Origin of the sequence: Sphaerisporangium perillae (assembly GCF_023276435.1) — a bacterium.
GTDB lineage: Bacteria > Actinomycetota > Actinomycetes > Streptosporangiales > Streptosporangiaceae > Sphaerisporangium > Sphaerisporangium perillae.
On record NZ_JALLPO010000012.1, the window covers coordinates 112,099 to 212,588 of the forward strand.

Sequence of the window (100,490 nt, forward strand, 5' to 3'; positions counted from 1 at the left end):
GGCGGCGCCGAACTGGCCGGCGCGCTCTACCAGCAGATCGACCAGCTGATCCTCAAAGTGGGCGCACTGACCGTCGGCACCGGCATCCCGCTGTTCTCCCGCACTGCCACCTTCGACCCACGCGCCTGGAAACTCACCGATCACACCGTGCTCGACAGCGGTGCCGCCTTCCTCACCTACAACCGCCCCGCCGAATCCGCCACCGTCGCATAAGGACGTGGGCATACGACCCTGCTCCGCCCCCGGTCGGCCAACGGCACACCGGCCTCAGGTGAGGTGCCGGAAGGCTGGCCGGGGCCCCTTCCACCGCGACGGCGCCGCGGGCGGCGAAAGTGGCGTTGGCGATCTCGACCGCGATGGTGCGGGCCACTTCCGGGGTCAGGTAGCGGCGGGAAGGGGGTCCGCGGGCCGCGCAGCGGGACGCGGTCAGCCGCGGGCGGTGGTGAGCAGGGCGGCGAAGCGACGGGCGCGCGACAACTCGTCCCGTACCGGGTCGAGGACCAGCTCGCGGCCCACCTCGCCCACGCTGCCCCACAGCGCCCGCCGCGCCTTGCGTGCCCTGCGGGCGCCGCCCAGGGCCGCGGCCACCCTGGACAGCAACGCGATCAGCAACCCGGCCAGCGCTCCGCCGACCAGCAGGACGGTGGGCCACGGGACGGTCTGAAGCGTCGGCGTCGGCACCTCGGGGAACCTCAGGTAGTCGACGACGAACAGCACGGACAGCCAGGCGACCCCGGCGACCATGGCGGCGAACAGCAGCCACTGGAGCAGGCCGACCGCCCGCCACCACCGGGGCCGGCGGCCCGCGCCCATCGACGTCACCGACACCGCGCGGTCCAGCGCCTCGGCGAGCTCGTCCGCCCGTGACCGGGCCGCCCCGCGCACGGCGACCGCCCACGGCTCGGGGAGGTCGGCCGAGGCGGCGGAACCGACGTCCCGGATCGCCGTATCCATGCGCGAGCGCTGCACCCCCGTGGCGGCCGGGATCGACGTGCGCCCACCGGCGGCCGCCGAAGGAGTGCCGAGGTGCAGGCGGCGCAGCGGGTCCGGCCTGAACCGCCGCAGCCAGCGGGTGACCGGCCAGCCGGTGGCCGCGATCGACCGGTGGCGGTGCGCCTTGGCGACGGCCTCCACCACCAGAGGCACGCCCGCCGCCTCCGCGAGCGCGGCCGTCAGCGGCCTGCCCAGCGCGTCCGGCACCGCCTTCTCCGCGGCCTCGGCCCGCTTCTCCAGCCCTCGCGCCGCCTCCGTCCACGTCTCCACCGGCCCTCGCGCCGCCTCCGCCCGCATCTCCAGGCCTCGGGCCTCCTCCGCCCAGGTCTGGGAGCCGTCCGCGCTCCCGCTCGTGCCGGCCGGTACCTGCGCGACCAGGGCGCCCGACGAGGCCGCGGCGAGCAGGTCGGCGGCCCTCTCTGCGTCCGCTTCCAGGCGGGCGGCCCACGCGCGCCGGTCCGCGACCCTCTTGGCCAGCGTCGACCGCAGGTCGGCGATGCCCCTGCCTTCCGGGACGGAGGTCCCGATTACGGGCACGTCCGACAGGCCGTCCTCGGCCAGCAGCCGGCGCAGGTCCCCCATGCAGCGGTCCGCCGCCGCCGGGGTCAGGCGGTCGGTCTGGTTCAGCACGATCACCGTCACGTCCCGGTGCCGGCGGAGGGGCCGCAGATAGCGCTCGTGGACGGCCGCGTCGGCGTACTTCTGCGGATCGAGCACCCACACCAGGAGGTCCACCACGGAGACCAGGCGGTCCACCTCCAGGCGGTGGGCCGCCTCGATCGAGTCGTGGTCGGGCAGGTCGAGCAGGATCAGGCCGGCCAGCGTGCCGTCGGCGCCGTCGACCATGTGGCGGCGCGGGATCTCCAGCCAGTCGAGCAGCGGCCCGGCGCCCTCCGGATCCCACATCGCGGCCTGCGCCGCCGACGTCGTCGGCCGGGTCACCCCGACTCTCGCCAGCGACGTTCCCGACAGCATGTTGAACAGCGAGGACTTACCGCTGCCCGTCGCCCCGGCGAGCGCCACCACCGTGTGATCCACTGAGAGGCTCCGCCGCGCCCCCGCGCGGGACACCACGTCCCCGACCCTGGCCAGCGCCGTCGCCTGGAGCCGCCCTTGGGCGAGCTCCGCCGCCTCGGCCAGCGCGGCGAGCCTGTCGTCCAGCGATACGGCCTTCGGCCGCCGGAGCACCTTCACGGCATGTCCACGGGGTACGAAGGAGCCGGCGCGGCGCCTCCGGCGGCGGGGGCGTCGACCTCCCATGAGGCGGCTGCCGCCGGAGCCGGCCTGTCGATGTCGCCGCGGTAATCCCGTACGGCCTGCGCCGCCCGCCGGAGGTCGGCGGAGATCTCCTCGGGCGGGCCGACGCCGTCGAGCAGTGAGGTGAAGCGGCCGGCCTCCTCCTCGAGCAGCGCGCGCACCCGCTCCTGGAGGTTCTCGCGGGCCGCCTGGGTGAGGGTGCGCACGGCCTGGTCCCCGAACACGGCCTCCAGCAGCTTCTGGCTCAGCACACTCGTCCCTCCGGCGATGCCGACCTCGATGCCGGTGAGCCCTCCGGTGGAGGAGAACACCAGCAGCATGAGCAGCAGGCCCGCGCCGTTCAGGCTGAAGGAGGCGAGCCTCGCGGTGGTGCGCTTCTCGGCGCCCTCCTTGGCCACGAGATCGAGGACGTACGCCTGCCAGCCGCGCACCGTCGAGGCGGCCCGGTCGGGCAGCGTGGAGGACGCGCGGCCGAGGCGGCCCGCCGCGACGGCGCCGGCGCGCTCGATGACGTCGCGGCCCGCGGGCATGCCCGACCAGGCCTCCAGCGCGCGTTCCGCGGCGGCGTCCGCGGCCGAGCGGATCAACGACTCCACCCCGGTCTCCAGGGCGACCTTCAGCCGGGTGTCGGGGGGAGGCGTGCCCATGAACACCGAGACGATCCGCTCGCGAAGCCAGCCGATGCGCGACTCCAGCGAGCGCATGAGATCGCCGGTTCCGATGAAGTCCTGCCAGCGGGTCAGCACCTCGCCGCGCAGCAGGGAACCGTCCCGTATCCCGTCGTCGAAGGTGGCCATGGCCGCCCCGTAGGCCGACTCCACCGACAGCAGCAGGTCGGCGACGCCCGCCCGTTGCCGGTCCGCCTCGTCGGCGAGGGCCGGGACCCGGGTCGCGATGCTGTCCAACGCTCCGGAAAGCGTCCTGCGCACGACCTGCGCGCGAGTGTGGGCATCGGCCGCGATCTCGGCCAGCCAGCCGCGCACGGCCCGTACGGCCTCCTCCGGCAGGCGGGCGTTCTCCTCGGGCAGCGCCACCTCCGGCACGCTGAACAGCGGCGTGCCGGCGAGCCCGTTGGCGTCGAGCAGGCGGGTCAGGTGCGCGGTGACCGGCTCCAGCGCCTCAGGAGGCACCCGGTCGAGGACCACCGCGAGGGCCGTGCTCCGCTCCCTGGCACTGCGCAGGAAGCCCCACGGGACCTCATCGGCGTAACGGGCGGCCGTGGTGACGAACAGCCACAGATCGGCGGCGGCGAGAAGCTGGGCCGCTATCTCGCGGTTGGCGGTGACCACCGAGTCGATGTCGGGCGCGTCCAGCAGCGCGAGCCCGGGCGGAAGGGTGTCGGCCGTGACGATGCGCAGCGTGCCCGGCTCACCGCGACCGCGTCCGGTCGTCCTGGACAGGCCCGGCAGGACGTTCTGCCGGGTGAACCACGCCTCGTCGGCAGGGTTCGCGACCAGCGTCGGCGCGAGGGTCGTCGGGCGCAGCACCCCCGGCTCGGCGACGTCGGCGCAGGCCAGCGAGTTGACCAGCGTGGACTTGCCCGCCCCGGTCGAACCGCCGACCACGGCCAGCAACGGGGCGTCCATGGCCGCGACGCGCGGCAGCAGGTAGTCGTCGAGCTGCCCTCTCAGCTCCTTGAGGGCACGACGATGCGATGCGACGTCCCCGATCGCGAGGGGGAACAGATCGTGATCGAGCTGACGCCGCAGGGTCTCCAAAGCCGCGAGCAGCCCATTGTTCCCTGCCATATGACCGGTCATGCCCCAGCGGCGCCGAGGTATCCCCACTCAACGCAAACCACCCGCTCCACCGGCCCACCCGCCGTACACAATGGCCTGGCCGGGGGTCTGGGTCAGGTGCTGGGTTGGGGGGTGGCGGTGGCGGTGGGGAGGAGGGGGCCGCACTTTTTGAGGGCCTGGGCGATGGCGGGGTCGTCGGTCTTCAGCTGGCGCATGCCGCCGTTGGCCGGGATCTCGGCGCCGTTGTCCTTCATGCACGAGCGGAACGCCTGCATCGCGGAGTCGTCAATACCGCCACGCGGGCCGCCGCCCTGCCCGGAGCGGCCTTGGGGCATCAGCGAGCGGCACGCCTCGAACGCCTTGCGCGCTTCCGGCGACATGGTGCCGAAGCCCCCCGGTCCCCCGCTCGGCCGAGCTGACGGGGAACCGCTCGGTCGAGCCGTGGGTGCGCCGCTTGGGCGGCCATCAGGCATGTTCACGCCGTTCTTGCGCATGCACTCAGCGAATGCCGCGGCAGCCTGGCCGGCGGAACCACTAGGTGACGCCTGGGCGCCGGTCGTGGCGTTCGAGTCGGCACCACATCCGGAGACCAGCAGCACGGCCGCTACGGTGGCGAAGCTGAGAGCACGGGGCAACACATTCACGAAGCGAACTCCATCGGGAAACCGAGGGACTTGGGCAATCACCATTACAGGCCATCAAACTCAGCGTCAGGTGGGACCGACCTGAATTTCGCCTGTCAACCTGTCCGGTCCCTCCCCGGGCCCGTCAGCCGTCGTTGGGGAGGACGACGCGGAAGGTGGCGCCGTGCCCCGGTTCGCTGTCCAGGGTGATCACGCCTCCGTGCGCCTGGACCAGGGCGGCGGCGATCGACAGGCCGAGGCCGGTGCCGCCCGCGCCGTTCCGCGACCGGGAGGGGTCGGCCCGGTAGAAGCGCTCGAACACCCGCTCGGCGTCCTGCAACGGCAGTCCGGGCCCCTCGTCCGCCACCTCCACCACGACCTGGCCTTCGAGGTTGCCGACGCCCACGCGGAACGCCGTGCCGGCCGGGGTGTGCCGGAGCACGTTGCCGACCAGGTTGGTGATCACCTGGCGGAGCCGCGTCTCGTCGCCGGTCACGGTGACCGCCCTGTCGGAGTCGTCCAGCCGGACGAGATCGATCTCGCGGTCCGGGGCGAGCGTCTGGGCGTCCAGCACGGCTCCGGCCGCCACGCTGAGCACGTCGACGGGCTGCCGTTCGAGGGGGCGCTGCTGGTCGAGCCGGGCGAGGAGCAGCAGGTCGTCGACGAGAAGGCCCATGCGGGTGGCCTCGTCCTCGATCCTTCGCAGGAGCCTCGCCGCCTCCTCCAGGTCCGGAGTCTCGTGGCGGTACAGCTCGGCGAACCCTCTGATCGAGGTGAGCGGCGTGCGGAGCTCGTGTGAGGCGTCGGCGACGAACCTGCGCATCCGATCCTCCGACCTGCGCGCCTCGAAGGCCGACTTGCGTGCCGCGATCTCGGAGGCCTCACGGTCGTCGAAGGCGGCCTCGATCTGGGCGAGCATGCCGTTGATCGCCCTGCCGAGCCGTCCCATCTCGGTACGGCGATGCCGCAGCGGCACGCGCCGGGACAGGTCGCCTTCCGCGATGGCCCCCGCGGTCCGTTCGATCTCTCCCAGGGGGCGCAGGCTGCGCCGTACGAGCCAGTGGCAGGCGATTCCGAGGACCACCAGCACACCCCCTCCGACGCTGGCCACGATGACCGCGAGCCGGGTGACGGTGGCGTCGATGTCGTCCATGCGGATCGCGATCACCCGGAACCGCGCGCCGTCGGCCACCGAGAACGCCCGCCAGCGCGTCCCTGCGTTCGATTCCACGGTGAACGGTTGGGGCTTCCCGGAGCGCGGCGCGCCCATCCTGAGCAGCGACAGGGCGGGGGGCGGGTCCCCGCCGTCAGGGGGTTCCTGGAGCGTTCGCTCGATGGTGCCGTCAGGCCGGAGCACGGCCATGTAGAACTGGCCGAACTGCCGCGGAAGGCGGGTGGGGTCCCGCAGTTGCGGCGGGGGCGGGGCGTTGACGTCGCGCCGTGCCATGCCGGCGAGTTCGAGCTGCTGGTCCACCCGGTCGACGAGGTACCCGCGGAGCAGCTGGACGGCGACCCCGCCGGTCAGGGTGATCGCGAGGGTGACCAGCAGGAGCGTTCCCACGACCAGGCGGAGCCACAACGGCGATCGCGCGAGCCGCCGCTTCAGCACCTGGAGGGGCTTCGGTGTCATAGCCGTGGTGCGCGTAGTACGTAACCCACCCCTCGGAGGGTGTGGATGAGCCGGGGTTCCACGGTGTCGATCTTGCGCCGCAGGTACGAGACGTACGACTCGACCACGTTCCTGTCCCCGCCGAAGTCGTAGTTCCAGACATGGTCGAGGATCTGCGCCTTGGACAGCACGCGACCGGCGTTGACCATGAAGTAGTGCAGCAGCTTGTACTCGGTGGGCGACAGCTTCACCCGCTCGCCGGCCCGCCAGACCTGGTGGCCCTCCTCGTCCAGCTCCAGATCCGCCACCTGGAGCCGGGTGGGAAGGTCCAGGTCGGCCCTCGTGCGGCGGAGCACCGCCCGGATCCTGGCCAGCACCTCCTCCAGGCTGAACGGCTTGGTCACGTAGTCGTCGCCCAGCCCGAGCCCGGTCAGCTTGTGCTCGCTCTCGTCACGGGCCGTGAGAAAGACCACGGGGGTCCGCCTGCCGCCGGCACGGAGCCGGTTCGCCACCGCGAAGCCGTCCATGTCGGGGAGCATCACGTCGAGGACCACCAGATCGGGCCGGACGCGCTCCACGAGCTGGACCGCCTCGCGCCCGTCGGCGGCGGTCATGACGTCGAACCCGGCGTAGCGCAGGGTCGCGGACAGCAGCTCGCGGATGTTCGGCTCGTCGTCGACGATCAGCAGCTTCGCCTCACCAGGCACGTCGTGTCCCCCCTCGGCTTGCCGCCTGCTCGTGCTCCCCCGGCCGGCGTTCCGGGGGACGCATCAGCCACCACCCCGGTTGCCGCCGAAGCCGCTGGTGGCGCCGCCCTGGTTCACCGAGGTCGCGTTGACGGAGCCGTCACTGGCGCGCTCGCCCTGGACGACGGCGGTGCTGCCGGGCTTCAGGTCCTTCAGCTTGCCTTCCTTGCTGACCTGAACCTTGGTGTCGCCCGACGTCTTGACGGTGACGACGCCGCCGCCCGCCGTCTCCAGGTAGATCTTGTCGCCGTCGACGAGCTTGACCGTGCCGACCGTCACGTTGCCGAACGCGCCGCCGGCGGCCTGGCCGGCCCCCTGCCCCTGTCCTTGGCCCTGGCCGGCGCCGGGGTATCCGAGCCGGGCGCCGCCGGTCCGCTGCCCGCCGTAGCCGCCGGCACCGGCACCGGCGAGAAGGCTCTGCCCCGCGGCCGCCCGATCGCCGCTGGAGGAGCCCCATGTCTTATGCGCCTGGATGCCCGCGAGCATGCCGACCACGAGCACCACGCCCGCGCCGAGGACCAGGGTCAGCGTGGACATCCGGCGTCCCTCGGGGCGGGCCGCGAGCTCGGCGTCGAGGTCACCCTCGAACGGCGAGCTGTCCAGCAGATCGTCCGCCGTCACCGGTTCCTCCGTCGCGTACGGCTTGCGCCTGCTCGTACTCATGATTTCTCCTTGGATGGCCGTACGTCACTCGTGCCGCAGCGCCTCGATGGGGCGCAGCTTGGCCGCCCGGTTCGCCGGATAGCTGCCGAAGAACAGCCCGATCGCGACCGAGACGCCGAGGGCCAGAACGATCGAGGTGGGCACGATGACCGGTTGTACGCCGGCGATCGTGAACCTGCTGCCGATCAGCGCGATGGCGACGCCCAGCAGGCCGCCGACCAGGCTGAGCATCGTGGCCTCCGCGAGGAACTGGCCGAGGATCGCGCCGCGCGGCGCGCCGATGGCCTTGCGGATGCCGATCTCGCGGGTCCGCTCGGTGACGGTCACGAGCATGATGTTGGTGATGCCGATGCCGCCGACGAGCAGGCTGATCGCGGCGACGGCGCCGAGGAGCACCGTGAAGGTGCCGGTAGCGGCGCTGACCGTCTCCTGGAGTGTCGCCTGGTTGAGGATCCGGTAGTCGGCGGTGGTGGTTCCGGTGATGCCGTGACGCTGGTCCAGGATCTGCGTGATCTCCGACTGCGCCGCGTCCACCGCGCTCGCGGTCTTGGCCTGGACGATGATCTGGCCGAGGGACCCGAACCCGGTGAGGCTCTGCTGTACGGCGGGCAGCGGCGCGATCGCGACGTCGTCGCCGTCCTGGAAGCCGGACGAACCCGCCTCCTTCAGGACGCCGACCACGGTGAACGGCACGCCGGTGATGCTGATCTGCTTGCCCAGCGGGTCGACGGTGCCGAACAGGTCCTCCGCCACCGTCTGCCCGATCACGATGATCTTCCTGGCGGCCAGCACGTCGTCGTTGACGAAGTACGACCCCTTGGCCACCGGCTTGTTGGACGCCTCGAAGTAGCTCGGGTAGGTGCCGACGAGCTGCTGGATGGAGTGGCTCGCCCCCTGGTACGTCGCCGTCTGGGCCGAGGCGGTGACCACCGGGGACACGCTCTTGACCGAGGGCGCGTTGGTCGTGTCGGCGAGGGCCTTGGCGTCGTCGAGGGTCAGCTCCTTGGCCTGGGTGCGCGGGCCGGTGCCGCCCTGCTGCTGCTGCGCCCCGCCCGCGCCGCCCCCGGCGACCACGCCGCCTCCGCCGCCGCCGCGTCCCCCGCCTCCGCCGCCCGAGAAGGACTGCATGACGGTGAGGGTGTTGGAGCCGAGCCGCTGGATGTTCTGCTGGATGGCCTGCGAGGAGCCCTCACCGACCGCGACCAGCAGGATCACCGCGGCGACTCCGATGAGGATGCCGAGCGTGGTGAGGGCGCTGCGCATCTTGTTGGCCGTCAGGCCGCGTACGGCGAAGCGCAGGACCTCCAAGGCGTTCATCGATCGCTCACCGCTCCTCGCCCGAGTCGCTCCGTGCCCTGATGTTCATGGCGGCTGTTCATGGCCCCACCCTCGAGAGCCTCGGCGGGGGCCCGTCCACGGGCGCCTGGCGGCGGTCCTCGACGATCAGGCCGTCGACCAGGCGGATGACCCGCTTGGCGTGAAGGGCCACGTCGTCCTCGTGAGTGATCAGTACGATCGTGCGTCCCATGTCGCTGAGCCGGTCCAGGATCTGCAGCACGTCGGCGGTCGACTTGGTGTCGAGGTTTCCCGTCGGCTCGTCCGCCAGGAGCAGCGACGGCGCGGTGACCAGGGCTCGGGCGACGGCGACCCGCTGCTGCTGTCCACCGGACAGCTCGTTCGGGTCGTGGTGCGTGCGGTCCGCGAGACCCACCTGGTCCAGCGCCGCGAGCGCCCGCTCGCGGCGCGTGCTCGCGCTCACGCCTCCGTACGCCAGGGGCAGCTCGACGTTCGCCAGCGCGCTCATGCGGGGGATGAGGTTGAACGACTGGAAGACGAAGCCGATCTTCCTGTTGCGCAGGACGGCCAGCTGCCGGTCGTCGAGGGAGCCGACGTCGGTGCCGTCGACGAGATAGCTGCCGGCGCTGGGCACGTCCAGGCAGCCGAGGATGTTCATCAGCGTCGACTTGCCGGACCCGGAGGCTCCCATGATCGCGACGTAGTCGCCGCGCTCGAGGATGAGCGAGACCCCCCGCAGGGCGTGCACCGTGGCGTCGCCGTCGCCGTAGACCTTGGTCACCTGGCGCACGTCCAGGACCGGAGGCGCACCCGCGGGACCGTCTGGCAGTGGACCACCGGGAAGGGTCATCGTCCACCCCCGCCGCCGCCGCCACCGATGCGGATGCCGCCACCGCCGCCGCCGCCGGGGAAGCCGCCGCCCGGGAAGCCGCCCTGCGTGCCGGTACCCGTCCCGGCCGCCGTCGTGCGCACCACCTGGTCGCCCTCTTGGACGCCGGACTTGATCTCGGTCGTCGAGTCGCCCTTGACCCCGATCTCCACGGTCTTGGCGACCTGCTTCCCGTTCACCAGCACGGTGACCGTGTTCTGGCCGCCGGCGGTCCTGACCGCCGAGGTGGGAACCGTCAGGACGTCGTCCGCCTTGGCGACGATGACCTGGACGCTCGTCGTCTGCCCCAGCCGCACCGCCTTCGGCACGTCGGTGAGGGAGACGGTCGCGGCGTACTGGACCACGTTGTTGCTGGTCTGCGCGACCGGGTCGATCAGCGTGACCTTCCCCGACGCGGTGACACCGGGCAACGCGTCGAAGGTGACGGTCGCCGTCTGGCCGGCCTTCAGCTTGGTGACGTCCGACTCGGTGAAGTTACCGACCACCTGGAGCCGCTTGGTGTCGGCGATCTCGATGAAGCCGCTCGAGGATCCCGAGCTCCCAGACGACGAACTCCCCGAACCTCCGGAGGCGGCCGAAGAGCCGGAGGAGCCAGCGGAGCCGGAGGAGCCCGAACTCGCCGACGACGTGCCCGATCCGGAGGACGAGCCGCCGACCGTGCCGTTCACGGCGGTGATCGTGCCGCTGAACGGGGCCTTGATCACGGTGCCGTCGAGCGTCCGCTTGGCGTCCCGATAGGAGTTCCTGGCCTGGACGTACTGCGAGTAGCCCGACGCCGTCGAGGTGTCGCCGTCCTGCGCCGCGGTCAGGCCGGCCGTCGCGGCGTCCAGGCTCTCCTGCGCGGCCGTGTCGTCGATGCGGGCGAGGAGCTGGCCCTTGGTGACCTTGTCACCGCTCTCAACATAGATCTTCTCGACCGTGCCGCTCGTGCTGAAGCCGAGTGACCGGGTCCTGGCGCTCTCCACCGCGCCTGAGGCCGATATCGACGACAGGACGGTGCCTCGGGTGACGGGCGTGGTCGAAGGCGCCACCTCGGCGGAGGAGCCCCCGTTCAGGGAGGCATAGGCCACGCCGGCGCCTCCCAGCAACAGCACCCCGAGGGCACCGTTCACGATCAGCGCTCTGCGCTTCGTCGACAGCTTCACGACCCCTGAGCCTGGACCACCCCGCTTGGGCGAACCTCCGCCGTCCCTGAAGGTTTCCTGAAAGACCGGGACGTTTCCGCCGCCGAAATCATCGCCTGCCCTGCCCGCGCGCGCCTGGAAACTCGAAACCGCAGCTCAGCATGGCCTCCCCCCCCGCCGATACACAGGAAACTCTCAGGCCGGGCTGAGCTGGGAGTGACGTCGGCTGACCAGGATGGCCGCATGAGATCGAGCACTCCGCCTACCGCCGTACGCGTCGGGGGACTCGCCCTTGCCGGAGTCGTCCTCGTGGCGGCCGGCCTGGTCTACCTCGGCGGCGGAGACGCCTCCTCGGGGGCGCGCATCGAACTCGCGTCGGCCAGGCGGGGCACGATCGTGAGCGGTGCCTCGGCCGCGGGCAACACGGTGGACGCCAACACCCGCGACCTGGCCTTCGGCGCCTCGGGCACGGTCGAGAAGGTGTACGTGTCCGTCGGGCAGAAGGTCGCCAAGGGACAGGTGCTGGCCCGCATCGACGACACGCTCGCGCGCGAGGACTACACGGCCGCGAAGGCGTCCCTCGCCGCGGCGGAGGAGACGCGCGACAAGCTGGAGGAGGCCCAGAACGCCCCGTCCGGCGCCTCCGGTGGTTCCGGCGGTTCCGGCACCTCCGGCAGCGGCGCACCCTCGGCCGTCCCCAGCGGCGGCGGCACACCCTCCGCCGTCCCCACCGGCCGCTCGACGGCCCGGCCGTCCGCCGGACCGTCGGCCCAGCCCTCGGCACGGCCGTCCACGCCGGCGCCGACGGGTTCGCCGTCAGGGCGGCCGTCCGCTTCGCCTTCCACCCAGCCGTCGTGCCCGCCGTCGTCCGCCGCCCCCGCGCCTACGGGGAGGCCCGACACCTCGCCCACCTCCGAGCCCAGTGCCGTCCCGAGCATCGGCGTCACCATCACTCCGAACGCGGCCAGGCTGGCGGCGGCGGAGATCCCCGTGGCGGATCCGGCCGACCGGACCGTGGCCGAGGCCGGCGACGGTCCGGCCCCGGCGGATCCCTCCCCGGCACCGAGCTCCGCGCCCGCTCCGAGCCCCTCGGCCACCCCGTCGCCGACCCCCACCCCCACTCCTACGCCCAGTCCCACCGCGACATCGACCTCCACCCCGAAACCCGCGGCGACCGAGCGGGCCGAAGGCGGTACCGGGTCCCGCCGGCCCACCCCGTCGAAGACCGCGCACAAGCCGGCACCGACGAGGACGAAGAGGACGCTCAAGGAGACCGCTCGGCACGCCGCGCCCACGGCGACACCGACGAAGGCCACGCCCGTCGCCTCCCCGTCGCACACGTACACGGCACGGCCCACCGTGAAGCCGACGGCACGGCCCACGGCGCAGCCCACCGTCAAGCCCACGGCGCAGCCCACCGTGAAGCCGACGCCGAGGCCGTCGGGGACGGTCGTCATCGTCGTACCGCCGGCCGGCGGGCCGACCGCCGCCCCCGAGGCGAGCGGGACGCCCACCGCGCGGCCGTCCGCCACCTGTGGCGCGAACGGCGGCCAGACCGGCAAGCCCAGCCCGTCGCCTCAGGGCGGCAAAGGCCAGGGTGGCCAAAGCGGGCAGAACGGCCGTGGCCAGGCCGGTCAGGGGGCGCAGGGCGGCCAGGGAGGCACCCGCGCCGGCCAGGGCGGGCAGGTGACCACCGTGGCGCAGGCCGAGGCGAACGTCAGCAAGGCGACGACGGCGCTGCGGAACGCCGAGGACGCGCTGGCCGGGGTGACCATCAAGGCGCCCGCGAAGGGCACGATCTTGACCGTGTCCGGCACGGTCGGCACGCAGGCCGTCGCTGGGTCGGCGTTCATCACCCTCGGCAACCTGGACGAGCTCCAGGTGAAGGCCATGTTCTCGCAGACGGACGTCGGCCGCCTGAAGGTCGGCCAGCCCGCGTCGGTGTCGCTGGCCACCCGGACCGGGGAGACCTACGACGGCAAGGTAGCCCATATCGACGTCACGGCGACCACCACCAACAAGCTCGTGCAGTACGGCGTGATGATCGCGTTCGACCGCCGACCGAAGGGCCTGCTGCTGGGGCAGACCGCGACCGTCCAGGTCACGCTCGACGAGGCCGAGAACGCCGTGTACGTGCCCGCGCAGGCCGTACGGACCCGGGCGGACGGCGTGGCGACCGTGCTCGTCCGCAACGGCGGGCAGAGCGTCGAGCGGACGGTCGAGCTGGGCGTGCGCGGCGACCAGTACGTCGAGATCCGCTCCGGCCTCTCGGAGGGCGACCAGCTCGAACTGCCGGGCAGCACCACTTCTGGCGACTTCCCGGACGACGCCTTCCCCGGCCTCGCGGCCACCCCTGCCACCTGAGCGCGCGATCCGAAATCATCGGAGATAAAAACCACGTAAGCAAATTCGCTTAACGCATGTTTAATGGGCTCTCGGTATTTGTCTGACATGGCAAACACGAGAATCCGGATCGCCGCTCTGGTCGCGATCCCGCTCATCCTCGGCGCGTGCGGCGGTGACCCGCCGGATGCCGGGGTGGCCTCCGGCGGAAACGGCGCAGGCTCGCCGACCTCCTCCGCCGACCTCGCGAAGTACGCGTCCTGCCTGCGCGAGCACGGCCTCACCGTGGTCGAGAGGGACGACGGGCTGAGCGTCCGCGGCCCCGACCCGCGGACGGGACAGGCCGCGGAGGAGGCCTGCAAGCAATACGCCCCGAACCTTCCGGAGATGCCGGCCGATGAGAAGAAGAAGCTCATGGACCAGGCCCTGAAATTCGCCGTATGCATGCGCGAGCACGGGGTGAACATGCCCGACCCGCAACAAGATGCGAAAGGCGGCATCAAACAGGAATTACCCACAGGGATGGACAAGGACGCGCCGGTCGTGCGGGCGGCGCAGGAGGCGTGCCGGCCCCTCATGATCCAGGAAGCACGGTGAGCCGCAGGACGGTGGTGATGGCCGTGGTGGCGGCGGCCGTCGCGGCCGGTGGAGGGGCGGCGGTGACCGCTCTCACCGGCGGATCCGCCGGACCGTCCAGCGGTGCCACGGCCCAAGGCTCCGCCGAGAGAGGCACCACGGACCAGGGCTCGGCCGGGGCCCGCGCCACGAACCAGGACTCGGCTGGGACCGGCGCGACGGCCGCCCGGGCCGTGCCGGCGACCGCGAAGATCACCCGCTCGGACCTGGTGGACACCAAACGGGTCGGTGGCACGCTCGGCTACCAGGGCCGCCGGGTCCAGCCGAACCATGCGCGCGGCACGGTGACCAGGACGCGCGCCGAGGGGACGGTGGTGCGCCGTGGCGGGTGGCTGTACGAGGTCGACCGGCGCCCCGTCGTCCTCATGTACGGGACGATCCCCGTGTACCGGAGCCTTCGCCCCGGCTCCGGCGGCGCCGATGTCGAGCAGCTCGAGCGCAACCTCGCGGCGCTCGGCTACCCGCCGGGCACCGTCGACGGCGACTTCACCTGGCGGACGGCCAAGGCCGTACGGGAGTGGCAGGACGACAACGGGCTGACCGAGACGGGCTCGGTCGACTCCGCCCAGGTCATCGTGGCCTCAGGACCGCTGCGCGTCGCCCGCGCCACCGCGCTCAAGGGCGATCCCGCCGGGGCGTCGGTCGTCACGACCACCGGCACCCGGCGGACCGTCCACATCGACCTGCAGGCGTCCTACCAGCAGTTCGCCCGGGTGGGCGCGAAGGTGACCGTGGAGCTGCCGGACGGCCGCACGGTCAAGGGCCGGATCTCCTCGGTCGGGGCGACCGCCACCGCCGCCGCCGGCCAGGACGGCGCGGACGGCCAGGCGACGATCGGCGTCGAGACCACCTTGACCGGAAAGCCGGGCCGCCTCGACCAGGCTCCGGTGACCGTCGACCTGCGGACCGAGCGGCACGCGAACGTGCTGTCGGTGCCGGTCGAGGCGCTGCTCGCCCTGCGCGAGGGCGGCTACGGCGTGCGGATCGTGGACGGCGCCACGACCCGTGTGGTCCCGGTCAGGACCGGCCTGTACGCGGTGAGCCGCGTCGAGGTCTCCGGCACCGGCCTCGCCGAGGGCATGAAGGTCGAGGTGCCGGCGATATGACCGCGAACCTGGTGATCGAGCTGACCGGTGTGGCCAAGAAGTACCCGGGCGACGTGCACGCGCTGAGCGGAGTGGATCTGCGGGTGGCGGCCGGGGAACTGGTCGCGATCGCCGGCCCGTCCGGGTCGGGCAAGTCGACCCTGCTGCACATGATCGGCACGCTGGACCGGCCTTCGGCCGGGATGGTGCGGATCGCGGGCTACGACGTGGCCGGGCTGGGCGACCGGGAGCTGTCGGCGCTGCGGGCGCGGCACATCGGGTTCGTGTTCCAGCGGTTCCATCTGGCCGAAGGGGCGCCGGCACTGGACAACGTCGCGGACGGGTTGCTGTACGCCGGGGTGCCGCGGCGCGAGCGCCGTACCAGGGCCGCCGAGGCGCTCACCCGCGTCGGCCTCGGCCACCGGCTGGGACACCCGCCAGGCCGGCTGTCCGGCGGGGAGCGGCAGCGGGTGGCGGTGGCCCGCGCGGTGGTAGGTGAGCCGTCGCTGCTGCTGGCGGACGAGCCGACCGGGAACCTCGACAGCGCGTCGGGAGCCGAGATCGTCTCGATCCTGCGTGAGCTGAACGCCGCGGGCACCACCGTGGCGATCATCACCCACGACGACGGGGTCGCGGACGCCGCGCCCCGCCGGATCCGGCTGCGTGACGGCCACGTCGTCGCCGACGAGGGGAAGGAGCGGCGGGCATGAGTGACCGGGCGGCGGCGTACCGGGGTGACCGGCTGGTTCCGGCGCGGCTGAGCGTGGGGGACGTCGTGCGGGTGGGCGCGGCGGGGCTGCGCACCAGGCCTACGCGGGTGATCCTTTCGGCGCTGGGCATCGCGATCGGCATCGCGACCATGGTGGCGGTGCTGGGCATCTCGTTCTCCAGCCAGGCCCGGCTGCTGCGGCAGCTCGACGAGCTGGGCACGAACATGCTGGCGGTCGTTCCCGGTCAGCAGCTCTTCGGCGGGCAGGCGAAGCTGCCGGAGCGGGCGCCCGCGATGATCCGGGCGATCGGCCCGGTCCGGATGGCGAGCGAGACCGGCGACACCGGGGTGCCGGTCTACCGCAACGACCGCATCCCGAGCACCCGCACCGGCGGCCTGCAGGTTCGCGCCACATCCTTGGACCTGCCGGCGACCCTGCAGACAAGGGTGCGGGCAGGCGTCTGGCTGGACGAGGCGACCGCCGCGCAACGAGCGGTGGTGCTGGGCGCGACGGCCGCCGAGCGGCTGGGCGCGACGGCCGGGGACCCGGTGTGGGTCGCCGGCCAGTGGTGGACGGTGATCGGCGTACTGGAGGAGTCGCCGCTCGCCGAGGAGATCGACGTCTCCGCGCTGGTCGGCTTCCCCGCCGCCGGGTCGGTCCTGCACTTCGACCGGCATCCCACCACGGTCTACACCAGGGTCGCCGACGAGCACATCTCGGACGTGCGGGAGGTGCTGGCGCGCACGGCCAACCCCGAGCATCCGGAGGAGGTCACCGTCACCCGCCCCTCGGACGCGCTGGCGGCGCGGGCGGCGGCCGCCGGGGCGTTCACCAGCCTGCTGCTGGGCATCGGCGGGGTCGCGCTGCTCGTGGGCGGCGTCGGGGTGGCCAACACCATGGTCATCTCGGTGCTGGAGCGGAGGCAGGAGATCGGCCTGCGCCGCTCGCTCGGCGCGACCAGCGGGCAGGTGCGGCTCCAGTTCCTGGCGGAGTCGCTGCTGCTCGCCGGGCTCGGCGGGGCGAGCGGCGCGCTCCTCGGCGCCATCGTCACCTACGGCTACGCGGCGTGGCGGGACCTGCCCATGGTGCTGCCGGCGTGGGCGCTGGGCGGCGGGCTGGCGGCGACGGTGCTGGTGGGCACCGTCGCCGGGATCTACCCGGCGATGCGCGCCGCCCGGATGTCGCCGACGCTGGCCCTTTCCACGGCGTGACATCCCGTTGACGACCGGACGGAGCCTTGGGGCATGGTGGACGATTCCTGGGATCATCGCGACATGCGGGTGCTGATCGTGGAGGACGAACGCGTCCTGGCCGACGTCGTGGCGAGCGGACTGCGCAAGGAGAGGATGGCGGTGGACGTCGTGTACGACGGCGACGCGGCCCTGGAGCGGGCGATGACCAACGACTACGACGTGATCGTGCTCGACCGGGACCTGCCGCTGATCCACGGCGACGAGGTGTGCCGCAGGCTCGCCGCCGAGCGGGTCCCGGCCCGGATCATCATGCTCACCGCGGCGGGCGACCTGCGCTCGAAGGTGGAAGGACTGTCGCTCGGCGCGGACGACTACCTGGCCAAGCCGTTCGACTTCCCCGAACTGGTGGCCCGGTTGCGTGCGCTGGCCCGCCGGGCGCCGGCCCGGGTCCCGCCCATCCTCGAACGGGCCGGCATCACTTTGGACCCGGCGCGGCACGAGGTGTTCAGGGACGGCCACTACGTCGCGCTCAGCCCGAAGGAGTTCGCCGTGCTGGAGGTCCTCCTGCGCGCGGAGGGAGCCGTGGTGAGTGCCGAGGACCTGCTGGAGAAGGCATGGGACGAGAACATCAACTACTTCACCAACTCGGTACGGGTGACCGTCGGGACGCTGCGCAGGAAGCTGGGCCCGCCACCGCTGATCGAGACGGTCACCGGCGCGGGATACCGGCTGTGAACGGGCGGCGCCTGCCGGTCCGATGGCGGCTGACCGTCGTGTACGGGAGCCTGTTCTTCCTTGCGGCGGGCATCCTGGTGATGGTCAACTTCTTCGTCGTCACGCGGATCGTCAGCCGGCCGGTCACGATCGATGGCCGGCCCGTCGGGCTGGACCTGCCGCCGGAGCCCGCGGACCAGGTCCTGTTCCGGCAGGTCGCGGCCAAGGTGAACGCCTACAAGGATCAGGTGATCACCTCGACCGTGGTGTGGTCGATCCTGGCCACGGTGCTCGTCGGGCTGGCCGGGCTCGCCGTCGGCTGGGCCGTCGCCCGGCGCGTGCTGTCGCCCCTGCAGAAGGTCACCGAGACGGCCCGCCGCCTGTCCGACAGCACGCTGCACCGCCGGATCTCCATGGACGGCCCGCGTGACGAGATCAAAGAGCTGGCCGACACCTTCGACTCCATGCTCGAACGGCTCGACCGCGCCTTCGACGGGCAGCGCCGGTTCGTCGCCAACGCCTCGCACGAGCTCAGGACGCCGCTCGCGATCGACCGGGCACTGCTGCAGGTGTCGTTCTCCGATCCGGCGCTCCCGGCGGGGCTGCGGCCGGTACGCGACGAGCTGCTCGCCTCGAACACCCGCCAGGAACGTCTCATCGACGGCCTGCTCACGCTCGCCCACACCGAGCGGGAGCTGACCGACCGTGAACCGGTCGACCTGTCCGACCTCGCCCGCTCCGCCCTCGCCCGCTACCAGGGAATCGCGGCCTACCAGGGCATCGAGACCGACCTCCGGCCCGCTCCGGCCATCGGCGACGCCGTCCTGCTGGAACGGGTGATCGCCAACCTCGCCGACAACGCGGTCAAGTACAACGACGAACGCGGGACCGTGTCCGTGCGCACCGGATCGGACGCGAAGGGGGTGTTCGTCACGGTGGAGAACACCGGCCCGGAGATCGCCCTCGGTTTGGTGCCCCGCCTGTTCGAGCCGTTCCGCCGCCTCGACGGCGACCGCACCGGATCGGCGTCCGGCGCCGGGCTGGGCCTGTCCATCGTGCGCGCGGTCGCCCGCGCGCACGGCGGCACCGCCGAGGCCGTCCCCCGCGACGGCGGTGGCCTGATCGTCACCGCCCGCCTCCCCCAGGACCGCTAACGATCTTTACTCGAGGGTAAAGGCAGGGCAAAGCGGCCATGCGCGGGAGCGGCGGGCGGTCAGCGCCGCAGGTCCCCGGCAGAGCCGGACGCCGGCCCTAAGGAGGCCCGATGTCGGCTGTGATCGCGGCGCGGGATGTCAGGAAGACCTACGGCGACGGGGAGACCGCGGTCGCGGCCCTGCGCGGGGTGTCGCTGACCGTGCGTCCCGGCGAGTACGTCGCCATCATGGGGGCGTCCGGGTCGGGGAAATCCACCTTCATGCACATCCTGGGCTGCCTGGATGTGCCGACGGCGGGGCGCTATCTCATCGACGGAGTGGATGTCGGACGCCTGGACGAGCGCCGGCTGGCCCTCATCAGGAACCGGAAGATCGGGTTCGTGTTCCAGACCTTCAACCTGATCCCGAGGATGTCCGCTCTGGCCAACGTGGAGCTGCCGCTCGCCTACGGCGGCGTGCCCTCCTCCGTACGGCGCAGGCGGGCCCTCGCCGCGCTGGACCTCGTGGGCCTGTCGGACAGGAAGGACCACGAGCCGAACCGGCTGTCCGGCGGCCAGCAGCAGCGCGTCGCGATCGCCCGGGCCCTGGTGACGGCGCCCACGCTGCTGCTCGCCGACGAGCCCACCGGAAACCTCGACAGCCGGGCGACCGCCGAACTGCTAGATGTCTTCGACCGTCTGCACCAGGCGGGGCGGACCATCGTCCTCATCACCCACGAGCAGGACGTCGCCCGGCGCACCGGCCGGGTGATCCGCCTGGTCGACGGCCGCATCGCCGAGGAGGATCACCACTCGTCGCCGTGATCGGGCACGTCGGGCGACAGGGGCAGGACGACCCGGAAGGTGGCGCCGGCTCCCGGTGAGGTCGCCAGGGTCACGGTGCCTCCGTGCGCGGCGACCAGCCCGGCCACGATGGCCAGCCCCAGCCCGCTCCCGCCTGCCATCGCACCGCCCGTTCCCGCACCGGCCGTTCCCGCACCGGCCGTTCCCGTGCCGGCCGGGGCGGTCTCCACCGCGCCGGCGTCGCCGGGCGTGCCGCCCTGACCGGCCGGGACGACGGGGGCCCGGGATCTGGACGGGTCGGCCCGGTAGAAGCGTTCGAAGACGCGCTGCGCCTGGTCCGGCGCGAGCCCGGGGCCCTTGTCCGCCACTTCGAGGAACGCGGTGGCGCCGCCCGCTCCCGCCCGGACCGTGATGGGCGTGCCGGGAGGGGTGTGGGCGAGCGCGTTGCTCATCAGGTTCCCGACGATCTGGCGGAGCCGCGCCTCGTCCCCGGAGACGATCGGGGCCGTCTCGCCGGTCACCTCCAGGGCGATGTCGCGGTCGCCGGCGAGGATGCGCGCCTCCTGGACGGCGTCGGCGGCCAGGGCGAGCAGGTCGACCGAGCTCATCGCGAGCGGCCGCTGCTGGTCCAGGCGCGCGAGCAGAAGCAGGTCCTCGACCAGGACGCCCATGCGGGCGGCGGCGTCCTCGACCCGGCGCATGAGCCGGGCGGGGTCGCCCGCGGGGTTCTGGCGGTAGAACTCGGCGAAGCCGCGGATCGAGGTCAGCGGCGTGCGCAGCTCGTGCGAGGCGTCGGCGATGAAGCGCCGCATGCGTTCCTCGGACGTGCGGGCCGCCGCCTCGGAGATCTCGCGGGCGCGGAAGGCGGTCTCGATCTGGGCGAGCATGCCGTTCAGGGATGCCGCGAGGCTGCCCACCTCGGTGCGCGGGTCGGGGTCGGGCACGCGGCGGCCGAGGTCGCCGGCCGCGATGGCCGCCGCGGTGTGCTCCATCTCCACCAGCGGCCGCAGGCTCCTGCGCACGATCACGACGCCGAAGACTGCGAGGACGACCATGACGAGGCCGCCGCCGAGCAGCTCGGTCAGGGCGAGCCGGGCGGTGATCTGGTTGACCGACGACAGGTCGATCGCGATGACCACGCTCCCTATGCCCGCCACCGAGGCGGCGCTCAGCCGCCATTCCCCGCCCCCCGACTCGGCGGGCACGGTCGCCGGCTGCCACGCGGACGTGGCGAGGTCCGGCAGCACGGGACCGGGCAGGTGCTCGGCCTCCAGCCCGGCGAGCGTGGCGACGAGCCGGCCGTCGAGGTCGCGAAGCTGGATGAGCCCGTCGGGGGGCACCCGGTTGCCGAGGCCGGGGCCGCCGCCCAGGCCGGGGCCGCCGCCCAGGCCTGGGCCGCGTTCCAGGCGTCGCGCGACGTCCTGCGCGAACGCGGCGAGCTGCTGGTCGACCCGGTCGACGAGGTAGCCGCGGAGCACCGACACGCTGCCCGCGCCGATGCCCGCGAGCGCGATGGCGACGAGCGCGAGCATCGTGGCGATCAGCTTGATCCGCAGCGGAGTCCGCGCGAAGAGGGACGCCAGGGCCGCTCGCCTGCCCGCGAGAAGGGAGCTCACGAAGGAGGGGTGCGCAGGACGTAGCCGACGCCGCGAAGAGTGTGGATCAACCGGGGGCTGGTGTTGTCGATCTTCCTGCGCAGCACGGACACGTATGACTCGACGATCCCGGCGTCACCGCGGAAGTCGTAGTCCCACACGTGGTCGAGGATCTGCGCCTTGGACAGCACCCGTCCGGCGTTCGCCATGAAGTAGCGGAGCAGTTTGAACTCCGTGGGCGACAGCGGGATGACCGTGCCCCGCCGCCACACCTCGTGGCTCTCCTCGTCCAGCTCGATGTCGGCGAAGGTCATCCGGGGCGGCGGGGCCGTCGGGTCGCCGGCGGTGCGGCGCAGCACCGCGCGGATGCGCGCGATCACCTCTTCGAGGCTGAACGGCTTGGTCACGTAGTCGTCCCCGCCGAGGGTGAGCCCTCTGATCTTGTCCTCGGTGGCGTCCCTGGCCGTGAGGAAGACCACCGGGGTGTGGGTCCCCCCGCCCCGCAGGCGCCGTACCACGTCGAACCCGTCCATGTCGGGCAGCATGACGTCGAGGACGATGAGATCCGGACGGCGGCGCTGCGCCGCCTCCACCGCGTCGGCTCCGCTCGCGGCCGGAGTCACCGTGAATCCGGCGAACCGCAGGCTGGCGGCCAGCAACTCAAGGATGTTCGGATCGTCCTCGACGACCAGCAGTCGGGCTTCAGGCGAATCGGTCACGTACCTATAGTGGCCTCTTCATCTTAAGCCAGGATGAAAGAAACGACGTGCCGGGCGATCGCCATGCTGGAAGTGGCGGCGGGGGAAGGGGCGTTGCGCACGAGGATCACCCGGCCGTGGACGTCCACGACGAAGTCGTCGACCAGGCTCCCGTCCCGGCCGACGGCCTGAGCCCGCACTCCCCCGGAGGTCCGCACGAGGTCCTGCGCCGCCAGGCTCGGCACGTAGCGGCGGGCGGCCTTGAGGAAGGCGCTCTTGGCGAGCGAGCCGTAGACCTCGGCGATGCCGGTCCTCCAGTGCGCGGCGGCCATCCGGCGGGTTCCGGGCCAGGTGAGAATGTCGCGCAGGTCGCGCAACGAGACCTGGCCCCAGGAATAGCCCTCGAGCGCGAGCGCGAGCACGGCGTTCGGCCCGACGAGCACCTCGCCGTCGATGCGGCGGGTCAGGTGCACGCCGAGGAAGGGGTAGCGGGGGTCGGGCACCGGGTAGAGGAGCCCGCGGACGAGATCCTTCGCGGCCCCGGCCAGCTTGTAGTACTCGCCGCGGAAGGGGACGATGCGCACATCTCCGGCGCGCCCGCTCATCGCGGCGACGGCGTCGGAGCCGAGGCCCGCGCAGGACACCAGCCGGTCGAAGGCCAGCCGGGTCCGCCCCGCCAGCACCTCCACGCCGCTCGCGGTCTCGCGCATCGCGCGCACGGGATGCCCGAGGCGTACGGAGCCGCCGGACTCGGTGACGTCCAGGGCCAGGCGGCGCGCGACGGCGGGGAAGTCGACGATCGCCGTGTGCGGGGAATGAACGGCGCCGACGCCGACGGCGTGCGGCTCGATCTCGCGCAACCCCAGGGCGTCCAGCTCGGCGATGCCCGGCACGCCGTTCTCCTTGGCCCGGGCGGCGATGCGCCGGAGCCCGGCGCGCTCCGCCGCCGTGGAGGCGATGACGAGCTTGCCCACCTCTTCGTACGGAATGTGATGTTCCGCGCAGTACTCCCGCAGGAGCGCGACGCCGTCGCGGCAGAGCTTGGCCTTGAGCGAGCCGGGCGTGTAGTAGATGCCCGCGTGGACGACTCCGCTATTGTGGCCGGTCTGGTGAGCGGCGACGCGGTCCTCCTTGTCCAGGACGGTGACCGTGGCACCGCGCGCGGCCAGCTCGCGGGCCACCGCCAATCCCACGATGCCCGCGCCGACGACCCCGATTCGCTGACTCACAGGGCGATATCTTCCTCGGTTTGCCTAGAGCGCGCCACACTGGCCGGCATCAGACCCGGCATGTCCAAGCTAGCGCTTGGAGCAAACTTGGCGAAAGAGGCATAACGGCCATACCTATATCGAACAGACATTCGATACACTTCCTGACGTGTACCTTCCGCCCGGGTGGCCGTCCGAGGTCCGCCCGCCGGGGAGCCCCGACTGGGAGGCCTCGGCGGTCGCCTGGCTGCTCGACGCGGTCCCGCCCGACTACCGGGCCTACGGCGTGCTCCGGCGTCATCCCCTCGCCCTGGCGCGCCTGGCCCGCCACCACGTCAACGCAACCGTGGAGGCCGCCCGCGCCGGTTACCGGGGCGCGGCCGTCGAGCTGAAGGAGCACCTGCCGCCGCACGCCGTCCAAGCGGTCCTCGAGGCCTACCGCAAGGAGGGGCCGAAGCTGGTGCGGCTCGCCGCCTCCATCGAACTGGTCGAGCACGCCCTCCGCGGCGAGCCCTTCGTCCCCCGCATCGACCCCGCCAATCCCCGCATGGGCACCTCCGGTCCACGCGTGGGCCCGGCCTCCGGCCTCCGCGCCCCCGGGCCGCGCGACGACGCCTCGGGCCGCGTGGACACCTCGGGACAAAGAAGATCGCCCAGGTAAAACCCTGGAACGAGACGGCCCAAGAGTCTTCCCCTCCCTACGGTTCCGCGTTACCGCGGGGCATACCTCGACAGGCACGCCAGCATGATCCGCACTGATGTTCTGGCGTGCCTCTCCCAGCCCCGAACTCCAGGGGCAGTCATACGATCGAGGGGTAGTTCATGAATTCAGCCCATGCTCTGGCGTCCCTGCCTCAGCGTGTCCTCCTTCTCGGCGCCACCGCGTCGCTCCTGACGGTCCCCGTCATGGGGGTCTCTTCCGCATCGGCTCAGTCGTCCCCATCCCCGCACTCGGCGCTTCCGGCCTCCCCGTCCGCACCTCCCGCCTGCGTGCTCGGCAACGGAGGCTTCGAGGAGCCTTCCGACCTGCGCGGCGCCGGCAACATGAGAACCGACATCCCCAACTGGCACACCACCTCGGCCGACCGGGTCATCGAGCTGTGGGGCCCGGGCAACGCGCCCGGCACCGGCGTCGAGGTCGCCGCGGACTCGGGCAGCGTGTTCGCCGAGATGAACGGCACGCAGGCGTCCACCCTGTACCAGGACATCACGACCCACCCCAAGACGGTCCTGGTATGGCGGCTGGCGCATCGCGCGCGGAGCACGAGCCCCGACAACAAGGACGTCATCCGCGTGAAGATCGGCGCACCGGGGGGTGAGACGGTCCAGATCCCGCTGGGCCAGACCACTTCCGACATCGCGGACGGCGGCACCGGCTGGGGCCACTACACCGGCATCTACCGCGTCCCGAAGGGACAGAAGGTCACGCGGTTCTCCGTCGAAGCGGTGTCCTCCGCCGCGGGCGTGCCGAGCTACGGCAACTTCCTCGACTCGGTGGAGGTGACCTGCAGCCCGCCGTGCCCGAAGGCGAAGTTCCCGCACCGGTCTTCCTGCGACGAGCTCGGGCTCCCTCGGTTCCACTCTCGCCTGACACCGCCGGCGCACCTGACGCCGCAGGCGCACCTGACGCCGCCGGCGCACCCAGCGTCGCCGGCCCACACGAACACGCCCATCGGCACCGCGACCGACGCCCTCCTCCCGCGCCCCGCACAATGACCGGGCGCTGAGGGACCTGATGATCGGGTGCCTTCCGGGACCGCGTGCACCGGCCCCGGCGGGCACCCGTACCGGTGAACGTGACGAGGCCGCCCAGGCACCCCCGTACCGATGAAGGTGACGAGGGCGGCCGGGCACATCGGTACCGGCGACCGGCCCGGCCAGGTCAGGCGGCGCGGCGCGCGATGAAGGCGATGATGCCGGTGGCGCCGAGGGCGACCCCGAGCCACAACGCGATGAGGCCGGCGGGCACCCCGCCGTCACCGTCCCCGTCGCGGGCCGCCGCGTGCGAGGCGGCGGCGTCGGGGACCACGCCGACCCGGGACGGCGTGACGCTCGCCCGCGGCAGGGCACTCGTGGTCTTTCCCGCCGCGGCCGAGGCCGGGAGCGGCACCAGGTACACCGGGCTGTTCGCCCCCTCGGTGCCGGTCAGCAGCGATCTGCCGTCCCTGGTGTAGGTGATCGATTCGGCCTGCTGCAGCGAAGGCATGGACACCCTGCCGGTCAGCTCGCCCGGCGCCCGGTAGAGCGACGCGGAGAAATAGGTGCGGATCACGAAGCCGGACCCGTCGGGAGCGTAGGCGGCGTCCGTCGCCATGATGGGCGCTGGGCCGACCCGGCGCAGGATGTTCACCTTGTCGGTGCTCAGCCGGGCCGGGGCGGCGTAGATCGAGCCCGCGAACTCCTTGCTCACGACGTACAGCCGCCCGGTCTTGGGGTGGACCATGATGCCCTCGGCGTTGCGGTTCCCGTCCTTGTACCGGAAGCGGTAGCGGGTCGCCGGCAGCGTGGCGTCGCGCATCACCTTGGGCTCGGCCACCTTGTAGATCGAGTAGTCGGGCCAGCCGCCGTTGAGGTTGTCCCCGATGTCCGCGAACCACAGGAAGCTCTGCCCGGTCGCCGGGTCCACCGAGGCGGCCATGGCCTCCCAGTCGCGGGCGACGGCGCCGGCGACCGTGAACGTCGCCAGCGTGCGGCCGTCGGGGCCGACGGCGTAGAACTGGGGCCCCGCGCCGCTGTCGTTGTGGGTGTACACGACGTCCTTGTGCGTGGGTGACACGGCGAGGCCGCTCGACTCGCCGATCCGCGGGTCCTTGAACCGGAAGAGCAGCCGCTCCTTGCCCTCGCCGCGCGGCTTGCCCGCGTTGTACGGCCCGGCCGTGGCCCGTGCGGCGGCGTCCGGCGCCGCCGAGGCGGACGCCGCGACGGGGCAGGCCACCACCAGCCCGAACGCGGCAAGGACTCGTACCGCAACGACCACCCGTGTGCTCCCCATCCGCTCATCATGCCCCGCGCCTCTGGTTGCCGCGCCGGAGCCGCCGCCCGGATCCAGGGATGGAGTTGGGATAGGTCTGGTCGAGACACCGTCTTGGCCCGGGCCCTCGCGCGAGGGCGGGACGGGACCGGACTGGGCTGGAGTGCACTCCAGGTGTTTAGTGTGGGCCTATGGAATATGCACACCTTGGACGCGCCGGTCTGTCCGTCAGCCGTCTCTGCCTCGGCACCATGAACTTCGGCCCCGAGACCTCCGAAGAGGACTCGTTCGCCATCATGGACCGGGCCCACGAGCTGGGGATCAACTTCTTCGACTCGGCGAACGTCTACGGCTGGAAGAAGGGCGAGGGAGTAACCGAGAAGATCATCGGGCGGTGGTTCGCCAAGGGCGGCGGCCGGCGGGAGAAGACCGTCATCGCCACCAAGCTGAACGGCTCGATGGGCGACTGGCCGAACGAGAGCAAGCTGTCCGCCCTGAACATCCGGCGGGCCTGTGACGCCTCGCTCAAGCGGCTGCAGACCGACTACATCGACCTCTACCAGATGCACCACGTCGACCGGGACACCCCGATCGACGAGATCTGGGAGGCCATGGAGGTCCTGCGCCAGCAGGGGAAGATCATCTACGTGGGGTCGTCCAACTTCGCGGGATGGCACATCACCAAGGCGCAGGAGGCGGCCAAGCAGCGCCACTTCAACGGCCTGGTGTCCGAGCAGTCGCACTACAACCTGCTCACCCGGACCGTGGAGCTGGAGGTGCTCCCCGCGTGCGAGGAGTACGGCCTCGGGGTGATCCCGTGGAGCCCGCTCGCCGGCGGCCTGCTCGGCGGCATCCTCCGCAAGATCGACAAGGGCCGTTCCGCGGCCGAGCACGTGCTCGCCTCGCTCGAGAAGCACCGCGACCAGATCGAGCGGTACGAGGCGTTCTGCGACGAGCTGGGCGAGCAGCCGGCCGACGTGGCGCTGGCCTGGCTCCTCGTGCAGACGGCCGTGACCGGCCCGATCATCGGCCCTCGCACGGTCGAGCAGCTCGAGGGCAGCCTCCGCGCGCTGGAGATCAAGCTGGACGACAAGGCGCTCACCACTCTCGACGAGATCTTCCCCGGCCCCGGCGGCACCGCCCCCGAGGCGTACGCCTGGTAGGCCACGACCCGCATCGCACGGGCGCCCGCCTCTTGCGGGCGCACCGTCGAAGACCAGGGCACCCGCCATCGGAGTCCCGCGAGAAGCCCCCGGCGACCCCGCCGGGGGCTTCTTCGATCCTGGTGGACACGTCTCGCATACATCGGCGGGTCAGAGCGGTGACACCGGCCGGTATGGCAAGGGACCGCGCCTCGGAAACGGGCTAGGAGAGCAGCGCGCCGAGCACGATGATGATCACTAGCACCGCGAGCACGGTGGGCAGCAGCCAGCGACGGGGACGGTCCACGTTGTGGAGCCTAGTCGCGTCCGGCCAGTGGCCATGCCCCGAGAGCCTCGTAACGCACCGACGCCCCGAGATGGCTGCGCATCAGGTGGACGGCGTCCGCGCGCCAGGGCGTTCCGGAGAAGGAGCCCAGCGCCTCGACCAGGGGCCGCGCGTCAAGGCCCGTACGCGAGCGGGCCCGGGCCAGGGTCAGGTGCGGGTGGAAGGGCTTGGTGTCGCTGTGGACGGCGCCGGCGCGCCGGGCGCCCGCGGCCAGCGAGGCGGCCAGGCGGGCCAGGCCGGAGCCGCCGCCCCGCAGGCCGAGCCATACGACCTTCGCCCGCGCCGCCGAGGAGAAAGCGCCTGCCGGCCCGAACGACAGCGTCATCGCGGGGTAGCGGCTCGCCGCCCGGGCCAGCCTTACCTCCAGCGCGGGGAGCACGTCCTCGTCGACCTCGCCGAGGAAGGCCATCGTGACGTGCCAGAGCTGCGGCGCCACCCACCGCAGCTCCGGCCACCCGTCCCGGTGGGGCTCGACGGCTTCCGCCACCTCAGTGAGCGCCTCGGGGGGCGGCGACAACGCCACGAACAGCCGCACCGCGCGTCCTTCCCTCGGCGAACCGGGTGAGCAGGATCGCCAGACTGACGCCCACCAGGCACATCACTCCGCAGATCACCACTCCGAGGCGGGGACCGGCGAGCTCGCCGACCCAGCCGATCAACGGCGCACCGATGGGAGCGCCGCCGGTGAACACCAGGACATAGATTCCCATGACACGGCCCCGCATCTCCGGTGAGGCCGCGAGCTGGACGGAGGAGTTCGCGGCGGTGTTCGTCGTGATCATCGCCATCCCGGCCGGGATCAGCAGGAGCAGGAAGACCGGATAGGCCGGCGCGAAACCGGCGGCGATCTGCGCGACGCCGAAGCAGACAGCGCCGCCGACCAGCAGGCGGCGGCTCGGCCGTGCCCGCCGCGCGGCCAGCAGTGCCCCGCCGAGGGCTCCCACCGCGAACACGCTGGACGCGACGCCGAACGACGACGCGCTCTGGCCGAACACCTGCTTGGCCATCAGCGCGATGCTCATCGAGAAGCTGGTCGCGAACATCGCGACGAACGCCACGAGCAGGATCGGCATCAGCAGCTCAGGCCGCTGCCACACATACCGGACCCCCTCGCGCAGCTGCCCCTTGGCCCTCGGGATCGGCTCGGGCGTGCGCAGTTCGGACCCGCGCATGAGGAACAGCCCGCCGATCACGGCCGCGAACGACAGCGCGTTCAGCAGGAAGATCGGTCCGGTGCCGCCCAGCGCGTAGATCAGCAGTCCGGCGACGGCGGGGCCGACGACCCGGGCGAGGTTGAAGGTGGAGCTGTTCAGCGCGATCGCGTTGGACAGGTCGGCGCGGCCGACCATCTCCACGACGAACGACTGCCGCGTGGGCACCTCGACGCAGGAGACCGTTCCGAGCGCGAACGCCATCACGTACACATGCCAGGTCTGAGCCTGTCCGGTGATCGTCAGCAGGCCCATGGTGAGCGCCAGCATCCCCATCAGGGACTGGGCGGCCATCAGCAGCGGGCGCTTCGGGTAGCGGTCGGCGAGCATGCCGCCCCACAGGCCGAACAGGACCACCGGCAGGAACTGCAGGGCGGTCGTGATGCCGAGCGCGGCGGAGCTGCCATGAGTGAGCTCCAGGACCAGCCAGTCCTGGGCGGTGCGCTGCATCCACGTGCCGACGTTCGACACCACGCTGCCGGAGACGAACAGGCGGTAGTTGTGGTTGCGCAGCGACCGGAACATGCCGCCGGTCGGCCGCCCGACGGTCTCGGCCCCCCGGGTCTCCTCGGCCTGCACCTCCCGCAGCTCCGAGTCGCGCACGACCAGCGCCTCCGGGGGTTCTGGGGGTTTCGGACGCCGTGCCGGCCACACGCTTGGCGCCCGCAGCACGCGGGAACGGTTCGCGGCCAGGTCGGCATGCAGGCCTCGCGCCCGGTTCGCGGCCCGCAGGCCCCCCTTCCCGCCCGTGAGGATGCCGTGCCACGAGGCCGGCGCGCCGGGTTCGAGAGGGTCTGCGGCGTCGTCGTCCACAGCCTGTGGACGACTTACATCTGCGAGAGCTTCTCCAGGATCGGCGCCGCGGCCCGAAGCGTCGCCCGCTCCTCGGGCGTCAACTCCTTCAGCCGCTTGGCCAGCCATGCCTCCTTGCCCCGGCGCTCCTCCTTCAGCAGCCCGCGCCCGGCCTCCGTCACGCTGACGGTCACCTGCCGCCGGTCTGTCTGATGCGGGGTACGGGCGAGCAGCCCCCGCTCCTCCAGCGCGGCGATCACCCGCGTCATCGAGGGAGGCTGCATCTTTTCCAGCTCGGCCAATTCGCCAGGGGTGATCCCTGAATGCCGTTCGACGGCGGCGAGTGTCGCGAGCTGTGTGGGTGTCAGCTTGTGGGCTCCGGCCTGCCGCCGCAGCCGCCTGGTCAACCGCGCCAGCGATACCCGCAGCGCGGAAGCCAGCCCGGCGTCGCTGCGCAGGTCCAACGGGCGCCCCATGTTCTTCGTTAGCATAAGTCATTACCTTTGCTAACTATATACGACATCCCGTGATTCCCAATGGCTCGACCTTTTTTCCGGCTGTTCTCCGACACGAGGCCTGATCAATGCGGGGCGGGCGCGGCGGTCCGGCCGGCCGCGTCGGCGCCCTCCGTGGAGCGCATGGTGCGCACCTCCCGCGAGAGCAGGGTGAGCGCCGACGCCACGATGATCAGCGCCCCGGCGCCGTACTGCGTGGCCGACAGCCCGATCCGGTCCGCGAGCGGACCCGCGAGCAGCGCGCCGAGCGGCATCGCCATCACCGAGCCGAGAGCGTCGTAGGCCGAGACGCGCGCCAGCTTCTCGACGGGAACGTTCCGGGCCAGCGCGACGCTCCACTGGACCATCATGATCTCCATGGTCAGGCCGAGGAACACCGCGGCCAGGCAGAGCGCGGGAAGCGGCCAGTGCATGGCCAGCGACAGCGGCGAGATGGCCATGCAGCCACCGATCACCACGACGAACAGCATGGGCCTGCGCGGGGTGAAGCGCAGGGAGAGCACGCCGCCGAGGATCAGCCCGAGGGCCTCGGCCGAGGTGATCGCCCCCCACGCGGCCGGGCCGCCGAGCTCGGCCTTGGCGACCGCGGGACCGAGCACCTGGAACCCGCCGTACCACGCCATGAGGATGACGCAGAACTGCACCACGATCGCCCACAGCCAGGTGTGGGAGGTGAACTCCGACCAGCCGTCCCGCAGCTCGCCCAGCATGCCTGCGCTGCGGACCCGCTCGTGACCGGTCACCCGGATGGCGAGCAGCAGAGGGATGGTGCCGAGCAGCCCGATGCCGCAGATCGACATCGCCCAGCCCGGCCCCACGGCCGCTACGACCACACCGGCCACGGCGGCGCCTCCCATCTGGGCACCGTTCATCGCGAGCCTGCTCACCGCGTTGGCCTGCTGGAGCAGCTCGTCCGGCACGATCTTCGGCAGCAGCGCCTGCGACGCCGGGTAGAAGATCGCCATCCCCACGCCGGTCAGCGTCTCCAGCACGATCATCTGCCACAGCCGGGCCTCGCCGCTCAGCACGAGCAGGCCGAGCGTCCCCTCCGCGACCGCGATCATGATGTTGGCGGCGATGATGACCCGCTGCGGCGGGACGCGGTCGGCGATGACCCCGCTGATCAGCGTGAACACCAGCGAGGGAGCGATCTGCGCCGCGAGGACGTACGACAGGTCGGCGGTGGATCCGGTGAGGTCCAGCACCGCGAAGGAGACGCCGACCAGCGAGAACGCGACAGCGGCCGGCGCGAGCAGGCGGTCTGCCAGCAACAACCGGAAGTCGCGGATCCCGAGAACCGGGAAGCGGCGGGCAAGGGCGCGCCACGGCATGACTATCGTCCGATCGAGTTGAGAGGGCGGCGTCCGGTGCGGAGGACGGTGTTGGAGCCGGCAAGGCGGCGTTCGACGTTAACGGGGTAACCACCGGTGGGCAATCGGTTTTTCGGCCCGCGCGCGCCCATCACCCGAGCTGGGCGGCCTGGAGCCCCGAGTAGAGCCCGCGCCGGCGGATCAGCTCGTCGTGCGTGCCGATCTCGGCGATCCGCCCGTCCTCCATGACCACGATGCGGTCCGCCGTACGGATCGTCGACAGGCGATGGGCCACCACGAACACCGTGCGACCGGCGACCAGCCGCCCCAGCGCCTGCTGGATGAGCGCCTCCGACCGGGTGTCAAGGGCGGAGGTCGCCTCGTCCAGGATGAGCACCCGGGGATCCCGGATGAGGGCGCGGGCGATCGCGAGACGCTGCTTCTGGCCGCCCGACAGCCGCGCCCCCCGCTCGCCCACGACCGTGTCGAGCCCGTCCGGGAGCCGGTCGATGAACTCCGTCGCGTTGGCGTCCCGCAGGGCGTCGCGCAGCGTCCGCTCAGGGACGTCCCGCATGCCGTACAGGACGTTGTCCCGGATGGTGCCCTCGAACAGGATCGACTCCTGCGGCACGATCGAGACGAACCGGCGGTAGGTGCGCAGGTCCAGGGTCTCCATGTCGCGGCCGTCCAGCAGGATCCTGCCGGACGTGGGGCGCAGGAAGCCGATGACCAGGTTCAGGACCGTCGACTTGCCGGCGCCGGAGGCCCCGACGAGGGCGACGGTCTCGCCAGGGGAGACGGTGAGGCTGAAGTCGCCGACCGCCGGCCGGTTCCCCTGGTAGCTGTAGGCGACGTCCTGGAACTCCACCACGCCGCGGACGGAGTCGACCCGCGCCTTGCCCGCGTTGTTCTCCAGGTCGGGCGCCTGCAGGACCTCGCCGATGGACCGTACGGCCTCCAGCCCCTTGCTCACCACGGGAGTGAGGCTCATCAAGGTGGTCACCGAGGAGGTCAGGGTCGCGAAGAACGTGCTCAGCATGACCACGTCACCGGGGGTGATCGCGAGAACCTGGTAGTACGCCACCCACGCCGAGGCGGCGAGGAAGCCGGCGCCCAGCACGTTGAGCGTGATCCACGCCAGCGCGCCGAACCGCCCGTTCAGCAGGTCCAGCCGCAGGCTCGTCCGCAGGACTTTGCTGAGCGTCCCGTCCACACGCTTGAGCGCGTCCTGCTCCAGGCCGTGCGCCCGGGTGATGGGGATGAGATGGGTCATCTCGGTCACCCGTGAGGAGAGACGCTCCACCTCCTGGCGGAAACTCTCATTGTTGGAGCGCAGCCGGTCCCGCATCCGCATGACCAGCAACGCCGCCGTCGGCACGACGACGAGGAAGACCGGCAGCGCCGCCGGAACGCGCACGGCGATCACGACAAGCCCGCCGCCGAGCATCCACAGCGCCGCCAGCCCATTGTCCCCCGCCTGCTGGAGCATCTGCTCGACGCTCTCCACATCGCGGATGACCTTGGTCTGCAGCACGCCCGCGCTGACCCGGGAGTGGTAGCCGATCGAGAGTTGCTGCATCCGGCGGCACAGCGAGGACCGCAGGTTCGTCCCCAGGCGGCGGATGGTCCCGCTCATATAGCGCACGTACGCGAGGTGGAACGGATAGTTCAGGGTCAGCAGGACGAGCAGCACCCCGGTGTTGACCCAGAGCTGCCAGATCGGCAGGTGCCCCACCACGACATCGACGATGTTGGCCGTGATCAGCGGCAGCAGCCACGTCGGGCTGTGCTTGACCATGAACGCGCCGCACGCGAGCACGAGGCGTCGCCGGTCCTCCCGCAGCAGATACGCGAGCGTGCGAAGCGGGTGCTCGCCGCGATACCGGTGATCCAGCGCCCCGTCCGGCACCACCACAGCAACCACTCCCCCTAGAAGCCCACATCCGCCCCAATATGATCACATACCAGGACAAATTCGCGGACGAGGCATCCCGGACGTGCCGCCCGCCACGATCTGGCCAGGAGACGTTCGCGAGGGTAAATTCGCGATATGTCGTGTCTTCAAGTGCGGCTCCGGCCTGATCCCACAGGTCGGCCGCCTCGGCGCCGACGAAGTGTCCGTCCGTACGCGACCTCGGCCGGCGTTTCTGGTACGGAGCACCCTGGTTCGGCACCCGGCTCGTAAGCGCCCGCCGACCTGACTGACGCCGCACTGGAAGCGAGCCGCCGAGCCATGCCCGCCCGCCACGTGGACGCGAAGCCCGTCAGGCGAAGTCCTCCGGCTTGAACTCCCTCGGCTCGACAAGAACGAGCCAGTTGCCGGAGTTGTCGCGGATGACAGCCTCGACGCCGTAGGGCCGGTCCGAGGGCTCCTGGAGGAACGTCACGCCCTTCGCGGTCAGTTCCTCATGGGTCTTCCGGCAGTCGTCGACCCGCAGCCCGAGGCCGCCCATGCCGCCCTTCTCGAGCTGGCGCCGGACGAAGTCCGCGGCTTCGGCGTCGAGCGGCGGGCCCGGCTTCATCAGCGTGATCTCGAGCTCGGGGTGGTTCGGATGGCACACGGTGACCCAGCGGAACCCCTCCCCCATGGTGATGTCGGTATGCGGAACGAAGCCGAGGACGTCGACGTAGAAGTCGCGCGCCTTGTCCTGGTCGAGGCAGTAGAGGGTCGTCAGCGAGACGTTGGTAATCATGTGGGAGAAGCTACTCCGTGTCCTCCGACCTGCACTTCTCCAAAATTGCACAATCAGGGGTCCTCGGTATCGGGCGCCGCCGTGCCGGTCAGATCGAGCACCCCGCACATGAACAGATAGCACCCGGGGACGTGCGGACCGCCGCGGGCCGCCCACCGGTCGCGGTAGGCGCTGGGGCTCTCGCCCACCAGTTGCGTGAACTTCGACGAGAACGACCCCAAGCTCGAGAACCCGACGGACATGCAGATCTCGGTCACCGTCAGGTTGGCGGCGCGCAGCAGGTCCTGAGCCCGTTCCAGGCGGCGGCGGTTGAGATAGCGGATCGGCGTCTCGCCGTACGCCGCCTCGAAGCACCGGACGAAGTAGAACTTGGAGATCCCGGCGACGGCCGCGAGCCGGTCGAGATCGACCTCGGTCTGGTAGTTGCGGTCGATGTGGTCGCGCGCCATGCGGAGCCGAGGGAGCAACTCCACCGGCACCGCCCGTTTTCCCCTGACGGCCACACCACGACACTATCGCCACCGGGACCGGTGGCGGCTTCCTCACCGCCGAACGCACGAGTCACTGACCCCCCGACCAGAAGGTGCCCCATACCCGCCGGAATCCCCCGACCAGCAGGTGCCCCATACCCGCCGGAATCACCCGGCCGGAAGGTCAATCCATCTTCGCCAGGGTGTCCCGCAACCGCCTCAGGTCCCGCTTGCGTGCCTCGTACGTCGCCCCGACCACCACCAGGAGGAGCCCGCCCACCGCGATCGGTACCCAGCGCGGCACCGCGAGCAGCATCTCCGACACGTACGGGGCGAGTTCCCGCACCGCGACCCCGGCCAGCACGACGGCTCCGATCACCGTGGGCGCATGGAGCCGGAACCGGGCTCCGGCGAGCAACACCGCCAGCGCGAGCCCGCCGAGCGCCGGCCACCGCCACAATTCGGTGTCCGCGTAGACCGCCACCAGGCTCGGCAGCATCGTGAAGGAGAGTCCCGCACCGTAGGCGGCCCACGACGAGACGTCCGCGCTCCGCCCCCGCCACCAGCCGAATCCCAGCAGGGCCAGCGAGCACGGCACCGTGTACGCCTCCACGACGGTGACCTCGCCGGCCCACAGCCGCAACCACGAGGCCGACAGCAGCAGGGCGGTGCCCGTGTACCTGAGCCACTCCAGGTTCAACTCGTCCCGACCGGCTCTGCCCGGCCACAGCGACCTGGCCGGCAGGAGCACCCCGGCCACCGCGCACCCCACGCTCGCCGCCACCCTGACCTGCAGGCCCGCCGCGAGCCCCACCGCCATCGCCTCCAGGCCGAGGAAGAGCACGGCGGCGCCCAGCCCCCACACCCGCAGGGCCGTCACGCTGCCGGCCACCGCCATGGCGGCGGCCGGCACCGCCAGGATCGGCAGCACGATCAAGGTCGCCGGCTTGCTGCCGAACGCGTACGCCGCCGCCTCCACCGAGGCAAGACCGGCGACGATCGCGCAGGCCACCGCCCACCGGGACGTCCCGCCCAGCGTGGCGGCGACCGCCCACCGGGGCGCCCCGCTCAGCGTGGCGGCGACTGCCGGCGTGGCGGCCAGCGCCACCTGCATGGCCACCGCGGCCGGATAGGGCACCGCGAAGGCCGCGGGGGCGACCGCGATCGCGAGCGCCCCGGACACCAGCGCGCCGATCAGCGCGATCTCCACCGGCCACCCGCCGGTGCCGCGCACGGCCGGCACGAGGAAGCCGGCCGCCAGCACGGCGAGCACTACCACGTCCACCGGCGATGTCACCTCGCCTGGCCACGGCCCGCCGTCCCACGTGCCCGTCCAGAGCGTGTCCAGCCATGCCAGCGGCGCCGCCAGGGTGGCCGCGAGCCGGGGCAGCGGCGTCAGCGAGGTCAGCAGCGCCACCGTCCCGCCGGTGGCCATGCCCGCCAGCCGTACCCTGCGCCAGGGCAGCCAGGTTGCGGCGAGCACCACCACGAGCGCCGGGACCAGGTAGGCGAGGGGGCGCCAGTCCAGGCTCAGCCGGCCCAGCGCCGACTCCGCCGGCGCGGCCAGGGCTGCGATCAGCGCGAGCGCGGTTCCCGCCGTGACCAGCGCGGCCCAGATCTCCCCCTCCCCCTTGCCCGAACCGGCCAGGCTCCACGCCACGTACGCGCCGAGCAGGGCCAGCGCGGCCAGCGGCGCCGACCTGCCCAGCGCCTCCCCGACGGAGCCGGCGTCGAGCGCGTGCACCGCGCCGCCCAGCAGCGCGAGGGCTGCCATCGCGCTGCCGCAGAGAGCGGCCGTCGTGCGCACCCCCGCCCGGCCGTACCGAACCAGGGCGACGTCCAGCGCCGCCGTGGCCACCAGCATGGCCACCAGCCACGAGCCCGAGGTGGTTCCGGCCAGCAGCGGAAGGACCGGCTGCGCCAGCACCACGGCCACCGGGGCGGGACCGCGAAGCGGCACCACCCGGGCGTAGGCCGCGAGGACCAGCGCGACGAGCCCGCACACCCCGGCCGCGTAGTCGAGCGCCTCGATGGCGTCGACCCCGAGGAATCCCACCCTCCTGGCCGCGTAACCGTCCAGCAGCAGCAGCGCGATGGAGAACCCGGCCACGGTCTCGGCCGTCGCGGTGAGCCTGCGCCGGATTAGTACCACCGGCGCCAGCATGGCCAGCGCGGTGAACCCCGCCAGCACGGCCGCGCGCCCGCCGATGCCGAGCCGCCCCCAGCTCACGACGGTGAACACCACCGCCGCCACCGTCAGCAGCAGGCCGCCGAGGATGAGCAGCAGATTCTGTACGGTCCCCGCCGACACCTCCCGCGTCCGGCCGCTGCCCCCCGCCCCCGCACGCCCATCCTCGCCGGGCCCCGCGCCTGGAGACGGTCCTGCCGCCCGCTCCTGGATCGCTGCTCCGGCGGCCGGGTCACCCACCGCCCCCGCGCGCCCGTCGCGCAGGATGCCCAGCAGTTCCTCCCGGCGGGCCAGCAGCCGCGTCTGCTGGGTTCGCAGCCCGGCGAGCGTCTCGTCCACCCGCCACAGCTCCTGCGCGACGGGTCCCCGCAGCGGCAGCGCGCACTCCGGGCACTCGGGCGCCGCGGGCCCGCCTCCGGCCAACGCCGCACCGCAGTCCGGGCACCTCACATCTCCGCGCATAGGAGAACAATGCAGCCTTCGGGACATCCTTCGCAGGCGCCGTCCCGCTCAGCCCGCCCTCGCAGCACGGCGACCTGGGGGCCGATCAGGAAATAGGCGTCGGCTCGTCAGCGTGTCAGGTGCCGAGGCCGGCTTGGCGGGCGCGGATGATGGCTTCGGCGCGGTCGGCGACCTGGAGTTTGGCGAAGATCGCGGAGATGTGGTTGCTGACGGTCTTGGTGCTGATGACCAGGTGCTGAGCGATGGCGGCGTTGGCGCGACCGGCGGCGATGAGGTCCAGGACCTCACGCTCGCGGGCGGTCAGTTCAGGGAAGGGTTCGGCGCTGGGCACGGCGTGGGCTCCACCGGTGAAGAAGCTGATGATCCGGCGGGCCACAGTCGGTCCGAAGATGGCCTGACCGGCGGCGACGGAACGGATCGCACGAGTGATCTCGTCCTGCTGGGCGCCTTTGATCAGGTAGCCGGAAGCGCCGGCCCGCATGGCGGCGAACACCGACTCGTCGTCTTCGAACATGGTCAGCACGAGAACCCGCGTCTCGGGCACGGACCGCACGATCGCACGCGTCGCGTCGACGCCGTTGGTGCCGGGCATGTGCAGATCCATGACGACGACGTCGGGGCGGGCGAGCTGGGCCTCCCGGCGGGCGCCGTCGCCGTCGGCGGCCTCGCCCACGACCTCGACATCGGTCAGCGACGCGATCAGGGCGCGCAGTCCGTCGCGCATCATCGGATGGTCATCGACGATGAGGACCCGGATACGGTCTGGCGCGGTCAACGTCCCTCCAATGGGAGCAGGGCGTGGACGCGCCCACCCCGGTCCGTGGGTCCCGCGGTGAGGCTACCGCCCAGTTCCGCGGCTCGTTCGTGCATGGAGCGCAGCCCGACGCCGTGCCGCCAGGGGCCGCGCCCGGAGCCGTTGTCGGTGATCTCCAGGTGCAGCGCCCCGTCCGCCCGCAACGTCACGCGGCAGGATCCGGCGTCCCCGTGGCGCAGCGTGTTGGTGATGGCCTCGGTGGCGATCCGGTACGCGGCCACCTCCACCGCGGCGGGAAGCGATGGCAGCGGGTCGGGGGCGTCGATGGTGACGGTGAACGGGGTGGCCTCGCGCCGCCAGGACTGCTCCGCCCGCTGTCGTAACGCGCCGACCAGGCCCAGCTCGTCGAGGTCGGGCGGGCGGAGGTCATAGACCAGACGGCGGATGTCGGCGATGGCGTCGGTCAGGTCGGCGCGCAGATCGAGCAGCAGGCGTGACGCTCGTGGCGGATCGCTCGACTGCAGGTTGTGCGCGGCGTCGGCCTTGAGCGTCACCGCGGTCAACGCCGTACCCAGGCCGTCGTGCAGGTCACGGCGCAGGCGGCGGCGTTCCTCTTCCCGGGCGGCGACGATCCGGGTACGCGACTCGCGTAGCTGCTCCGAGAGGCGCACCGCCTGCAGGGCGAGGCCGATCGGGGCCGCCAGCAGGTTCAGCGCCCGGCCATCGGCGGCGGACAGGCGAGACTCACCGGCGCGCAGACCGACGAGCAGGTCGGCGGAAGGTCCGTCCGCGACCTCCAGGGCGACGGTGTGGCGTACCTCGGGCCGCTCGCCGTACATGGCGATGAGCCTGCCGTCGGCGCTGATCGCCGCGTACGGCAGGCGCAGGGCCTCGCACACCGCGTGGAGGACCCCGTCGAGGCCGGCGCCCAGCCGCGTCCCGACCTGGGCGGCCGCCTGCGCCGGATCGTGGCGCCGGCCGTACATCAGGCGATCCACCAGCCCTTGGAGACCGAGGCGGGCGGGAGCGAACGCGACCGCGATCACCCCGGTCGCGACCAGCGAGTTGGCCGGGAGGTGGTCGCGGGCCAGCACGCCCAGGCCTGCCACGATGCCCAGGTACGCACCGATCCCACCGAACGTGAGCAGCCCGTAGACCAGGGAGCGGTTGACGATCAGCCGGATGTCGTACAGCTGGTGGCGCACGATCGCGACGGTCGCGGCGGCCGGGATCAGCGGCAGGGTCAGCAGGAACAGGATCGGCCCGTCGGTGGTGACGATGCGCTGCACGTTGAGGACGATGAAGACGACCACCGCCCACAGGAGCCACATCACCTGGAGCCGTTGCGTTCCCCGGGAGCGGTAGGCCCGCAGGCCGAGCGCGACGATGCCGGCCAGGAGCACCAGCGCGTCGGCGCCCACGAACACCGGCACCAGCGCTCCCACGACGCGGCCCGCGGCCTCGGGCAGCAGCGGGCTACGGTCGGCGATGGGCTCGGCGTTGATCGCACCGGGGGCCAGCGTCAACGCCGGCGTCAGCACGAGCAGGGCGGCCGTCGCGACGACCAGCGGCCGCCATCGGGGGGACAGCGGCCGTCCGTCCGGGAACAGCTGCAGGATCAGCGGCAGGCACACCGTGACCGCGGGGACCCACACCGTGATGCCGAAAACGTCGACCGCCCGCTCCCACCCCGGCGACAGGGTGAACACGCCCGAGAGCACCCCCAGGCAGGCCACGCTCGCCAGGTAGAACCCGCCGTAGGCGACGAACAGCGACCCGATCCGGTGCCGCGGCCGATGGGCCAGCACGATCGTGCCGAACGCGGTGAAGGTCACCGCCATCGCGCTGTTGGTCAGCAGGTACGACTCGGCGGCGTCCGCGACGGTTTGGCCGCCGGCCAGCCACGACACCCATGACGCGACGACCACCGCCATCGTGACCGCGAACACGACGATCGGCCCGGGTCGCTTCGCTGACATGCGCCCATCATCGGGCACGGCCATCCCAGCGGCCATGGGTGCGCGTTCCCATCCCATCTAGGAGTGCCGGGACCGAGGTCAGGAGCACGCCCCCAGGACGGCGGGCGCCCGCCGGGGCCAGCCTCAGACCGACGGCACCACCACGAGATCGCCTCGGAGGATGACATGACACTCGGTGACACAACGACGGCCGCCGGCCCGTCCGCCGCCAGGCCGCTACGCGACGTCCGCGGATTCTGGCGGGTCCTGCTCGCGGTCGTCGCACCGCTGCCCATGATCGCCAAGGGCGTCTACTACCTGCTCAGCCCGGTCGAGGGCGGCGCCGAGTTCAAGGACACCGTGGCCGCGTTCGCCGCTCATCCACAGCTCGCCGACACCCTGAAGTGGTTCGACGCCGTGTTCGTCGCCGGGCTCGTCCCCGCCACGTTCGCGGTCGCCTGGGCGGCGCGCCGTGGTGCGCCGCGGCTCACCACCGCCGGCGCGCTCATCGCGCTCGTCGGCTTCCTGGCGGGCGTCAGCCTGCTCGGCGGCGTGCTGACCCCGGCACTCCTCACCGTCCAGCACGACCTCGACATCGACGCGATGGCGAAGCTGGACCAGGCCTGGAACAACGAGCCGCTCATAATGGTGGCGGGCCTGCTGTTCATCGTGGGCATCGTCTTCGGCCTGGGCCTTCTCGGAGCCGCACTGTGGCGTAGCCGCGTCGCGCCGGCCTGGATGGGCATCGCGCTGATGGCCGGCGGCATCACCCACCCGTTCGTCCCCGGCCACATCGGCCAGGGCGTGGGCCTGCTGGTCACCGCCGCCGGTTTCGCCGGCGCGAGCGTCGCCCTGCTGCGTATGCGCAACGACGAGTTCGATCTGCCCGCCTGACGGGGCGCCGCGGCAGCGTGACGCGACCAGGTCCTGCACCCGGAAGGTGCGGGACCTGACGTCTTTCCAGCGGTATCACCCTGACGATATGGAACCGGTCGGCTTCCTCGAGACCAGCTTGGTGTGTTCGTACGGTTCCTCGGCTTGCTTCGCGGATCGGGGCGTTCCCGATGCGACGGGGGCGTCCGACGGGTCCTGCCGGTCGAAGATGTCGATGTCGACCTCCTCGCCGCCGACGATCAATGTGTCCCATACCCCGCTCACCAGCAGGGTCCGCAGTGTCTCGCTCTTCAGTTTCCGCAGATGCTCGAGGAGCGTTTCGTCATCGGGCATGCCCGGAATGCGCGGCGACAGGCGGCTCCGGATCTGCCGCAGTTGCTCCATGAGCGCATCGATGTCGGCATCCCGGTCCGAATCCGCGCCGCCTTCTTCTATGCCTTGGACGATCTTCTCTTTGATCGCGCAAGTGACCCCGTGTTCGTCGGTGGTCACCATTGCCTTCCAGGCACGGCTCTTGTGCCGGTACTGCAGCATCGACATCGCCGCTTCATGGCGGATGAAGTCGGCATCGCGGAAGGGTCTCCCGCGCCAGCCGCGGTTGAGGGAGCGCGCCAGCGAGATGGCCGACGCCAGCCCGCTGTTGAGCCCGCGCCCAGGCCAGAAGTGGATCGCGTTGGCGGCGTCCCCGAGGAGGAACCCATAGGTCCCCGGGGTCGACGACGTCGCGGAATACAACTGGGCGGTGAATCGCGGCCGCTGCACCATGTCCAGCCGGAAGGACTGCACCGCGCTCAGGTTGTCTTCCGTGACGCCGAAGAGCACCAGCCCTTCCTGCACCCGTTTCCATAATGCCGAGCTCTTGACCAGGGCGGGCAGAAAAAGCGTGCTGTGGGTCGAGCAGTGGAACTCGCCGTGTTCGGTGCGGCTCATCAGGCATGGGCGGGAGGCGATGCATTCCTCGAACACGTGCCGGATGGGGTCGATCCCGATGACCTCCTTGGCCTCGGCGTCGGTGAGGCGCATGTTCAAAAAGCCTTCACCGCGCAAAGCGTTCAGGAGGAACCGGTTCTGGGCCACGGTCAGCAAGATGGTCATGGGATCCGACAGGTCGGACTTCACCCGCAAGCCCAGCACGACATCTTGAATGTGCTGACCGTCCAGCGAGTAGATCGATTTGTCGGCGGTGCCGAACTTGTCGGTGAAATACTCCCGCGTTCGCGAGCGTCCGCCCTCGCAGATGGCGAGCACATGGTCCTTGGCCACGGTCTCATGGTGCTCGATCGGATCGAAGTTGGCGGGAATGAGCTGGATACGGCCGGATTTCTCGTTCGCCAATTCAAGCAGCGTGTCCTCGACAGAGGCGATCCGGATGTTCCGCGGGCTGAAGCCGCGAATCGAATCGGGGCCGGTCGGCCACATCTCGGAGTACGACTCTTTCCTGAACAGCCGCTCCTGGGCCTCCTCGGGCAGGTTCAGGTATTGGCGACTCTGGATCGTCACCACCTGCTGCCGCCGGACGTTGCCCTGCGCCTGGCTCTTCCATATGATCCGCGACCCGTCCTGAGTCCAGCGGCCGTCGTACAAGGTAATGGCCACGCGCTGACCCATGAGCTGTTCGAGGAGCAGGGCCAGACTCAGCCCGACAGGGCCGCCGCCCGAAATCGTGACATGCAGCACCGACTCCGGTTCGACGCGCACGGCGGATCTGATGAACGACTGGAGCACGAGGGCATCCATGATCGTTTCCATCTCACCGGCGGCCTCGAAACAGAAAGTCTCGTCACCGATCGTGATCAGATCGTCCGACTGGAGCACGTGCGACGTCACGCGGTCACCATTGACGAGCGTTCCGTTACGGCTTCCCCGGTCGTGCAATACGTAGCCACCGGCCTCGCGAAGAATTTCCGCGTGAAGGCGTGAAGCTCTCCCGCTGGCGATTACCACGGTGTTATCGTCTCTGCGACCGAAGGTGATCGGTGCGTCACTGATGGGGAACCGTTGTCCGGTAAGAGGACCTTCACGCCCGACAATTGCAGGTGGCACAGGTCGCACCCCTTTCCACAGGTCACAGAACTGATGCGATCGATCGATCATGGATCCAGAGGCGCTGTGCGCTACATCGTATGCCGCCCGTCCAGGTTCACCATCAAGATTTCTTCGCGTCAGAAACCCCCGCGTGATCGCCGCCTATCGTGCCACGCCTGACGTTCCCTGGAAATGCTCCAGACCTGTCCAAACCGCTTACCGCCGACCCCTGTGGCGCAGGAGGCGGAAGTGCGCCGGCGTTACTCATGTACGCCTTGCCGTCGTAGGGCGTGGCGGGAACCATCTACGTCGGTACGGGGGCTGCTCAACGCCCGGCCGGCGTGATGCCGGAGATCTGGGTGGCGAGTGCGGCCAGGTGTGCGAGCGAGGAGTCGGGGACGGCGACGATGACATGATCGATGCCCAAGGCGGCCAGGTCGCCGCAGCGCTGGACGCTCTCCTCGACGCTCTGACCGTCGGGAATGCGCATGTGGAGGGACTTCTCGATCTCCTCGTACGGCCGGCCCAGCCGCTCGCAGTGGGTGCGCAGCACGCCGAGCTTGTGCCGGACGTCGGCGCCGTACAGGAAGTTGCAGGCGTCAGCGTGTTCGGCGACGAGACGGAGGGTCTTCTTCTCCCCGCTGCCGCCGATCAGGATCGGCGGACGTGCCTGCGGCGCGTTGAGCGCTACACCCAGACCGTCGACGCCGCGCTCGCCGAGATCGACCGGCTGCCCGGACGGCACCTGTACTTCCTCGACGACCACCTGTTCGGCAACGCCAGGTTCGCCTCGGAGAACTGGAGGAGGGCTACTGGCGGGCCTACCAGGACTTCTACCGGTGGAGATCGATATCCGTCCTGTCACGTCCCGCCGGCCGTTCCGGAGCGGGTGGGCTCCGGAACGGCGGGTCGTGTCAGCCCAGGCCGAGAAGGATCTTGACCGGGCCGAGGGCGAAGTAGACGACGAACAGTGCCGCCACGATCCACATGAGGGGGTGGACCTCGCTCGACTTGCCCTTGATCGCCTTGATCAGGACGTAGGTGATGAACCCGGCGCCGATTCCATTGGAGATGGAGTAGGTGAAGGGCATCAGGACGATCGTGAGGAAGGCCGGGATGGCGATCTCGTAGTCGTTGAAGTCGATCGCCTTGATGGCGGTCATCATCAGGAAGCCGACGACGACCAGGGCCGGTGCCGCCGCCTCGTAGGGGACGACGTTGACCAGCGGCGACAGGAAGACCGCCAGCAGGAAGAGGATCCCGGTGACGACGCTGGCGAAGCCCGTGCGGGCGCCCTCGCCGACGCCGGCCGCCGACTCGATGTAGGTGGTGTTGGACGAGGTCGACGCCGCACCACCGGCCGCGGCCGCGATCGAGTCGACCAGCAGGATCTCCCGCGTGCGGGGCAGCGTCCCGTCCTCGGCCACCAGGCCGGCCTGGGCGCCGACGCCCACGACGGTCCCCATCGTGTCGAAGAAGTCGGTGATGAGCAGGGTGAAGACGAACAGCACAGCCAGCACGACGCTGATCTTGCTGAACGACCCGAACAGGCTGAACTGGCCGATCAGGCTGAGGTCCGGCAGGTCGACGATCTTCTCGGGCATCTTCGGGACGACCAGGCTCCAGCCGAGCGGGTTCTTGCCGCCGGCGGACGGGCCGACCTTGGCGATCGCCTCGACGATGATGGCCAGGATGGTGGTGCCCACGATGCCGATGAGGATCGCGCCCTTGACCTTGCGGGCGACGAGCAGCGCGGTGAGCAGCAGCCCGATCACGAAGACGAAGATGGGCCAGCTGGTCAGCGCGCCGCCGATGCCGAGCTCGAGGGGGGTCCCGGCCGCCTTGCGGACGAAGCCGGAGTCCACGAAGCCGATCAGCGCGATGAACAGGCCGATGCCCACGCTGATCGCCGTCTTCAGCTGGCTCGGTATGGCATGGAACACCGCGGTCCGGAAGCCCGTCAGCACGAGGATCGTGATGACGATGCCCTCCAGCACGATCAGGCCCATCGCGTCCTCCCACGACATCTGGGACGCGACGCCGAAGGCGACGAAGGCGTTCAGGCCGAGGCCGGCGGCCAGCGCGAAGGGCACCTTGCCGACGAACCCCATGAGGATCGTCAGGAGGCCGGCCGTCAGCGCGGTCGCCGCGGCTATCAAGGCGTAGTTGGGAGTACTCCCATCCCCGAGGTACTGGCCGTCGGCATCCTTGACCCCACCGAGGATCAAGGGGTTCAGGACGACGATGTACGCCATCGTGAAGAACGTGGCCAGTCCGCCACGGATCTCACGGCTGAGCGTCGACTGGCGCTCGGAGATAAGGAAAAAACGGTCAAGCCAGCCGACAGCACCGGTCGACTGGGATTCGGGGGCAGTTATCTCGCTCACGCGGGCAGATTGACAGGCGGTATCACAGTCCGGAAGACCCCTGAGGCGCTCGTGGTCCGAATGAGACCAACTTGTGTACGGTTCGGATTCCTGGAGGAGGTTACCCGACCCGCAGCGCAACGCGGCACACGCTCTCGCCTAGGCTGGAATGTGTGAACGAGCCGCGCCCCCCGGATCCCTCTCCGCTGGAGACCAGCGACACCGCGACCATCCTCGCGGGAACGGGCCTGTGGGTCGTCGCCCTGATCGTGCTGCTGATCATGCGGCCGTCATCCGACCACCAGTGGTGGATCTGGACGTGCGTGGCCGGCATCGGCCTCGGGGCCTTCGGGTGCTGGTTCGTCCGGCACCGCGACCGGCGTGCGGCCCGGGACGAACGGGCGCGCGCCGGCGACCGCGACGAAGCGTCCGTCCCCGGCCACACCCCCTCCTAAGACCCGAAGGTCCGGTCCGACGGGTTCGCCGCAGCTCACCCGAACGGACCGGGGCCCGGGTCAGCTGTCGAGGTCGGCCTCCGCGAGCAGCAGCGGGACGGCCTCCGGGTCGCGCAGCAGCGCGGCGACCGCGAGCCGGTCTCCCCACTGGCCGCCCGCCCAGGCCAGGCCGCGCGCGAGTCCTTCGACCCCGCTCGCGTGGACCGCGCCTTCGTAGAAGCGCCACGGCACCCGCACACCGTCGACCGTGAGCTCGGCGTGCTCGACATAGGTCGCCGGCACCGATGGCAGCAGCGAGCGGACCTGCGCGGGCACCGGCCGCTCCTGTCCGGACGAGGTGACCTCGCCAGCGACCTCCTCGCCGATGACGGGCAGGTCGAGCAGCTCCGACAGGGCTTCGGCGAGGTCGAAGGGCGCGAGCACGAGCGGGCGCGAGGCGACCAGCGGGAGCAGGTCGGGGGCCTCGACGACCACCGGGCCGCCCATGGCGACCAGGCCGTCAGGGACGGGCCTGCCGTTGCCGCCGACGGGATGGCCGTCATCGGCGTCGGCGACGATGATCTCGCCGTTCAGCACGGCCCGCACGGCCGTGGGCGGCGCCACCCGGGACGGCTCCACGGCCGCGAGCGCCATCCACAGCGACCGTAGCTGGGCCCGGTCGACCTCGAGGGACGGGTCCGCCAGCAGGTCGAGCAGTTCGTCGGGCCCGCCGTGGGAGGCGAGGAGGTCGGCCAGCGTCGTCCGCACGCCGATCAGCGCGAGCACCGTCCCGTCCACCCCCTCGGGGGCGTCGCCGTACAGGCCGTACAGCAGGGGGTCGCCCGAGGGCAGCCGGAGCGCGGTGGGACGCCTGCCGTCGAGCACGGGGTGGCGCGACAGCCACCAGGCGGTGTACGACGGGACCTCGGCGACCTCGCCCCTGACCAGCGCGCGGAGCGGCTGGAGCGCGGCGCGCAGCGGCGGGCGGGACAGCAGGGCCAGCGCCGAAGGCCAGTCGGCGACGTACTCCAGATCGCGGATCGCGGCGAACTCCCGCGCGACCGGCGGCACGTCGGCCTCCGGCAGCAGGTCGAGCACGGCTTCCAGCCACTCGTCCTCGGCGTCCAGGTCGTGGTCGCACTCGTCGGGGTCGAGCAGGACGTCGGAGTCGTTGACCACCGCGAAGCCGTCCAGCACGCCGGCGGCGGAAAGGACGCGCGAGCCGTAGCGCTCGACGAGGTCGGGGGCGGCGACGCCGAACGGCACGTCCTGGTCGATCAGCTTGGCGAGGGAACCGTCCCCGAGCAGCAATTCTCCGGCCGGGTAGAGCTCGCCGTCGGCGCCGCGCAGCGCCAGCGAAGACAGCCACGGAGCCTCACCGGCCGACAGTCCCGCGGCGTCGACCAGCGCCAGGACGGCCTGCGCCACCGGCTCGGGGTCGGCGCTGTCGAGCGACTCGGAGACGGTCGCGCGCGTCAGCGGGTCGTCCAGCACGCTCTTGGGCGTCGCCTCGGCGGCGCCGAGTCGCAGCAGCAGCGGATGGGCGGCGTCCGGGTGGACGATGCGCAGGCCGAGCGGCCCGAGAAGCGCCGGGTCGAGGGAGGATTGGTCGCTGAGCAGGAGGGTGCCGCGCGGGCCGCGTACGAGACGGCCGTCGGCGAGCGGGACGGGCACGGCACCGAGGGCCTCCCGGTCGTCGGCGGGCACCACGTCGTACAGCGACCGCCACCAGGTGGGAGGGGTGTCCTCGACGGCCTCGCCGGACAGCAGGTCGATCACGTCGGCGAGTTCGACGCGCCGGACGCCGAGCGCGGAGAGCGCCGGGTGCCTGGACGCCCAGCCGGCCGGCAACAGGCCGGGCACCACGTTCGCGATCTTGTCGAGGAACTCCGCGGGACCGGCCACCACCGACGCCTCGCGTCCGGAGACGACGTAGGGAGCCCCGCCCTCCGCGACGCCGGCGTGACCGGACGCGGCCTCCTCAGGACGGGAACCGTCACGCAGTGACGCGGCGTCCGCGCGTGAGGAGTCGCCCGCGTCGGCGGGCGGGGACAGCGCCGGGAGCAGCGGCGTGTCGGGAAGGCGGCGCAGGATCGCCCGCCGGATCGCCGCGTCCAGCTCTCCCTTGCCCATCAGGCCGGGCACCAGGTCGAGCAGGCGCGGCGTCTTCGGCAGCGTTCCGAGCAGCCGCAGGTAGGTCTCGGCGGCCCGCTCGACCAGGAAGTCGGTCAGCGGCCCGGAGGCCACGTGCCGCCGGTCAGTGGCCAGCGGGAAGGTGGCGATGAGCAGCGCGGGCAGGTCCAGCGGCTCGTCGCTGGGCGTCGGCGCGTGCACGACCGGGGCGACGTCCTTGGGCAGCTCTCCCTGGTCGCCGGGGACCGCCCAGCGGACCAGCCACTGGGGCCGGGCGCGCTCCTCGGTGGGACGGTCGGCGAACAGCTCGGCGACCTGCTCGGGCGCGAAGCCGCCGGACTCCTCCAGCACCTGCCACCCGTCGGCCGTGATCGTGCGCGTCTCGCCGCCGGCCTCGATCTCGATCTCGGCGAGCGCCGGCATGGCGAGCTGCAGCGCGGAACCGGTCTCGTTGAGCATCCGGCGTACGGCCTGCTCGACGGACTCGTCGCGCAGGGGCAGGCGCACGACGGTCTCGAAGCCGTCCGGGACGGGCACCGGCTCGGCCTCGAACGGCAGGCGCAGCAGCGGCACGTGCCCGCCGCGGATGGCGAGCTCACGAGCGAGCGCGGGCTCGGCGGCGATGATCGCGGCGGTCTCCGACCGGGACCAGCGGACCGCCCCGGTCGCGCGGGAGGCGATCAGCGGCTCGTCGCAGACCGACACGACAGCCGCGAAGCCGACACCGAACCGGCCGATCGACCCGGCCTCGTCACGCTTGCCCGACACCCGCAGCGTGGCGAGACCCTCGACGCCGGTCTCGTCCAGCGGGGCACCGGTGTTGGCGGCGCTCAGCACGCCGTCCTCCAAGGTCAGCCGCAGCCGGCCCGGGACACCGGCACGCAGCGCCGCGTCGGCGGCGTTCTGCGCCAGCTCGACGATCAGCCGATCGCGGTAGCCGCCGAGGGCGAAGTCCTCCTCGGCGTTGGCGTCCTCGCGGAACCTCGCGGGCGAGGCCGTCCAGGCGGCCAGGACGGTGGTGCGCAGGCGTTCGGTGCCAAAGGTGTCAGTCACGGAATCGTGTCCAAGGGTGGAGGAGGCGGGCCGGCCGCCCCCGCGGCCGGCGATCGGAAGTATCGTGACCTACGGCGAGAAGGCCCCGGGGCGTTCACCGTGGAACCCCCGTGGCCGGCGGCTCACCGCGCCGCGGTCGGCGGATCAGGAGTGCCCGAGCGGTTCCGCGCCTTCGTCCTCGACGGAGCCCACGGCGAGAGCGCCCTCTTCCATCAGGTCGTAGCCGAGATCGTCCAGGATGGGCACCGGCTGCTCGGCCGTGACCGGCGCCACCACGGCCGCCTCGGAGTGCGCGCCACAGCCGTGGTCGGCGGCGACGACCTTGCCGTCGTCGGGGGCGTACTCGTTGGCGCAGACGCCGAAGCCCAGGCGCAGCGCGCCGGCGAGCGGCCAGTAGAAACCGCAGGTGGAGCACTGCGCGGGCGCGGCGTGGGCGAGAGGGGTGTGCGGGCCGGAGTCGCCGGCGTGCCAGCGGTGCACGGCGCGGTCGCGCCCTATCGCCGAAAGGACCCGCGCGCGGCCGAGGCCGTACTCGAAGATCATCTGGCGGTCGCTGTCGTCGTCGGTCTCGGTGAATCCGGGGGCGAGCCGGTCGTCGTCCTCGGAGGTCGGCAGCAGGTCGCCCACGCCGAGGTCGCCGGGAAGGAGGCGCTCGCTCCACGGCACCCAGGCCGGAGGAAGCAGCGCGCCCGCGCCCGGTAGCAGGACGGTCTCGCTGATCGTCACGTTGCGCGCACGGGAGGCGCGGGTCACGGTGATCGCCCACCGCCAGCCCCGGTAGGCGCGGTCGAGGCAGGCGAAGTAGTGCGTGACCACGCGCTCACCCTCGGTCTGGAAGCCGAGATGTTCGCCCACCTCGCCGGTACGGGCGATTTCCTCAGCGGCGGCCCGGGCCGGCTCCACGGCGGCGGCGCAAGCCTGATCGACTGCGAAGGTGCGGGAACGAGTGCGGTTCACATGTCAATTCTCACCCATGCGGCGAGCGGACATCACGCGTATGGGTCGGGTAAGACTTTAAACCGGAAGCGGCACACCATCGGCAGGAAGATCGATCGTCAAGACACATACGCGGCTCCGCGCCGGCGGGGGGCGCGAGGACGTGGACACACGGGCGGGCGGGTAAGCGAAAACGTGGGAAGCGGGCACGTGGCACACGGGCATGCGGGAACGTGGGACACGAGCCCGTGGACACGGAGGCCCGCGGGCATGGGGGCATGGCGAGCGCACAGGTGATCGAGCGGGAGCCGGAATTCCGGCGGGGACGACCGAGCGGGCGGAGAGGAGGCGGCGTGGAAGGCCTGGCCACCGGCATCTGTTCCGGTATTCCGTTCACGCGCGTGTGATGCCGGCCTCCTGGAACCGCGTCCGGTCGTCGCTGTCGCGCGCCGGGCAGGCCGCCGCCGGAGCCGGCCGGGGCACCGTCCGTGCCGGGCGCGCGGCGGTGAGGGGTACGGCGCACGCCGGCCGCACCGCCGCCGAGGGGACGGCGCGGGCGGGGCGCGGGGTCCGCCGGGCCACGCGCAGGCTGACCTACGCCCAGGGCGCAGGCCGCACGGGGCTCGGACGCCTGATCGAGCTGACGGCCGCCCACAGCGCCGGGGACGCGCTCATCACCGTCGGCCTGGCCGGCACCCTGCTGTTCGGCCTGCCCGTCGACCAGGCACGAGGCCAGGTCGCGATCTACCTGCTGATCACGATGGTGCCCTTCACGGTCGTGGCACCCTTCGTCGGGCCGGTGCTCGATCGCTTCCGGTCGGGCCGCCGGTACGTCATGGCGGGCACGCTGTTCGCGCGCGGGTTGCTCTGCTGGGCCATGGCCGCCGCGATCGGCCCGGGCGACGGCCTCACCTTGTTCCCGGCGGCGCTGGCCGTCCTCGTGCTGTCGAAGGCCTACAACGTCTCGCGGGCCGCGACCATGCCGAGCGTGCTGCCCGCCGACATCACCCTGGTCACCGCGAACGCTCGGGTGGCGCTGTTCTCGCTGGTCAGCGCCGCGCTGGCGGCTCCGGTCGCGGTCGGCCTGGCCGCGTGGCCCGGCGCCGACTGGCTGCTGCGCGGCACCATGGTGATCTTCCTGGCGGCCGGCGTGGTCGCCGTACGGCTGCCGCCGCACGTCGACGCGCCCGACCTGGACCTCGACGCCGAGCCCGACCGGCACCTGGCCGGGGACCCCGCCGGGCGGCCGGACGGGGACGCCGGCGGGCACCTTGAGGGGGACCGCGGCAGGGGCTTCGATCTGGACCTGTACGGCGGCCTCGACCCGGACCTCGATCGGGAGCCCGGCGGGGACGAGCGAAGGAACGGGCCGGAGAGCGGTCCGGAGAGCGAGGCGGAAAGCCCGGCGGAGGGGGCCCGGAGGGGCCGGTCGAGGAGGCGCTGGCGCACGCTGCTGAACGTCGGCCCCGTCGTGGGCGAGGCGGTGCGAGCGAACGCCGCGATCCGCGTGCTATCCGGATTTCTGCTGTTCTTCCTGCTCTTCCTCGTACAAGACGGGAATCTACGAGGTAGCGGCCTCCCCGAGCAGGTCATGATCGCGATCCTCGCGGGCGGCGCGGGAGTCGGCGGCCTGGCCGGCGCCGGTGTCGCGTCCTGGGTGCGCGGCCGCTCCCCCGCGCTCATCGTGCTGCTCGCGCTGGCGCTCGGCACCGTCACCACGGCGGCCGGCGCGTTCTTCTTCTCGCTGTGGACGGCCGTCGCGGTGGCCGCGGTCGCGGGCTTCGCCCAGGAGATCGGCAAGCTGGCTCTGGACGCGACCGTCCAGCGGGAGATCGGCGAGGAGGTACGGTCCTCGACCTTCGGCGTCGTGGAGGCGTTGCTGCAGATCGCCTGGGTGGGCGGCGGCCTCGCCGGCCTGCTGCTGTCCCTGCTGTCGGGCCGCTCGGCGGGCCCCATCGGCCTGACGGCGGTCGCGGCGGCGCTGGTCGCGGCGCTGGCCTGGCTGGTCGTCGCGCGCCGCCGCCGGTTGCGCGCCCGGACGGACCGCATCCGCGCCGCGCGCGTCCCGAGGACGCCCGCGCCCGCCTCGGCCGCGCCCCGCGAGTCGGAGGTCCCGGAGCCCTCCGCCCGCGATTCGAACGTCCCCGGCTCCTCCACTCGCGAGCCGAATGCCCCGGGGTCCCCGGCAGGACGAGAGCCGTCCGGGCGGGAATCCACGGGACGGGAGCCCTCAGGACGGGAGTCGCAGGCCCCCGCGCCGAAGCCCGGCGCGACCAAGCCCCTGACCAACCCGCACGGGTGAGCCCTGGTGGGCGCGGCCCGTACGACTTCGCCGGCGCCACGCCCCGTCCGGCGGGCAGGACGCGCGCGTACGCCCCTCCGGCAGGCGTGACCGGACGCCCCGTCCTGGATCTTGGGGACGGGGCGGCCGGTGTGGTGGAGGGCGACGGGCCGGAGTGCTCAGGCGTCGATGTCGTCCGCGACGGCTCGTAGCACGGTCGCGATCTTCTTGGCGTGTGCGGCGTCGGGGTGTTTGCCGCGCTGGTAGGAGTTCGAGACGTCGTCGAGCAGCTTGATCAGATCCTCGACGATGACGACGAGTTCGTCCGGCGTCTTGCGCTTACCCTTTGGCTTCACGGTCTTGGCGAGCGTCGGCGGCTGCTCCAGCACGCGGACCGAAAGCGCCTGCTGGCCACGGCGCCCCTCGGCCACGCCGAACTCGACCTTCTGACCCGGCTTGAGCACTTCCGTGCCTTTGGGAAGCGCTGAGGAATGCACGAAGACCTCACCGCCGTCGTCGCGGGTGAGGAAACCGAAGCCCTTATCAGCGTCGTACCACTTGACCTTGCCAGTAGGCACAGGGGTGACCTCGTTCAGACTGTCATGAATGGTAATGGATGTAGGTTATGCCCACCGGGGGCATCACATGACCGTCGAAACGGTCCCGATTTCCGAGATTCGCCAGGCCTCGTACCACCCCGCAAACCCTGTGAGATCCGGCAATACCACATCGGCTCCGTGATCGCGCAGGGCTTCCGCGGTGTACGGGCCCGTCGCCACGGTGACGCTCAGCGCGCGCCCTGCTCTGGCGGCCTCGATATCGGCCACGTGATCTCCGACGTACACCGCCGCGCCGAAGGCGGAGATGGCGATTCCCTTGGCCGCCCCGAACACCGAGCCGGCCACCTCGTCGACATCCAGGTCCAGAGCTTCGACGGTCCGGCGGGCATCGTGGACGTTCTTCCCCGTGACGACGATGACGCGCCCGCCGTGCCGGCGCACCTCGGCCACCGCCTCGGCCGCACCGGCCATGAGCGTGGTCATCGCCACGGCCAGGCCGGGATACAGGGAGCGGTAGAGGTCGGCGGCGGCCGGGATCTCCTCGGGCGGGAGCCAGTGGGCGAGCTCCTGCTCCAGCGGCGGGCCGAGCCGGTCGATGACGGCGGCGCTGTCGATGGGCACGCCGAGACGGTGTGCCACCTCGTCGTACACCGCCGCGATCCCGGCACGGGTGTCCGCAAGCGTCAGATCAAGATCGAACCCTACTGAATACACCATAGAAGGATGCCAAATGCGGAGGGCCGCGCGTACCCCGACCCGTTGTGGGAACCTTGGCATGAAGAAAGGGCTTACTTATCACCGGCACTTCCTGTCCGGGTGCGGCCCGGCTCACCCCCACGGAGCGCTCGGAGCCCGAGCGGAGCGGCTCCGGACCCGGCGGATCACCGGCCGATATAGGTTCGGTACGGCTTGACATACCTCGACCACATAAGGTCGAGGCGGAGGTAGCTAGGTTCCATGACGAGATCGACGCGCGAACGGATCATCGACGAGGCATTGAGGCTGTTCGCCGAGCGAGGGTATTCCGCCACCTCGGTCGCCGAGATCGAGGCCGCCTCAGGGCTCTCCCCCGGAGCCGGCGGCTTGTACCGGCACTTCAAATCGAAGTACGAGGTGCTCGCCGCCGCGATGAACGAGCACGCCGCCCGCACGCGCTCGCAGATCACCGAAGCGCTGATCGAAGTGCACGCCCTCGGCATGTCGGTCCCGATCGAGGAACGGCTCGCCCACCTGTGCCGGGCCGGGCTCGCGAAGGTCCGCGAGGAGAGCGAGCTGACCCGGGTCTTCTTCCGCGACCTCAGCCAGTTCCCCGAGCTGGTCGCCGTCGTCCGCGACGGGCTGCTCCAGCCCATGTTCGACGCGATCACGACCTGGTTCCGCGCCCAGCCGGAGTACGCCGACGCCGACCTCGACTGGCCCGCGATCGGAGCCGTGCTCGGCGGGGCGGTGGTGCACTACCGGCTGTTCCAGGAGACCGTCGGCGAGCCTCCCGGCCGGGCGGAGCGCGACCGGTTCGTGTCCTCCTGGGTGCGCCTGTCGCTCGGCCTGCTCAGCGAACGATCCCCAGCGGCTGCCGCCGGGGTGGCGGAGGTGGCGGGTTGAACAGGCGATAGGCCAGCCAGGCCACCCCGCCACCCGCGCCCAGCATGAACATCAGCCCACTGACGTGCCAGAACGAGCTGACGAACGCCGCGAGCCCGTCGCCGGGAGCCTCAGGTGCCCTGATGGCGGCGAGCACGGCCCCGCCGGCCACATAGGCGACGATCGGCGCCGACAGGCCGGTCAGGCGGTCCTTGAAGACCCAGCCGTCACACGCCAGGACCGTGAGCGCGCCCAGCGCCCACACCAGCACCGGGATCGGGAAGATCGCGACGTACGGCAGAGGAAGCGGCACGAGCAGCCCGGCGAGCAACAGCAGCGCCATGCCCGCCACCTCACGCCGGTCGTTGGCCAGGATCGTCCTGGCGTCGCGCCCGTCGGCGGCCCGCGGGTTCGCCCCCGCCATCGCGGCCCGGCCGAGGCGGGACAGCAGCGGTGAGGAGACATCGTCCGGAGCGGGCGCCGGCGAGACCCTGCGCGTGACGGGAGCCGCACCGCGAGGCAGCGGGCGCACAGGTCTGGACGGCCTGGACGGCCTGGACGGCGGAGCGGGACTCCGTGGCGGCCCGTCGTCCACCACGGCGGGCAGCACCTCCGTCGCGGAGTCGCCGAAGTCGTCCCCCACCGGCGAGCCGGAAGCGGGCACCGCCGGCAGGACCGACGTGGACGCCTCGTCCGGGACCGCCGTACCCGGGACGGCCCTCGCGCCTCGATCGGACCCGAGGCCAGGAACGGCGGGGGAACCGGAAGTCGCACGGCCCGGAGACGGCGACGGCGTGGAGGTGATCGCCGAGGAAGACGGCCGGGACGCCGGCTGACGCCCGGCACCGCGCACCCTGCCCGCTCCCGGCGCGGCCGGAGCGCGTCGCGCGGCCTCCTGCTCGCCCGCGGCCAGCCGCTGGACCTCCCGCTGGAGCAGCACCGCGGGATCACCGAACCTGGCGAGCACCTTGCGGACGGTGGCGAGGTCGTCGCTGCCCCGCCGCTCCTCCTCGATGCGGGCGCGCAACCGCTGCACGAAGTCGAGGCGCTGGTCGGTGCGGAGAACGCCGTGGGCGGCGTCCGCCACCTTGCTGACGTACTCCAAGACGAGCTGGTCGGCGCGCTCGATCACTCTCGCCATACTGCCCCAGCCCACCGGCCGGCGCACCCTTTCGCAGAAATGACTATCCCCGCCGCCCCAACGCCATACCGAGCGAGAGGCCCCCAGTGAAGCCGGGGAATGTCGATGATCAGGTGACTGGCGTACGACGGCCTGTGGGCTCCTACGATGGAGGGGACGGTCCTACCGCGTGGGGCGTGCGGCGAATGCCGGTGGACAGGGGGTTCGGTGCAGCGTGTTGACATCCTCCCTACGGCTGAAGCCGGGGGATTCCAACCCTCGCAGGCCGGACCTTCCCGCTTCACCGGCGACAGCCCCCGGGACAAGCCCAAGCCAGGGTCTTACGCAGCCTCCACAGGCTTCACATCCCGCCGGCCCGGCGGTAGGCCCAGCGGCTTGGTTCTCGCCGCTGGGCGACCCCGAACCTACACCAACCCGTGCGGCACCGTGCCGCGTTTTCCCCCAGGGCTGGAGCCCAGGGGGAAAACGCACCAGGAGATTCGATGAACGCCGAGTTCACTGATTGGCTGCGCGGCCTGAAAGATGACCGGCTGTGTGCCCTGGTGACCGCCCGCCCCGAGCTGATCACCCCCGTCCCCGCGCACGTCGAGGGGCTCGTGATCCGGGCGACCAGCCCTTCGGCGACCGGCAGGACGCTCGACCGGCTGAACCGCTTCGCCCTCGCCGTGGTCGAGACGCTTCTGGTCATGACCGCCGAAGACGGGCCCGGCCTGTCCTACGGCGATCTCCGCAAGGCCGTCGCCAGGTCGGTGGCGTCCGGCGGGGCAACGCGCCTGGACGCGCCGCTGCGGGAGGCGGTCGACCGGCTGCTGGTGCTGGCCCTGGTCTACGGCCCCGACAGCGCTCTGCGGCTCGCGCCCGGCGTCCGCGACGTCTCCGAGTCCCCGGCCGGGCTGGGGCCGCCCGCCGCCGAGGTGTTCCGCCACCATCCGCCGGAGCGGCTGCGAGAGCTGATCCAGGCCATCCACCGCGGTGACACCGGCCGCGAGGAGGCCGTCCCTGAGCGGCTCGCCGCCCTGCTCGCCGAGGGTGGCATCGTCGAGCGCCTCCTGCGGGACGTCGGCCCGCAGGCCCGTGCCGCCCTGGAGGAGCTCGCCTGGGGTCCGCCGGCCGGCAGGCTGCCCAACGCCTGGCGCGAGGTGAGCGTGGCGACCGCGCAGTCGCCCATCGAGCAGCTTCTGGCCCGCGGTCTGCTCGCCGCGACGGGTGAGGAGAGCGTGGTGCTTCCCCGCGAGGTGGCCCTCGTCCTGCGCGGCGGCCAGGTCCATCGCGACCTGCACCCGGAGGCGCCCCCGCTCGAGGGCGCCGACCGTGACCAGACGATGGCCGACCGCACCGCCGCCGGGCAGGCGTTCTCGTTCGTCCGCACGGTGGAGGAGCTGTGCGAGTACTGGAGCGTCGATCCGCCGGGCATCCTTCGCACGGGCGGCGTCGCCGTACGCGACCTGAAGAGGACGGCGCAACTCCTGGACGTGCCCGAATGGACCGCCGCCCTGGTGGTGGAGGTCGCCCACGCCGCGGGGCTGGTAGCGTCGAGCGCGCCGGTCGACGGCGAGTGGCTGCCCACCACGGGCTACGACGGCTGGCGGGTGCGGGCGACCGAGGACCGCTGGGAGGCGCTGGCGACGGCCTGGCTGGCCAGCGATCGCGTCCCGGGTCTCGTCGGGGAGCGGGACGACCGCGACCGCCTGCTGAACGTCCTGCATCCCGAGCTGCGCCGACCGGCCGCGGCGGAGGTACGGCTGCGGACGCTGCACGTGCTCGCCTCTGCGGCCCCTGGGCTCGCTCCCACCGCCCCGTCGGTGCGCGAACGGCTGGCGTTCGAGCAGCCGCGGCGCAAGGGCGCCTACCGCGACCGGCTGGTCGACTTCACGTTGCGCGAGGCCGAGCAGCTCGGGTTCACCGGGCTCGGCGCCCTGTCGGTCTTCGGCCGCGCGCTGCTGCCCGCCGCCACGCCGTCGTCCGTGCCAGATCCGGCCGGCCCCTCGCCCACCGCCAGGAGACGGGCCACCGCGCCGAGGACGCCGACCGAGCTGCTGGTACCGCTGCTGCCCGAGCCGGTCGACCATGTGGTGCTCCAGGCCGATCTGACCGCCGTCGCCCCCGGCCCGCTGACCAGCGAGCTGGGACGCTGGCTGGCGCTCGCGGCGGACGTCGAGTCCAAGGGCGGCGCGACCGTCTACCGGTTCGGCGAGGGCTCGGTCCGGCGCGCGCTGGACGCCGGGTCCAGCGCGGACGACCTGATCGCCATGCTGGAGAAGCATTCGACGACCTCGGTGCCCCAGCCGCTGCGCTACCTGGTGACGGACGTGGCGCGCCGGCACGGCCGCATCCGCGTGGGCACCGCCGGCTCGTACGTTCGGTGCGACGACCCGTCCGTGCTCGACGAGATGATGGCGGACAAGCGCGCGGTGCCGCTGCGGCTGCGCCGGCTGGCGCCCACCGTGGTCGCCTCCCGGAGCTCTCGCGCGGTGGTGGTCGACTCGCTGCGCGCCATCGGCTACTCCCCCGTCGCCGAGTCGTCGGAGGGCGATGTGCTGGTGACCCGCGCCGACGCCAAGCGCACGGAGCGGCCGTCGGCGACGCGCCCCGCTCCCGGGACGTCCGGTCCCGAGGCCGACCTGGTGGCGGCGGCCGTACGCGCGATCAGGGCGGGCGACGAGGCTCACCAGGCGCGCAGGCAGCCGGTCGCGGCGCCCGACGGGCAGGTGCCGCGCACGCCGTCGACGGGCACGGTCGTGGCGCTCCAGGAGGCCATCCGGCAGGGGTCGCGCGTGTGGATCGGCTACCTTGACTCGCAGGGCCACGCCACGAGCCGCATCCTGGAGCCCGCCCGCATGGAGGGCGGTTACCTGACCGCGTACGACGAGACGCGCGCCGCCATCCACCGTTTCGCGCTACACCGCATCACCGGAGTCGCGGACGTCAACTGAGGTCTCACCCAATGACCGGTTCTCGCCGGCGTCGGATGGTGCTAGGAAACCGGTTTATCCGATAGGCAGCACGGGGCCTGTGCATATCGTGGTAAGTGTTGATCTGCCCGGAAACCAGAGAATTGAGACGATCGTGAGCAGCGGCACTCCCGAGTCCTCCGGCCACAGCCCGAAGGACTGGCAGAGTCCCTACGGATCGCAGGGCGGGAACGACGCGTACGGCGGTCCGGCGTCACCTTACGGCCAGGGGGGATACGACCAGTACGGCGGGCGGCCGCCCTACGACCAGCAGGCCACGCCTGCGCAGGGCCCCTATGATCAGCAGCTCCCGCCCGGGCAGGGTCCCTACGACCCGTACGCCACGCCGGCGCAGGGCCCCTACGAGCAGCAGTACGGCGCCCCGGCGCAAGGTCCCTACGATCAGCAGTACGGGACGCCTCCGCAAGGCGGTCCCTACGACCAGCAACAGTACGGCGCGCCGGGCCAGCAGCCGTACGACCAGCAGTACGGCGCGCCCGGCCAGCAGCCCTACGGTCAGCAGTACGGGTACGGGCCCTACCAGCAGAATCCCTACGGCTACCCGCCGAGGCCGGTGAGCGAGGGGCCGCGCAGCCACGCCATCGTCGCCCTGGTCATCAGCATCCTCCTCGCGTTGTCCTGCTACATTTCACTGGGCGGCATCGCGGGGGTCATCCTGTCCGGCATCGCGCTCGGCAAGGTGGACACCGAGCCGCAGCAGGCGCGGTCGCTGCTCAGATGGTGCTGGATCGCCATCGGGATCAACTTCGGGCTGGTCGTCCTCGGGATCGGCGCCGCCATCGTCATCAGCGTCGCCGGAGGCTGATCCACGGCGTCGTGGATGGCCGTACGAGGCGTCCGCACCGTCGCCGGAGCGTCAAGCTGCGGGAAAGCGGGACTGATCCGGGTCGCTCTCTTGTTGGATAAGCGGACGGGACCGCCTGCACGGTGGCCGTACCGTACGCGAACCCCAGGAGAAGAGAAAACGTGTCTGATGGCCCGCTGATCGTCCAGTCGGACAAGACGCTGCTGCTCGAGGTCGAGCACGAGAGGGCGGACGAGTGCCGTAAGGCGATCGCGCCCTTCGCCGAGCTGGAGCGGGCTCCCGAGCATGTCCACACCTACCGCGTCACCCCGCTCGCGCTGTGGAACGCCAGGGCCGCCGGGCACGACGCCGAGCAGGTCATCGACGCGCTGATCAGCTTCAGCCGCTACCCCGTCCCGCACGCGCTGCTCGTGGACATCGCCGAGACGATGTCCCGGTACGGCAGGCTCAGGCTGGAGAAGAACGAGCACCACGGCCTGACGCTGACCAGCACGGACAAGGCCGTGCTGGAGGAGGTCCTGCGGTCGAGGAAGATCCAGCCGATGCTGGGCGAGCGCATCGGCGACGACGCGGTGGCGGTGCACCAGAGCGAGCGGGGCAACATCAAGCAGGCTCTGCTGAAGATCGGCTGGCCGGCCGAGGACCTCGCCGGGTACGTCGACGGCGAGCACCACCCGATCACCCTCGCCGAGGACACCTGGCACCTGCGCCCCTACCAGCGGGAGGCGGCGGACGCGTTCTGGCACGGCGGGTCGGGCGTCGTGGTGCTGCCCTGCGGCGCGGGCAAGACGATCGTGGGCGCGGCGGCGATGGCCCACGCCCAGGCGACGACGCTGATCCTGGTCACCAACACCGTCTCCGCCCACCAGTGGAAGCAGGAGCTGCTCAAGCGCACGACCCTCACCGAGAGCGAGATCGGTGAGTACACCGGGACCAAGAAGGAGATCCGGCCGGTCACCATCGCCACCTACCAGGTGATGACGACCCGCCGGCAGGGCGTGTACCGGCATCTGGAGCTCTTCGACGCGCGCGACTGGGGCCTGGTCATCTACGACGAGGTCCACCTGCTGCCGGCGCCGATCTTCCGGATGACCGCCGACCTCCAGGCCAGGCGGCGGGTGGGGCTGACCGCGACGCTGGTCCGCGAGGACGGCCGCGAGGGGGACGTCTTCTCCCTCATCGGGCCGAAGCGGTACGACGCGCCGTGGAAGGAGATGGAGAACCAGGGCTGGATCGCGCCCGCCGACTGTGTCGAGGTCCGGGTCACCCTCACCGACCAGGAACGGCTGGCCTACGCGATGTCCGAGGCCGAGGAGCGCTACCGCTTCTGCGCGACGACGCCGTCCAAGAACCGGGTCACCGAGACGCTGGTCCGGCGGCACGCGGGCGAGCAGGTGCTGGTGATCGGGCAGTACATCGACCAGCTCGACGAGCTGGCCGAGCATCTCGACGCGCCGGTCATCAAGGGCGAGACGCGGATCAAGGAGCGGGAGCGGCTGTTCCAGGCCTTCCGCGACAAGGAGATCCAGGTGCTCGTCGTCTCCAAGGTCGCCAACTTCTCGATCGACCTGCCGGAGGCCTCGGTGGCGATCCAGGTGTCCGGGACGTTCGGGTCGCGCCAGGAGGAGGCGCAGCGGCTCGGCCGGGTGCTGCGGCCGAAGGCGAGCGGCGGCGGCGCGAGGTTCTACTCGGTGGTCAGCAGGGACACCGTCGATCAGGATTTCGCCGCGCACCGGCAGCGGTTCCTGGCCGAGCAGGGATACGCCTACCAGATCATCGACGCGGACGACGTGCTCGCCAGCGAATAGCCTCGCTGAGCGGCACGTCGTCGGCCCCCCAAACCCGTCCCAGGAAAAGTTTCACCCAGGGGACGGGCATTCAGGTCCACGAAATACCGTCGGTCCTGTTCAACCGCATCACCCCCTCGCTTGTTGGCTCCCACGGCGCCAACTGCGACATACCCCCATGATTCAACCAGATCACAAGGTTTGTCCCGCTTTTTCAGGATTTTGGTATACATCAACGCAACGTGTTGACCTAATCACCGACCGACTAACCCGCCGACGTAAAGCACACCCAGGGCGATTAGCCAGGAAGCCGTTGCGATCCCCACAAGTACCAGTGACTTTTCGGGATATCGACGCATTAGGGGTGGTAGAAGACCGCCCGCCGTGCAAGTCGCCGCGACGATCGCGAAGAGGCCGGACAGCGTGGACACGACGGTCAGACGGTCCATGCACGACTCGAGCGGTTCACCGTTCTCGCAGAACGCCTGCAGCCCCCACCCCGCGAAGACCGAGAAGGTCCACAGGGTGCCGAGCAGCAGATTGGCCAGAACAGGAATGATAGGAGAGACCGCCACCGGGGCACGTGTCGTCACCCTCACGGGCTTACCCAAAGGTCAAGAGTCGGCAAACTCCGGACAAGCAATGCATCGTACGTCCATCCGTGGACACGCGGCGTACGAGCACTCAACGGACGCGGCGCGAGCATATAAGCTTGTTGGTTCGCTGCCTTAGACGACCACCTCCGACCCCCAAGGAGTGCTTCCGCATGCCCGGACATCAATTGGCCCCCGACATATCCGACGGCCCCGACATGCCGGAGGGTTCCCCCTCCGAAGTCCTCCAGGCGGAACGCGTCCACCTGGCCGCTTCGCGCGCGGCGCTGCGGGCGATGCGCGAGCACGCCCAGTCGCTGTCGGCCGACGCGGCCGGCGACTGGGTCTCCCAGCAGGTGCTGCAGGGCCTGCTGGACCAGCGGGTCGCCGCGCTGGCCGACCACTCCGACACCCCGCTGTTCTTCGGCCGCCTCGACAGGGACGGGGACGACGACCTCCCTCTCACCATCCACGTCGGGCGCCGCCACGTCCACGACGACAACAGCCGCCCCATGGTGATCGACTGGCGTGCACCGGTGTCCCGGGCGTTCTACCAGGCGCGACCGTCCGACCCCATGAGCGTGCGGCGCCGCAGGCGGTTCGGGTTCCACGGCGGCGAACTCACCGCGTACGAAGACGAGCCACTCGACCAGGGAGCGCCCCTCCAGGAGTCCCGGATCCTCACCGAGGAGATCGAAAGGCCCCGCACGGGCCCGATGCGCGACATCGTCGCCACGATCCAGCCGGACCAGGACGAGATCGTGCGCGCGGACCTCGGGCAGACCGTCTGCGTCCAGGGCGCCCCCGGGACCGGCAAGACCGCCGTCGGCCTGCACCGCGCCGCCTACCTGCTGTTCACGCACCGCGAGAAGCTGGCGCGGTCGGGCGTGATGATCGTCGGCCCCAACCGCGCCTTCCTGTCCTACATCTCCTCCGTCCTGCCCGCGCTCGGCGAGGTGAAGGTCGACCAGACCACCGTCGCCGGCATCCTCGGCGACCACGCCGCCCACGAGGACGCCTCCGTCGCCGCGCTCAAGGGCGACGCCCGGATGGCGCCGGTCCTCCGGCGGGCGCTCTGGGTGCACATCAGCAAGCCCGAGGAGGGACTGCTGATCACCCGGGGCGTCAACCGCTTCCGCGTCGCCGACCACGAGGTCCGCGAGATTGTCGCCTCCCTGCGCGGCACCACCCGGTACGGACCCGGTCGCGCGGCCCTCGCCCAGCGGCTCGCGCACGCGATCCTCGTACGGATGGAACAGCGCGGCGAATCCCCCGACGACCGGGTGCAGGACGCGGTGGCCCGCTCCAAGCCCGTCAAGCAGCTCCTCGACCAGGTCTGGCCGCGCGTGTCCCCGCAGCAGGTGCTGTTCCGGCTGCTCTCCGACGCGGAGTTCCTCGCCGCCGCCGCGAAGGGCGACCTGACCCCCGAGGAGCGCGAGACCCTCCTTTGGGCCAAGCCGCCCCGGTCGTGGAAGTCCGCCAAATGGTCCGCCGCCGACGCGGCGCTACTGGACGAGCTGGCCGACCTCATCGAACGCACCCCCACGCTCGGGCACGTGGTCGTGGACGAGGCCCAGGACCTCTCCGCCATGCAGCTCCGCGCGCTCGGCAGGCGCTGCCGCACCGGCTCGGCCACCGTCCTCGGCGACCTGGCACAGGGCACCACCCCGTGGTCGGCCCGCTCCTGGGAAGAGGTGCTACTGCATCTCGGCTTCAGCGAAGGTGCGGTGACCGAGCTGACCCTCGGCTTCCGCGTCCCCCGCGAGGTGCTCGACTTCGCCGCCCGCCTGCTGCCCTCGGTCGCCCCCACCCTCGCCGCCCCCCGGTCACTGCGCCCCGGCGCGGGCTCCCTCTCCGTACGCCGCACCACCGACCTGCCCGCGGACCTCGCCGCGACCGTGCGTCAGCTCACCGGGCACGAGGGCTCCATCGGCGTGATCGCCGCCGACGGCTCCGTCACGGCGACGGCGGACGCCCTGTCGGCCGCCGAGATCGCACACGACCTGCTCGGCCCCGACTCCTCCCCCGAGCAGCGCATCTCGGTCATCCCCGCCTCGCTCGCCAAGGGCCTGGAGTACGACCACGTCGTCGTCGTGGAGCCGGCGGACGTCGTCGACGCCGAAGAGCGCGGCCTCGCCCGCCTCTACGTCGTCCTCACCCGCGCCGTCACCTCCCTGACGGTCCTCCACACCCGCGCCCTCCCCACCCAGCTCATGTAACGGCAGAGGCCCTCGCCTACCCGCACTGAACGCACTCCGGCTCGGGCCGTACTTTCCCAGGAGCTCGGCCCCTCCTCGATACCGAGGTCCAGACGCCATCCGGCTAGGTTGATCACGACTTGCCCGCCTTGAGAGGAGCCCCGGCGCATGGCCTTCATCCGCCACGAGATCATGATCGACGCGTCCCCCGAGCACATCTGGGACGTGCTGCGCGACGTCGGCGCCGTGCACGAGCGCCTGCTGCCCGGCCGCGTCACCGGCACCCGGCTCGAGGGCGACCAGCGGTTCCTGACCTTTCCCGACGGGCACGTGATCCGCGAGCTGATCGTCGCGATCGACGACGACGCCCGCCGGCTGGCCTACTCCGTCGTTGAGGGCGCGCGGCCACCGACCGAGCACCACCATGCCTCGTTCGAAGTTCGCGCTGAGGGTGACCGGGCCGGCCGGCTGATCTGGACCACCGACGTCTTGCCGCACGCGCTCGCCGCCGAGATCCGGATTCGCGTCGAACGCGGCGCCGTGGAGATGAAGCAGGCGATCGAGGCGGCAGCACGCGGCTGAACCACCGACCGACACACTGATCGCCTCCGCGCGGCAGCCTGCCCTCTCGCCCCAGGACGGCGAGAGGGCTTCTTCGCAGGGGGCCACGACTTCGGCCAACTCACTGCGGAGCGGCCCCGACCCGTCGCTACTGGATGGGCACCGCGGTGCCGGAGACCTTGACGCGGGCGTCGCCGGGAATGGTGGTGCACGTCAGGAGACTGGGCCGCCCCATGTCGACGCCCTGGTGAATGGTGAGAACGGCGCCATCGGCGAGGCGTCCGAGAGCGCGCAGGTAGCCGGTGAAGGCGGCCGCCGCGGCGCCGGTGGCCGGATCCTCGACCACTCCGCCCGGAGGGAACGGGTCGCGGGCGTGGAAGACGGTGGGGGATTCGGCCCAGAAGAGGTGGACGGTGGTCCAGCCCAGCTCGGCCATGATCTTGCCAAGGGCATCGAAGTCGTAGTCGAGGTCGGCCAGGCGGCCCCGGGTGGCCGCGGCCAGGACGAGATGGTCGTTGCCGGCGTTGGCGACGTGCGCCGGGTAGTCGGGGTCCACGTCGTCCGCCGACCAGCCCAGCGCGGCCAGCACCAGCCGTACCTCCTCCTCGGAGGCTGGGCGGGTGGAGGTGGGCGGACTGGTCAGGGTGGCGGTGATCCCGCCGGCCTGGTCTGTGGCGACCTCCACCGGGACCGGGCCTGCCTGGGTCGTGAGGTTCACGGTTCCGGTGCCGATCCGCTCGCCGAGCGCGACCGAGGTCGCGATCGTCGCGTGGCCGCAGAAGGCGACCTCGGCCAGAGGGCTGAAATACCGGATCCGGTACTCCCGCTCGCCCGTGGGGAGCAGGAAGGCCGTCTCGGAGTAGCCGAGTTCGGCAGCGATGGCGAGCATCTCCGCGTCCGGCAACTCCCGGGCGTCCAAGACCACCCCGGCGGGGTTGCCGCCAGAGGGAGTGGTGGTAAAGGCGGCATATCTCAGCACTTGCGTCATTCGGCCATCATGGCGCGTGCCCGCGAACCGGGAAACTCCGGAGCTCCCTCCCAGTAGCGGCGTGCCACTTCGCGAGCCTCGGTGCCGCCGAGCCGCTCGAAGACGGCCGGCCGCTCGCCGGGCGGGCCGGGCTCGGACGGTGCCGCTCGTTCTGGGCGGTTGAGGCTTCTTTGCTAACTTGCCGTGCATGACCGACACGACGGAAACGGCTCTCACGGTGCGGGCCGGGGTGGTCCAGGATGTGGAGGCGGTGCTGGCCTTCTGGCTGGCAGCGGCGGAGGGTACGGATCGGCACGACAGCGCCGAGAGCGTGCGGCGGCTGATCGAACGCGACCCCGAGGCACTGCTGATCGCCGAGCTGGACGGGCGGATGGTCGGCACCGTGATCGCCGGGTGGGACGGGTGGCGCTGCCATCTGTACCGGCTCGCCGTCGATCCCGCCCATCGCCGCAAGGGCATCGGACGCGTCCTGCTGGACACCGCCGAGAAGCGCTTCAGCGAGTACGGCGGCATGCGGGCCGACGCCATGGTCCTGCACGACAACACCCTCGCTCACCACGCCTGGACCGCCGCGGGGTACGTGCGCCAGCCGCAGTGGGGCCGCTGGGTGAAGCCGCTCCCGAGTACCGGGAACGGGCGGCATTCCGGTTGACGGAACGGCCGGTACTCCCTACCCGAGCCGGCCGCTTCCCGGCGAACCGGCCGCTTCCCAGCCGCTCTGCCGCTTCCGGGCGAGCCTGCCGCTTCTGCGCGAGGCTGCTAGTCCTCGGGTGAGACTTCCTGGTCCTCGCGCGCGGCCGGCTGATTCCCGGGCGGGCCGCCGTCGCTTCTGGGCAAGTGGCGGGCCACGAGGGCGTCGACCTCGGTCCACATCCTGCGGTCGTTCCAGTAGCCGGAGTGGCTGCCGATCGGCGGGGGCGGGTCGCCGTAGACGAAGCGGCTGGTCGGCGGATCCGGCAACCGCCAATCGATCACCGTGCCGTCCTCGGACGCGGCCTCCTGCGCCTTCACTGTCACGCCCTCCGTCACCGTCCAGCCTCCGATGTAGTCGGTGAGGTAGTAGAAGTTCCGCCACGCGTGGATATGCGGGCTTCGCCGCAGGCCGGTGAAGAGTTCCTCGTTGAAGTAGGCCGGGAACCCCCAGCCGTACAGCTTCCGCAGGGGCGACCCGAAGGTCACCAGCACGATGCGGGCGTTCTTCGGGCGCAGGTCCCCGTGTTGGGAGAGGGCGGCGGCGGCCAGGATCGCGCCCTGGCTGTGCGCCGTGAGCACGACGCGGGCGCCGTGGTCGTGCAGGTACCACATCCGGCGCTGGAGCTCCGGCACGGCACGTTCCGCGTACGCGGGAGGTGCCAGGGGGTGATAGCCGCGCGGCCAGAACGTGCCGACGTCCCAGAGGGCGCCGATGACGCGGCGCGTGTCGCGGTCCTTCCAGCCGGCGCGGGCCACGATGACGACCAGGAAGGGCAGCAGCGTCGCCACCAGGGTTCCCACCCCCGCGAGCCAGGGCGTCGGCCGGTTGACGCCCGACCAGATGTGCTGTTCCAGCCAGGCGAACAGGATGATGCCGACCAGGACGACGGCGCTGAACAACAGGTCGAGGTCGAGCGTGGCCTTCGCCAGCCGCCTGGCCCTGCCTACACCGGCGGCCCAGCCCAGGACGTCCTGGGTGGCCCACCTTGAGGAGAGCGTCCCCTTGGCGACCGCGTCCGTGAGCGAGACCACGTCCACCACCCACGCGGCGTCCGGATCATCGGGCGTCGCGACATCCGGCCTGGCGGTGACGGGGCCCACCCCGTCGACGTCAGGTCTCGTCGTGCCGGGGTTCGTGGTGTGCGGCTCGGTCGCGGGGGCCGGCGTGGGGGCCGGGCCGCGGTACTCGTCGGCGACCTCCGCCGCGGCCCCGCTCCCGCCCGCCTGGTACCACAGGACGGCCTGCCAGCCGGCGAACAGCAGCACCAGGGCCAGCGGCTCGAAGATCAGGTATGCGCCCACCTCGCCCATGATCGGGAACACCGCGATGGACGGAGCCCCGTTGATCAGGGGCTTCACCTGCTGGCCGAAGCCGATCTCCCCGATCGTGTCGGCCACCCGGACCAGGAGGCCGACGAGGAAGGTGTTCACCATGAGGACGGCCACGCTGAGCACGATGAACGGGGCTCCCCAGCGGAACCCGCGGTAGTGGTGGCGCGCGCCGATCGCGAAGACGGCCGCGGCGGACACGAGCGCGATGACGATCCAGCCGTAGGGCCAGTCGACGATTCCGAGCGTGACATACACGACGGTGGCGGCCAGGCCGACCCCGAGCAGTTGCGCGGACCGGCGCGGCCAGGTCTCGCGGGTGAAGGAGGCGGCCAGCAGCCATACCGGCACCAGCAGCAGCGCGACGACGATCCCCAGGTACACCGCGTTCATGGCGTAGCGCATGCCGGGAAGCTCGTGGCTGAGGGCGCCTTCGGCCCGGATGGCCTGCGGCTCCAGCCAGGCGAAGACCACCGCCAGGACCAGGGCCAGCACGGCCAGACCGATGAGCACCCGGCCGAGATGGACGAGCGGCCCGGTCACCTTCTCCGGCGCGAGCGCGGCGATCGCGACGACCACGACCACCCCCGCGCACCCGAGGGACAGCCCGTACAGCGGTTCCGGCGCGAGACGCGCCCCGTCGGCCACCACGAGGTCCGGCCGCACGGCGAACGTCGTGTGCACCGTGTGCGTGAGGACGATGGCGAGCAGCGCGAACGCCACGGCGATGTGGATCTCGCTGAGATGCCTGGTGTAGCGGCCGGTGTTCCAGAAGTCGGGATCGGTGAGGCCTCCGGGAAGGGCGGCGGCGTTCCGCGCGCACTCCTCTCGGGGTCCCGGCGTCCCGGGCGGGCGCACGTCCTCGTACCGGCGCCGCGACAGCAGCGACAGCACGGCGAGCAGCACGACCACCAGCAGGGGCACGACGGCGCCGAGCGCGACACGGCGGCCGGGGTGGTCGCCGATCCCGGGCATGCGCAGCGGTCCCATCCACCATGGCGCCGCGCAGGTGGCGTTCCCGCCGCACTGGTAGGCCACGTAGTCCATGGGGATGACGCTGACGAGAAGGACCACGTTGACCGTGACGCCGAGCGCCGCCAGCCGCACGGACTCGCGGAACACCCGGAACCGCAGGGAACTGCGGTTCTGGAACGGCCACATCCAGCCGGCGAGGTTGGCGAGCGCGAAGGGCAGCAGGAGCAGCCAGAGCACCCTCGAGCCGCTCCTGGAGGTGAGCCCACCCCAGCTGTACCCCTCGACGTGCCGTCCCCGGGCGTCGGCGGTCCGGTAGAACCCCGCGATGTCGTCCCCCGCCACCTGCTGCGGTGCGAGGTCGGCCAGCAGGTTCTGCGGCGTGGACCCGCCGACGCCGTGGACGCGGAGCTCGGTCGGGCCGGACAGCTCGACGGCGGGCGCCACCGATCCGGACGGGCGGTCGCCGGTGGTGAGTCCGGACACCGGTACTGGCATGGAGGCCTGCCTGTGCTCACTCGGTGATCCGCGTCGGACCTGCGTCCGGCGTGGTCAGGTCTGGTCGATGGTGAAGGCCTCCCGCAAGCCCACACGCTCCAGAATCACGCGGGCCTCCTCATCGGTCAACCATGGCGCGTCTTCATTCACGGCGCCGAAGGGCGACGGGGCTCGCACGACCCGGCGCTGAAGGGCGACGGGGCTCGCACGACATCGGCCGCCCGGAACGTGGAAGCCGGGTGGGAAGGCGCGGCGCCGGGAAGCGCCGGGCCGCTCCACTGACGAGTCAATAGGATCTGGGGCATGGAAGCGGAGCTCGGCCTGCGGGAGCGGAAGAAGCGGGAGACGCGGCAGCGCATCGCGGACATGGCCATGGGCCTGTTCATGGCCCGCGGGTTCGAGAACGTGACCGTGGCGGAGGTCGCGCGGGTGGCCGACGTCTCCGCCAACACGGTCTTCAACTACTTCAAGACCAAGGAAGACCTCTTCCTCGACCGCCAGGACGTGTACGTGGACGAGCCGAGCCGCGTGGTCCGCGAGCGGCGGGCGGGCGAGTCCGTGATCGCCGCGCTGCGCCGCGACTTCCTCGAGGCGCTCGAGGAGGGCGACTGGCGCAGCGGGCTGAACGAGGGGGCCGACGTGGTCATCCGTCTGATCAACGAGAGCCCTTCGCTGATGGCCCGCATGCGCGAGCTGGCCGAGCGCCGAGAGGAGCGTCTGGCCGAGACCCTGGCGGAGGCGACCGGCGCGGACGAGGACGACATCAGGCCCGGGCTCGTCGCCGCCCAGGTCTGCGCGGCCATCCGCCGGCTGACGGCGGACGGCATCCGGCGCAAGCTGGCCGGAGAGAGCCACGACCACGTCGTCAGGGACATCCGCGCCCAGGCGGGGCTCGCCTTCGACCTGCTGGAGAATGGCATCGGCGCCTACGGTGGGGCCTGACCACGGAGAAGCGGCCGGCGAGTGGGCGGAAACGCCGGCTCATGCGCGAGTTCGACAACGTCACGGTCGCCGAGGTGGCGGAGGCCGCGAACGTCTCGACGAAGACGGTGTTCAACTACTTTCCGCGCAAGGAGGGCCTGTTCCTCGACCGCGTCCCGGAGGCCGTCGAGCTGATCACGCGGGCCGTCCGCGAGCGGCCCGAGAGCGGGCGGCCGCTGACGGCGCTGCGCGGCCTGTTCCACCGGCTCCTGCGAGAAGGCCACCCGCTGGCCGGCATCGGGGAGGGGTACCACCACTTCTGGCAGGTCATCCTGGACTCCCCGGCGTTGCGGGCACGGGTCAGGGAGGCGGTGGACGAGCTGGAGACCCTGCTCGCCACGCTGCTGGCCGAGGCGACCGGCGCCGATCCCGACGACTTCGAGCCCCGGCTGGCCGCTGGGCTGTTCCTCGCGGGCTACCGCGCCGCCTACGTCTCCAGCGCCCGCAGGCTCATGGCCGGCGAGAGCGCCCAGGAGGTCATCCGCGACCACGCGGTCCTCCTGGACCGCGCCTTCGACGCCGTCGACCGAGCGGTGACCACCCTCTGACCCGAAGAGAACAGGGGAACAATGCCAAAGGGCCACCCCCGGGAGTCCGGAGGTGGCCCTTTTGGGTTTTTTGAGCCGGGTGGCTCAGAAGTCCATGTCGCCGCCGCCGGGCATGGCGGGAGCGGCAGGGTTCTTCTCGGGCTTCTCGGCGATGACCGCCTCGGTGGTGAGGAACAGCGCCGCGATGGACGCGGCGTTCTGCAGCGCCGAGCGGGTCACCTTGGCCGGGTCGATGATGCCGGCCTCGAGCATGTTGACGTACTCGCCGGTGGCGGCGTTGAGGCCGACACCCAGCTCGAGGTTGCGGACACGCTCGACCACGACGCCGCCTTCGAGGCCGGCGTTCACGGCGATCTGCTTCAGCGGCTCCTCGAGCGCCTTGCGCACGATCGCGGCACCGGTGGCCTCGTCGTTGAACAGCTCCAGCTTGTCGAACGCCTTGGCGCCCGCCTGCAGCAGAGCCACGCCACCGCCGGGCACGATGCCCTCCTCGACGGCCGCCTTCGCGTTGCGAACGGCGTCCTCGATGCGGTGCTTGCGCTCCTTGAGCTCGACCTCGGTCGCCGCGCCGGCCTTGATGACGGCGACGCCGCCGGCCAGCTTGGCGAGGCGCTCCTGGAGCTTCTCGCGGTCGTAGTCGGAGTCGGTGTTCTCGATCTCGGCGCGGATCTGGTTGACCCGGCCGGCGATCTGCTCGGGGTCACCGGCACCGTCGACGATGGTGGTCTCGTCCTTGGTGATGATGACCTGACGCGCGCGGCCCAGCAGGTCGAGCGTGGCGGTCTCGAGCTTGAGGCCGATGTCCTCGCTGATGACCTGGCCGCCGGTGAGGGTGGCGATGTCGCCCAGCATGGCCTTGCGGCGGTCGCCGAAGCCCGGAGCCTTGACGGCCACGGACTTGAACAGGCCACGGATCTTGTTGACGACCAGGGTGGCCAGGGCCTCGCCCTCGACGTCCTCAGCGATGATCACGAGGGGCTTGCCGGCCTGCACGACCTTGTCGAGCAGCGGGAGCAGGTCCTTGTTGGCCGAGATCTTGGAGTTGACGATCAGGATGTAGGGGTCGTCGAGGACGGCCTCCATCCGCTCCGGGTCGGTCACGAAGTAACCGGAGATGTAGCCCTTGTCGAAGCGCATACCCTCGGTGAGCTCGAGCTCGAGGCCGAAGGCGTTGCTCTCCTCGACGGTGATGACGCCTTCCTTGCCGACCTTGTCCATCGCCTCGGCGATCATCTCGCCGATCTGCGTGTCGCCGGCGGAGATGGAGGCCGTCGAAGCGATCTGCTCCTTGGTCTCCACATCCTTCGCAATCTTGGACAGCTCCTCGCTGACGCGCTCGACGGCGGCCTCGATGCCCTTCTTCAGGGACATCGGGTTGGCGCCGGCGGCCACGTTGCGCAGGCCCTCGCGTACCAGTGCCTGGGCGAGCACGGTTGCGGTCGTGGTTCCGTCACCCGCGACGTCGTCGGTCTTCTTCGCGACCTCCTTGACGAGCTCGGCCCCGATCTTCTCCCACGGGTCCTCGAGCTCGATCTCCTTGGCGATCGAGACACCGTCGTTGGTGATGGTGGGAGCGCCCCACTTCTTCTCCAGCACGACGTTGCGGCCCTTGGGACCAAGGGTCACCTTGACGGCATCGGCGAGCTGGTTCATACCGCGCTCGAGACCGCGCCGGGCGTCCTCGTTAAACGCGATCATCTTGGCTGCCATACGGCTAGACCTCCCAGATACAGGGTGGCTTGCAGCGGATCGAGCCGACGCCCGCGACGGCATGTAGACCCGCGCTTCCACGACACCTGTCGCCGTGGCTCGCCAGGCCCCATCGCCTCGATCCAGGTTTGTCACTCTCGACACGAGAGTGCCAACGAACTGTTTAGCACTCTACCCGGTCGAGTGCAAGCGACAACCCCTATGACCTGGGCGGCACAAGGATTTCTCCGACCGTATGCCGAATATTGGACCCACCCCTAGAGGATGGACACATCGTGCGACTACCGACATGAAGGAAGGTTCGGCCCGTCTCGGTGCATGACGGACCGAACCTTCCAGCTACTGACTGAGAGAGACCAGTGGATCTTCGTCGACCGGGCGGTGCCGGCCGCGTCACACAGTCCGCACGGACTCCGCCTGTGGACCCTTCTGGCCCTGTGTGATCTCGAACTCCACCCGCTGACCCTGCTCAAGGGACCGATATCCCTCGGACATGATCGCTGAGTAGTGGACAAACACGTCCTTACCACCGTCTACCGCGATGAAGCCGTAGCCCTTGTCCGCGTTAAACCATTTGACGGTGCCCTGCGCCACTTTCCGACTCCTCTTGCTGGGCTCCGGACCCCACCCACTCCTCCGCGGGGCCCGTGACCTTCGGAGCCGAGACGCATGCGAACTCCTCGGCTTCGTCGATCGTTCTCGACCATACCTGTGGCATGCCTTGGCGCAACAGAGTCAATCGGGAAACTACTTCTTGACGTTCGCTCTCAGCAGTACGTGACTTTTTCCCGCTCGCGTTTAGTTAGTTGACAATTACACTAACGGAGGGTCCAGTAAGAACTTCTATTACGATAGTCAGCCCGGCCCGCGGCCTTCCCGACATGCGAACGCCCACGCGTCCTCCTGGACACGTGGGCGTTGCCGGGCTGCGGCCGGCGTCGCGGAGGCCGGGAGCTCAGCCCCCCGCGACGGCGGGGATCACCGAGATTTGCGCGCCCTCGGCCGTGGCGGTGTCGAGTCCGTCGACGAATCGGACATCCTCTTCTCCGACATACACGTTGACAAAACGGCGAATCTTGCCCGTTTCGTCCAGAATGCGGGCGCCGATTCCGGGGAAGTCGGCATCCAGCTTCTGGAGCACCTCGCGAAGGGTCGTCCCTTCACCGCTGACCTCCGACGCCCCGTCGGTGTAGGTACGGAGAATCGTCGGAATCCGCACAGAAACGCTCATTATTCGGGACCTTTCAGGAGTTGTCGGCGACAGCCGTACGGAATGCGTCGAGCGAGGGACGGATGACGGCGGTCGGCCGCGCCTCCGCGGACACCGCGTCGAGGGTCTTCAGACCGTCTCCCGTGTTGAGCACGACGGTCTCGGCCTCCGGGTCCAGCAGGCCGTTCGTCACCAGCTTGCGGAGCACTCCGACGGTGACCCCGCCCGCGGTCTCGGCGAAGATGCCCTCGGTGCGCGCCAGCAGCCGGATGGCGTCCACCACCTCGGCGTCGGTGACGTCCTCGACCGCCCCGCCCGTGCGGCGCGCGATGTCCAGCACGTACGGGCCGTCGGCCGGGTTGCCGATGGCGAGGGACTTGGCGATCGTGTTCGGCTTCACCGGCCGCACATTCTCGTGGCCGGCCTTGAAGGCCGTGGACACCGGGGAGCATCCCTCCGCCTGAGCGCCGAAGATCTTGTACGGGGTGTCCTCGACCAGGCCGAGCTTGATCAGCTCCTTGAAGCCCTTGTCGATCTTGGTGAGCTGCGAACCGGACGCCACGGGGATGACGATCTGGTCGGGGATGCGCCAGCCCAGCTGCTCGGCGATCTCGAAGGCGAGCGTCTTGGAGCCCTCCCCGTAGAACGGCCGGAGGTTCACGTTGACGAAGCCCCACTTGTCGCCCAGCGGGTCGCCGATGAGCTCCGAGCAGAACCGGTTGACGTCGTCGTAGGTGCCCTCGACGCCGACCAGCCGGCCGCCGTACACCGAGGCCATGACGATCTTGGCTTCTTCGAGGTCCGACGGGATGAACACGCAGGCGTCCAGCCCCGCCCGGGCCGCCGCCGCGGTGACGGCGCCCGCGAGATTGCCCGTGGACGAGCACGAGAGGGTGTGGAAGCCGAAGTTGCGCGCGGCCTCCAGGGCGATGGCGACGACCCGGTCCTTGAAGGAGTGGGTCGGGTTGCCGGAGTCGTCCTTGACGTGCAGGCTGCGCAGGCCCAGCTCGCGCGCGAGGTTGTCGGCCTTGACCAGCTTGGTCCAGCCGGGGGCCAGGTTGGGCCGCGAGGCGACATCGGCGGGCACAGGGAGCAGCGCCCGGTATCGCCAGATGTTGGTGGGACCCGACTCGATCTGCCGCCGGGTCACCGTGGCGGCCCCGGCGTCGGGGGAATTCCAGGTGTAGGCCACTTCGAGTGGCCCGAAACACTCGATACAGGCGAAGGCCGGTCCCAGGTCGTAACGCGTACCGCATTCGCGGCACGACAACGCGACGGCGGGGCCGAAGTCGAGTGTGGTCGTAGTCTCAGCTGTTGCGAGCGCCATGAAGCGAGGCCTTTCCCTCATCTTCGCCCGGACCACCCTGGTCACGGGCCGGAATTGGCACCTGTCCCGGCGGTCTCACTGGTCTTTTAGTGCCGCGCCATTCGGAGACGCGGATGACCACAGCCGGGAGGGTTGCCGGGGCTTCGCAGGGCCGGTCCCTCCACCCCTCTGGATGAGCAAATATGAAGTTGTGGTGCCGCTCGTATCACAAGCAGGCCAAATGAACTGTACCTCGCCCATCAGCGGCTCCGGCCGCTTGTCTCACGTAGCGAGACAAGCGAGCACGTCAGGAGAAGATGGGGCCGCCCCAGGCGCGCGTGGGCGGCCGGTCGGACGCCCCGCGAGAGGTGGTCACCGGAACCGGCCGTAGTCGTCGCCGAGCGCCGCCTGGACGTACTTGCGGGCCTGGTGGATGCGCGACTTGGCGGTGCCCAGCGGGATGCCGAGCTGGTCGGCCACCTCGTTGTAGTCGAGCTCGCAGATGTCGCGCAGCACCAGGGCCTGGGCGAGGTCGGGCTTGTCGGCCTCCAGGGACTCCATCGCGTCCAGCAGGTCGAGCCGGGAGCCGGCGATCACGCTCACCCGGCGCGGGTCGGCCCGCAACTCGGGCAGTTCCTCGGAGGTCTGCTCGGCGGCGCGGCGCTTGAGCGTGCGGTAGGTCGTGCGGGCGCAGTTCGTCGTGACGATGTGCAGCCAGGTGGAGAACCGCGCCCGTCCCTCGAACCTGCCGATGTTGCGCGCGACGGCCAGCAACGTATCCTGGCAGGCCTCTTCCGCGTCCTGGTGGTACGGCAGCAGCCGGGAGCAGTGCCGCAGCACATCGGGCTCGATGCGGCGGAGAAGCTCTCCCAAGGAGCGGTGGTCGCCACCGGCGGCCGCGTGGGCCAACTCTTCGGTCGTCTCGTCAAGCGCCATGCCGGAGTTCCTCTCGACCGCTTGCACCTTGCCCGGACCTGACCACCAGCCCATCTTATTGGGAGGGTTAAATTCAATTAATCTGCGGCCGGGTGCGCATCACAACGGAGAAGAACGGCGAGGGACGACCGCCACGTGGCGGACGAGGAGTGGTGATGGGCGGATGAACACAGTTCTGCTGGCTTCCAATCGAGGCCCCGTGTCGTTCACACTCGCGGATGACGGCACGCTGACGATGCGCCGCGGTGGGGGCGGCATGGTGTCGGGCCTGTCGGAGGTCGCCAAGGACACCGAGGTGCTGTGGGTGTGCGCCGCACTGTCCGACGGCGACCGCAGCGCCGTACGGGTGGCCCCGGGCGGCCGCCTGGACCAGGCGGGCTACGACACCGGCGCGGTTCGCATGCTCGACATACCGCCCGCGACATTTCACCGCGCGTACAACGCGGTCGCCAACTCGACGCTGTGGTTCGTCAACCACATGCTGTACGACATCCCGAACTCCCCGCAGTTCGACATGCGGTTCCGCCGGGAGTGGGAGTCCTACCAGGACTACAACGCCGCGTTCGCGCTCGCGCTGGCCGAGGAGGCCGCGCACGGCGCCCGCGTGATGATCCAGGACTACCACCTCACCCTCGCCCCCGCGATGCTCCGCGTGGAGCGTCCTGACCTGCGCGTCGCCCACTTCTCGCACACCCCCTGGGCGCCGCCGGAGTACTTCTCGCTCCTGCCCGACGACATCTCGGCCGAGCTGCTGTCGGGCATCCTCGGCGCCGACCGGGCCGGGTTCCTCACCGCGCGCTGGGCGTCGGCGTTCATGGACTGCTGCGAGACGCTGCTCGGCGCCCAGGTCGACCGGGTCCAGCGCACGATCGCCTACGAGGGGCGGACGACGCGCATCGGCGTGCATCCCCTGGGCGTGGACGGCGACGCCCTCTGGGCGCGGGCCCTGGAGCCGGACGTGGAGTCTCACATGCTCGCCCTGCGGGAGCGGGTGGGCGACCGCAAGCTCATCGTCCGCATCGACAGGACCGAGCTGTCCAAGAACATCGTCCGCGGGCTCTCGGCGTACAAGCAGTTCCTGACCGACCATCCCGAGTGGCACGGCAAGGTCGTCCACCTGGCCTTCGCCTACCCCTCGCGGCACGACCTGCCCGAGTACCGCGAGTACACCGCGGCCGTGCAGCGCTGCGCCAAGGAGATCGAGGACGAGTTCGCCGGCGAAGACTGGGATCCGCTGATCCTGAACGTGGACGACGACTACGCGAGGTCGCTCGCGGCCTACCGCATGGCCGACGTGCTGCTGGTCAACCCGATCCGCGACGGCATGAACCTCGTCGCCAAGGAGGGGCCGATCCTCGCGCCGCACTGCGCGCTGGTGCTGTCCAGGGAGGCCGGCGCCGCCGCCGAGCTCGGGGCGGACGCGCTTGTGGTCAACCCCTACGACGTCTCGGGCACGGCGGACGCCCTGTACGAGGCGCTGACGCTGCCGGAGGAGGAACGCGCGAAGCGCGGCATCCGCCTGCGCGCGGCGGCGACGGCGCTGCCCCCCAGCCAGTGGTTCGCGGACCAGCTCGCCGCCCTGGAGCGCTGACCCCGCGTTCTCCGTCGCCGCCTCGGAGCGCTGACGCCCATACGCCGTCACCGCCCTGGAGCGCTGAGCGCTCGTTCTCGGTCACCGCCCAGCACCACCGACTTCGTCCCCTTCTGTCGGATTTGTCGCCGTAATTCGAATTCCTTTAAGGAATCGGGCACTGATACCGTTTTGACCTGTTCGAGTGCTTCGAGGCGCAGGAGATCAGTGAGCGCGACCACATCCGACCGTATGCGCGCCCGGCTCACCAGAGACCGCCCGACCTGGCTCATCTACCTCCAGCTCGCCACCTTCGCCACCTACCTGTACGGCGTCTCCGCAGCACTCCCGCTGCTCCGCCTCGACCAGGGGGTCTCCCAGGCGGTCGCCGGGCTGCACGGCACCGCCATGGCCGTCGGCGGCATCGTCAGCGGCATCGCCATCCCCTGGCTCACCGCCACCATCGGCAGGCGGCGGACGACATGGCTGGGCCTGCTCATGACCGCCTGCGGCATCGCGGCGCTCGCGCTCGCCACGCCGGTGCCCCTCACCCTGCTGGCGGTCACGGTGGCCAGCAGCGGAGGCTCCCTCACGCTGTACGTGGGCATGTCCGTGCTGAGCGACCACCACGGCACGACCTCCGCCGCGGTCATCAACGAGGCCAACGCGGTCGGCGTCACCGTCGGCATCGGCATGTCGTACCTGATCAGCGTCCTCGCCGGCGGCTCGATCGGGTGGCGGGCCGGCATCCTGGTCACTCCCGTCGCGACGTTCCTCCTGCTCGCGCTCATGGGCAGGGTCTGGGTGCCGTCGCTCCCGCCCGCAGCCGTCGCGCCCGTTCCTGGCGTCCCCGAACCGGCCACCATGGCGAAGGTCCCGTTCGGCAGGCGGTTCCACGTCGCCTGTGGCGTGCTGTCGTGCCTGGTGGCCACGGAGTTCCTCTTCAACCTGTGGGCCGCCAAGCTGGTGGCCGACCAGACGGGGATGACCGCCGCGGCGGCGGCCACCGGGCTGACCGCGTTCACCGCCGGGATCGCCGCCGGCAGGTTCGCCGGAGGCCGGCTCGCCCTGCGCGCGGACCCGACGCTGCTACTGGCCTGCGCGCTGGTCGTGACCCTCGCCGGCTGGACGGCCTTCTGGCTCAGCACTCAGCCGGTGTTCTCCTACGCGGGACTGGTCCTGAGCGGCCTCGGAGTCGCCATGCAGTTCCCGCTCGGCTTCGCCAGGGTCATCGCGGCCTCCGGCGGGCGTCCGGACCAGGCGAGCGCCGCCGCGTCCATCTGGGCCGGGGTCGCGGTCGGGGTGGGGCCGTTCGCGCTCGGCGCCCTCGCCGACGGCTTCGGCACCCGCACGGCGTTCCTCATGGTCCCGCTGCTGATCGCCTTCGCGCTGACCGGCATCGCCCTCACCGGCCGCTCACCCGCCTCCGGCTGAGCGGCCGGCAGGTCCTGAGGCTCAGTGCTCGAGCAAGGCGCCGGCCAGGGCGGAGAGCAGTGCGGCGACCCCCGCGGGGCCCTCCACGATGAGGTCGGCGCGGTCGGCCAGGGCGGTGACCTCCGTGGAGGCGCTGCACACCGTCACGCCGGGCAGCCCCGAGAGGCGCACGGCCTCGAAGGCCGCGAGGTCGCCGAGGTCGTCCCCCGCGAACAGCACCGACCGGGCTTCTCGCTCGGCGAGGAACGCGCGGAGCGCGTGCCCCTTGTCCATGCCGGCGGGGCGCAGCTCCAGCACCAGACGTCCGAGCTCTACGAGCATGCCGGTCTCGGCGGCCAGCTTGGCCAGCGGCTCGCGCAACGCCCGCAGGCTCGCCTCCGGGTCCGGGGCCCTTCGGGTGTGGACGGCGACCGCCCTCCCCTTGTCCTCGATGGTCACGCCCGGCTCGGCGCCACCGCTGATGGGAAAGCCCAGGGAGGCCAGCAGGGCGGGCAGTGCGGCGCGCACGCGCCCGACTCCGGGCGGGGGCGGCGGAGAGGTCAGCAGCCCGTCCTCCCAGCGTTCCAGGCCGTACTGGCCGAGGACGACGAGCCCGGGCACGTCGGCGAGGCTCGGCCCGTCCGGTACCTCGCCGTAGGCGACGGCCGTGGCGGCCGGGCGGCCCGTGACGATCACGACCGCCCCGACCAGGCCGCCGAGGCGTACGAGCGCGGCGGCCGCGTGCGGGTCGACGCGGGCGTCGGCGGGGTCGGGGACGATCGGCGCCAGCGTGCCGTCGAAGTCGAGTCCGACCACGGCACCGCGGGGGTCGGCCTTGATCGCCGCCAATCCGGCTATATCCGGCAACACATCATGAGTCACTCGTTGAGCACTACCCCACGGATCACGGGCGCATGCCCAGGCGGCGGGCGGCCCGCTCGCGCTGGCGCGAGGCCCGCAGCCGCCGCAGGCGCTTCACCGTCATCGGGTCGTGCGCGAGGGCCTCGGGACGGTCGATGATCTGGCCGAGCAGCTGGTAGTAGCGCGTCGCGGAGATGTCGAAGGTCTCGCGGATCGCCTGCTCCTTCGCGCCCGCGTAACGCCACCACTGGCGCTCGAAGGCGAGCAGCTCGCGCTCGCGTCCGGTCAGCTCTCCGGGGGTTTGGGGGATGGACGGCTCCTCAGGGTCGCCGTCACCGCGATCCGGCGCGGTGTCCATGATGTCCTCCTCGGTCGGGTACACGGGAGACGTCGGACGGCGGGCCGGGCGGGGGAGGGCGGGAGAGATGCGAATGAGCGCCCGGACGAGCGCGACCCTGAGCCACGACGCGCGCGTGCGGCCCGTGGCAATCGTAGTCGGGAATTCGCGGCTGTTCATGACAGTTCGGGAGACGCGAAAGCTCCCGGATCGCCGGAAAGGTTTCAAAGATGGCGCCGCGACGGTAGATCGATACGGTCGCCGATCTCTCGGGATGTGCCCCTATGACACCGCCTCCCTACGACGTACAGTCACCAAGTGTGACCTCTGTCATCACGCTTCTCACCGACTACGGACTGGAAGACGGGTTCGTGGCCTCCTGCCACGGGGTGATCATCAGTATCGCCCCGCAGACACGGATCATCGACGTCTGCCACCTGGTTCCGGCCGGGGACATCCGCCGCGGCGCCGCGATTCTCGCCCAGACGCTGCCATATCTTCCCGCCGGCGTGCACATCGGCGCCGTGGACACCGCGAGCGCCAGCGCCCGGCGCTCCATCGCCGTGGAGGCCGGCAACCGCGTGTTCGTCGGCCCGGACAACGGCCTGCTCTCCTGGGCCGTGATGGCCGCGGGGGGCGCGCGGGCCGCGTACGAGATCTCCAACACCGAGCTGTTCCTCAAGCCCGTGTCGCCGACCTTTCCGGGGCGGGACATCTACGCCCCGGTGGCGGCTCGCCTGTGCATGGGGCGCAAGCCCGCGGACCTCGGCCCGGAGATCCCGCTCGACCGCCTGCTGCTGCTGCCGCCGCCCACGGCGCGGATCGGGGAGGGGGCGGCCGAGGGCGAGGTGCTGTCGCTCGACCGTTACGGGAACGTGCAACTCTCCGTGACCGCTGACGATCTGGCGACGATCGGCGTCCACGTCGGGGACACGCTGGCGGTGTCGATGGGCAGGCGCCAGATCACGATGCCCTTCCGCGACACCTTCGCCGCCGTGCCACCGGGCAACCTGGTCGCGTTCACCGACTCGGCCGGAAAGGTCGCGTTCGCCGTCAACTCCGGCGACGCCGCGCAGCGCCTCGGCCTGCCCCCTGGCGCCCACGTTCGGCTGGCGCGTGGGGTGGACATCTGAGCGGCTCCGCAATCATTGCCATCACCTGACCGTTCAGCACCCTTATCCGTGTTCTTGCGATGGGTACTGTCACAGCGGTCACACAGAGTAGTCACCCGTGCGCGGGCGGTTCTTGATCAAAGAACTCCGTTAACCAGGGGCTCCAGGTCCAGGACTCCGCGACGGGTTTCCTTCGGGGGGAACAACATGATTCGCCGTCTTCTGATCACCTCGGCCTGCGCCGCCGTCGCCATCGTCGCGCCCGCCGCCGCCGCCTCCGCGCACAGCTCCACGGCGCGCGTCACCATCCACCAGGGAAACGGCATCGGCACCGGGACCGATGTGGACACCGACGTGAACCTGGGCCTCAACCTGGGCCTCGGCCTGAGCCTGGGGCTGAGCGTCAACGCGAACGTGGACGCCAACGTGGACGCGAACGTGGACGCGCACGCGAAGGCCAACGCCAACGCGGGGCTCGCCACGTCGGTGCGGTCGTCCACCGCCGCCGGCCTCAAGACCGGTGCCGGTGTCGGGCTGAGCAGTTCGGCCGGGCTGAAGAGCTCGACCGGCGCCGGGCTCGGCATCTCGGCGTCCAGGCGCTGACTTCGCCGGCTACGGCCGTCGTACCTGCCGTGATGGAGAAACCCTCCACGGGTCGTCCCGTGGAGGGTTTCTCCATCACGTACCGCCCTGCGGGGGCGTGCGTGCCGGCTACGCGTGGATGACGTCGTGCTCCTCGGCGAAGTGACAGGCGCTGAGGTGCCCGCCCGCGCGGATCTCCAGCAGCGGCTCCTGCTCGGCGCAGATGTCCTGCGCCTTCCAGCAGCGCGTGCGGAACCGGCAACCCGACGGCGGGTCGGCCGGCGACGGCGGGTCGCCCTGCAGGATGATCCGCTCACGCTGATCGCGCCCCTCGGGGTCGGGCACGGGCACCGCCGACAGCAGCGCCTGGGTGTACGGGTGGCTAGGCCGCTCGTAGATCGCGACGTCCTTGCCCAGTTCCACGATCTTGCCCAGGTACATCACCGCGACACGGTCGGAGATGTGCCGGACGACCGAGAGGTCGTGGGCGATGAAGATGTAGGCCAGGTTGAACTCGTTCTGCAGCCGCTCCAGCAGGTTCATGACCTGGGCCTGGATCGACACGTCGAGCGCGGAGACCGGCTCGTCACAGATGATGATCTCAGGCTGGAGCGCCAGGCCGCGGGCGATGCCGATGCGCTGCCGCTGGCCGCCCGAGAACTGGTGCGGGTAGCGGTTGATGTGCTCGGGGTTGAGACCGACCACCTCCAGCAGTTCCTGCACCTTCCGGCGGCGGTCGCCCTTGGGCGCGACCTCGGAGTGGATCTCGAACGGCTCGCCGACGATGTCGCCGACCGTCATGCGCGGGTTCAGCGAGGTGTACGGGTCCTGCATGACCATCTGGATGTTGCGGCGCATGCGCTTGAGGTCACCCCCGTGCGCCTTGGCCATGTCCACACCGTTGATCTTCACCTCCCCCGAGGTGGGCCGCTCCAGGGCCATCAGGAGCTTCGCGAGCGTGGACTTGCCACAGCCCGACTCGCCCACGACACCCAGCGTCTCGCCGCGGTGCAGGTCGAAGGAGACCCCGTCCACCGCCTTGATCGCGCCGACCTGACGCTTGAGAACGATGCCCTGGGTCAGCGGAAAGTGCTTGACCAGGTCACGAACCTCGAGGATCCGCTCACCCGAGGGTGCCATCGAGGACCTCCCGGTAGTAGTGGCAGGCGCTCCCGCGCGTCCCGCTGATCTCGTACAGCGGAGGCACGTCGGTCACGCAGTTGTCGCGACGGTACGGGCAGCGGGGGTGGAAGGCACAGCCCGAAGGCATGTCGAGCAGGTTGGGCGGCAAGCCCTTGATGGCGTAGAGCTCCTGGCCCTTCTGGTCGACCCGGGGGATCGAGTCCAGCAGGCCCTTGGAGTAGGGGTGCGCCGGGGTCTTGTACAGGTCGTGGACCGGGGCGTGCTCCACGATGCGGCCGGCGTACATGACGGCGATCTTGTCGGCCACGTCCGCCACCACGCCCAGGTCGTGGGTGATCAGGATCAGGCCCATGTTGCTCTCGCGCTGCAGCTCGGCGAGCAGCTCCATGATCTGCGCCTGGACCGTCACGTCCAAGGCCGTCGTCGGCTCGTCGGCGATCAGCACCTCGGGGTCCAGCGCGATCGACATGGCGATCATGATGCGCTGCCGCATACCGCCCGAGAACTGGTGGGGGTAGTCGTTGACGCGCTGCTTCGCGGCCGGGATGCGGACGCGGTCCATCAGCTCGATGGCCTTCTTCATGCCGTCGCGCTTGGACATGCCGCGGTGAACGCGGAACATCTCGCTGATCTGCCAGCCCACGGTGAACACCGGGTTCAGCGCCGAGAGCGCGTCCTGGAAGATCATCGCGATGCGCTGCCCGCGGATCTGGCTGCGGGCCTGGTCGGAGAGCTTCAGCATGTCGGTGCCGCGGAAGCGGATCTCACCCTTGGGGATCCGGGCGGGAGGCATGTCCAGGATGCCCATGATGGCCTGGGCGGTCACCGACTTGCCCGAGCCGGACTCCCCGAGGACGGCCAGGGACTCACCGGCGTTCACCGTGTAGCTCACGCCGTTCACGGCCCTGACGATGCCCTGCCGCGTGACGAACTCCACGTGCAGGTTGTCCACCGCCAGCAGCGGTTCGTGCCCGACCTCGTCGGCCAGCGGATGGGTGTCGATTGACGGGTTCTTCACCTTCGGTGCCCTCTCCTACCGCAGCTTCGGGTCTAGCGCGTCACGAACCGCGTCTCCCAGCATGACGACGCTGAGGATGGTGAGGCTCAGGAACAGCGCGGGGAACAGCAGCGGCAGCGGTGCCTCCAGGAAGCGGTTGCGCGCGTCCGCGATCATCAGACCCCAGGAGATCTGCGGTGACTGGATGCCCACGCCGAGGAAGGACAGGGCCGCTTCTGCGGCGATGAAGGCGCCGAGGTTGATCGTGGAGACCACGATGACCGGCGCCACGGCGTTCGGCAGGATGTGCCGCATCATGATCCGCCCGGGGCCGGCGCCGAGCGCACGCGCCGCCATGACGTAGTCCTGGTGCTTGGCCGTGATGACCGACGCCCGCATGATGCGCAGGATCATCGGCCAGGCGAGCAGGGACAGCGCGAGCACGACGCTGGCGATGCCCGCGTTGTCGCGTCCGATGACGGCGAGGATCAGCAGGGCGCCGAGGATGGAGGGGATCGCGAAGAAGATCTCGGCGACCCGCGACAGGAGCACGTCCACCCAGCGCCCGAAGAAGCCGGCCAGCAGGCCGAGCGCGCCGCCGACGAGACCCGTCACCACGGCGCTGACGATGCCGACGATGATGGACACCTTGGCGCCGTGGATCACGCGGGAGTACACATCACAGCCCAGGTTGTCCGTCCCGAACCAGTGCTCGGCGGAGATGCCCTTGCGGGCCTGCGCCAGCGAGCAGGTCGACGGCTCGACGCCCACGGTGTCGAACAGGCCGGGGAAGGCCGAGATGATGACGAGCAGCCCCAGCATGATGCCGCCGATGATGAACACCGGGTTGCGCCGCAGGTCGTACCACGCGTCCGACCACAGGCTCGCGGGCTTCTTCTCCTTGACCGGCTTGGCGGGCTGCGGTGCGGGAGCCGTCGCCGAAAGGGTGTCGTTACTCATAGCGGATCCTGGGGTCAAGGACGGCGTACAGCAGGTCGACGACGAGGTTGGCCAGGATGTAGATCAGGACCAGGACCGTCACGATGCCCACCACCACGGGGTTCTCCCGCAGGTAGACGGACTGGAAGAGCTGCTGGCCGATGCCGGGAAGGTTGAAGATGGTCTCGGTGATCACCGCACCGCCCATCAGCGTGCCGAGGTCCGCGCCGAGGTAGGTCACCATGGGGATCAGCGAGTTGCGCAGCGCGTGCCGTCCCAGCACCCGCCGCCGGGGCATGCCCTTGGCGACGGCCGTGCGGACGTAGTCGGCGCGCAGCGTCTCCATGAGGCTCGTTCGGGTGAGCCGGGTCAGGTACGCGATGGACACCATGGCGAGGACGAATCCCGGCAGCAGATAGCTGCGCACCCCGTCCTGCACCCCGGCCACCGGGAAGAAGTCGATGCCCGTGCTCTGCTTGAGCTTCACGCCGAGCACCAGCTGGAGCACGAAGCCGCTGACCAGCGTGGGGACCGAGACCATCAGCAGTGTGATGGCCAAGATGCCCTTGTCCTCCCACCGGCCCCGGCGCAGCGCGGCCCAAAGTCCAAGGCCGACGCCGATGATGGCCTCGAAGATCAGAGCGGTGATGGACAGCTTGAAGGTGACCTGGAACTTGCCCTCGAAGATGGTGGAGACCGGCAGCCCGCGGAAGGTGGTGCCGAAGTTCCCGCTCACGATGTCGCGGAGGTAGTAGCCGTACCGCACGATGAGGGGCTCGTTCAGATGGAACTGCTCCCGGAGCGTCGCCGCGAACACCGGGTCTACGCGTTTCTCGCCGGCCAGCGCTTGGAGGGGGTCACCCGGTAGCGCGTAGACGATGGCGAAGATGAGGAATGTGGTGCCCAACAGCACAGGGATCGCCTGGAGAAGGCGCCTGATGACGTAGCGGCCCATTCAGTCTCCCGATCATTGCAAAGGACAGCCCGCCGCAACCAACTGGGCTGCCCTTGTGGGGTGTCGCCCACTCCGGGTGGTTCAGAGGTTACCGAACCACCCGGAGTGGTTGACGTCAGGCCTTCTCTACGTTGAACAGGTCGATCCGCTCGAACGGGTCAATCTTGACGTTCTTGACGTGCTGCGAGTACGCACCGTTCGTCTGGTAGAAGTACACCGGAATGTACGGCAGCTCCTTCAGCACCAGGTCATCGGCCTGCTGGTAGAACTTGATGCCCTCGTCGAGGGTCTTGGCCGCGTCGCCCTGGGTGACCAGGTCGTCGAACTCCTTGCTCTTGTAGCCCGAGTAGTTCGAGCTACCGCCGGAACCGAACTGCGGACGCAGGTAGTTCTCCGGGGAGGGGTAGTCCATGATCCAGGCCATGCGGAACGAGCCCGGCCACTTCTTGTTGCCCAGGTCGTCGAGGATGGTGGCGAACTTCTCGACCGGCTTCGGCGTCACCTGGGCACCAAGGTTGGTGCGCAGGTTGTTGGCCACGGCCTCGATCCACTCCTTGTGGCCGCCGTCGCCGTTGTAGCCGATCTCGATGGCGCCCATCTTCGCGCCGCCGGCCTGGTCGAACAGGGCCTTGGCCTTGGCGGGGTCGTAGGTGCAGGCCTCGCCGCAGGCGCCCTGGCGGTAGCCGGAGACGACCGGGCTGATGAAGTCGTCGGCCGGCACGCGGGTGCCGGAGAAGACCGTCTCGGTGATCGTCTTGCGGTCGATCGCCATGGAGATCGCCTTGCGGATGTCCGCGTTCTTGGCGTAGTCGGCGCCGCTCTTGATCGGGAAGCCGATGTAGCCGATGCCGGACGACGGCTGCTCGATGTAGCGGTCGCCGAACTCCGACTTGGCGGTGGAGATGGCCTCGGCTGGCAGCTGGTCCATGATGTCCAGGTTGCCGGCGCGCAGGTCGTTGAAGGCGGTGTTCAGGTCGGTGTAGATCTTGAAGTCGACCGCATCGACCTTGGCCTTGCCCTCCTTGAAGTCCTCGTTGCGGACCGTGGAGATGGTCTGGTCCGTGCCGCGCTTCCACGGCTTGGAGACCTTGAAGGGGCCGTTGCCGATCGGGTTGCCACCGAAGTCGGCCTTCAGCTTGCCCTCGGACTCGAAGGCGGCCTTGGGCAGCGGGTAGAACGCCGTGTAGCCGAGCATCGTCGGGAAGCCGGAGAACGGGTTCTTCAGCTCGACGGTGAAGGTCTTGTCGTCGACGACCTTCAGGCCCTTCAGCGTGGTGGCCGTCGGGGTCTTGCCCTCGCCCGGGTTCAGCTCGTCGTAGCCGACGATGCTGCCGAAGAAGTAGTTGCCCTCCTGGGCGTTGGCACCGTTGGCGGTGTAGTTCCAGGAGTCAATGAAGTTCTGGGCGACGACAGGCTCACCGTTGTGCCACTTGTAGCCGTCCTTGAGCTTGATCGTCCACGTGGTGGAATCGGGCGACTCAATGGACTCGGCAACGCGGTTGTAGGGTTTCTTGTCCGCGTCGTAGTCAACGAGGCCGACGAAAAGTGCGTTCAGCACCTCGGCGCCACTGGTCTCGGTGGTGTTGCCCGGGATGAGGTCGTGTTGCGGCTCAGCGATCTCGACCCTGACCGCCCCGGCGTTACCGGCGGCGCTGGAGCTGGAGCCGGACGTGTCGCCGCTGCCGCCGCACGCCGCGACCGCGAGCGCGAGCAGCGCGGTTCCGGCGACGATCTGTGCGCCCTTGGTCACACGCATCGTGGATTAATCCTCCCTCTAAGGTGGGCGTAGGGACTGAGCCGCTCATGTCGGGGCGTCTCCTAGGGGATCCACCCTGGAGTACGCGGACATGGTCAAATCAGTTGACGCCCTGCCAGTCGACCGTGAGCATTCCTCACTACTTCTCACCAGCGAGTCTCTGGCGCATTGCAGTTCGGTCACACGTGCCCCAGTCGGACGTCACACGCATACCAACTAGGCTGTCAATAATGCCTTGATCCGGCACAAAGCCGTCACTAAGGTACACAGGCCCGGGGCTGATCGCACCAACGGTCACGTGCGGCGTTTGCCCGCGACCCCGTACCGAGCTGCGACGATGCGGCCTCCCGGCCGCCACCGGGCCGCCGCGCCCCCCGGAAGTCTTCAGGTCATGTGCGATCAAGAGGCACCGTAGGCATCTCATTCACCTGTATCCAATAGAGTCCATCCCATGAGTCAGCCGGAATCCGCTGTCGCGGACTCCCGGGCGGGCGACCGGGCGGGCGGCTCCTCCCCCAGCGGGAAGGAATCGCTGTCCGCGCTCGCCGAGCGCCACGGGTTGCGACGCGCCATCGCGCGTCCCAGTCTGCCCGTCTACGTACGCCAACTGTGGGACAGGCGGCACTTCGTCCTCACGTACGCCACGTCGCGGAACGTCTCGAAGTACTCCGACTCGGCGCTCGGCCAGCTCTGGCAGGTGCTGACGCCGCTGCTGAACGCCGGGGTCTACTACCTCATGTTCGGCGTGATCATGGGACAGCGGAAGGACCTCACGAACTACACCGCCTTCCTGATCACCGGTGTGTTCGTCTACGGCTACACCCAGCGATCGGTGACCGGCGGCGCCAAGTCGATCTCCGGGAACCTCTCGCTGATCCGGGCCCTGCACTTCCCACGGGCCGCGCTGCCCCTGGCGTACACCATCCAGGAGTTCCAGCAGCTCGCCATCTCGATGGGCGTGCTGTTCGTGATCGTGCTCGTCACGGGCGAGTCGCTCACCTGGCTGTGGCTGCTGATCCCCTTCGCGCTGCTGCTGCAGACCATCTTCAACGTCGGGCTCAGCCTGCTCCTCGCACGCGTAGGAGCGTTCGTCCGCGACATGAACCAGTTGCTGCCGTTCATCCTGCGCACCTGGCTCTACACCTCGGGCGTCTTCTACAGCATCCCCGCGCGCATGAAGGACCAGCCGGAATGGGCGCGCTTCCTGCTGGAGTTCAACCCTCCATCGGTCTTCATCGACCTGATGCGACATCTGGTCCTCAACAGCTACCCCAAAGACCTCGCGGCGCACCAATTCCCGCACAGCACCCTGCCGCAGCTCTGGCTATACGCTGGTTTCTGGGCCGCGGTGGCACTGATCGGCGGCTTCTGGTACTTCTGGCGGGCCGAGGAGAGGTATGGCCGTGGCTGAGCTGACCAAGGAGCTGTCCCAGATGGCCCACCCGCACGAGCAGGCACCGCAGCCCGACGCGGCCGGCGCCGCCCCGGCGGACGCGCCCGAGCCTGGCGCGCCCACGGTCATCGTCGACGACCTGCACATCGTCTATCGCGTGTACGGGGCGGCCAGCGCCGCCGAGAAGGGCAACGCCGCCAACGCCCTGATGCGCATCGTCCGCCGCCAGGGCCGGCCGCAGATGAAGGAGGTCCACGCCGTCAAGGGCGTCTCCTTCGTCGCCCGCCACGGTGACGCCATCGGCATCATCGGCCGCAACGGCTCGGGCAAGTCCACGCTGCTCAGAGCCATCGCGGGCCTGCTGCCCCCGCACAAGGGCTCGGTCTACACCAACGGCCAGCCTTCACTGCTCGGCGTCAACGCCGCCCTGATGAAGGAGCTCACGGGCGAGCGCAACATCGTGCTCGGCTGCTACGCCATGGGCATGTCGCCCACCCAGGTCAAGGAGAGGTACGACGAGATCGTCGAGTTCTCCGGCATCGGCGAGTTCGTCCAGTTCCCCATGTCGACGTACTCCTCGGGCATGGGCGCCCGGCTCCGCTTCGCCATCGCCTCGGCCAAGGTCCACAACGTGCTGCTCATCGACGAGGCACTGGCCACCGGTGACCGCGACTTCAAGCGCAAGAGCCAGGAACGCATCCACCAGATGCGCGACGAGGCCGGCACCGTCTTCCTGGTCGCCCACAACCTCGACGTGATCGAGGAGACCTGCAACCGGGTCATCTGGCTGCACAAGGGCCAGATCAAGATGGACGGCGACCCCCAGACGGTGCTCGCCGCCTACAACTCCTGACCACGCCCGCCCAGCTGATCGTCTGGGCGGGACGCAGGGGGCAAGATGGGAGGGTCCAGAACGTCCTTTCCATCGGAGGTCCACCGTGGCCAAGCAGCCACCGATTCCCTACGACTACCTGCCCGAGGTCCCCTCCCTGACCGTGGAGAGCGACGACGTCAGCGACGGCCGGCGCCTCTCCGACGAGCACGTGTTCAACGGCTGGGGCATGACAGGGCAGAACCTCTCGCCGCACCTGCGCTGGTCGGGCGCGCCCGAGGGCACCAGAAGCTACGCCGTGACGTGCTACGACCCCGACGCGCCCACCGGCAGCGGCTTTTGGCACTGGCTCCTGTTCGACATCCCCGCCGACGTGACCGAGCTGCCCAAGGGCGCCGGGACGGCTGAGAAGAAGGGCCTTCCCGAGGGCGCCGTCCACGGCCGCAACGACTACGGCACGCGCGAGTACGGCGGGGCCGCGCCGCCTCCGGGCACCCCGCACCGCTACCTGTTCGCCGTGCACGCCCTCGGCGTGGAGAAGCTCGGCGTGGACGGGGGTGACGCCTCGGCGGCCGTCGTCGGCTTCAACATCGTCGCGAACACGCTCGCCCGCGGCTACATCGCCCCGGTCTACGGCACCTGAGAGCCGGCGGCGCACGGACGGACGAGACGGCGCACGCAGACGGACGGATGAGACGGCGCGCGACAGGCGAGACCCGAGATGCGCCGGCGGCTAGACCGTACAGAAGTCCGGACACGCGGCCGGAATCTGCTGACACTGCCCGCGGGATTCCACTATGATTCGAACGAAGATTCGATCTGAGGGATACCGTGATGGAGTGGGGGTGCGGGGTGCGAGAGCTGGCGAACGCGATCGATAACCTGTCCGCCGAGGACCCGTCGGACATTCCACGTGGCCTGCTCGCCGAGCAGCTCATCGAGCTGCACTGGCAGATGGCCCGCTTGCAGGCCCAGATCGCCCGCCGCACCTACGTGCGCGCTCCGGGCGCCTGACATCCGAGGCCGAGGGCCGGCGCCCGACGCCTCACACCCGAGTTCGTCGACCGAGTCCCACCCGTCCCGTCGCTCACCCGTTCGAACAAAACAGGCCGACCGGCGCCCCATCCCGGGGCACCGGCCGGCCTGTCCAGCACGCTCGGTCAGCGGAGCGGCAGCGCCTCGCCGTTCCGCACCACGGGGTCGAACGGGAAGCTGTCGGCGAAGGCCGGGCGAAGGCCGTTGAGCCAGACCGCCTCCGGGTCGTAGTGCGCGAAGAACGGCCGCCCGACCAGGTCGGGATCGCGGGCCTGGATCAGGTGCAGCACGAAGACCCGCAGGCCGGCCACCTCGGCGATCCCGTCGACGCAGACCTTTCCCGGTGTCGAGGACATGGACGGGCCCCGCACCGTGCGGCACAGCCCGGACACGCCCGCGTAGGCGTCCCGGAAGATCTCGTACGCCCGGGCCAGCGGCACGGCGAAGTAATCCTGCGGCCCGGTGTCCCGCTCGACGAACATGTAGTACGGCACCATGCCGAGCGCGTGCTGGGTCCGCCACATCTCCGCCCAGGTGTCCGCGTCGTCGTTGATGGTGCGGATCAGCGGCGCCTGGGTGCGGATCACCGCGCCGGTGTCCCTGATCGCCCGCACGGCGGTCTCGACGAGCTCCGACTCCATCTCCCTCGGATGGGAGAAATGCGCCATGAAGGCGAGGTTCTTGCCCGACTCCACGACCGAGGAGAACAGGCGCAGCGTGTCGGCCGCGTCGGGGTCGGTCGCGAAACGCCCCGGCCAGTACGCCAGCGACTTGGTGCCGATGCGGATCGACTCCAGCTGTTCCAGAGCGAGCAGCGGCTCGACGTACCGCCGGAGCACCGCCGCGCTCATGATCATCGGGTCGCCACCCGTGAAGAGCACGCTCGTGACCTCGGGATGCTCCAGGAGGTACCGGACCAGCCCATCGGCGTCGTCCGAGGCCATCTTCAGGTCCGGATCGCCGACGAACTGCGCCCAGCGGAAGCAGTAGGTGCAGTACGCGTGACAGGTCTGCCCCTGTTTAGGGAAGAACAGCACGGTCTCCGGATACTTGTGCTGCATGCCGGGCACCGGTTCGCTGCCCTTCCGCGGGATGTTCAGCTCCATCTGCCCGGCCGGATGCGGGTTGAGCCGCATCCGTACGGCGTGCGCGGCCGCCTGGATCTCGCCCGGGGTCGCTTCGCCCCGCAGTAAATCGGCGATACGGGACACGTCAGCGGCGGGAAGCATGTCCTCCTGCGGGAACACCAGCCGGTAAATCGGGTCATCGGGGATGTCGGACCAGTCGATCAGCTCGTCGACGACGTAGGCGTTGGTCCTGAACGGCAGCACGGTCGCCACCGCCCGGACGCGCAACCGCGTCTCCGCGTCGAAGTCGGCCCTCTTCAGCAGGTCGTCCAGATGTTTGGCCGTGTAGGCCCGGAACCCTCGTGTACCGGTCTGTGTCAGGGTCACTCGAGATTTTTCCTCTCTTTGGGCTCTCAGGTAAACCTGATGCCTGTGTTGCGCGTCTGGTGCTTTCCTCTACGGACGCGCCAGCCCGGCGAGTCGGTTCCGTACGACCGAAAAGCCTCCGTAAAACCTTCCGGATATCGCGACATATCTTGAGTTGGGTTAGGCTGTGCGGCGTGACCTCACTTACGCCATTCGAGTCAGGCGACACCGCACAGCGCGCCTCGGACGCCGACCGCGACCGGGTCGCCGCCGTCCTCGGCGAGGCACTGGCCACCGGCCGTCTCACCAGCGTCGAGCACGCCGACCGGCTGGAGGCCGCCTACACGGCCGTCACCATCGGCGACCTGGTCCCCCTCACCCGCGACCTGCCCGACGTCGCCAGAACGCCCTCGCCGGGGTTCAGCGCCGAGCAGCAACAGGTCACGGCGGTCTTCAGCAAGGTCATCCGCGGCGGCCGGTGGGTCGCCGGGCGCCACACCGAGCTGCGCTCGACCTTCGGGGCGCTGATCATCGACCTGAGCGACGCCGTGCTCCCCGGCCGCGAGATCACCCTTGAGCTCAACTCGTTCTGCGGCAAGCTGATCGTGCGCGTTCCCGGCAACGCGCGGGTCATCGACGAGGGCAGCGCGCTGTTCTCCAAGCGCCACGTCTCCGGCGGCGAGGAAGGCGGCGACCCCAACGGCCCGCTCATCCGGGTGACCGGCCGCGCGATGTTCGGCAAGGTCGTGGTCTCGCGCGGAGCCGCCGACTGGCACTGGCCCTGGCAGGGGCGCTGATCACCGGTTTCGTCCCCCTGGCGGGCGGGGCACCCTCACGCGCACACCACCCCACCCGGCCACCTACGATGCGGGACACACACTCATTCCGCACGAGGTGACCGCTTGGACGGCATTCCGCCGATAGCCCTTGACGCCATGGGAGGCGACAACGCCCCTGGCGAGATCGTGGCGGGCGCCGTACAGGCCGTGCGGGAGCACGGCGTGCCCATCGTCCTCGTCGGCGCGCCACGGACGCTCTCCGAAGCCCTGGCCCAGCACCGCGCCGCCGGCGAGATCCCCATCGTGCGCGCGGAAGAGGCGCTGACCATGGAGGAGGGCGCGCTCGCCAGCCTGCGCCGGCCCCGTTCGAGCATCGCCGTCGCCTGCCACCTCGTCCGGCGGGGCGACGTCTCGGCGGTCGTGTCCGCCGGCTCCACGGCCGGCGTGGTCGCCACCGCGAAGCTCAGGCTCCGCGCCCAGCAGGGCGTCCTGCGGCCGGCGATCGCCGTCCCGCTGCCGACCCGTCCCCACCCCACCGTGCTCCTGGACGCCGGCGCGACCGCCGACGTCAAGCCCGAGACCCTCGTGCAGTTCGCGCACCTCGGCGTGGCGTACGCCGAGACCGCCCTGAACCTCGTACGGCCGCGCGTCGGGCTCCTCACGATCGGCGGGGAGGCCGAGAAGGGCAACAAGCTCACCAAGCGCGCCCACGAGCTCCTCTCCGCCACGCCCGGGCTCGAGTTCGCCGGGAACGTCGAAGGCCACCAGCTGCTGAGCGGCGTCGTCGACGTCATCGTCACCGACGGCTTCACCGGCAACGTGGCGCTGAAGACGATGGAGGGCGCCGTCCAATACGCCTTCACCGAGCTGCGCGAAGCCCTCGAAGGCGGCCGGGTCGCAAGGCTCGCGGCGATGCTCCAGCGCGGCCGCTTGCGCGACCTGCGCAAGCGGCTCGACCCCGAGGCGTACGGAGGCGCCGTCCTGCTCGGGCTGAACGGCACCGTCGTCATCGCGCACGGCTCCTCGACCGCCAAGGGCATCGCCGCGGCCTGCGCCCTCGCCGCCACCCTCGCCCGTCAGGGCACCGTCGCCCACATCGCCGAACGCGTCGCGGCCACCCAGAAGTCCCATCGCCTCTGGTGAAACGGACCTTGCGGGGTATGGCCGGATAACCATTCTCGGGTGCGGATGATCAGCGGATATCCTTGAGGCATGACCGACCCGCAGCTCGTGCTCACCGAGCGGGTCCAGCAGGCGCTGGGCACCGCGTTCGGCCAGGAGTACGCAGGCGCCGACCCGCTGATCCGGCCCTCCCAGTTCGCCGACTACCAGGCGAACGTGGCACTGAGCCTGGCCAAGCGGCTGCGACGGGCCCCGCGGGAGGTCGCCCAGGCCATCGCCGACGCCCTCGATACCGGTGACGTCTTCTCCAAGGTCGAGGTCAGCGGCCCCGGCTTCCTCAACATCACGCTCAACGACGCCTGGATCGCCTCCCAGGCCCTGCGGACGCTGGAAGACCCGCGCAGCGGAGTCGGCCTCACCACCCCCCCGCAGACCGTCGTCGTCGACTACTCCGCGCCCAACGCCGCCAAGGAGATGCACGTCGGGCACCTCCGCACCACCATCGTCGGCGACTCCCTGGTGCGCATGCTGGAGCACCTCGGCAACCGGGCCGTCCGGCAGAACCACCTCGGCGACTGGGGCACGCCCTTCGGCATGCTCATCGAGCACCTGCTGGACATCGGGGAGGCCAACGCCATCGCCCGGCTCGAAGCCGGCGAAGGCAGCGAGTACTACCAGGAGGCCCGGGGCAAGTTCGACACCGACGCCGACTTCAAGGAGCGCTCGCGCCGGCGCGTGGCGACCCTGCAGGCGGAGGACCCCGAGACGATCCGGCTGTGGCACCTGTTCATGGACGCCACGATCCGCTACTTCAACAAGGTCTACGCCACGCTGGGCGTCACGCTGACCGACAGCGACATCGCCGGCGAGAGCATGTACAACCCGATGCTCGCCGAGACCTGCGCCGACCTGGAGTCCTCCGGAGTGGCCGTGATGAGCGAGGGCGCGCTCTGCGTCTTCCCACCCGGCTTCAAGGGCAGCGACGACAAGCCGCTGCCGCTCATCATCCGCAAGAGCGACGGCGGGTACGGCTATGCGACGACCGACCTGGCGGCCATCCGCTACCGGGTCCGCGACGTCAAGGCCGACCGCATCCTGTACGTGGTAGGCGCCGACCAGGCGCTCCACTTCCAGATGCTCTTCGCGGCCGCCCGCCAGGCCGGCTGGCTGACCGGGGACGTCTCCGCCGAGCACATCCAGATCGGCATGATGCTGGGCGCCGACGGCCGCCGGTTCCGCACCCGCAGCGGCGAGTCGGTCAAGCTCACGGACCTCCTCGACGAGGCCGTCGATCGGGCCTCCGCCGCCATCGCCGAGCGGGGCTACGACGAGGCGACCCGGTCCGAGATCGCCCGCACGGTCGGCATCGGCGCGGTGAAGTACGCCGACCTGTCGGTCAGCCACGACAGCGAGTACATCTTCGACTTCGACCGCATGCTGTCCTTCACCGGGAACACCGGGCCGTACATGCAGTACGCCACGGCTCGGATCCGCTCGATCTTCCGCAAGGGCGGCATCACGCCCGCGGAGGCCACCGGCCCGATCATCCTGGGCGAGGCGGCGGAGCGCGCCCTGGCCCTCCAGCTCCTGGGCTTCGGCGCGGTGATCGAGAACGCCGCGGCCCTGGCCGAGCCGCACCGGGTCTGCGCTTACCTGTTCGAGACCGCGAGCACCTTCACCACCTTCTACGAGAAGTGCCCCGTCCTGCGGGACGACGTGGCCCCCGCCACCCGCGCCTCCCGCCTGGCCCTGTGCGCCCTCACCCTCAACATCCTCCAAACCGGGCTCAACCTCCTCGGCGTCCCCGTCCCCGACCGCATGTAGCGTTCGTTCTGGGCCGATCAAGTTCCTCGCCCTCGTCGGCGTGCCGCACCGCACGGGCTCGCCGGAAGAACTAACCTGGGCGCGGTCATGGGAGTGCCCGCCGAACCCTCGCCTCCGGGGGCCTTCCTCACGCCTTCGGGGAGTTGCCCGCCTTGAGCATGGATCTGACCGCGAACCCCGACGTCCCTGGGGCCGCGGAAGCCGCACACCTACCGCATCACGACGAGGAGGAGCCTCCCTCGGAGTCCACGCAGGCGCGTTACCACGAGGGAGGGCCTGTTCCAGGGTCAGGGGAGCCGCAGGACCACGGTGACGATCTGCCGGAGCTGCGGCGGTACGCCGAGGCGTTGTTCACCCATCTCGCGGCCGACGGCACGGTGCTCCCGCCGCCCGCGAACCTGCTGAAGGCGCAGGGGCACTGGCTCGCCCCCGCGATCAAGGCGCTCCTGCTCATACTGTCGGGCGAGGACGCGCTCGAGCCGCTCGCTCGCGCGGCCCAGCTCGACCAGACCGACACGGCCCTGTTCCTCTGCCTGTCGCTCGCCGTCAGCGGGCACGGGGACCGCATCCATGCCTCGTGGCTCGGCACCGCCTTCGGCGATCTCTCCACCGACCGTCCCGTCACACCCGGCCAGCGTGCCCTGTGGATGGCCGCCGCCCGGGGCGCGTACGGACCGGCCGGCAAGATCTTCGTGCTGCGCAAGCTCGACGCCGCCGCGGTGCCCTCCACCGCCGAACCCGACCGCTGGCTGAGCGCCCTGGTCCCCGGCGATCCGCCGCCCGCCGCCGCGTCACCCGCGGAGCCCGTGCCGTCACCCGCGGAGCCCGTGCCGTCGTCCGAGGCGGTGACCTCGTCGGAGGTGGTGCCGTTCTTGTCGGAGGCGGTGCCGTCGTCGTCGGAAGTGGTGCCGTTCTTGTCGGAGGCGGTGCCGTCGTCGGAAGTGGTGCCGTCGGAGGTGGTGACGCAGGCGCTGGCGGAATCACCGGCGCTGACGGCCCTCCCGGCGCTGGCCGAGGTGCCCGAGCTCGTACGGCCCGTCCAGGCGGCGGCGCGGCTGTCCCGCCTGCTCGAGCGATGCGCCGAGATCACTTCCACCCGCCCGGCCGCGACTCCCCGTTCCGAACTACCAGGCCCCTGGCCGGACACCGAGCCCCTGACCGTGCTGCGATCGCTCATCGGGTCCGAAGAGCCCGGCCCGCTGTGCTCGCTGACGGGACACCTGCTGGAAGACGTCCAGTCCGGCTCCGACTCGCATCTCGCCGCGATCGCCTTCCATGTCGCCGCGCCCGTCGTACGGGCCGCCGCCGAGGATCTCGTGCAGGGAACCCGGATATCGCCGCCCGATGAGATCACCGTGCCGATCCTCGGGCACGACATCATCCTGCGTCCGGAAGGGGCAGACGAGGCGTCGCTGGCCGCCGCGGAGGCGCGGATCCGGGCCGAGGGAGCGGCCCGCCTGTCCGGGCGCTGGCTCGCGTACGCGCCGGCGCTGCTGCCCATGGTGGCGGTGGTGCTCGCGTTCACGGTCTCCGAGCTGTTCGCCGTCGCCGGGCTGGTCCTCGGCGGGATCGCCGGGTACCTGCTGTGGCGCCGTAGCGTCCGCGAGCAGGCGGAGGCGCGCAGAGTCGAGGCCGAGGTCGCGCAACTGCGGGACCAGGCGGAGGCCGCGGTGTGGGCGTTACACGACTACGCGCGCGAGGCCGCCGAGCGCGCCGAGACCGCGGCCGAGAACCTCACCGCCCTCACCCGCCTGCTACGCCGGGGCCCCGCGGTCGCCGAGCCCCGCCCCTAGCCGAACCCCCGAAGCCGGACGCGAAGCGGCCTCCCGTAGCGGACAGCCCGCAGCGCGCGCGGAGTATGTACGGCGCGCGCGAACCTGTGCACGAGCCTCAGCCTGCGTGCGACGCTCTGCGTGCGCGCAGCGTGCGGGAGGCCAGGAGCACGGCCAGCACGCCGTGCATGAACAGCACCAGGAACGCCCGCGTCTGTGGGGTCGCGAGCCCAGGCACTTCTATGCCGGGGACCTGCGGGGCCAGAGCGATGGAGAACCACGGGGAGCGTGCCACCGAGCCCGGGTCGACGGCGGTGGCCGCGAGCGGCAGCAGGACGAGCAGCGAATAGTGCCCGAACGCCGGCGTGCACACCAGGAACACCGTGATCATGATCATGCAGCCGGTCTCCACCGGCCGCGACTCAGTGGGGTCGGGCAGGCGCCAGCGCCACCAGGCCAGCGTGAACCCGGTGACCGCCACCACGGCCCGGGCCGCCAGCGTGACGCCGTCCCCGGCCCCGAGCCGGGGAAGGATCGACGCCAGCGAGGCGTCGTACGGTCTGGCGTACTCGTCCTGCCCCTGCAGCAGGAACGGCAGCGTCTCCGACAGGAACCGGCCCGGCTCGGCGGTGAACGGCAGGGACAGCAGGACGAGGACCCCGGGGACCACGACAAGGGTGACCACCGCCCGCCGCCGCCCGGCGAACAGGAACAGCAGGGCGAGCGGAACCAGCATGGGTTTGAGCGCGATCGACACCCCTGCGACCGCCGCGGCGGCCACCCAGCGATTCCTGGCGCAGAGCAGCAGGACGGCGGGCAGCGCGACGACCGCCACCGCACTCCAGTTCCCCAGGATCAGCAGGCTGCGGTAGCCGAAGAGCAGGGGGATGCCGACCATCCCGAGGACCCCCAGCCGGCTGTCCAGCCGCGTGCCGCCAACCCGCAGGGCCAGCCACCAGCCCGCCAGCGTCAGCAACGACAGGACGAAGGGCAGGACCCGCCGGATCGTGAGGTCGTCCAGCCACGCCTCCGCCAGTGCCGCCACCGCGCTGCTGGGCAGGTAGAGGAAGCGCTCGTCGGCGTACGGCGACCGGCCGCTCAGGAGGGCTCTGGCGGCCTGCACGACGTCCCCGTTGTCCTGCAGGACGCTGCCCCTGCGGACCACCGCGGCTGCGGGAAGGATGACCACCACGGCCGCGGCGATCCGCGCGGGCAAGGACGCCCGGCCCGTCAACCACGCGGTGAAGCCGTGGTCCGGGCCTTGCGGCCGAGCGCCGTCCGGTCCGGCGGGGGAGCCTGGGCCGTGGTGGTCAGGTGGTCGTGATCTCGACGTCGGCAGGGGCAAGCAGGAACACCTTGTCGGCGATCCGCTCAATGCGTCCCTCGCAGCCATACGTCAACCCGGCAGCGAAATCGACCATCCGGGTCGCGTCGGCCATGGACATCCCCGCGACGTCCATGATGACCGCCTGGCCCTCCCTGAAGTGCTGCCCAACGGTAAGCGCGTCGGAATACTTCCGCGGACGGATCATGATGATCCGCGCGGGATCCCCACCCGACCCCCAGCGCCTGGCGGCCCGTTCCGACGCGGGCATCCACTCATCCTCGTACTCGTCATACTCGTAGGGCTCGTCGTACTGATCCCCATCGCCCAGGCCAAGGTAGCTCACCACCCTGCGCACTGCCCCCATCGGCTGTCCTTTCCGCGAGAACCGGCCACATTCGCCGTGCCCCGACACAAATGACCGTAACCGACGTGCCGCCTGAGGCGGCGCGACACGCCCATGTGCTTTTGATTTTGCCCGGCTTTCGCTGCCGTTTCGACCGGTTATCTGGGGGTGGATAGGATCGAGAGCATGCGTATCTTCACCGTCGATTCGTTCACCGATCAGCCCTTCAAGGGTAACCCGGCGGCGGTCTGCCTGCTGGACTCTGGGAGATCCGACGAGTGGATGCAGGCCCTGGCCAGCGAGATGCGGCACTCCGAGACGGCCTTCCTCCTGGCCCAGGACGGCGGCCGGCCGAGCTCTCTGCGGTGGTTCACACCGGCGGTCGAGGTGGCATTGTGCGGTCACGCCACCCTCGCGACGGCCCACGTCCTGTATTCGACCGGAGCCGCCTCAGGGCCGATCGAGTTTTCCACGAAGAGTGGAATCCTGACCACCAATCAGCTTGATCACGGCCGTATTTCGATGGATTTTCCGGCGTACATGCCGACCCAGATTTCTCCTCCCGAGGCCCTCGTCAAGGCGCTCGGCGTGCCCGTCACCTGGGTCGGGATGGGGCGCATGGACATCCTGGTCGAGGTGGAGTCCGAGCAGGTCGTCCGCACTCTGGCCCCGGACATCGACGCTCTGACGGCCCTGGACGCCCGTGCCGTCTGCGTCACAGCCCGTGCGTCGGCCCCTTCGGGCGACGTCGACTACGTCTCCCGGTTCTTCGCGCCGAACGCCGGCGTTCCGGAGGACCCGGTGACCGGGTCGGCTCACTGCATGCTCGGCCCCTACTGGTCGGCGAAGCTCGGCGAGAACGCACTCGTCGGCGCTCAGGTGTCCCAGCGCGGCGGAATCGTGCACACCAGGGTGGGCGACGACGACCGGGTGGAGATCAGCGGCACCGCCATCACCATCTGGTCCGGCGACCTCCACGTCTGACGAACCCCTGCCCCTTCCCGGCAGGGGCAGGGGTCGAAGTCTGACGAACCCCGGCCTTTCCCCGGCAGGGCGTGGTCAGGTCGAAGGTGTCCTGAGCAGCACGGGTCGAACGTGGCCCTGGAACGAACCGGCCCTGGAACGCAGGAAAGCCACCCACAACGTGGATGGCTTCCCTGATGATGCATTAAATTTTGTCCGGCGGTGTCCTACTCTCCCACACCGTCCCCGGTGCAGTACCATCGGCGCTGGAAAGCTTAACTTCCGGGTTCGGAATGTAACCGGGTGTTTCCCTTCCGCTATGACCGCCGTAACCCCTTGAAACACACAAACCAGGCCAAGGCCAGAGTTTGCTGCCTCTGAGTTACATAGTGGACGCGAGCAAGAAGCTTTGTGGTCAAGTCCTCGGCCTATTAGTACCGGTCAGCTCCACACCTTACGATGCTTCCACCTCCGGCCTATCAACCCAGTCGTCTACTGGGAGCCTTACCCCCTCGCGGGGTGGGAGACCTCATCTCAAGGCGGGCTTCCCGCTTAGATGCTTTCAGCGGTTATCCCTCCCGAACGTAGCCAACCAGCCGTGCTCTTGGCAGAACAACTGGCACACCAGAGGTTCGTCCGTCC

Annotated in this window: 86 protein-coding genes, 2 rRNA genes and 1 riboswitch (1 of these 89 running past the window's edge); of the genes, 37 read left to right on the plus strand and 51 right to left on the minus strand. The window is 70.7% G+C overall.

From position 1 onward, the window contains the following. Positions 1-213, plus strand: the final stretch of a protein-coding gene (locus MYF83_RS13985; protein WP_248960727.1) for a dihydrofolate reductase family protein. 399 nt of this gene lie to the left of the window's left edge; 213 of the gene's 612 nt are visible here — the last part of the coding sequence; the start codon falls outside the window, past its left edge; it ends in the stop codon at positions 211-213. A gap of 213 nt (positions 214-426) precedes the next feature. Here MYF83_RS13985 and MYF83_RS13990 read toward each other — a convergent pair whose 3' ends face one another. The 9 genes from MYF83_RS13990 to MYF83_RS14030 form a co-directional block, all read right to left on the minus strand. Then, on the minus strand, positions 427-2,187 hold the full coding sequence (locus MYF83_RS13990) for a GTPase (protein ID WP_248960728.1): 1,761 nt from the start codon (positions 2,185-2,187) through the stop codon (positions 427-429). Beyond that, the gene (locus MYF83_RS13995) at positions 2,184-3,998 is read right to left on the minus strand and encodes a GTPase family protein (RefSeq protein WP_248960729.1); all 1,815 of its coding nucleotides are present in this window, start codon (positions 3,996-3,998) and stop codon (positions 2,184-2,186) included. Before MYF83_RS13995 ends, MYF83_RS13990 begins: the two co-directional genes overlap by 4 nt. A gap of 104 nt (positions 3,999-4,102) precedes the next feature. Beyond that, on the minus strand, positions 4,103-4,369 hold the full coding sequence (locus tag MYF83_RS14000; RefSeq protein ID WP_248960730.1) for a hypothetical protein: 267 nt from the start codon (positions 4,367-4,369) through the stop codon (positions 4,103-4,105). A 388-nt stretch (positions 4,370-4,757) separates the two neighbouring features. Beyond that, the gene (locus MYF83_RS14005) at positions 4,758-6,242 is read right to left on the minus strand and encodes a sensor histidine kinase (RefSeq protein ID WP_248960731.1); all 1,485 of its coding nucleotides are present in this window, start codon (positions 6,240-6,242) and stop codon (positions 4,758-4,760) included. Next, entirely contained in the window at positions 6,239-6,928 is a 690-nt protein-coding gene (locus MYF83_RS14010) for a response regulator transcription factor (protein ID WP_248960732.1), read from the minus strand. The genes MYF83_RS14005 and MYF83_RS14010 overlap by 4 nt, the downstream gene beginning before the upstream one ends. A 63-nt stretch (positions 6,929-6,991) precedes the next feature. Further along, the gene (locus MYF83_RS14015; protein ID WP_248960733.1) at positions 6,992-7,630 is read right to left on the minus strand and encodes a hypothetical protein; all 639 of its coding nucleotides are present in this window, start codon (positions 7,628-7,630) and stop codon (positions 6,992-6,994) included. A gap of 24 nt (positions 7,631-7,654) precedes the next feature. After that, positions 7,655-8,947 (minus strand): ABC transporter permease, encoded by a 1,293-nt coding sequence (locus tag MYF83_RS14020; protein WP_248960734.1) that lies wholly within the window; start codon positions 8,945-8,947, stop codon positions 7,655-7,657. A gap of 58 nt (positions 8,948-9,005) precedes the next feature. Beyond that, positions 9,006-9,776 (minus strand): ABC transporter ATP-binding protein, encoded by a 771-nt coding sequence (locus MYF83_RS14025; RefSeq protein WP_248960735.1) that lies wholly within the window; start codon positions 9,774-9,776, stop codon positions 9,006-9,008. Continuing rightward, a complete protein-coding gene (locus MYF83_RS14030; protein WP_248960736.1) occupies positions 9,773-10,960 on the minus strand; it encodes an efflux RND transporter periplasmic adaptor subunit in 1,188 nt (395 codons plus the stop codon). The genes MYF83_RS14025 and MYF83_RS14030 overlap by 4 nt, the downstream gene beginning before the upstream one ends. A gap of 222 nt (positions 10,961-11,182) precedes the next feature. Between MYF83_RS14030 and MYF83_RS14035 the strand changes: the two genes are divergently transcribed. The 8 genes from MYF83_RS14035 (at position 11,183) to MYF83_RS14070 (ending at position 19,577) form a co-directional block, all read left to right on the plus strand. Next, positions 11,183-13,303, plus strand: a complete 2,121-nt coding sequence (locus MYF83_RS14035) for an efflux RND transporter periplasmic adaptor subunit (protein ID WP_248960737.1) — start codon at positions 11,183-11,185, stop codon at positions 13,301-13,303. Positions 13,304-13,390: 87 nt separating this feature from the next. Continuing rightward, positions 13,391-13,879 carry a hypothetical protein gene (locus tag MYF83_RS14040; RefSeq protein ID WP_248960738.1) on the plus strand — a complete coding sequence of 163 codons (489 nt, stop codon included), beginning with the start codon at positions 13,391-13,393 and terminating at the stop codon, positions 13,877-13,879. Further along, the gene (locus MYF83_RS43735) at positions 13,876-15,024 is read left to right on the plus strand and encodes a peptidoglycan-binding protein (protein ID WP_248960739.1); all 1,149 of its coding nucleotides are present in this window, start codon (positions 13,876-13,878) and stop codon (positions 15,022-15,024) included. The genes MYF83_RS14040 and MYF83_RS43735 overlap by 4 nt, the downstream gene beginning before the upstream one ends. Continuing rightward, positions 15,021-15,713, plus strand: a complete 693-nt coding sequence (locus tag MYF83_RS14050) for an ABC transporter ATP-binding protein (RefSeq protein ID WP_248960740.1) — start codon at positions 15,021-15,023, stop codon at positions 15,711-15,713. The genes MYF83_RS43735 and MYF83_RS14050 overlap by 4 nt, the downstream gene beginning before the upstream one ends. Next, positions 15,710-16,924: an ABC transporter permease gene (locus MYF83_RS14055; RefSeq protein WP_248960741.1), complete on the plus strand. Its 1,215-nt coding sequence runs from the start codon at positions 15,710-15,712 to the stop codon at positions 16,922-16,924. Before MYF83_RS14050 ends, MYF83_RS14055 begins: the two co-directional genes overlap by 4 nt. 63 nt (positions 16,925-16,987) lie before the next feature. Beyond that, positions 16,988-17,641, plus strand: coding sequence for a response regulator transcription factor (locus tag MYF83_RS14060; protein WP_248960813.1), 654 nt, complete (start codon positions 16,988-16,990; stop codon positions 17,639-17,641). Next, positions 17,638-18,774 (plus strand): sensor histidine kinase, encoded by a 1,137-nt coding sequence (locus MYF83_RS14065; RefSeq protein ID WP_248960742.1) that lies wholly within the window; start codon positions 17,638-17,640, stop codon positions 18,772-18,774. The genes MYF83_RS14060 and MYF83_RS14065 overlap by 4 nt, the downstream gene beginning before the upstream one ends. Before the next feature lie 110 nt (positions 18,775-18,884). Further along, complete coding sequence (locus tag MYF83_RS14070) at positions 18,885-19,577, plus strand: ABC transporter ATP-binding protein (protein ID WP_248960743.1); 693 nt, start codon at positions 18,885-18,887, stop codon at positions 19,575-19,577. Here the strand turns inward: MYF83_RS14070 and MYF83_RS42680 are convergent. The 3 genes from MYF83_RS42680 to lhgD form a co-directional block, all read right to left on the minus strand. Continuing rightward, the gene (locus MYF83_RS42680) at positions 19,559-21,088 is read right to left on the minus strand and encodes a sensor histidine kinase (protein WP_279339530.1); all 1,530 of its coding nucleotides are present in this window, start codon (positions 21,086-21,088) and stop codon (positions 19,559-19,561) included. The genes MYF83_RS14070 and MYF83_RS42680 overlap by 19 nt on opposite strands. An 80-nt stretch (positions 21,089-21,168) precedes the next feature. Next, complete coding sequence (locus tag MYF83_RS14085; protein ID WP_248960744.1) at positions 21,169-21,870, minus strand: response regulator transcription factor; 702 nt, start codon at positions 21,868-21,870, stop codon at positions 21,169-21,171. A 23-nt stretch (positions 21,871-21,893) separates the two neighbouring features. Further along, positions 21,894-23,078, minus strand: coding sequence for an L-2-hydroxyglutarate dehydrogenase (gene lhgD / locus MYF83_RS14090; RefSeq protein WP_248960745.1), 1,185 nt, complete (start codon positions 23,076-23,078; stop codon positions 21,894-21,896). A 148-nt stretch (positions 23,079-23,226) separates the two neighbouring features. On the opposite strand from lhgD, the gene MYF83_RS14095 reads away from it, so the two are divergent. Together MYF83_RS14095 and MYF83_RS14100 are read left to right on the plus strand one after the other, a co-directional pair. Next, positions 23,227-23,718, plus strand: a complete 492-nt coding sequence (locus tag MYF83_RS14095; protein ID WP_308201443.1) for a hypothetical protein — start codon at positions 23,227-23,229, stop codon at positions 23,716-23,718. A 161-nt stretch (positions 23,719-23,879) separates the two neighbouring features. After that, a complete protein-coding gene (locus tag MYF83_RS14100; RefSeq protein WP_248960746.1) occupies positions 23,880-24,773 on the plus strand; it encodes a hypothetical protein in 894 nt (297 codons plus the stop codon). Between the two features lie 166 nt (positions 24,774-24,939). Here the strand turns inward: MYF83_RS14100 and MYF83_RS14105 are convergent, their stop codons facing one another. Continuing rightward, positions 24,940-26,049 carry a hypothetical protein gene (locus tag MYF83_RS14105; protein WP_248960747.1) on the minus strand — a complete coding sequence of 370 codons (1,110 nt, stop codon included), beginning with the start codon at positions 26,047-26,049 and terminating at the stop codon, positions 24,940-24,942. 170 nt (positions 26,050-26,219) lie between these two features. On the opposite strand from MYF83_RS14105, the gene MYF83_RS14110 reads away from it, so the two are divergent. Then, the gene (locus MYF83_RS14110) at positions 26,220-27,191 is read left to right on the plus strand and encodes an aldo/keto reductase (protein WP_248960748.1); all 972 of its coding nucleotides are present in this window, start codon (positions 26,220-26,222) and stop codon (positions 27,189-27,191) included. A 296-nt stretch (positions 27,192-27,487) separates the two neighbouring features. Here the strand turns inward: MYF83_RS14110 and thpR are convergent, their stop codons facing one another. From thpR to MYF83_RS14160, 10 genes are all read right to left on the minus strand, one after another. Next, positions 27,488-28,051 (minus strand): RNA 2',3'-cyclic phosphodiesterase, encoded by a 564-nt coding sequence (gene thpR, locus MYF83_RS14115; protein WP_248960749.1) that lies wholly within the window; start codon positions 28,049-28,051, stop codon positions 27,488-27,490. After that, positions 28,005-29,330 (minus strand): MFS transporter, encoded by a 1,326-nt coding sequence (locus tag MYF83_RS14120; protein WP_248960750.1) that lies wholly within the window; start codon positions 29,328-29,330, stop codon positions 28,005-28,007. The genes thpR and MYF83_RS14120 overlap by 47 nt, the downstream gene beginning before the upstream one ends. A 224-nt stretch (positions 29,331-29,554) precedes the next feature. After that, entirely contained in the window at positions 29,555-30,010 is a 456-nt protein-coding gene (locus MYF83_RS14125; RefSeq protein ID WP_248960751.1) for a MarR family winged helix-turn-helix transcriptional regulator, read from the minus strand. A gap of 89 nt (positions 30,011-30,099) precedes the next feature. Continuing rightward, positions 30,100-31,365 (minus strand): MFS transporter, encoded by a 1,266-nt coding sequence (locus MYF83_RS14130; RefSeq protein ID WP_248960752.1) that lies wholly within the window; start codon positions 31,363-31,365, stop codon positions 30,100-30,102. A 130-nt stretch (positions 31,366-31,495) separates the two neighbouring features. Then, positions 31,496-33,259 carry an ABC transporter ATP-binding protein gene (locus MYF83_RS14135; RefSeq protein ID WP_248960753.1) on the minus strand — a complete coding sequence of 588 codons (1,764 nt, stop codon included), beginning with the start codon at positions 33,257-33,259 and terminating at the stop codon, positions 31,496-31,498. Between the two features lie 349 nt (positions 33,260-33,608). Next, on the minus strand, positions 33,609-34,037 hold the full coding sequence (locus tag MYF83_RS14140) for a VOC family protein (RefSeq protein ID WP_248960754.1): 429 nt from the start codon (positions 34,035-34,037) through the stop codon (positions 33,609-33,611). 53 nt (positions 34,038-34,090) lie between these two features. Continuing rightward, positions 34,091-34,510 carry a helix-turn-helix transcriptional regulator gene (locus tag MYF83_RS14145; RefSeq protein ID WP_248960755.1) on the minus strand — a complete coding sequence of 140 codons (420 nt, stop codon included), beginning with the start codon at positions 34,508-34,510 and terminating at the stop codon, positions 34,091-34,093. A 181-nt stretch (positions 34,511-34,691) separates the two neighbouring features. Beyond that, entirely contained in the window at positions 34,692-37,118 is a 2,427-nt protein-coding gene (locus MYF83_RS14150; protein WP_248960756.1) for an SCO7613 C-terminal domain-containing membrane protein, read from the minus strand. 154 nt (positions 37,119-37,272) lie between these two features. Then, positions 37,273-37,932, minus strand: coding sequence for a response regulator transcription factor (locus tag MYF83_RS14155; protein ID WP_248960757.1), 660 nt, complete (start codon positions 37,930-37,932; stop codon positions 37,273-37,275). Further along, positions 37,929-39,890 (minus strand): sensor histidine kinase, encoded by a 1,962-nt coding sequence (locus MYF83_RS14160; protein ID WP_248960758.1) that lies wholly within the window; start codon positions 39,888-39,890, stop codon positions 37,929-37,931. Before MYF83_RS14160 ends, MYF83_RS14155 begins: the two co-directional genes overlap by 4 nt. 165 nt (positions 39,891-40,055) lie before the next feature. Here MYF83_RS14160 and MYF83_RS14165 point away from each other — a divergent pair, with 165 nt between their 5' ends. Next, positions 40,056-40,763, plus strand: a complete 708-nt coding sequence (locus MYF83_RS14165; protein ID WP_248960759.1) for a proton-conducting transporter transmembrane domain-containing protein — start codon at positions 40,056-40,058, stop codon at positions 40,761-40,763. Between the two features lie 75 nt (positions 40,764-40,838). On the opposite strand, the gene MYF83_RS14170 is transcribed toward MYF83_RS14165, so the two are convergent. From MYF83_RS14170 to MYF83_RS14180, 3 genes are all read right to left on the minus strand, one after another. Further along, complete coding sequence (locus MYF83_RS14170; RefSeq protein ID WP_248960760.1) at positions 40,839-42,857, minus strand: FHA domain-containing protein; 2,019 nt, start codon at positions 42,855-42,857, stop codon at positions 40,839-40,841. Positions 42,858-43,113: 256 nt separating this feature from the next. Beyond that, the gene (locus tag MYF83_RS14175; protein ID WP_248960761.1) at positions 43,114-43,533 is read right to left on the minus strand and encodes an LLM class oxidoreductase; all 420 of its coding nucleotides are present in this window, start codon (positions 43,531-43,533) and stop codon (positions 43,114-43,116) included. Positions 43,534-43,702: 169 nt separating this feature from the next. After that, on the minus strand, positions 43,703-45,043 hold the full coding sequence (locus MYF83_RS14180) for an NCS2 family permease (RefSeq protein ID WP_372500155.1): 1,341 nt from the start codon (positions 45,041-45,043) through the stop codon (positions 43,703-43,705). Positions 45,044-45,327: 284 nt separating this feature from the next. Between MYF83_RS14180 and MYF83_RS14185 the strand changes: the two genes are divergently transcribed. Beyond that, positions 45,328-45,609, plus strand: a complete 282-nt coding sequence (locus tag MYF83_RS14185; protein ID WP_248960763.1) for a DUF2530 domain-containing protein — start codon at positions 45,328-45,330, stop codon at positions 45,607-45,609. A gap of 60 nt (positions 45,610-45,669) precedes the next feature. Here the strand turns inward: MYF83_RS14185 and MYF83_RS14190 are convergent, their stop codons facing one another. Both MYF83_RS14190 and MYF83_RS14195 read right to left on the minus strand, forming a co-directional pair. Then, positions 45,670-48,774, minus strand: coding sequence for a sacsin N-terminal ATP-binding-like domain-containing protein (locus MYF83_RS14190; RefSeq protein ID WP_248960764.1), 3,105 nt, complete (start codon positions 48,772-48,774; stop codon positions 45,670-45,672). A 144-nt stretch (positions 48,775-48,918) separates the two neighbouring features. Beyond that, positions 48,919-49,731 carry a DUF3027 domain-containing protein gene (locus MYF83_RS14195; RefSeq protein ID WP_248960765.1) on the minus strand — a complete coding sequence of 271 codons (813 nt, stop codon included), beginning with the start codon at positions 49,729-49,731 and terminating at the stop codon, positions 48,919-48,921. Between the two features lie 385 nt (positions 49,732-50,116). Between MYF83_RS14195 and MYF83_RS14200 the strand changes: the two genes are divergently transcribed. Then, a complete protein-coding gene (locus MYF83_RS14200) occupies positions 50,117-52,012 on the plus strand; it encodes an MFS transporter (RefSeq protein WP_248960766.1) in 1,896 nt (631 codons plus the stop codon). Positions 52,013-52,170: 158 nt separating this feature from the next. Here the strand turns inward: MYF83_RS14200 and MYF83_RS14205 are convergent, their stop codons facing one another. Together MYF83_RS14205 and MYF83_RS14210 are read right to left on the minus strand one after the other, a co-directional pair. Beyond that, positions 52,171-52,569 carry a cold-shock protein gene (locus MYF83_RS14205; RefSeq protein ID WP_248960767.1) on the minus strand — a complete coding sequence of 133 codons (399 nt, stop codon included), beginning with the start codon at positions 52,567-52,569 and terminating at the stop codon, positions 52,171-52,173. Positions 52,570-52,632: 63 nt separating this feature from the next. Then, positions 52,633-53,268: an HAD family hydrolase gene (locus MYF83_RS14210; protein WP_248960768.1), complete on the minus strand. Its 636-nt coding sequence runs from the start codon at positions 53,266-53,268 to the stop codon at positions 52,633-52,635. A 240-nt stretch (positions 53,269-53,508) separates the two neighbouring features. Between MYF83_RS14210 and MYF83_RS14215 the strand changes: the two genes are divergently transcribed. Then, positions 53,509-54,153 carry a TetR/AcrR family transcriptional regulator gene (locus tag MYF83_RS14215; protein WP_248960769.1) on the plus strand — a complete coding sequence of 215 codons (645 nt, stop codon included), beginning with the start codon at positions 53,509-53,511 and terminating at the stop codon, positions 54,151-54,153. Here the strand turns inward: MYF83_RS14215 and MYF83_RS14220 are convergent. Continuing rightward, the gene (locus MYF83_RS14220) at positions 54,101-55,273 is read right to left on the minus strand and encodes a hypothetical protein (RefSeq protein WP_248960770.1); all 1,173 of its coding nucleotides are present in this window, start codon (positions 55,271-55,273) and stop codon (positions 54,101-54,103) included. The genes MYF83_RS14215 and MYF83_RS14220 overlap by 53 nt on opposite strands. 482 nt (positions 55,274-55,755) lie before the next feature. On the opposite strand from MYF83_RS14220, the gene MYF83_RS14225 reads away from it, so the two are divergent. The 3 genes from MYF83_RS14225 to MYF83_RS14235 all read left to right on the plus strand — a co-directional run bounded on the left by MYF83_RS14225 (position 55,756) and on the right by MYF83_RS14235 (position 60,858). Next, the gene (locus tag MYF83_RS14225) at positions 55,756-58,206 is read left to right on the plus strand and encodes a helicase-associated domain-containing protein (protein WP_248960771.1); all 2,451 of its coding nucleotides are present in this window, start codon (positions 55,756-55,758) and stop codon (positions 58,204-58,206) included. A gap of 133 nt (positions 58,207-58,339) precedes the next feature. Beyond that, complete coding sequence (locus tag MYF83_RS14230) at positions 58,340-59,050, plus strand: DUF4190 domain-containing protein (protein ID WP_248960772.1); 711 nt, start codon at positions 58,340-58,342, stop codon at positions 59,048-59,050. 161 nt (positions 59,051-59,211) lie between these two features. Beyond that, positions 59,212-60,858, plus strand: a complete 1,647-nt coding sequence (locus MYF83_RS14235) for a DNA repair helicase XPB (protein ID WP_248960773.1) — start codon at positions 59,212-59,214, stop codon at positions 60,856-60,858. 233 nt (positions 60,859-61,091) lie between these two features. On the opposite strand, the gene MYF83_RS14240 is transcribed toward MYF83_RS14235, so the two are convergent. Beyond that, positions 61,092-61,412 (minus strand): hypothetical protein, encoded by a 321-nt coding sequence (locus MYF83_RS14240; protein ID WP_248960774.1) that lies wholly within the window; start codon positions 61,410-61,412, stop codon positions 61,092-61,094. Between the two features lie 191 nt (positions 61,413-61,603). Between MYF83_RS14240 and MYF83_RS14245 the strand changes: the two genes are divergently transcribed. Both MYF83_RS14245 and MYF83_RS14250 read left to right on the plus strand, forming a co-directional pair. Then, positions 61,604-63,649, plus strand: coding sequence for a HelD family protein (locus MYF83_RS14245; RefSeq protein ID WP_248960775.1), 2,046 nt, complete (start codon positions 61,604-61,606; stop codon positions 63,647-63,649). 147 nt (positions 63,650-63,796) lie between these two features. After that, complete coding sequence (locus MYF83_RS14250) at positions 63,797-64,210, plus strand: SRPBCC family protein (RefSeq protein WP_248960776.1); 414 nt, start codon at positions 63,797-63,799, stop codon at positions 64,208-64,210. 127 nt (positions 64,211-64,337) lie between these two features. Here the strand turns inward: MYF83_RS14250 and MYF83_RS14255 are convergent, their stop codons facing one another. Further along, on the minus strand, positions 64,338-65,177 hold the full coding sequence (locus MYF83_RS14255) for a PhzF family phenazine biosynthesis protein (RefSeq protein WP_248960777.1): 840 nt from the start codon (positions 65,175-65,177) through the stop codon (positions 64,338-64,340). 187 nt (positions 65,178-65,364) lie between these two features. Between MYF83_RS14255 and MYF83_RS14260 the strand changes: the two genes are divergently transcribed. Then, positions 65,365-65,829 (plus strand): GNAT family N-acetyltransferase, encoded by a 465-nt coding sequence (locus MYF83_RS14260; RefSeq protein WP_248960778.1) that lies wholly within the window; start codon positions 65,365-65,367, stop codon positions 65,827-65,829. A gap of 107 nt (positions 65,830-65,936) precedes the next feature. On the opposite strand, the gene MYF83_RS14265 is transcribed toward MYF83_RS14260, so the two are convergent. Further along, positions 65,937-68,669, minus strand: coding sequence for a hypothetical protein (locus MYF83_RS14265; protein ID WP_248960779.1), 2,733 nt, complete (start codon positions 68,667-68,669; stop codon positions 65,937-65,939). Between the two features lie 303 nt (positions 68,670-68,972). Here MYF83_RS14265 and MYF83_RS14270 point away from each other — a divergent pair, with 303 nt between their 5' ends. Together MYF83_RS14270 and MYF83_RS14275 are read left to right on the plus strand one after the other, a co-directional pair. Further along, entirely contained in the window at positions 68,973-69,611 is a 639-nt protein-coding gene (locus MYF83_RS14270) for a TetR/AcrR family transcriptional regulator (protein ID WP_248960780.1), read from the plus strand. Between the two features lie 41 nt (positions 69,612-69,652). Further along, positions 69,653-70,198, plus strand: coding sequence for a TetR/AcrR family transcriptional regulator (locus tag MYF83_RS14275; RefSeq protein ID WP_248960781.1), 546 nt, complete (start codon positions 69,653-69,655; stop codon positions 70,196-70,198). A gap of 84 nt (positions 70,199-70,282) precedes the next feature. On the opposite strand, the gene groL is transcribed toward MYF83_RS14275, so the two are convergent. The 5 genes from groL to MYF83_RS14300 all read right to left on the minus strand — a co-directional run bounded on the left by groL (position 70,283) and on the right by MYF83_RS14300 (position 75,360). Next, complete coding sequence (gene groL / locus MYF83_RS14280) at positions 70,283-71,908, minus strand: chaperonin GroEL (protein ID WP_248960782.1); 1,626 nt, start codon at positions 71,906-71,908, stop codon at positions 70,283-70,285. A 393-nt stretch (positions 71,909-72,301) separates the two neighbouring features. Next, on the minus strand, positions 72,302-72,502 hold the full coding sequence (locus MYF83_RS14285; protein ID WP_248960783.1) for a cold-shock protein: 201 nt from the start codon (positions 72,500-72,502) through the stop codon (positions 72,302-72,304). A 361-nt stretch (positions 72,503-72,863) separates the two neighbouring features. Continuing rightward, positions 72,864-73,139 carry a MoaD/ThiS family protein gene (locus MYF83_RS14290; RefSeq protein ID WP_248960784.1) on the minus strand — a complete coding sequence of 92 codons (276 nt, stop codon included), beginning with the start codon at positions 73,137-73,139 and terminating at the stop codon, positions 72,864-72,866. A 13-nt stretch (positions 73,140-73,152) separates the two neighbouring features. Continuing rightward, a complete protein-coding gene (thrC, locus tag MYF83_RS14295) occupies positions 73,153-74,445 on the minus strand; it encodes a threonine synthase (RefSeq protein ID WP_248960785.1) in 1,293 nt (430 codons plus the stop codon). 14 nt (positions 74,446-74,459) lie between these two features. Next, positions 74,460-74,624, minus strand: a riboswitch (SAM riboswitch). A gap of 172 nt (positions 74,625-74,796) precedes the next feature. Further along, the gene (locus tag MYF83_RS14300) at positions 74,797-75,360 is read right to left on the minus strand and encodes an RNA polymerase sigma factor (RefSeq protein WP_248960786.1); all 564 of its coding nucleotides are present in this window, start codon (positions 75,358-75,360) and stop codon (positions 74,797-74,799) included. A gap of 163 nt (positions 75,361-75,523) precedes the next feature. Between MYF83_RS14300 and MYF83_RS14305 the strand changes: the two genes are divergently transcribed. Both MYF83_RS14305 and MYF83_RS14310 read left to right on the plus strand, forming a co-directional pair. Further along, positions 75,524-76,951, plus strand: a complete 1,428-nt coding sequence (locus MYF83_RS14305) for an alpha,alpha-trehalose-phosphate synthase (UDP-forming) (RefSeq protein ID WP_248960787.1) — start codon at positions 75,524-75,526, stop codon at positions 76,949-76,951. A 207-nt stretch (positions 76,952-77,158) separates the two neighbouring features. Beyond that, positions 77,159-78,364, plus strand: coding sequence for an MFS transporter (locus tag MYF83_RS14310; RefSeq protein ID WP_248960788.1), 1,206 nt, complete (start codon positions 77,159-77,161; stop codon positions 78,362-78,364). A 21-nt stretch (positions 78,365-78,385) separates the two neighbouring features. Here the strand turns inward: MYF83_RS14310 and otsB are convergent, their stop codons facing one another. After that, positions 78,386-79,213, minus strand: a complete 828-nt coding sequence (otsB, locus tag MYF83_RS14315; RefSeq protein WP_248960789.1) for a trehalose-phosphatase — start codon at positions 79,211-79,213, stop codon at positions 78,386-78,388. Positions 79,214-79,247: 34 nt separating this feature from the next. After that, positions 79,248-79,562 carry a DUF3263 domain-containing protein gene (locus tag MYF83_RS14320; RefSeq protein ID WP_248960790.1) on the minus strand — a complete coding sequence of 105 codons (315 nt, stop codon included), beginning with the start codon at positions 79,560-79,562 and terminating at the stop codon, positions 79,248-79,250. 299 nt (positions 79,563-79,861) lie between these two features. On the opposite strand from MYF83_RS14320, the gene MYF83_RS14325 reads away from it, so the two are divergent. Continuing rightward, positions 79,862-80,674 (plus strand): SAM hydrolase/SAM-dependent halogenase family protein, encoded by an 813-nt coding sequence (locus tag MYF83_RS14325; protein ID WP_248960791.1) that lies wholly within the window; start codon positions 79,862-79,864, stop codon positions 80,672-80,674. Between the two features lie 186 nt (positions 80,675-80,860). Continuing rightward, positions 80,861-81,256 (plus strand): hypothetical protein, encoded by a 396-nt coding sequence (locus MYF83_RS14330; protein WP_248960792.1) that lies wholly within the window; start codon positions 80,861-80,863, stop codon positions 81,254-81,256. Positions 81,257-81,364: 108 nt separating this feature from the next. Here MYF83_RS14330 and MYF83_RS14335 read toward each other — a convergent pair whose 3' ends face one another. From MYF83_RS14335 to MYF83_RS14355, 5 genes are all read right to left on the minus strand, one after another. Further along, positions 81,365-82,375 carry an ABC transporter ATP-binding protein gene (locus MYF83_RS14335; RefSeq protein ID WP_248960793.1) on the minus strand — a complete coding sequence of 337 codons (1,011 nt, stop codon included), beginning with the start codon at positions 82,373-82,375 and terminating at the stop codon, positions 81,365-81,367. Continuing rightward, positions 82,359-83,396, minus strand: coding sequence for an ABC transporter ATP-binding protein (locus MYF83_RS14340; protein WP_248960794.1), 1,038 nt, complete (start codon positions 83,394-83,396; stop codon positions 82,359-82,361). Before MYF83_RS14340 ends, MYF83_RS14335 begins: the two co-directional genes overlap by 17 nt. A 15-nt stretch (positions 83,397-83,411) precedes the next feature. Then, a complete protein-coding gene (locus tag MYF83_RS14345) occupies positions 83,412-84,335 on the minus strand; it encodes an ABC transporter permease (RefSeq protein WP_248960795.1) in 924 nt (307 codons plus the stop codon). Continuing rightward, the gene (locus MYF83_RS14350) at positions 84,328-85,269 is read right to left on the minus strand and encodes an ABC transporter permease (protein WP_248960796.1); all 942 of its coding nucleotides are present in this window, start codon (positions 85,267-85,269) and stop codon (positions 84,328-84,330) included. The genes MYF83_RS14345 and MYF83_RS14350 overlap by 8 nt, the downstream gene beginning before the upstream one ends. 115 nt (positions 85,270-85,384) lie before the next feature. After that, positions 85,385-87,025, minus strand: coding sequence for a peptide ABC transporter substrate-binding protein (locus MYF83_RS14355; protein ID WP_248960797.1), 1,641 nt, complete (start codon positions 87,023-87,025; stop codon positions 85,385-85,387). Positions 87,026-87,476: 451 nt separating this feature from the next. Here MYF83_RS14355 and MYF83_RS14360 point away from each other — a divergent pair, with 451 nt between their 5' ends. The 4 genes from MYF83_RS14360 (at position 87,477) to MYF83_RS14375 (ending at position 90,264) form a co-directional block, all read left to right on the plus strand. After that, positions 87,477-88,436, plus strand: coding sequence for an ABC transporter permease (locus tag MYF83_RS14360; RefSeq protein ID WP_248960798.1), 960 nt, complete (start codon positions 87,477-87,479; stop codon positions 88,434-88,436). Beyond that, on the plus strand, positions 88,429-89,271 hold the full coding sequence (locus MYF83_RS14365; RefSeq protein ID WP_248960799.1) for an ABC transporter ATP-binding protein: 843 nt from the start codon (positions 88,429-88,431) through the stop codon (positions 89,269-89,271). The genes MYF83_RS14360 and MYF83_RS14365 overlap by 8 nt, the downstream gene beginning before the upstream one ends. 85 nt (positions 89,272-89,356) lie before the next feature. Continuing rightward, positions 89,357-89,893 carry a YbhB/YbcL family Raf kinase inhibitor-like protein gene (locus MYF83_RS14370; RefSeq protein WP_248960800.1) on the plus strand — a complete coding sequence of 179 codons (537 nt, stop codon included), beginning with the start codon at positions 89,357-89,359 and terminating at the stop codon, positions 89,891-89,893. Between the two features lie 191 nt (positions 89,894-90,084). Further along, positions 90,085-90,264 carry a hypothetical protein gene (locus tag MYF83_RS14375; protein WP_248960801.1) on the plus strand — a complete coding sequence of 60 codons (180 nt, stop codon included), beginning with the start codon at positions 90,085-90,087 and terminating at the stop codon, positions 90,262-90,264. Positions 90,265-90,410: 146 nt separating this feature from the next. Here MYF83_RS14375 and MYF83_RS14380 read toward each other — a convergent pair whose 3' ends face one another. Continuing rightward, a complete protein-coding gene (locus tag MYF83_RS14380; protein ID WP_248960802.1) occupies positions 90,411-91,739 on the minus strand; it encodes a KamA family radical SAM protein in 1,329 nt (442 codons plus the stop codon). Between the two features lie 173 nt (positions 91,740-91,912). Here MYF83_RS14380 and MYF83_RS14385 point away from each other — a divergent pair, with 173 nt between their 5' ends. The 4 genes from MYF83_RS14385 (at position 91,913) to MYF83_RS14400 (ending at position 97,236) form a co-directional block, all read left to right on the plus strand. Continuing rightward, a complete protein-coding gene (locus MYF83_RS14385; RefSeq protein ID WP_248960803.1) occupies positions 91,913-92,515 on the plus strand; it encodes a DUF1707 SHOCT-like domain-containing protein in 603 nt (200 codons plus the stop codon). Between the two features lie 105 nt (positions 92,516-92,620). Continuing rightward, positions 92,621-93,640: a phosphate acyltransferase PlsX gene (gene plsX, locus MYF83_RS14390; protein WP_279339504.1), complete on the plus strand. Its 1,020-nt coding sequence runs from the start codon at positions 92,621-92,623 to the stop codon at positions 93,638-93,640. A 69-nt stretch (positions 93,641-93,709) separates the two neighbouring features. Beyond that, complete coding sequence (gene argS, locus MYF83_RS14395; RefSeq protein ID WP_248960804.1) at positions 93,710-95,443, plus strand: arginine--tRNA ligase; 1,734 nt, start codon at positions 93,710-93,712, stop codon at positions 95,441-95,443. Between the two features lie 158 nt (positions 95,444-95,601). Continuing rightward, positions 95,602-97,236 carry a hypothetical protein gene (locus MYF83_RS14400; protein ID WP_248960816.1) on the plus strand — a complete coding sequence of 545 codons (1,635 nt, stop codon included), beginning with the start codon at positions 95,602-95,604 and terminating at the stop codon, positions 97,234-97,236. A 97-nt stretch (positions 97,237-97,333) separates the two neighbouring features. Here the strand turns inward: MYF83_RS14400 and MYF83_RS14405 are convergent, their stop codons facing one another. Both MYF83_RS14405 and MYF83_RS14410 read right to left on the minus strand, forming a co-directional pair. After that, entirely contained in the window at positions 97,334-98,431 is a 1,098-nt protein-coding gene (locus tag MYF83_RS14405; protein ID WP_248960805.1) for a glycosyltransferase 87 family protein, read from the minus strand. A 94-nt stretch (positions 98,432-98,525) separates the two neighbouring features. Continuing rightward, a complete protein-coding gene (locus MYF83_RS14410; protein WP_248960806.1) occupies positions 98,526-98,906 on the minus strand; it encodes a cell division protein SepF in 381 nt (126 codons plus the stop codon). Positions 98,907-99,071: 165 nt separating this feature from the next. Between MYF83_RS14410 and MYF83_RS14415 the strand changes: the two genes are divergently transcribed. Continuing rightward, positions 99,072-99,869, plus strand: a complete 798-nt coding sequence (locus tag MYF83_RS14415; protein ID WP_248960807.1) for a PhzF family phenazine biosynthesis protein — start codon at positions 99,072-99,074, stop codon at positions 99,867-99,869. A 193-nt stretch (positions 99,870-100,062) separates the two neighbouring features. On the opposite strand, the gene rrf is transcribed toward MYF83_RS14415, so the two are convergent. Together rrf and MYF83_RS14425 are read right to left on the minus strand one after the other, a co-directional pair. Next, positions 100,063-100,179, minus strand: a 5S ribosomal RNA gene (gene rrf / locus MYF83_RS14420). A gap of 80 nt (positions 100,180-100,259) precedes the next feature. Then, a 23S ribosomal RNA gene (locus MYF83_RS14425) occupies positions 100,260-100,490 on the minus strand; the annotation flags it as partial.

What these genes read in the sequence shown, in the direction of transcription:
- MYF83_RS14250 (WP_248960776.1), top strand. Translation starts at nt 63,797, where the DNA reads ATGGCCTTCATCCGCCACGAGATCATGATCGACGCGTCCCCCGAGCAC.
- MYF83_RS14125 (WP_248960751.1), bottom strand. Translation starts at nt 30,010, where the DNA reads ATGCTAACGAAGAACATGGGGCGCCCGTTGGACCTGCGCAGCGACGCC.
- MYF83_RS14350 (WP_248960796.1), bottom strand. Translation starts at nt 85,269, where the DNA reads ATGGGCCGCTACGTCATCAGGCGCCTTCTCCAGGCGATCCCTGTGCTG.
- MYF83_RS14305 (WP_248960787.1), top strand. Translation starts at nt 75,524, where the DNA reads ATGAACACAGTTCTGCTGGCTTCCAATCGAGGCCCCGTGTCGTTCACA.
- MYF83_RS14400 (WP_248960816.1), top strand. Translation starts at nt 95,602, where the DNA reads ATGGATCTGACCGCGAACCCCGACGTCCCTGGGGCCGCGGAAGCCGCA.
- MYF83_RS14180 (WP_372500155.1), bottom strand. Translation starts at nt 45,043, where the DNA reads ATGGCGTACATCGTCGTCCTGAACCCCTTGATCCTCGGTGGGGTCAAG.
- MYF83_RS14055 (WP_248960741.1), top strand. Translation starts at nt 15,710, where the DNA reads ATGAGTGACCGGGCGGCGGCGTACCGGGGTGACCGGCTGGTTCCGGCG.
- MYF83_RS14000 (WP_248960730.1), bottom strand. Translation starts at nt 4,369, where the DNA reads ATGTCGCCGGAAGCGCGCAAGGCGTTCGAGGCGTGCCGCTCGCTGATG.
- MYF83_RS14020 (WP_248960734.1), bottom strand. Translation starts at nt 8,947, where the DNA reads ATGAACGCCTTGGAGGTCCTGCGCTTCGCCGTACGCGGCCTGACGGCC.
- MYF83_RS14050 (WP_248960740.1), top strand. Translation starts at nt 15,021, where the DNA reads ATGACCGCGAACCTGGTGATCGAGCTGACCGGTGTGGCCAAGAAGTAC.
- MYF83_RS14110 (WP_248960748.1), top strand. Translation starts at nt 26,220, where the DNA reads ATGGAATATGCACACCTTGGACGCGCCGGTCTGTCCGTCAGCCGTCTC.
- MYF83_RS14375 (WP_248960801.1), top strand. Translation starts at nt 90,085, where the DNA reads ATGGAGTGGGGGTGCGGGGTGCGAGAGCTGGCGAACGCGATCGATAAC.
- MYF83_RS14290 (WP_248960784.1), bottom strand. Translation starts at nt 73,139, where the DNA reads ATGAGCGTTTCTGTGCGGATTCCGACGATTCTCCGTACCTACACCGAC.
- MYF83_RS14160 (WP_248960758.1), bottom strand. Translation starts at nt 39,890, where the DNA reads ATGTCAGCGAAGCGACCCGGGCCGATCGTCGTGTTCGCGGTCACGATG.
- MYF83_RS14210 (WP_248960768.1), bottom strand. Translation starts at nt 53,268, where the DNA reads ATGGTGTATTCAGTAGGGTTCGATCTTGATCTGACGCTTGCGGACACC.
- MYF83_RS14130 (WP_248960752.1), bottom strand. Translation starts at nt 31,365, where the DNA reads ATGCCGTGGCGCGCCCTTGCCCGCCGCTTCCCGGTTCTCGGGATCCGC.
- MYF83_RS14275 (WP_248960781.1), top strand. Translation starts at nt 69,653, where the DNA reads ATGCGCGAGTTCGACAACGTCACGGTCGCCGAGGTGGCGGAGGCCGCG.
- MYF83_RS14345 (WP_248960795.1), bottom strand. Translation starts at nt 84,335, where the DNA reads ATGAGTAACGACACCCTTTCGGCGACGGCTCCCGCACCGCAGCCCGCC.
- MYF83_RS14100 (WP_248960746.1), top strand. Translation starts at nt 23,880, where the DNA reads ATGAATTCAGCCCATGCTCTGGCGTCCCTGCCTCAGCGTGTCCTCCTT.
- MYF83_RS14105 (WP_248960747.1), bottom strand. Translation starts at nt 26,049, where the DNA reads ATGGGGAGCACACGGGTGGTCGTTGCGGTACGAGTCCTTGCCGCGTTC.
- MYF83_RS14005 (WP_248960731.1), bottom strand. Translation starts at nt 6,242, where the DNA reads ATGACACCGAAGCCCCTCCAGGTGCTGAAGCGGCGGCTCGCGCGATCG.
- MYF83_RS14070 (WP_248960743.1), top strand. Translation starts at nt 18,885, where the DNA reads ATGTCGGCTGTGATCGCGGCGCGGGATGTCAGGAAGACCTACGGCGAC.
- MYF83_RS14255 (WP_248960777.1), bottom strand. Translation starts at nt 65,177, where the DNA reads ATGACGCAAGTGCTGAGATATGCCGCCTTTACCACCACTCCCTCTGGC.
- MYF83_RS14260 (WP_248960778.1), top strand. Translation starts at nt 65,365, where the DNA reads ATGACCGACACGACGGAAACGGCTCTCACGGTGCGGGCCGGGGTGGTC.
- MYF83_RS14320 (WP_248960790.1), bottom strand. Translation starts at nt 79,562, where the DNA reads ATGGACACCGCGCCGGATCGCGGTGACGGCGACCCTGAGGAGCCGTCC.
- MYF83_RS14040 (WP_248960738.1), top strand. Translation starts at nt 13,391, where the DNA reads ATGGCAAACACGAGAATCCGGATCGCCGCTCTGGTCGCGATCCCGCTC.
- MYF83_RS14165 (WP_248960759.1), top strand. Translation starts at nt 40,056, where the DNA reads ATGACACTCGGTGACACAACGACGGCCGCCGGCCCGTCCGCCGCCAGG.
- MYF83_RS14265 (WP_248960779.1), bottom strand. Translation starts at nt 68,669, where the DNA reads ATGCCAGTACCGGTGTCCGGACTCACCACCGGCGACCGCCCGTCCGGA.
- MYF83_RS14035 (WP_248960737.1), top strand. Translation starts at nt 11,183, where the DNA reads ATGAGATCGAGCACTCCGCCTACCGCCGTACGCGTCGGGGGACTCGCC.
- MYF83_RS14360 (WP_248960798.1), top strand. Translation starts at nt 87,477, where the DNA reads ATGAGTCAGCCGGAATCCGCTGTCGCGGACTCCCGGGCGGGCGACCGG.
- argS (WP_248960804.1), top strand. Translation starts at nt 93,710, where the DNA reads ATGACCGACCCGCAGCTCGTGCTCACCGAGCGGGTCCAGCAGGCGCTG.
- MYF83_RS14410 (WP_248960806.1), bottom strand. Translation starts at nt 98,906, where the DNA reads ATGGGGGCAGTGCGCAGGGTGGTGAGCTACCTTGGCCTGGGCGATGGG.
- MYF83_RS14140 (WP_248960754.1), bottom strand. Translation starts at nt 34,037, where the DNA reads ATGATTACCAACGTCTCGCTGACGACCCTCTACTGCCTCGACCAGGAC.
- MYF83_RS14015 (WP_248960733.1), bottom strand. Translation starts at nt 7,630, where the DNA reads ATGAGTACGAGCAGGCGCAAGCCGTACGCGACGGAGGAACCGGTGACG.
- MYF83_RS14270 (WP_248960780.1), top strand. Translation starts at nt 68,973, where the DNA reads ATGGAAGCGGAGCTCGGCCTGCGGGAGCGGAAGAAGCGGGAGACGCGG.
- MYF83_RS42680 (WP_279339530.1), bottom strand. Translation starts at nt 21,088, where the DNA reads ATGCTCGCGCTCGTCGCCATCGCGCTCGCGGGCATCGGCGCGGGCAGC.
- MYF83_RS14025 (WP_248960735.1), bottom strand. Translation starts at nt 9,776, where the DNA reads ATGACCCTTCCCGGTGGTCCACTGCCAGACGGTCCCGCGGGTGCGCCT.
- MYF83_RS14330 (WP_248960792.1), top strand. Translation starts at nt 80,861, where the DNA reads ATGATTCGCCGTCTTCTGATCACCTCGGCCTGCGCCGCCGTCGCCATC.
- thrC (WP_248960785.1), bottom strand. Translation starts at nt 74,445, where the DNA reads ATGGCGCTCGCAACAGCTGAGACTACGACCACACTCGACTTCGGCCCC.
- MYF83_RS14215 (WP_248960769.1), top strand. Translation starts at nt 53,509, where the DNA reads ATGACGAGATCGACGCGCGAACGGATCATCGACGAGGCATTGAGGCTG.
- MYF83_RS14415 (WP_248960807.1), top strand. Translation starts at nt 99,072, where the DNA reads ATGCGTATCTTCACCGTCGATTCGTTCACCGATCAGCCCTTCAAGGGT.
- MYF83_RS14225 (WP_248960771.1), top strand. Translation starts at nt 55,756, where the DNA reads ATGAACGCCGAGTTCACTGATTGGCTGCGCGGCCTGAAAGATGACCGG.
- MYF83_RS14335 (WP_248960793.1), bottom strand. Translation starts at nt 82,375, where the DNA reads ATGGCACCCTCGGGTGAGCGGATCCTCGAGGTTCGTGACCTGGTCAAG.
- MYF83_RS14170 (WP_248960760.1), bottom strand. Translation starts at nt 42,857, where the DNA reads ATGATCGATCGATCGCATCAGTTCTGTGACCTGTGGAAAGGGGTGCGA.
- MYF83_RS13995 (WP_248960729.1), bottom strand. Translation starts at nt 3,998, where the DNA reads ATGGCAGGGAACAATGGGCTGCTCGCGGCTTTGGAGACCCTGCGGCGT.
- MYF83_RS14200 (WP_248960766.1), top strand. Translation starts at nt 50,117, where the DNA reads ATGCCGGCCTCCTGGAACCGCGTCCGGTCGTCGCTGTCGCGCGCCGGG.
- MYF83_RS14245 (WP_248960775.1), top strand. Translation starts at nt 61,604, where the DNA reads ATGCCCGGACATCAATTGGCCCCCGACATATCCGACGGCCCCGACATG.
- MYF83_RS14355 (WP_248960797.1), bottom strand. Translation starts at nt 87,025, where the DNA reads ATGCGTGTGACCAAGGGCGCACAGATCGTCGCCGGAACCGCGCTGCTC.
- MYF83_RS14300 (WP_248960786.1), bottom strand. Translation starts at nt 75,360, where the DNA reads ATGGCGCTTGACGAGACGACCGAAGAGTTGGCCCACGCGGCCGCCGGT.
- MYF83_RS14220 (WP_248960770.1), bottom strand. Translation starts at nt 55,273, where the DNA reads ATGGCGAGAGTGATCGAGCGCGCCGACCAGCTCGTCTTGGAGTACGTC.
- MYF83_RS14060 (WP_248960813.1), top strand. Translation starts at nt 16,988, where the DNA reads ATGCGGGTGCTGATCGTGGAGGACGAACGCGTCCTGGCCGACGTCGTG.
- groL (WP_248960782.1), bottom strand. Translation starts at nt 71,908, where the DNA reads ATGGCAGCCAAGATGATCGCGTTTAACGAGGACGCCCGGCGCGGTCTC.